83 protein-coding genes (1 of these 83 cut by a window edge) are annotated in these 82,971 nt (G+C 64.6%); 44 read left to right on the top strand and 39 right to left on the bottom strand.

Features of this window, described 5'->3' with window-relative positions:
* Positions 1–230 precede the first annotated feature (230 nt).
* The gene (locus ACSQ22_RS15595; protein WP_436130828.1) at positions 231–2,129 is read left to right on the top strand and encodes an ATP-binding cassette domain-containing protein; all 1,899 of its coding nucleotides are present in this window, start codon (positions 231–233) and stop codon (positions 2,127–2,129) included.
* A gap of 77 nt (positions 2,130–2,206) precedes the next feature.
* Here ACSQ22_RS15595 and ACSQ22_RS15590 read toward each other — a convergent pair whose 3' ends face one another.
* From ACSQ22_RS15590 to ACSQ22_RS15560, 7 genes are all read right to left on the bottom strand, one after another.
* Positions 2,207–3,304, bottom strand: coding sequence for a protein-glutamate methylesterase/protein-glutamine glutaminase (locus tag ACSQ22_RS15590; protein ID WP_055398272.1), 1,098 nt, complete (start codon positions 3,302–3,304; stop codon positions 2,207–2,209).
* Positions 3,305–3,319: 15 nt separating this feature from the next.
* Positions 3,320–4,069, bottom strand: a complete 750-nt coding sequence (cheD, locus tag ACSQ22_RS15585) for a chemoreceptor glutamine deamidase CheD (RefSeq protein ID WP_055398273.1) — start codon at positions 4,067–4,069, stop codon at positions 3,320–3,322.
* 27 nt (positions 4,070–4,096) lie between these two features.
* Positions 4,097–5,002 carry a CheR family methyltransferase gene (locus ACSQ22_RS15580; RefSeq protein WP_436130827.1) on the bottom strand — a complete coding sequence of 302 codons (906 nt, stop codon included), beginning with the start codon at positions 5,000–5,002 and terminating at the stop codon, positions 4,097–4,099.
* A gap of 101 nt (positions 5,003–5,103) precedes the next feature.
* Positions 5,104–5,592, bottom strand: a complete 489-nt coding sequence (locus ACSQ22_RS15575; RefSeq protein WP_010466005.1) for a chemotaxis protein CheW — start codon at positions 5,590–5,592, stop codon at positions 5,104–5,106.
* 52 nt (positions 5,593–5,644) lie between these two features.
* Positions 5,645–7,804: a chemotaxis protein CheW gene (locus ACSQ22_RS15570; protein WP_436130826.1), complete on the bottom strand. Its 2,160-nt coding sequence runs from the start codon at positions 7,802–7,804 to the stop codon at positions 5,645–5,647.
* Between the two features lie 40 nt (positions 7,805–7,844).
* Positions 7,845–8,207, bottom strand: coding sequence for a response regulator (locus ACSQ22_RS15565; RefSeq protein WP_010466008.1), 363 nt, complete (start codon positions 8,205–8,207; stop codon positions 7,845–7,847).
* A 49-nt stretch (positions 8,208–8,256) separates the two neighbouring features.
* Positions 8,257–8,703: a hypothetical protein gene (locus tag ACSQ22_RS15560; protein ID WP_010466010.1), complete on the bottom strand. Its 447-nt coding sequence runs from the start codon at positions 8,701–8,703 to the stop codon at positions 8,257–8,259.
* 182 nt (positions 8,704–8,885) lie between these two features.
* On the opposite strand from ACSQ22_RS15560, the gene ACSQ22_RS15555 reads away from it, so the two are divergent.
* Positions 8,886–9,998 carry an ATP-binding protein gene (locus ACSQ22_RS15555; RefSeq protein WP_436130825.1) on the top strand — a complete coding sequence of 371 codons (1,113 nt, stop codon included), beginning with the start codon at positions 8,886–8,888 and terminating at the stop codon, positions 9,996–9,998.
* A complete protein-coding gene (locus ACSQ22_RS15550; RefSeq protein WP_228898922.1) occupies positions 9,995–10,624 on the top strand; it encodes a response regulator in 630 nt (209 codons plus the stop codon). The genes ACSQ22_RS15555 and ACSQ22_RS15550 overlap by 4 nt, the downstream gene beginning before the upstream one ends.
* A gap of 24 nt (positions 10,625–10,648) precedes the next feature.
* Here ACSQ22_RS15550 and fliR read toward each other — a convergent pair whose 3' ends face one another.
* From fliR to fliF, 13 genes are all read right to left on the bottom strand, one after another.
* A complete protein-coding gene (gene fliR, locus ACSQ22_RS15545) occupies positions 10,649–11,419 on the bottom strand; it encodes a flagellar biosynthetic protein FliR (RefSeq protein WP_055398277.1) in 771 nt (256 codons plus the stop codon).
* 80 nt (positions 11,420–11,499) lie between these two features.
* Complete coding sequence (fliQ, locus tag ACSQ22_RS15540; protein ID WP_015015801.1) at positions 11,500–11,769, bottom strand: flagellar biosynthesis protein FliQ; 270 nt, start codon at positions 11,767–11,769, stop codon at positions 11,500–11,502.
* A gap of 11 nt (positions 11,770–11,780) precedes the next feature.
* A complete protein-coding gene (gene fliP, locus ACSQ22_RS15535; RefSeq protein ID WP_121422887.1) occupies positions 11,781–12,488 on the bottom strand; it encodes a flagellar type III secretion system pore protein FliP in 708 nt (235 codons plus the stop codon).
* 55 nt (positions 12,489–12,543) lie between these two features.
* Positions 12,544–12,900 (bottom strand): FliO/MopB family protein, encoded by a 357-nt coding sequence (locus ACSQ22_RS15530; protein WP_436130824.1) that lies wholly within the window; start codon positions 12,898–12,900, stop codon positions 12,544–12,546.
* 7 nt (positions 12,901–12,907) lie between these two features.
* Positions 12,908–13,345, bottom strand: coding sequence for a flagellar motor switch protein FliN (fliN, locus tag ACSQ22_RS15525; protein WP_055398281.1), 438 nt, complete (start codon positions 13,343–13,345; stop codon positions 12,908–12,910).
* Positions 13,335–14,339 carry a flagellar motor switch protein FliM gene (gene fliM / locus ACSQ22_RS15520; RefSeq protein WP_010466026.1) on the bottom strand — a complete coding sequence of 335 codons (1,005 nt, stop codon included), beginning with the start codon at positions 14,337–14,339 and terminating at the stop codon, positions 13,335–13,337. The genes fliN and fliM overlap by 11 nt, the downstream gene beginning before the upstream one ends.
* Positions 14,340–14,357: 18 nt before the next feature.
* On the bottom strand, positions 14,358–14,930 hold the full coding sequence (locus ACSQ22_RS15515) for a flagellar basal body-associated FliL family protein (RefSeq protein WP_436130823.1): 573 nt from the start codon (positions 14,928–14,930) through the stop codon (positions 14,358–14,360).
* A 371-nt stretch (positions 14,931–15,301) separates the two neighbouring features.
* Positions 15,302–16,657 carry a flagellar hook-length control protein FliK gene (locus ACSQ22_RS15510; protein WP_436130822.1) on the bottom strand — a complete coding sequence of 452 codons (1,356 nt, stop codon included), beginning with the start codon at positions 16,655–16,657 and terminating at the stop codon, positions 15,302–15,304.
* Between the two features lie 2 nt (positions 16,658–16,659).
* The gene (gene fliJ / locus ACSQ22_RS15505; protein WP_055398283.1) at positions 16,660–17,124 is read right to left on the bottom strand and encodes a flagellar export protein FliJ; all 465 of its coding nucleotides are present in this window, start codon (positions 17,122–17,124) and stop codon (positions 16,660–16,662) included.
* A gap of 19 nt (positions 17,125–17,143) precedes the next feature.
* Positions 17,144–18,538 carry a flagellar protein export ATPase FliI gene (fliI, locus tag ACSQ22_RS15500; protein WP_121508460.1) on the bottom strand — a complete coding sequence of 465 codons (1,395 nt, stop codon included), beginning with the start codon at positions 18,536–18,538 and terminating at the stop codon, positions 17,144–17,146.
* On the bottom strand, positions 18,528–19,259 hold the full coding sequence (locus ACSQ22_RS15495; RefSeq protein WP_218301585.1) for a flagellar assembly protein FliH: 732 nt from the start codon (positions 19,257–19,259) through the stop codon (positions 18,528–18,530). The genes fliI and ACSQ22_RS15495 overlap by 11 nt, the downstream gene beginning before the upstream one ends.
* Positions 19,243–20,238 carry a flagellar motor switch protein FliG gene (gene fliG, locus ACSQ22_RS15490; RefSeq protein WP_055398286.1) on the bottom strand — a complete coding sequence of 332 codons (996 nt, stop codon included), beginning with the start codon at positions 20,236–20,238 and terminating at the stop codon, positions 19,243–19,245. The genes ACSQ22_RS15495 and fliG overlap by 17 nt, the downstream gene beginning before the upstream one ends.
* A gap of 24 nt (positions 20,239–20,262) precedes the next feature.
* Positions 20,263–21,957, bottom strand: coding sequence for a flagellar basal-body MS-ring/collar protein FliF (fliF, locus tag ACSQ22_RS15485; protein WP_055398287.1), 1,695 nt, complete (start codon positions 21,955–21,957; stop codon positions 20,263–20,265).
* A gap of 172 nt (positions 21,958–22,129) precedes the next feature.
* On the opposite strand from fliF, the gene fliE reads away from it, so the two are divergent.
* Positions 22,130–22,441: a flagellar hook-basal body complex protein FliE gene (fliE, locus tag ACSQ22_RS15480; protein ID WP_055398288.1), complete on the top strand. Its 312-nt coding sequence runs from the start codon at positions 22,130–22,132 to the stop codon at positions 22,439–22,441.
* Positions 22,442–22,851: 410 nt separating this feature from the next.
* On the opposite strand, the gene ACSQ22_RS15475 is transcribed toward fliE, so the two are convergent.
* The 4 genes from ACSQ22_RS15475 to ACSQ22_RS15460 all read right to left on the bottom strand — a co-directional run bounded on the left by ACSQ22_RS15475 (position 22,852) and on the right by ACSQ22_RS15460 (position 26,793).
* Positions 22,852–23,151 (bottom strand): flagellar protein FliT, encoded by a 300-nt coding sequence (locus tag ACSQ22_RS15475; RefSeq protein ID WP_436130821.1) that lies wholly within the window; start codon positions 23,149–23,151, stop codon positions 22,852–22,854.
* 2 nt (positions 23,152–23,153) lie between these two features.
* Positions 23,154–23,609, bottom strand: a complete 456-nt coding sequence (fliS, locus tag ACSQ22_RS15470; protein WP_055398289.1) for a flagellar export chaperone FliS — start codon at positions 23,607–23,609, stop codon at positions 23,154–23,156.
* 65 nt (positions 23,610–23,674) lie between these two features.
* Positions 23,675–25,108: a flagellar filament capping protein FliD gene (fliD, locus tag ACSQ22_RS15465; protein ID WP_436130820.1), complete on the bottom strand. Its 1,434-nt coding sequence runs from the start codon at positions 25,106–25,108 to the stop codon at positions 23,675–23,677.
* Between the two features lie 197 nt (positions 25,109–25,305).
* A complete protein-coding gene (locus ACSQ22_RS15460) occupies positions 25,306–26,793 on the bottom strand; it encodes a flagellin (protein WP_436130819.1) in 1,488 nt (495 codons plus the stop codon).
* Between the two features lie 321 nt (positions 26,794–27,114).
* Between ACSQ22_RS15460 and ACSQ22_RS15455 the strand changes: the two genes are divergently transcribed.
* Together ACSQ22_RS15455 and ACSQ22_RS15450 are read left to right on the top strand one after the other, a co-directional pair.
* Complete coding sequence (locus tag ACSQ22_RS15455; protein WP_218301582.1) at positions 27,115–28,599, top strand: flagellin; 1,485 nt, start codon at positions 27,115–27,117, stop codon at positions 28,597–28,599.
* Between the two features lie 118 nt (positions 28,600–28,717).
* The gene (locus ACSQ22_RS15450) at positions 28,718–30,937 is read left to right on the top strand and encodes an O-linked N-acetylglucosamine transferase family protein (RefSeq protein WP_436130818.1); all 2,220 of its coding nucleotides are present in this window, start codon (positions 28,718–28,720) and stop codon (positions 30,935–30,937) included.
* 134 nt (positions 30,938–31,071) lie between these two features.
* Here ACSQ22_RS15450 and ACSQ22_RS15445 read toward each other — a convergent pair whose 3' ends face one another.
* The 7 genes from ACSQ22_RS15445 to rfbF are packed head-to-tail and all read right to left on the bottom strand — an operon-like array spanning position 31,072 to position 36,823.
* Complete coding sequence (locus ACSQ22_RS15445; protein WP_436130817.1) at positions 31,072–31,851, bottom strand: cephalosporin hydroxylase family protein; 780 nt, start codon at positions 31,849–31,851, stop codon at positions 31,072–31,074.
* Entirely contained in the window at positions 31,848–32,699 is an 852-nt protein-coding gene (locus tag ACSQ22_RS15440; protein ID WP_436130816.1) for an NAD-dependent epimerase/dehydratase family protein, read from the bottom strand. Before ACSQ22_RS15440 ends, ACSQ22_RS15445 begins: the two co-directional genes overlap by 4 nt.
* Positions 32,696–33,184 (bottom strand): acyltransferase, encoded by a 489-nt coding sequence (locus tag ACSQ22_RS15435; protein ID WP_436130815.1) that lies wholly within the window; start codon positions 33,182–33,184, stop codon positions 32,696–32,698. The genes ACSQ22_RS15440 and ACSQ22_RS15435 overlap by 4 nt, the downstream gene beginning before the upstream one ends.
* A complete protein-coding gene (locus ACSQ22_RS15430) occupies positions 33,185–34,426 on the bottom strand; it encodes a methyltransferase domain-containing protein (RefSeq protein ID WP_436130814.1) in 1,242 nt (413 codons plus the stop codon).
* Positions 34,423–34,983 (bottom strand): dTDP-4-dehydrorhamnose 3,5-epimerase family protein, encoded by a 561-nt coding sequence (locus tag ACSQ22_RS15425; protein ID WP_436130813.1) that lies wholly within the window; start codon positions 34,981–34,983, stop codon positions 34,423–34,425. The genes ACSQ22_RS15430 and ACSQ22_RS15425 overlap by 4 nt, the downstream gene beginning before the upstream one ends.
* Positions 34,980–36,047: a CDP-glucose 4,6-dehydratase gene (gene rfbG, locus ACSQ22_RS15420; RefSeq protein ID WP_436130812.1), complete on the bottom strand. Its 1,068-nt coding sequence runs from the start codon at positions 36,045–36,047 to the stop codon at positions 34,980–34,982. The genes ACSQ22_RS15425 and rfbG overlap by 4 nt, the downstream gene beginning before the upstream one ends.
* A gap of 5 nt (positions 36,048–36,052) precedes the next feature.
* Positions 36,053–36,823 (bottom strand): glucose-1-phosphate cytidylyltransferase, encoded by a 771-nt coding sequence (gene rfbF / locus ACSQ22_RS15415; RefSeq protein ID WP_436130811.1) that lies wholly within the window; start codon positions 36,821–36,823, stop codon positions 36,053–36,055.
* Between the two features lie 395 nt (positions 36,824–37,218).
* Between rfbF and motA the strand changes: the two genes are divergently transcribed.
* The 9 genes from motA (at position 37,219) to ACSQ22_RS15370 (ending at position 46,884) form a co-directional block, all read left to right on the top strand.
* Complete coding sequence (motA, locus tag ACSQ22_RS15410) at positions 37,219–38,079, top strand: flagellar motor stator protein MotA (RefSeq protein ID WP_055398297.1); 861 nt, start codon at positions 37,219–37,221, stop codon at positions 38,077–38,079.
* Positions 38,080–38,109: 30 nt separating this feature from the next.
* Positions 38,110–39,042, top strand: coding sequence for a flagellar motor protein MotB (gene motB / locus ACSQ22_RS15405; protein ID WP_055398298.1), 933 nt, complete (start codon positions 38,110–38,112; stop codon positions 39,040–39,042).
* A gap of 72 nt (positions 39,043–39,114) precedes the next feature.
* Positions 39,115–39,501, top strand: a complete 387-nt coding sequence (gene cheY, locus ACSQ22_RS15400) for a chemotaxis response regulator CheY (RefSeq protein ID WP_010466076.1) — start codon at positions 39,115–39,117, stop codon at positions 39,499–39,501.
* A 4-nt stretch (positions 39,502–39,505) separates the two neighbouring features.
* Positions 39,506–40,126: a protein phosphatase CheZ gene (locus ACSQ22_RS15395; RefSeq protein ID WP_055398299.1), complete on the top strand. Its 621-nt coding sequence runs from the start codon at positions 39,506–39,508 to the stop codon at positions 40,124–40,126.
* A gap of 231 nt (positions 40,127–40,357) precedes the next feature.
* Complete coding sequence (locus ACSQ22_RS15390; RefSeq protein ID WP_055398300.1) at positions 40,358–41,512, top strand: EscU/YscU/HrcU family type III secretion system export apparatus switch protein; 1,155 nt, start codon at positions 40,358–40,360, stop codon at positions 41,510–41,512.
* Positions 41,509–43,590 carry a flagellar biosynthesis protein FlhA gene (gene flhA / locus ACSQ22_RS15385; RefSeq protein WP_121421290.1) on the top strand — a complete coding sequence of 694 codons (2,082 nt, stop codon included), beginning with the start codon at positions 41,509–41,511 and terminating at the stop codon, positions 43,588–43,590. The genes ACSQ22_RS15390 and flhA overlap by 4 nt, the downstream gene beginning before the upstream one ends.
* Entirely contained in the window at positions 43,587–45,083 is a 1,497-nt protein-coding gene (flhF, locus tag ACSQ22_RS15380; protein WP_121508445.1) for a flagellar biosynthesis protein FlhF, read from the top strand. Before flhA ends, flhF begins: the two co-directional genes overlap by 4 nt.
* The gene (locus tag ACSQ22_RS15375; RefSeq protein WP_436130810.1) at positions 45,076–45,873 is read left to right on the top strand and encodes a hypothetical protein; all 798 of its coding nucleotides are present in this window, start codon (positions 45,076–45,078) and stop codon (positions 45,871–45,873) included. The genes flhF and ACSQ22_RS15375 overlap by 8 nt, the downstream gene beginning before the upstream one ends.
* 294 nt (positions 45,874–46,167) lie before the next feature.
* Positions 46,168–46,884, top strand: a complete 717-nt coding sequence (locus ACSQ22_RS15370) for an RNA polymerase sigma factor FliA (RefSeq protein ID WP_121421293.1) — start codon at positions 46,168–46,170, stop codon at positions 46,882–46,884.
* Positions 46,885–47,138: 254 nt separating this feature from the next.
* Here ACSQ22_RS15370 and ACSQ22_RS15365 read toward each other — a convergent pair whose 3' ends face one another.
* From ACSQ22_RS15365 to flgA, 3 genes are all read right to left on the bottom strand, one after another.
* Positions 47,139–47,513: a hypothetical protein gene (locus ACSQ22_RS15365; protein ID WP_121508443.1), complete on the bottom strand. Its 375-nt coding sequence runs from the start codon at positions 47,511–47,513 to the stop codon at positions 47,139–47,141.
* A 71-nt stretch (positions 47,514–47,584) separates the two neighbouring features.
* Positions 47,585–47,905, bottom strand: coding sequence for a flagellar biosynthesis anti-sigma factor FlgM (flgM, locus tag ACSQ22_RS15360; protein WP_121508442.1), 321 nt, complete (start codon positions 47,903–47,905; stop codon positions 47,585–47,587).
* Between the two features lie 93 nt (positions 47,906–47,998).
* Positions 47,999–48,799 carry a flagellar basal body P-ring formation chaperone FlgA gene (gene flgA, locus ACSQ22_RS15355; RefSeq protein ID WP_436130809.1) on the bottom strand — a complete coding sequence of 267 codons (801 nt, stop codon included), beginning with the start codon at positions 48,797–48,799 and terminating at the stop codon, positions 47,999–48,001.
* 220 nt (positions 48,800–49,019) lie between these two features.
* Between flgA and flgB the strand changes: the two genes are divergently transcribed.
* The 12 genes from flgB to ACSQ22_RS15295 all read left to right on the top strand — a co-directional run bounded on the left by flgB (position 49,020) and on the right by ACSQ22_RS15295 (position 61,464).
* Positions 49,020–49,478, top strand: coding sequence for a flagellar basal body rod protein FlgB (gene flgB / locus ACSQ22_RS15350; protein WP_121508441.1), 459 nt, complete (start codon positions 49,020–49,022; stop codon positions 49,476–49,478).
* Positions 49,479–49,514: 36 nt separating this feature from the next.
* A complete protein-coding gene (gene flgC, locus ACSQ22_RS15345; protein ID WP_121421298.1) occupies positions 49,515–49,919 on the top strand; it encodes a flagellar basal body rod protein FlgC in 405 nt (134 codons plus the stop codon).
* Positions 49,920–49,934: 15 nt separating this feature from the next.
* On the top strand, positions 49,935–50,591 hold the full coding sequence (locus ACSQ22_RS15340) for a flagellar hook assembly protein FlgD (RefSeq protein WP_121421299.1): 657 nt from the start codon (positions 49,935–49,937) through the stop codon (positions 50,589–50,591).
* Positions 50,592–50,630: 39 nt separating this feature from the next.
* Complete coding sequence (flgE, locus tag ACSQ22_RS15335; protein ID WP_121421300.1) at positions 50,631–51,911, top strand: flagellar hook protein FlgE; 1,281 nt, start codon at positions 50,631–50,633, stop codon at positions 51,909–51,911.
* A gap of 58 nt (positions 51,912–51,969) precedes the next feature.
* Complete coding sequence (gene flgF, locus ACSQ22_RS15330; RefSeq protein WP_121421301.1) at positions 51,970–52,710, top strand: flagellar basal-body rod protein FlgF; 741 nt, start codon at positions 51,970–51,972, stop codon at positions 52,708–52,710.
* Positions 52,711–52,747: 37 nt separating this feature from the next.
* Positions 52,748–53,530, top strand: a complete 783-nt coding sequence (gene flgG, locus ACSQ22_RS15325) for a flagellar basal-body rod protein FlgG (protein WP_121421302.1) — start codon at positions 52,748–52,750, stop codon at positions 53,528–53,530.
* 29 nt (positions 53,531–53,559) lie between these two features.
* Entirely contained in the window at positions 53,560–54,252 is a 693-nt protein-coding gene (locus ACSQ22_RS15320; RefSeq protein WP_436130808.1) for a flagellar basal body L-ring protein FlgH, read from the top strand.
* Between the two features lie 383 nt (positions 54,253–54,635).
* A complete protein-coding gene (locus ACSQ22_RS15315; protein WP_436130836.1) occupies positions 54,636–55,787 on the top strand; it encodes a flagellar basal body P-ring protein FlgI in 1,152 nt (383 codons plus the stop codon).
* A 15-nt stretch (positions 55,788–55,802) separates the two neighbouring features.
* The gene (gene flgJ / locus ACSQ22_RS15310; protein WP_121421305.1) at positions 55,803–56,723 is read left to right on the top strand and encodes a flagellar assembly peptidoglycan hydrolase FlgJ; all 921 of its coding nucleotides are present in this window, start codon (positions 55,803–55,805) and stop codon (positions 56,721–56,723) included.
* A 175-nt stretch (positions 56,724–56,898) separates the two neighbouring features.
* Positions 56,899–58,875: a flagellar hook-associated protein FlgK gene (gene flgK / locus ACSQ22_RS15305; RefSeq protein ID WP_436130807.1), complete on the top strand. Its 1,977-nt coding sequence runs from the start codon at positions 56,899–56,901 to the stop codon at positions 58,873–58,875.
* A 27-nt stretch (positions 58,876–58,902) separates the two neighbouring features.
* On the top strand, positions 58,903–60,156 hold the full coding sequence (gene flgL, locus ACSQ22_RS15300) for a flagellar hook-associated protein FlgL (protein ID WP_055398316.1): 1,254 nt from the start codon (positions 58,903–58,905) through the stop codon (positions 60,154–60,156).
* A 72-nt stretch (positions 60,157–60,228) separates the two neighbouring features.
* Positions 60,229–61,464, top strand: coding sequence for an HDOD domain-containing protein (locus ACSQ22_RS15295; protein WP_121508438.1), 1,236 nt, complete (start codon positions 60,229–60,231; stop codon positions 61,462–61,464).
* A 147-nt stretch (positions 61,465–61,611) separates the two neighbouring features.
* On the opposite strand, the gene ACSQ22_RS15290 is transcribed toward ACSQ22_RS15295, so the two are convergent.
* Complete coding sequence (locus ACSQ22_RS15290; protein ID WP_121421309.1) at positions 61,612–63,102, bottom strand: PLP-dependent aminotransferase family protein; 1,491 nt, start codon at positions 63,100–63,102, stop codon at positions 61,612–61,614.
* Between the two features lie 147 nt (positions 63,103–63,249).
* On the opposite strand from ACSQ22_RS15290, the gene ACSQ22_RS15285 reads away from it, so the two are divergent.
* From ACSQ22_RS15285 to ACSQ22_RS15225, 13 genes are all read left to right on the top strand, one after another.
* Positions 63,250–63,864 (top strand): LysE family translocator, encoded by a 615-nt coding sequence (locus ACSQ22_RS15285; RefSeq protein WP_121421310.1) that lies wholly within the window; start codon positions 63,250–63,252, stop codon positions 63,862–63,864.
* Positions 63,861–64,775 carry a DMT family transporter gene (locus ACSQ22_RS15280; RefSeq protein WP_431150872.1) on the top strand — a complete coding sequence of 305 codons (915 nt, stop codon included), beginning with the start codon at positions 63,861–63,863 and terminating at the stop codon, positions 64,773–64,775. The genes ACSQ22_RS15285 and ACSQ22_RS15280 overlap by 4 nt, the downstream gene beginning before the upstream one ends.
* On the top strand, positions 64,772–65,242 hold the full coding sequence (locus tag ACSQ22_RS15275) for a RidA family protein (RefSeq protein WP_436130806.1): 471 nt from the start codon (positions 64,772–64,774) through the stop codon (positions 65,240–65,242). The genes ACSQ22_RS15280 and ACSQ22_RS15275 overlap by 4 nt, the downstream gene beginning before the upstream one ends.
* 5 nt (positions 65,243–65,247) lie before the next feature.
* Positions 65,248–65,577: a DHCW motif cupin fold protein gene (locus tag ACSQ22_RS15270; protein WP_121421313.1), complete on the top strand. Its 330-nt coding sequence runs from the start codon at positions 65,248–65,250 to the stop codon at positions 65,575–65,577.
* 8 nt (positions 65,578–65,585) lie between these two features.
* On the top strand, positions 65,586–65,921 hold the full coding sequence (locus ACSQ22_RS15265) for a cupin domain-containing protein (RefSeq protein WP_255577898.1): 336 nt from the start codon (positions 65,586–65,588) through the stop codon (positions 65,919–65,921).
* On the top strand, positions 65,918–67,120 hold the full coding sequence (locus ACSQ22_RS15260; protein WP_436130805.1) for a PLP-dependent aminotransferase family protein: 1,203 nt from the start codon (positions 65,918–65,920) through the stop codon (positions 67,118–67,120). Before ACSQ22_RS15265 ends, ACSQ22_RS15260 begins: the two co-directional genes overlap by 4 nt.
* A gap of 170 nt (positions 67,121–67,290) precedes the next feature.
* Positions 67,291–67,917 (top strand): glutathione S-transferase, encoded by a 627-nt coding sequence (locus ACSQ22_RS15255; RefSeq protein ID WP_436130804.1) that lies wholly within the window; start codon positions 67,291–67,293, stop codon positions 67,915–67,917.
* A gap of 14 nt (positions 67,918–67,931) precedes the next feature.
* Complete coding sequence (locus tag ACSQ22_RS15250; protein WP_121508431.1) at positions 67,932–68,795, top strand: PhzF family phenazine biosynthesis protein; 864 nt, start codon at positions 67,932–67,934, stop codon at positions 68,793–68,795.
* A 172-nt stretch (positions 68,796–68,967) separates the two neighbouring features.
* On the top strand, positions 68,968–69,843 hold the full coding sequence (locus ACSQ22_RS15245) for a PhzF family phenazine biosynthesis protein (protein ID WP_436130803.1): 876 nt from the start codon (positions 68,968–68,970) through the stop codon (positions 69,841–69,843).
* Positions 69,844–69,872: 29 nt separating this feature from the next.
* Positions 69,873–70,559, top strand: a complete 687-nt coding sequence (locus ACSQ22_RS15240) for a VOC family protein (RefSeq protein ID WP_436130802.1) — start codon at positions 69,873–69,875, stop codon at positions 70,557–70,559.
* Between the two features lie 5 nt (positions 70,560–70,564).
* Complete coding sequence (locus ACSQ22_RS15235; RefSeq protein ID WP_121508429.1) at positions 70,565–71,206, top strand: LysE family translocator; 642 nt, start codon at positions 70,565–70,567, stop codon at positions 71,204–71,206.
* Entirely contained in the window at positions 71,203–72,186 is a 984-nt protein-coding gene (locus tag ACSQ22_RS15230) for a threonine dehydratase (protein WP_436130801.1), read from the top strand. Before ACSQ22_RS15235 ends, ACSQ22_RS15230 begins: the two co-directional genes overlap by 4 nt.
* 96 nt (positions 72,187–72,282) lie before the next feature.
* Positions 72,283–72,954 carry a histidine phosphatase family protein gene (locus tag ACSQ22_RS15225; RefSeq protein ID WP_055398330.1) on the top strand — a complete coding sequence of 224 codons (672 nt, stop codon included), beginning with the start codon at positions 72,283–72,285 and terminating at the stop codon, positions 72,952–72,954.
* 177 nt (positions 72,955–73,131) lie between these two features.
* On the opposite strand, the gene ACSQ22_RS15220 is transcribed toward ACSQ22_RS15225, so the two are convergent.
* Genes ACSQ22_RS15220 through ACSQ22_RS15210 form a run of 3 tightly spaced genes read right to left on the bottom strand, consistent with a single transcriptional unit; the run spans position 73,132 to position 74,882 of the window.
* A complete protein-coding gene (locus tag ACSQ22_RS15220; RefSeq protein ID WP_436130800.1) occupies positions 73,132–73,596 on the bottom strand; it encodes an N-acetyltransferase family protein in 465 nt (154 codons plus the stop codon).
* 34 nt (positions 73,597–73,630) lie between these two features.
* On the bottom strand, positions 73,631–74,491 hold the full coding sequence (locus ACSQ22_RS15215; protein ID WP_436130799.1) for a creatininase family protein: 861 nt from the start codon (positions 74,489–74,491) through the stop codon (positions 73,631–73,633).
* 31 nt (positions 74,492–74,522) lie between these two features.
* Positions 74,523–74,882: a hypothetical protein gene (locus ACSQ22_RS15210; protein ID WP_055398333.1), complete on the bottom strand. Its 360-nt coding sequence runs from the start codon at positions 74,880–74,882 to the stop codon at positions 74,523–74,525.
* A gap of 112 nt (positions 74,883–74,994) precedes the next feature.
* Here ACSQ22_RS15210 and ACSQ22_RS15205 point away from each other — a divergent pair, with 112 nt between their 5' ends.
* The 4 genes from ACSQ22_RS15205 (at position 74,995) to ACSQ22_RS15190 (ending at position 82,885) form a co-directional block, all read left to right on the top strand.
* Positions 74,995–75,747 carry an alanyl-tRNA editing protein gene (locus ACSQ22_RS15205; RefSeq protein ID WP_436130798.1) on the top strand — a complete coding sequence of 251 codons (753 nt, stop codon included), beginning with the start codon at positions 74,995–74,997 and terminating at the stop codon, positions 75,745–75,747.
* A gap of 300 nt (positions 75,748–76,047) precedes the next feature.
* The gene (locus ACSQ22_RS15200; protein ID WP_436130797.1) at positions 76,048–79,860 is read left to right on the top strand and encodes a DUF748 domain-containing protein; all 3,813 of its coding nucleotides are present in this window, start codon (positions 76,048–76,050) and stop codon (positions 79,858–79,860) included.
* Between the two features lie 114 nt (positions 79,861–79,974).
* Complete coding sequence (locus ACSQ22_RS15195; protein ID WP_436130796.1) at positions 79,975–82,224, top strand: protein-disulfide reductase DsbD family protein; 2,250 nt, start codon at positions 79,975–79,977, stop codon at positions 82,222–82,224.
* Positions 82,225–82,270: 46 nt separating this feature from the next.
* Positions 82,271–82,885 (top strand): thioredoxin family protein, encoded by a 615-nt coding sequence (locus ACSQ22_RS15190; protein WP_436130795.1) that lies wholly within the window; start codon positions 82,271–82,273, stop codon positions 82,883–82,885.
* A 10-nt stretch (positions 82,886–82,895) separates the two neighbouring features.
* Here the strand turns inward: ACSQ22_RS15190 and ACSQ22_RS15185 are convergent, their stop codons facing one another.
* Positions 82,896–82,971, bottom strand: partial view of an MliC family protein gene (locus tag ACSQ22_RS15185; RefSeq protein WP_228899006.1) — the 3' portion only. 275 nt of this gene lie beyond the right edge of the window; only the last 76 of its 351 coding nucleotides appear in the window; its start codon lies off the right edge, out of view — the gene reads right to left on this strand; it ends in the stop codon at positions 82,896–82,898.

The raw sequence follows: 82,971 nt of genomic DNA, 5'->3' as shown, positions 1-82,971 counted from the left end.
GCAAGACTACTGGGCAGGCGCTCCCGTCGCCACTCTTGGGCGGCAAGAGCGCCCGACTCATTCGATGTCTGGTTCTACCGGAGCGCGGACGGAGCAACAGGCACATACACACAGTGCTGCAAGTGCATGTCATATGCACAGCACTACCCATGTGAAGAGACGAGCCCACTGAAGCAGCGCCGAAGATCCCCAACAGGCTTATACGGCCCCGCCCCGATAATCTTGCTCTTATGGCACTTATCACCTTATTGGACGCCCAACTCGCATTTGGGCATGTTGCATTGCTGGACCACGCTGGCTTTTCTCTGGAGACTGCGGAACGTGTCGGCCTGATCGGCCGCAATGGCGCAGGCAAATCCTCGCTTCTCAAAATTCTTGGAGGCCTGGCAAAACCAGACGACGGCTCGCTCCAGGTACAGCAAGGAGTGCGGATTGCATTTGTGGCCCAGGAACCTTCCCTGGACGCTACCGCCACCATCTTCAAGTCGGCATCCGAAGGATTGCAGCGTGTCATCGCGATCCGCGACCAGTACCTGTCGGGTGCGGAAGGACTAGACCTGGACGCATTGCAGTCGGAGATTGAAGCGTATGACGCCTGGAACTGGGAGCAACGGGTGGAGGAAACCCTGCAGCGGCTGCACCTTGATCCGGACGCGGTGGTCGGCACGCTGTCGGGCGGAACCAAAAAACGCGTGGCCTTGGCACAAGCCTTGGTGGCACGCCCAGACGTACTTTTGCTGGATGAGCCGACCAACCACCTGGATCTTGATTCGATTGAATGGCTGGAGGACCTTCTGCTCGACTTTCCCGGCAGCGTTGTCACGATCACCCATGATCGATCGTTCCTGGACCGGGTCGCCACGCGCATTGTGGAACTCGACCGAGGCCAGCTCCGGTCTTACCCCGGAAACTTCGCGCAATACCAGATACAGAAAGAAGAGCAGCTGGCGCAGGAGGCTGTCATCTCGGCCAAAGCCGACAAGCTTTTGGCGCAGGAAGAGGTCTGGATACGTCGTGGCGTCGAAGCACGCCGTACGCGCAGCCAGAGCCGCATCAGCCGCCTGGAGCAATTGCGTGCGCGCCGCGAAGCACGTCGCGAGGTGGTCGGCAGCGTTCGCATGGATGTGGCAACCGGTGGTTCCAATGGCTACCAGGGCAAGATCGTCGCTGAACTGACCGGGGTGGGCAAATCGTTCGGCGACAAAACGATTGTTCGCAACTTCACGGGGACCATCCTGCGCGGCGACAAGGTGGGACTGATCGGCCCCAACGGAGCGGGCAAGACCACGCTGCTCAAGATGATCCTTGGCGAACTGGCGCCTGACGAGGGCACCATCCGCCAGGGAGCCAACCTGCAAGTTGCGTATTTCGACCAGATGCGCCACGCGGTCAATCTGGATGCCACGCTGGAAGACTTCATCAGCCCTGGCAGCGAATGGATCGAGATTGGCAACCAGCGCAAACACGTGAAAAGCTATCTGAGCGATTTCCTGTTCTCTCCGGCCCGCGCGCACTCTCCGGTTCGCTCGCTATCGGGTGGGGAACGTAACCGCTTGCTGTTGGCGCGGCTGTTCGCCCGTCCTGCCACCGTCCTGGTGCTGGATGAACCCACCAATGATCTGGACATCGACACGCTGGATCTCCTAGAAGAGCTGCTGGAGAACTATGAAGGTACGGTCTTCCTCGTCAGCCACGACCGGACATTTCTCGACAACGTCGTCACCAGTACCATCGCATTTGAAGGCGATGGACTGTGGCGAGAGTACGAAGGCGGCGTGCAGGACTGGCTGCTGCAATCCAAGCGCAGCAGGGCTCTCAACGCTTCAGCACCTGCCACCAAAAAGGTTGATGCGGAAATTTTGAGTCAAAATGCCGATCAGCGCTTATCCAGCAAGCCCGAACAGCTATCAAAAAAGAAGCTTAGCTACAAGGAGCAGCGCGAACTGGATCAGCTCCCGGCGCAGATCGCCAGCCTGGAATCCGAACAGCAGGCGCTCCAAGAGGCACTGGCAGATGGGACCCTCTACAGCACCGATCCGGCGCGGGCAGCAGTCATGACCGCGAGGGCGGGCGCGATCGAAGACGAGTTGATGGCCGCACTGGAGCGCTGGACAGCCCTGTCCGCATAGCGTTAGCCGGTCGGGGAACATAGCGCGGCCCGCAGGAAACCATCCAGCCTGCAGCGCTCAAGGGCCGCGTTATTCCATCAGATGCGGTGGTGCAGCCGATCAGTAGCGCCGCGCAGACGGGTGATCAGCGCAGGCGCGATCTGCCCCAGCGGCAGAACCTCATCAGCAGCGCCATGGGCAATGGCCTCACGCGGCATGCCAAAGACAATACAGGTCGCCTCATCCTGCACATAGTTGTAGCTGCCGGCGTCCTTCATTTCGCGCATCGCAGCCGCTCCATCATTACCCATTCCAGTGAGCATGATGCCGAAGGCGTTGCGTCCAACCACTGCGGCGGCAGATTTGAACAGCACTTCCACCGAGGGCTTGTGACGATTCACGGGCGGACCGTCATCCACCACCGCCACATAGTTGGCACCACTACGTGCTACATGGAACTGGGTGCCACCCGGCGCGATGTAGGCATGGCCAGGCAAGATGCGCTCGCCATTGACCGCCTCTTTGACCGTAATCTGACACAAGCCATTCAAGCGGGCAGCAAAGCTGGTGGTGAACCCTGGAGGCATGTGCTGGGTAATGACAATCGCGGGCGAATCCGCCGGCATTTGCACCAGCACCTCCTTGATAGCCTCCGTCCCCCCTGTGGAAGCACCAATGCAGATCAGCTTTTCGGTGGACAGACGGCCCAGGAGAGCCGAGGCTGGGGGCGCGACAGCAGCCCCGGCGCCGCCCCCTGCTGGCGCAGCGTCACGCACGGGTGCACGGCGGACCTGGGCGACCGCAGCCACACGGATCTTGTCCACGATCTGCGCAGCGAGATCATTGAGGCCGCTGGCCAGCCCCACCCGGGGCTTGGCCACAAAATCGACGGCCCCCAGTTCGAGCGCCTTCATGGTCACCTCGGCGCCCCGCTCCGTCAGCGTGGAAATCATCACCACTGGCATCGGGCGCAAGCGCATCAGACGCCCCAGAAAATCGATGCCATCCATCCGTGGCATCTCAACATCCAGTGTGATGACATCAGGATTGAGCTCGCGGATCATCTCGCGTGCCACCAAGGGATCGTTGGCCGTGCCAATGCACTCCATGTCCCGCTGCCGGTTGATGATCTCGGACAGCAGACTACGGACCAGCGCCGAATCGTCCACCACGATCACCCGGATTTTCCTGCTCATTAACTCACGCCTTCCTCAAAACAGATCGACAGAACCGCCCGAGGTAGTCTTTGCCACAGTAGCTGCATTGCCACGCACTTCCTGGGCCACCAGGGTTTCGGGATGTGCGTGTGCCAATCGCTTGACCATGGCCTTCCCCGTGATGGGGAAAAAAACCACCTTGCGCGGATAAATATCCAATACATCCTCGGAGACGATGGGAATCCGCTCCGTGTGCAGGTAGTTCAAAACAAAATTGGTGTTGCGCTCACCGACGTTCATGGTCGTGAAGTTGTGCATGACCTGCGCACCGCCAAATATCTTGGCCTGCATGGTCTCGCGCCGGGCGCCCAGCTTGAGCATCTCGTTGATCAGCAATTCCATCGCGTATGAACCATAGCGGCCCGACGCATCCGCCACGTCACCATCGGGCAGCATGAAATGGTTCATCCCTCCCACATGCGCGCGGCTGTCCCACAAGCAGGCGGCAATACACGACCCCAACACGGTCATGATGATCATGTTCTCGTCGCCGACGAAATACTCACCAGGAAGCACCTTCACAGCGTTGTGCTGGAAATGATGGTCCAGGTAGAAAAAGGATGCCTCCCCAGGCTTGCGGCTGCGCGCCTTGAGATCTTGCAGCGATGATTCCCTTGCAGGACCTGCCCCCGCAGAGTAGATGTCCGCACTCAACGGCGCAATGCGAGGGGCACGGCGCCGCTCGGACGCGCCAGAAGAGGCGGCGGCCGGAGAAAGAGAGGATCCTGATGGAATATTGGTCATGGGCTAGGTGCGAGGCAACATGGCAGGTCAGCGACGCTCGTACACGGTCTTGCCACGCAGCGTAAACAGGTCTCTGGACTCGCTAAAGTTTTCGGCATGCCCCACAAACAGCATGCCCCCGGGTTTCAGGACCCGGTGAATCCTTTCCAGCACGCGTCGCTGCGTGGCGGCGTCAAAGTAGATCATCACATTGCGGCAGAAAACCACATCGAAGGGCTCTTTGAACGGCCAGTCATCCCGGATGAGGTTCACGCTCATAAAGTCAATCGCGCGGCGCAACTCCGGCTTGGCCCGCACCATCCCCAGGTTGCCACCCTTTCCCCGCAGAAAAAACTTTTGCAGGCGCTCCGGGCTCAGCCCCTTGAGACTGTCAAGGCGGTACACCCCTTGCGCCGCCGTCGCCAGCACGCGGGAATCAATGTCACTGGCAGTCAGCTTGAAAGAAGCGTTGGCTCCCAGCGCCTCGAACGCGGTCATGACAATGGAATAAGGCTCTTCTCCGGTGGATGCCGCGTTGCACCAAACCTTCCAGCTGGCAGACGGCTTGCTCCGCAGGTGCGAAGCAAAAATCTCAAAGTGGTGCTGCTCGCGGAAGAACGCAGTGAGGTTGGTGGTCAGGGCATTGATGAACTCCTGCCACTCCGGCCCGTCGTGCGTCTCCAGCCATCCCAGATAGTCGTGAAAGCTGCTGTGGCCCGTGTCCCGCAAGCGGCGTGAAAGGCGGCTATACACCATGGCGTGCTTGCCATCGTGCAAGCTGATCCCGGCCCGTTGATAGATCAAGGCCTGCACCCGCGCAAAATCTGCATTGGTCCAGACGAATTCACGCCCTTGAGCCAGCGGCCCCGACGGCGCTGCAGCAGCGGCAAACGCTGGATCCGCCCTGCCAACGGAAGGCCGGGCTGTTGAAGAGGCACTGGTGGGTTGGGCCATATTGATCATCCGACGGGAAATCCTGTTCGCTCCTAGAGATCTGCAAGCCACACCTGAAATCTGGCAGGTGCCGGGTCCACCACGTTGGTGACGGAGGAGTCCTACTCGTTGGCAGTCACCAGCCCCATGTCTACGCCGGACATGAGTTTCTCGATGTCCAGCAAAATCAGCATCCGCTCCCCCACCGACCCCAGCCCCAGGATGCAGCTGTTGTCGATGGCGCTTTCGATATCAGGCGCCGAACGGATGCTCTCAGGTGTCAGCTCCATCACATCGCTGACGGAGTCCACCACGATTCCTACCACCCGGTTGCGGAGGTTCAGAATGATGACCACCGTGAAGCTGTTGTAGTCGGCTTGCGCGCAGTTGAACTTGAGCCGCATGTCAACGATGGGCACGATGGTGCCGCGCAAATTGACGACACCCTTGATGAAGTTAGGGGCGTTCGCAATCCGTGTAGGTGGCTCATAGCCACGTATCTCCTGCACCTTCAGGATGTCGATACCGTACTCTTCCTGGTCGAGACGGAAAGTCAGATATTCACGGGTGCCCGTTGGCACCGCCTCTGCTGTTTTACCCATCACACTCATGGTGCTTCTCCTTTCGTGACAGCGCCGTGCCCCTGGGAACGGCCGCTTGAATCTAGTGGCGCGCCCTGCGCACCAAACCGCCTGTGTCCAGAATGAGTGCGACCGTGCCGTCACCCAAGATGGTGGCCCCCGAAACGTTGGGAACCTTGCGGTAGTTCGACTCCAGGTTCTTGACCACCACCTGGTGTTGGCCCAGCAGCTCATCGACCAACAGCGCCACACGGCTGCCATCCGCCTCGACCACCACCATGATGTTGCTGGATTTGTTGGGATCGAAACGCGGCACCTGGAAAATTTTCTCCAGCGCAATCACCGGCATGTATTCATCGCGCACTTTCACCAGTTGCGAACCTTGGGCCACGGTGCTCACATCGTCTGCATTGACCTGGAAGGACTCCACCACCGAAGACAGCGGAAGAATGTAGACCTCATCACTCACCCCCACGGACATGCCATCCATGATGGCCAGCGTCAGTGGCAGGCGCACAGAAACCTTCATTCCGTAGCCTTCAGCGGAATCGATTTCGACCGAACCATTGAGTGCAGCGATGTTGCGCTTGACCACATCCATTCCCACGCCACGCCCGGACACATCCGTCACCTCGTCAGCTGTGGAGAAGCCGGGCGCGAAAATCAATTGCCAGACCTCCGCGTCGCTCATCTGCTCTGACACTTCAATGCCGCGCTCTTGGGCCTTGCTGAGAATCTTCTCGCGCGAGAGCCCACGGCCATCGTCGCGTACCTCAATCACGATCGAGCCGCCTTGGTGAGAGGCAGACAACGTGATGGTCCCATGCTCGGATTTGCCTTTGGCCAATCGGTCTGCGGGCATCTCAATACCGTGGTCGCAACTGTTGCGCACCAAGTGAGTCAGCGGATCGGTGATCTTTTCCACCAGCCCCTTGTCCAGTTCGGTGGCTTCGCCCAGCGTCACCAGTTCCACCTTCTTGCCCAGCTTGTTGGCCAGGTCCCGGAGCATGCGGGGGAAACGGCTGAAGACAATGGACATCGGAATCATGCGGATCGACATGACCGACTCCTGAAGATCGCGGGTATTGCGATCCAGGTCAGCCAGCCCTGCCAGCAACTGCTGGTACGCACCAGCATCCAGGCCCCGGCTGTTTTGCGCCAGCATCGCCTGGGTTATCACCAGCTCGCCCACCAGATTGATGAGCTGGTCGACCTTTTTCACATCGACCCGAATGGTCGTGGACTCCATCTGCGCCTGCATGGCAACCTTGGGCTCGCTGGCCTTGGGGGCTGCAGCAACCTTCACAGCTTGGGCTGGGGCCTGCGCTGCGTGAGGTGCATCCGCACGTGGGGCACCAGGCGCTTCGCTGAAGAAACCGTAGGCCTCACCCCCAGCGGCGCCAGCAGCAAGGACCGTTTCTTCATCCTCGTCAGCGGCAACGCCCGACGCTGGCGCCGCAGCGTCACGGATCAGCACCTGTTGCTTGGCCACATGAAAGGCAAACAGGTCGAGCAGATCGTCGTTGGTGGAGGTGGTTTCCACCGCGAAACTCCGCGTATTGGCCTGTGGACTTTCTATGTCACGGATCGCCCCGAGGCCCGGGATATCCCGAAAAAGCTCCTTGATGGCATCCGCCTGCTCCAGTCGATCCAAGGGACCAATCTGAATCTCCAGGGTCCGCGCCTGTCCGGCCACCGCCGGTGTCACTACCTTCGGTGCCGGCGCTGGTGCTGCAGCCTGTGGAGCTGGAGCTGGAGTTGGAGCAGGTGCGGCCGGCGGCGGGGGCGGAGTGACAGCAGGGGCATCCCCGGGGACCAACCCTGCAGCAAGTTCACTAATGCGACGCACCAGTGAGGTGGTGGAAACAGCTTCGCCCTGCCCACCTGCTTGGTGGCGGGCCAGCAGGCTCCGTGAGGCGTCGGCAGATTCGAGAAGCACATCCACCATCTGCGGAATCGGCTGGAGCTCGTGGCGGCGCAAGCGGTCCAGGAGAGACTCCATCTGGTGGGTCAACTCCGCAACATCCGAGAATCCAAAAGTGGCTGAACCACCCTTGATGGAATGGGCGCACCGGAAGATGCCATTGAGTTCTTCGTCATTGGCGCTACTCAAATCCAGATCCAGAAGCATCTGCTCCATCTGGTCCAGGTTTTCGCCCGCTTCCTCGAAAAAGATCTGATAGAACTGGCTCAGGTCGAAGTCAGCACCTGCACCCGATCCTTCTTGGTAAGTTTCCGCCATCATGGGCTCCTGTGTACTTGGTGATCCCGGACAACCCGACTCAGCGGATCACTTTCTGGATAACTTCAATCAGGCGATTGGGATCGAAGGGCTTGACCAACCAGCCGGTCGCGCCAGCAGTACGTCCCGCCTGCTTCATCTGATCACTGGACTCGGTGGTGAGGATCAGAATGGGAATGGTCTTGAACTTAGGGTTCTCACGCAGTTTCCGAGTGAGCCCGATCCCGTCAAGCCGGGGCATGTTCTGGTCAGCGAGCACAAGATCAATATTGTGGCTCTCGGCCTTTTCCAGGGCATCCTGCCCATCCACCGCCTCCACGACGTGATAGCCGGCACCCGTCAGAGTGAACGACACCATTTTCCGCATGGACGGTGAATCATCTACGGCAAGGATCGATTGCATGTAAGGCTCCAACTGACTTAAATATATAGGTTAACCAGTGATGTAAAGATCAGAACAGGTCCACCGAACCGGCATCCATCTCGCTCTGCGTGACAGGGTTAGGCCGGTCGGGCGCCATCTCCGCAAAGGGCGCCGCTTCTTCGCCATCTTCATTGCCCATGGCTTCGGAAGCCAAACGAAACGCGCATCCTTGAAGCACCTTGGTCGTGTGCCATATCAGCTGGGACGCCATATCCTGGAACTGCAACTCAGTCACTGCACTGCGCAGCGCAGCGCGGGCAGCTACCAGCTCCGGGGAATCTGCAACGGCAGCATCCGTCAGCACCGCGTTTGCCTCCCCAAAGCGTTCCAGCAGGTTATCGGTAGCATGGTTGAGCAGTCCTTCCAGGCGATGCAGGTCATGCATAACGACCAGCAACGAATCCTGCAGTTCTGCCGCCACCATGACGGGAACCTGGACAGCAGGTCCTCCAGACGTTGTTAGCGTAGATTGCATCGTTTCTCCATCGCGGCACGCAGCAGCAAAGCACGCAAAAACACAGAACTACGACACCCGCACAGTGGCCCCAAGCCCGTGTGCACCATGGTGTCAGCGCCCATTGGACGCTGACGCTGAAACCATCCCAATCGGACAAACACCCTTGTTTGTTCCAATTTGTATCCTATGATAGCGCTCCTATGGTCACCATAGCATCAGACCAGACCCTCAACATCCTGCATCTTGAAGATTCACTGGCAGATCATGAGTTGACCGCATTGACCCTGCGGCGCTCCGGTCTCCACTGCCACCTCCATCGGGTGGATTCGCTCTCCGAATTCCAGCGGCTCACAGATATCCAGCCGTTCGACATCATCTTGGCAGATTACCGGCTGCCCGGCTTCACGGCATTGGACGCGTGGGCACATGTGGTGCAAAAGCCGCAACACCCCCCCTTTATCCTTCTGTCGGGAGCCATCGGCGAGGCAGCAGCTGTAGATGCGATCCGCCTGGGCATTGCCGATTACCTGCTTAAAGACGACCTTCAGCGGCTGCCGCATGTCATTGCACGCGCCCTGGAGGTTCATGAAGCCCGTCAGGCGCGCGAACTGGCTGTCTCGCAACTGGAAGCCTCGGAGCGCCGACTGGCTGACCTGACGGAACATCTGCAAACCTCGATCGAGCAGGAACGTGCGTCCATTGCCCGCGAGATCCATGACGATATCGGCGGCGCACTGACCGCCGTCAGGTTCGATGTGGCATGGATCGGACGCCATAGCACCAATACGGAGATGCAAGAGCATGCAGCCTCAGCGGCAGAGATGCTGCAGCATGCCATTGGAGCAAGCCAACGCATCATGATGAACCTGCGCCCCCCGATTCTTGAACAGGGACTGGTGGCAGCGGTGCAATGGCTTGCCGCCGGATTTGAGCGTCGCTCGGGCATTCCCGCCCGGGTTATCAGCAGCAGCGAATCTATCCGGGCCACCGCAGATATTCAGCTGGTTGCCTATCGCACAGCGCAGGAGGCGCTGACCAACATCTCCAAACACGCACATCCCCGCACAGTGCACATTGACCTCTCCGACAAAGAGGATGTCCTGACATTGGAAGTGACTGACGATGGGCAAGGCATTGACCCCTGCATGCTCGAAAAACCAAAAGCCTTTGGGCTCAAAGGCCTGCATGAGCGTGCCCGTACAGTGGGGGGATGGCTGGACATCAGCAGTCGGCCCGGCCAGGGCACGTCCGTGATCCTTTCCATACCGCTAACATCGCACACAACACCACCAGCTCCAGGAGATGCGCAGTGATTCATGTGGTCCTGTGCGATGACCACGCCGTCTTGCGGCGCGGAATACGCGATACGCTGGCCGAGGCGCCCGACATCCAGGTAACCGGCGAGGCCGGAGGGTATTCCGAGTTGCGCGAGGTCTTGCGCTCCGCCGCCTGCGACGTATTGCTGCTGGACTTGAATATGCCGGGCCGCAGCGGCTTGGAGGTGCTAACCAGCTTGCGCGAAACCCATTCCGCCATCAAGGTGCTGGTGGTCTCGATGTATCCAGAAGATCAGTACGCCCTGCGCTGCCTGAAAGCTGGCGCGCAAGGATATGCCAACAAGGCAGGGGACCCGGTCGAGCTGATTGCTGCCGTGCGGACCGTCATGCAGGGACGCAAGTACCTCACGGCAGAAGTGGCGCAGATGCTCGCGGACAGCCTGGCACAGCCTACGCCGGAAGCGCCACACACGGCCTTGTCGGAGCGGGAGCTGCAAACGCTGGTAAAAATCGCGTCCGGACGCAGGCTGTCGGACATTGCAGAAGAGCTGATGCTGAGTCCAAAGACAGTGAGTGTCTACCGTTCACGGGTGCTGGAAAAACTCAAGCTGTCCAACAATGCGGAGCTTACCGTCTACGCCATCCGAAACCAGCTGGTCTGAACCTGTCCCCAGCGCCACCTATGTCTACCGCTGAGCAGCAAACAGATCGACTGCCTGCTGCATGAGCGCGAGCACGGGTTGCTCCAGTAGCGGCAGTGTGGCCACAATACCCAGCATGCCTACAGTCAACGTCACGGGGAAACCGACCGCATAGATATTCATTTGCGGTGCCACGCGGGAAATGATGCCCAGCGTCAAATTGACAAACAGCAACAGCGCAATCATCGGCAGAGCGATCCAGAGCGCGCTGGCGAACAGCGACGAGCCCAGTTCATAAAGGCGCATCTGCCCGAGCGCCTGCAAAAAGTTTCCATCGACAGGAAAGCGGTCAAAGCTTTTCACCACGGCCATCAGGATCAGCAAGTGGCCATTGATGACCACAAACAGCAGCATGGCCATATGCCCAAAAAACCGCGCAACGGCGCTGATCTGCGCATTGGACGACGGGTCAAAGAACGACGCGAAATTCAAGCCCATCTGCAAACCGATGATTTCACCCGCCAGTTCCACGGCCGCAAACACCAGCCTGACAGAGAAACCGATCGCAAGGCCCACGGCCACCTGCTGAGCAACAGCACCAAACGCCTCACGACCATTGACGCTGATGACCGGCTGATCACCCAGCACACCCTGCGCGCACAGTGCCACCAGAAACGCCAGTCCAATTTTGACGCGCATGGGAACTGTGCGCATGGAGAACACCGGCGCGACCGAGAACACGGCCAGCACGCGCAAAAAGGGCCACAGAATGGGCGAAAGCCAAGCCATCAGCTGAGCCTCGGTGAAAGTGATCACACGATCCTCAACGGGCTTCGAAGCGGGCGTCTGGAGGACCCGGCTTCAGGAAAAAACCCATAGCTCGCCCTCTCACCGGGCTAGCCAATCATCGAAGGAATCGATTCGATGGTCCGGCGGATAAAGTCCACCAGGGTGCTGAGCATCCAGGGGCCTGCAATGGCAAAAACCACCATCGCAGCAATGAGCTTGGGAACAAACGCAAGCGTCGCTTCGTGGATCTGGGTTACGGCCTGAAAAATGCTCACGAGCAATCCCACCGCCATGACGACCCCGAGCACGGGCATCGAAATCATCAGAAGCAATGTCAGCGCGTCACGCCCGATGGTCAGCACCATTTGTGAAGTCATTGGCAGCTCCTTCAGGGTACAAAACTGGCAGCCAGCGAGCCGATCAGCAGGTTCCAGCCGTCCGCAAGCACAAACAGCATGAGCTTGAACGGCAGTGCCACCAGCACCGGAGACAACATCATCATGCCCAAAGACATGAGGATGCTCGACACCACCATGTCGATCACCAGAAACGGAATGAAGATCATGAACCCGATCTGAAACGCCGATTTCAGCTCACTGGTGACAAATGCAGGCACAAGCACCCTGAGGGGTGCAGTTTCTGCGGTCACACTGGAATCCAGTCGCGCCAAGCGGGAAAACAGGGCAAAGTCAGACTGCCGGGTCTGCTTGAGCATGAAACTGCGCATCGGCGCTTCGGCCTTTTCCAGAGCCTGTTCAAAACTGATGGTGTTATTGGTGTAAGGCACATAGGCATCCTGGTACACACGGTCCAGGGTAGGCCCCATGACAAAAAAAGTGAGAAACAGCGACAGCCCGATGATGACCTGGTTGGGCGGCGCGGACTGGGTGCCCAGCGCCTGGCGCAACAGCGACAAAACAATCACGATCCGGGTAAAGCCCGTCATCATGAGCAACACCGCTGGCAAGAAGGACAGCGCCGTGAAGAACAACAGTGTCTGAATAGGCACCGAGTAACTGTTGCCAGACGGACCGCTCCCCACCACCAGCGGCAGGGACCCGGCAGACGCCTGCGCGAAGGCGAGATCATGCCCCATGAGCCCCACAGAAGCGACCGCTCCCAGCAGCGCCACGCGACGGGTGAGCGATACATCAGCCATTGGCGGTGCTTCCTGGGGCATTCACGGCGGACGCGACTACCTGCGCGAAAGAAGGCTCCGTTTTGGGTGCCGAATGGGGGGCGGCTGACGGGCCAGCAGGGAACACATGCAGACAGCTCACTTGCTGAGCGGTAACGCCCAGCACCAGCCAGGTTCGCGCATGCTCGGGCCCGACTTCCACCGTCACCACGCGCTGATGGGGGCCGACAGCCACTGCGGACAGTACCCGGGACGCGGCTCCCACACCAGCGCTGCCTGCAGCCTGCCGCTGCTGCAACCGGCGGACAAGCCAGGGCAGTAGAGCCATGGCCCCCACAAAAAGGACGACCACGACCAGCGTCTGGGTCATGCTGCCACTATCCACGACTGACCCGCCGCAAACGCTCGGAAGGCGTCACCACGTCCGTGAGGCGAATACCAAACTTGTCATTTACAACCACCACCTCGCCCTGGGCAATGAGATAGCCATTGACCAGAACGTCCATCGGCTCACCCGCGAGTGCATCGAGCTCCACGACCGAGCCTTGCGCGAGCTGAAGGATGTACTTGATGGGTACCTTTGTGCGGCCAAGCTCCACCGATAACTGGACGGGTATGTCCAGCACCATATTGATGTCGTTGACCGTGCCATCGCCACCACCGGAGAAAGGGCGTACAGGCTCACCAGACAACGGGCCACCCTGCTCCCCGTCGCCCGGCTTGTCGTCGGTGCGCTTTTGTTCTTCAAGTGCCTCGGCCCAACCCGCAAACGGGTCGTCCGCGCCAGCATCCTTGTTATCTTCTTCAGTTGACATCTTTTTCTCCCAGCCAGCTCATGTCGGCATTGCGCAGGCATTCTTCAATACGAATGGCGTACTTGGAATTGTGCGTTCCGTACTGGCACTCAAAAATGGGGACCCCACCAATCGATGCGCGAATGCGGGGTTCTCGGTCCAGCTCGATGAAATCGCCAGGCTTCATGGCCAGCAACTGCTCCACGGTGGCGTCGGCGCGTGCCAATTCGGCCACCAGGGTCACTTCGGCTGCCTGGATTTCCCGGGTCAGCACGCGGACCCAGCGGCGATCCACTTCAATGGAGTCGCCCTGGGTGGACGAATACAACACGTCACGGATCGGCTCCAGCGTCGCGTAGGGCATGCAGATGTGGATGGCGCCCGAAAGGTCCCCGATTTCCAGCTGAAACGCCGTGGATACGACGATTTCGCTGGGGGTGGCAATGTTGGCAAACTGCGGCTGCATCTCAGACCGCTGGTACTCCAGCTCCAGCGGGTAAATGCCCTGCCAGGCCTTTTTGTATTCAGCACAGATCACGTCCACCAGGCGGTTGATGACCCGTTGCTCCGTGGGCGAAAAATCCCGACCTTCAATCCGTGTCTGGAACTTGCCCACGCCGCCGTACAGCGTGTCGATGATGCCGAAAACCAGCGAGGGCTCGCACACGATCAGTCCGCTGCCGCGCAGCGGACGGATGGCCACAATGTTGAAGTTCGTGGGTACCGCCAGCTCGCGCAGAAAGGCGCTGTAACGCTGCACGGATACCGTGCCCACCGAAATTTCAGGACTGCGGCGGATGAAATTGAAGAGCCCGATGCGGAAGTTGCGTGCAAACCGCTCGTTGACGATTTCCATCGTCGGCATACGCCCGCGGACGATGCGCTCCTGGCTGGAAATGTCGTAGTTGCGTACGGAGCCCGCCTCCGCGACCTCCTCGACCGACTTCTGGCTCTCACCAGTAACCCCTTCAAGAAGGGCATCAACTTCTTCCTGGGAAAGAAATGAATCACTCATGACTGGTCCTCGCCCGGGTCATTGGATGATGAAGCTGGAAAAAAGCACACGGTGCACCGGGTTGCGCTCTGTGCGCCGACGCGAAGGCCGGTCCTCCGCATCCTCTTCCTTGTCGGCCGCCGCAGCGCGTGCACGCTCCGTAGGAACCGTGTAACCCAGGGGGCGGGAGACTTCCCGCAGGATGTCTGCAGCCAGCTTTTCCTTGCCTTCCCGCTGCAGCAGTTCAGTGGAAGTCCGCTGGGAAACCAGCATCAGGATGCCGCTGCGTATGGAGGGCAAATACAGCTTCACCTGCTCTGCTGTCTTGGCATCTTCCAACTCCAGGGTGATACCAATCTGGGCAAACCGGTCACCGCCAGGGTCTGCCAGGTTCACCACCATGTTCTCCATGGGCAGGAACGTGGGAGCCACCTTGGGCGCCTCCTTGCGGACTGGCGCAGCCCCATCTTCTTCGTCGGCATGGGAGCGGCTGGAAATGAACCAAGCCACCGCGCCGCCACCAATCACCAGCACCGCCACCACAACGCCGATGATGATGATGAGCATCTTCTTGCTTTTGGCCGGGGCCGCTGCGGGAGTATTGGCTGACACGTTGCGGATTCCTTGCGGTGGGAGACGGGCCGGGCCCGCGCAATCCATGGGCGAGCAAAACCGGATGGCCCATTATTGGGCGGGGCTGCAACCAATAATAGCCAGAATAAAAGCCCAAAACCATGGCATTCACTGCGCTATGGACTCTGCACGCAAGCACCGGAACAGAGTTCGGTCGCGCTGCAGCGGCAAGACCTGATGGAATGCAGGAGTAGCCAGCGCTGCAAAGCAACCTATCAGAAGTGCTCTGGGGTAGGGAGTAACACGGTACTCGCGTACCGCCAGCAGCAGCGTAAAGACGCCGCGCGAGCGAGTTCCTGACCGGGGGGTGACGCGGGCGGCAGGCGGGTAGCCCCGTCTGCCCGCCGGGCTCACACAAAGACGTCTACTGCGCGATCCGGGGCGCCACCGCGCAGCAGTGAAGCCGTGCCAGTGGGCGCTGCAGCGACCACCTTCGCCTGGCGAGCGCCATCGCGCTGGCCCTGCCGCTCAGCCCCACCCGCATCGTCACGCTGCCCCGCCGAGGTGCCAACCGACATACCCGACAGCACGAGGCCCTCACTGCGCAACAGCTCACTCAATTGCGCCATGCTGCGGTCCAGCAGCTCACGGGTCTGCGACTGGTCGCTGCGGAACGTCACGTGGGCCTCATTGCCCGACAGTGACACCGACACCTCTACCGGCTGCCCGTCGCGGTTGAGCGTCAGTTCCGCATTCTGTGTTTTCTGGTTGACCCAATAAGCCACCTGCTCGGCGACCTGCTCCTCAACACCTGCCTGTGCGGGGTCGGCAAACACCGTTGCCCCATCCAGGGAGCCCGGCTCCACCGGCGCAGAACCGCTGCCGCTATCCAACCAAGCCCCGGCGCCGGAATGCCCCTCACCAGAGCGGCCTCCAGCGTCCACGCCCTCCCCACCTCGCGCGGACGCAACCGGAGACAGCAACCCCTCTGCAACGGAGGCGACCACAGCGCCACCCGCCGGGTCCACCATGCCCCCCGGACTGCGATCCAATGCGCCAGCAACTGGCGTCCCCACCGTTCGCTCGCTGGCCATCTGCACCGCAGCCAGGGCCACGCCTTGATGGCCCGGCAACTGCTGCGCAGCGCCTCCTCCGAGGGTGCGACCTGTAGACATTTCCACTGCATCTGCCTTCTGGGCCAAGGCACTTTGCATGCGGGAGAAAATTCGGCCTTGCGCCATCCCGCCGACCGGCGGAAGCGCTTCCTGCAAGTCTGCCGAAGTGTCGAGCCTGGCCGTTTCAGCCACGATGCCTTGCGAAAGACCGTCCGTTCCAGGAAGGGTTCCCGCCAGAGACGCCAGCCCCCCTTGGGCGCTACCACCCTGCGCGTCCAGCCCCAACACCGCTCCGGTCTGCGCTCCGGCACTCAAAATGCTGCCGCCCTGCCCGCGCTCTGCCGCAGCAGCATCAATCCACCCATTGGCGCCGGGCACCAGCAAACCCTGCCAGGCAGCCATGGCGGAGGCCTCCATGGTCGCCTTTGCAGCGTCCGACAAAGCCACATCGGAAGGAGCGGCACCCGAGGCCGCCAGATCCAGCGGAGCGCCATCGCCTCCGCCCATCGCCCCATCGCCCAAAGCTGCCAGCAGCGCCAGAAAGCCGCCAGCGCCCGGTTCGTTAGCGTCCGGGGTCTGCGCTGTGGAGCGGTGCCGAGCGGCATGGGCGGACTGGGTGCCCTGGGGAGAAGAAATTTTGGTGGGTTCCATGGTCAATACTCCCGGCCCTCAGAGCCCTGAATCGCACTGCGGTACTGCAACGCAGCCCGCTCATCGGTTTGTTTCTGATCTCTTCGCATTTCGGCCAACTCCAGGTCGTGGCGCCGCTTTTCCATGACCTTGCGCAGGCTTGCCAGACGCAATTCCGCCTCCAGCAAGGCGCGCCTGGCGGCCTCCACCCGATGGGCGTGGTCTCCCACCACACCATTCTGGACACCCGCCGCGTGGCCCAGGCGGTCCATGAACTGGTAGTGGTGGTACATCACCTCGGGCTTCATCGTGGTATCGGCCTTCATGCCCCAACGCGCCTGGGTCTCTCGGGCGTAATCTTCCAGCTGGTCGAGCTGGGCACGCGCCGCCTGCTGCGCAGCCAACATGTCCTGCAGCGCCTGGCGCGCGTCGTCCCGCTTGCGGGAGGCGACTTCCACAGCGACGGCGAGCGAGTTCAGGCTGGACATGGCTGACTACCCCAGGTGTTCAATGGTCCAACACCGCTGCCATGCCCGCCACGCTCTGGTCCATCGAGGCGGCCTCGAACATGTCCTGCTGCAAGAAGGCGGCCATCTGCGGCTGCAGGCGAATGGCTTCGTCCAGGGCGGGATCGGAGCCGCTCATGTACGCACCGACCTGCACCAGATCCCGGCTCTTCTGGTAGCGCGAATACACCGCCCGAAAGCGTCGCGCCAGATCAAAATGCCCGCGCGACACCACGTTGTGCATCACGCGGGATGCAGACTGCTCAATGTCGATGGCGGGGAAATGCCCCGTCTCGGCCAAAGCCCGCGACAGCACGATGTGCCCATCCAGAATCGCACGCGCCGCGTCAGCGATCGGGTCTTGCTGGTCATCGCCCTCAGACAGCACCGTGTAGAAAGCCGTGATCGAGCCAACCCCGTGCAGCCCATTGCCACTGCGCTCCACCAGTTGCGGTAGCTTGGCAAAGCAGGAGGGCGGATAGCCCTTGGTGGCGGGAGGCTCACCGATGGCCAGCGCAATTTCGCGCTGCGCCATGGCATAGCGGGTGAGCGAATCCATGAGCAGCAGCACATGCTTGCCCTTGTCCCGAAAGTGCTCGGCAACCGCCGTGGCATATGCAGCCCCCTGCATGCGCAAGAGCGGCGGCGCATCAGCAGGCGCCGCCACCACCACCGATCGCGCACGGCCATCCTCACCCAAAATGTCTTCCACGAATTCCTTGACCTCGCGCCCCCGCTCGCCAATAAGCCCCACCACGATCACATCTGCCTGTGTGTAGCGGGCCATCATGCCCAGCAAGACGCTTTTGCCCACCCCTGAACCGGCAAACAAACCCAGGCGCTGCCCACGCCCCACGGTAAGCAGGGCATTGATGGCGCGCACGCCCGTGTCCAGCGATTCGCGCACAGGGTCCCGGTCCATGGCATTGATCTGGCGGCGCCCCATGGGCTCAGACACCACGTCCTGCACGGGCCCGCCATGGTCCAGCGGCAGTCCCTGCGCATCCACCACCCGGCCCAGCAGGCCTTCGCCCATCGGCAAGCGCAGTACACCCGCACGCTGGATGGCCCGCGCGGGCTCGCCGAGACGGGGGATGGGGATGTAGGGCGCAGCGGGCACCACACTGGCACCACTGGAGAGTCCGTGGATATCTCCCGCAGGCATCAGAAAAGCGCGGTCCGCAGAAAAACCCACCACTTCTGCCAGCACGGGGGCATGCCCCGGCATCTGGACCATGCACTGCGAGCCCACGGGCACGCGGATGCCCACAGCCTCCAGCACCAGGCCCGTCAGCCGGGTCAGCGTGCCGCGCGTCTCCAGCGGCGCGCCTTCAGCGACGCGCGCACGCGCGTCGTCCATCAGGCGTGTCCAGGCAGATGGAGATTCAACGGCCATCACTGCCCTCTTCTTCCTCTTGCCATGGCGACTGGAGCCCCAGTGCGGCAATGGCCCGCTGCCAGCGTTTGTCAAGGCTGCCGTCCACCGCCGTACCGGCTGATTCCACCAGGCAGCCGCCCGGCGGCACCGCAGCATCCGCCATCCACTGCACACCGGGGGCATCGATTTCTTCGCGCAGAGGCTGGGCTATCGCCTCCATATCTGCAGGGTTCAGGCGGACCATGGCAGGTCGCCCCTCGGTCACCAGCATGCCTACCGCCTCCCTCACCACGGGCTGCAAGGCGTTGGGGTTGACGGACAGTTCCTGGCGCACCACCTGGCGCGCAATGTCACAGGCCAGCTCCAGCAGTTGCTGGGCCATCTGCTGCTGCATGTCGATCAGGCTTGCATCGAGGGTCTGCACCACGCTCTGCAGCCGCTGCGCCGTTTCATGCCCTTGCTGGGCAATGTATTCGTCCATGCGCCGCTGCCATTCCAGCGCCGTTTGGGCCTGCCCCTGGGCAAAGCCCTCAGCGTAGGCGTCATCACATGCCTGCTGAATCAGTGCCTGCTGCGCAGCCTCATCAATTTCAGCCGGAATCTCCGCCACAGGCTCGGGCTCCACTGGTTCAACCAAGTCGGAGCCGTCCACCGCTCCAAACTTCCACTGCGTGAAATCGCCCACTTCCTCGCTGGGAATGAAGCGCGAATAAGAGCGCTGGCTAGACGAAGGCATCATCACCGCCGGATCCAATCACGATTTGACCCTCGTCGGACAAGCGACGCACGGTCTTCAGGATTTCCTTCTGCTGAGCCTCGACCTCGGACAACCGCATCGGGCCGCGCGATTCGAGGTCTTCGCGCAATGCCTCGGAGGCACGCGAGGACATGTTCGACAGGAACTTCTCGCGCAGCTCGGGCACTGCTCCCTTGAGTGCCACGATGAGCGTTTCGGACGCCACTTCCTTGAGCACAGTCTGGATCGCCTTGTCGTCGAGCTTGAGCACGTCTTCGAACACGAACATCTTGTCCATGATCTTCTGGGCCAGATCGGGGTCGTAACCCCGGATGGATTCGAGCACCACGGCATCCATGTTGCCGCCCAGCAGATTGATGATCTCGGCCGCAGCCTTGACGCCGCCCAGCGAGCTCTTGCGGATCTTGTCGCCACCCGCCAACACCTTGAACAGCACCTCGTTCAGGTCCTTGAGCGCCGTCGGCTGAATACCTTCCAGCGTGGCCACGCGCAGCAAAATTTCACTGCGCTGACGGTCAGTGAGGTGCATCAGGATGCCCGACGCCTGGTCGCTGTCCAGGTGCACCAGGATGGCTGCGACGATCTGGGGATGTTCGTTGCGCAGCAGTTCAGCCACCGACAGTGGGTCCATCCACTTGAGGCTCTCGATGCCCGACACGTCGCCGCCCTGCAGGATGCGGTCGATGAGCAGGCCCGCCTTGTCGTCGCCCAGCGCGCGGCGCAGCACGGCGCGCACGTAATTACCGGTGTCGGACACCAGCAGGCTCTGCGCAGCAGCGGCGCCGGAGAACTTGTTGATGACCTCGTCCACTTTCTCGCGCGACACCGAGCGCATGCGCGCAATGGTTTCGCCGAGTTTCTGCACTTCCTTGGGCGAGAAGTGCTTGAACACTTCGGCAGCCTCTTCCTCGCCGAGGGACATCAGCATGATGGCGGCGTCGTTGAGTCCTTGGTCGTCCATGGTCGTCGTCCGTGGTGTCGGTAATTAGACCGGCTCGCCGTTCAGCCAGGTCTTCAGGATATTGGCCACAGCCACCGGGTTCTCCTTGGCCAGCACGCGCGCCTCTTCCAGACGCAATTGCTCCGGCGTGGCAGGAAGCACCTCGTTTTTCTTGGCGGGCGCAGGCAGCGCCGGGCGTTCGGGCGTCTCGGACTCCACGGCATCCAGCTGGCCACCGGCCACCGGGATGGCACGGGGCTTGGCCGCCGCGCCAGTACCCTTGAGGGCCGGACGCACCAGGCCCATCAGCACCAGGGCCGCAAACAGCACCGCACCCACCGGCCAGGCAAACGACTTGGCCAGATCGATCACTTCAGGCTGCTTCCACAGCGGAATGTCGCTGGTTGGCGTTGCGGTCACCTGGAACGGTGTGTTCATGAGGTTGACGGAGTCGCCGCGATCCCGGTTGAAGCCAATGGTCTCGCGCACCAGCGCCGTCATCTGCTCCAGTTGCTCGGGTGTGAGCGCCTTCGACACGGTCTTGCCCTTGTCTTCCGTGGACTGGTAGTTGACCACCACCGCCGCGCTCACCCGCTTGAGAGCACCACTGCCGCCGCGCGTGACGCGCACCGTCTTGTCAACCTCGTAGTTGGTGATGGATTCGCGCTTACTGCCCACAGCCTGGGCGCCCTGAGCCTGCTGGCCGGCAGCGGTGGGCGGCGGGTTGGCGCCATTGATGGGCGCGGCAGACGGCGCAGGGGGCTGATTCGTCGTGGCGCCCGGCACGCCGGTGGGCAGCGGATTGCCTTGGGGGCCTGTGCTTTCCACCACCTGCTGGCTGCGGATGGCGCTGGCATCGGTGGCCAGGTTGGGCCGGTGCTGCTCGGAGGTAGATTCGGTCTGTGTGAAATCCACCTCGGCCGTCACCTGCGCCTTGACGTTGTCGCGGCCCACCACGGGCTCCAGGATGTCCAGGATGCGGCGGGTGTACTGCTGTTCGATCTGTTGTACATACAGCAGTTGCTGCGCATCCACACCGTTTCCAGCGGCAGTATCGGGCGACTGGGACAGCAGTTTGCCTGTATCGTCCAGCACGCTCACGGCGGACGGAGACAGCTCTGGCACGCTGGAAGCCACCAGATGCACGATGCCCGCCAGCTGCGCACGGTCCAGAATACGGCCCGGGTGCAGGCTCACCAGCACCGACGCCGAAGGCTTTTGCTGCTCCCGGAAAAATCCGTTCTGGTTGGGAAGCGCCAGATGCACCCGCGCACCTTGAACCGACGACAGCGCCTGGATGGAGCGCGTGAGTTCGCCCTCCAGGCCTCGCTGAAAATTCAGGCGCTCCTGGAACTGCGTCATCCCAAATTTGCTCGATTCCATCAGTTCGAAGCCAGCCACCGAACCCTTGGGCAGGCCCTGGGTGGCCAGGCGCAGGCGCACGTCGTGCACGCGGTCTGCAGGGATCAGGATGGCACCACCGCCATCGGCGTGCTTGTATGGCACATTCATCTGCGACAACTGGGCCACGATGGCACCACCATCTTTGTCGTTCAGATTGGCAAACAGCACGCGGTAGTCAGGCTGGCGCCCCAGCACGATGGCCGCAATGGCCACCGCCACCAGCAGCGCCGCACCCACACCCAGCCGCATGCGCTGCGCCCTGTCGAGGGCAGACAGCCGCTGCAGCCAGTTCGGGCTGGCAGGGGGGGTGAGAGGAATTTCAGCAACTGCAGACATCTTGCTTTCCAGTAGGGTGGCCCGGCAAGGACCAAAGCGTGGGGTCGATTATTCGGTCACGCCTCCAAAATGTTCGCTGGATAAGCCGCGCGTTTGGCCATCAATTCAGAGCGATGGGTCCCGGCGCGATGGCTAGGATACGCAGCATACCGCCATTCCCACGGATACAGCCATGGACCTTCGCATCTCAAGCTCTACCGCCCCGCTCACGGGCGCTGGCGTGGCGCGCCGTGCTGCAGCGCCGCAAAACGACGCCAACGACGTGGGTTTCTCGGGGGCGCTCAAGGGCGCCCTGCAATCGGTCAGCGCCGCACAAAACCGCTCTTCGAACCTGCAGACCGAGGTGCAGATGGAAAACCCTTCTGTCAGCCTCGAAGAAACCATGGTGGCGATCCAGAAGGCCCAGATCGGCTTTCAAGCCACGCTGCATGTGCGCAACCGGATGGTGCAAGCCTATACCGACATCATGAACATGCAGGTGTGATAGAGACGCCCCCCTGAGGCGCTGCGCGCCTTCCCCCAGCTCTCGCAACGCTGGGCGTTTCGGGCAGGGAGACGATGCCCTCGCTGCGGGGCGGCCCTTGCAGGGCATCCCTCGCGTGGGGCGCGCCGGTATGGGGCGGTAGGGGCCCTTCTTTCACTCCTATTTTTGTAGCATTTGCGCTTTGTAGGCAAGCGCTATGAGCACTTTTTACCCCCAAAGACACGCCACGCTCTTGGTACCAGGGGCTGAGCGACGCATCGCTGGCCCCGGCGAGCTGGATGCCAAGCGCCAGGAATCATCCGCTCTCAATTTAATAGCTGCCTGCGCCTGATAGATAAGCGGTACAGCCCTATTCGCCCATGAAAAAGCCGACCTCGTGGGGTCGGCTTTTTTGCGGCTCAGCGCACGCCTCAGTGCATCATCTGCGGCTGGCCGTCGAACAGGTGTTCAAACTGCGCCAGCCAGGGCTCAGCGAGGCAGCGAATCTGGGCATCGTTGCGCAGGATGCGCTGCATGATGCGGGTCTTCTCGCGCTTGTGCTCAGGCAGCAGTTCGTGCTCTTGCGACTTGAAGCGCAGCTGCTCGATCAGCACGGCGCAGGCGCCTTCATAGCGCACCACCCCATCCCAGTCCTTGAGCTTGGCGGCCTCCAGCATCTTGGCGCTGCTGTCTTCAATCGCCTTGTAATAGTCAATCAGCATGTGTGACATGGTTATGCCTCCACCAGCACAGGCTGGCCAGTGGCGGCGGGCGCATCGGACGAAGCCGCGGTGCCGGTTTTCTTGATTTCGTTCCAGCCTTGGGCCACGGGCTCGATCAGGCGCATGACTTCTTGCATGATGGCGTCGTCGTTGCGGGCGTTGGCCAAGATCAGGCGGCGCATGCAGTAATCGTACAGCGCACCCAGGTTTTCGGCCAGTTCGCCCCCATCGACTTTGTCGAGCGAGGTGCTCAGGCCCTCCTCCAGAATGCGCACGGCCTTGGAGATGGCATTGACTTTGGCCAGCACATCACCACGCGCCAAGGCGCCACGTGCCGTGGCGATGGCATTGAGGACACCTTCATACAGCAGGCTGACCAGCTGGTGCTGGTCCATCGTGTGCATGCTGGTTTCCACATTGATACGCTGGTAAGCGTTGGCTGCACGGGGGCTGTAGGCGCTGAACATGCTGACAATCCTTCCGAGGTATTACTTAAGTTATCGGCATGTGCCAGAAAAACTGAAGCCCCTGATTAACCAGTCGATTTGTTCCAGGCAGTGACCTGCTGAGAGATATACGCGTTCAGGCCATTGAGGCTGCTCAGCTGGGCATCGAGCGCGTTATACCGCTGAGTGATGCGCTTTTCAAATGCCTCGACCTTCTCATTCACCCGCGTCTGGTCCTGGCTGTTGCGCTTGAGGCTCAGCTGCAGGGTGGCATCCTTGGATTTGAAGAACCCGTCGTTGGAGAGCAGGTTGGTGGTCAACGCCTTCAGCTGGACGGCAATGCCATCGGCAGCGCCGCCGCCGGTATTGCGGAACAGGTTTTTCACGTCGTCGGGGTTCTCGGACAGCGCCTTGGTGAGCTTGGAGGAATCAACCGCCAGGTCTCCGCCCAGCTGCTGGGTAATGCCAATGTCCGCCAACCGCTGGAAAGCACCGCCCCCGGTAGTGACCGACTGGATGGCATTGCGCAGGGAGTTTTGCAGCGCCACCGCCGTCGAGTCGCCTTGCAGCAACCCTGCCGATTTGGTAGCGGCGTCGTACTTGGTGGCGTCCTGCAGCAACTGGTTGATGGCGTTGTAGGCCTTCACGAATCCATCAATGTTGGACTGGATCGCGGAGTTGTCCTTGCTCACGGTGATATCAATGGGAGCCGTCGTCACTTGCTCGGCCTTGAAGGTCACGCCCGAAATCGTGGAGGCAAACGTATTGGTGGCCGAAGACACCGCGATCCCGTTGACCGTGGCCTTGGCATTGGCGGCAGCCTGCGTGACCGTGGCGCCGTTGACGAGGCGGGACAAGCCCGTGGCGTCGGTGTTGCCCGCGCTCTGGGGGTCGGTGTCGCCGTCCTCCATCACACTCAGGCGAAACCCGAACTCCTCGCCGGTGCTCTTGCTGCGCAGCAGCAAGCGCTCGCCCGACGCATCACTGAGTACAGACGCCGTTACCCCTGCATTGGCACCATTGATCTTGCTGGCCACGTCCGACAGCTTGTCGCTCGCACTGATAGTGATATCTACGGGCTGACCGCTGCCAGGTGTGAACGACGCGGGTGCAACACTCCACTTGCCCAGTTCGAGGCGCAGCGTACCGGATCCGAGCGCACCACCCACGGGCAGCAAAGCGGCGGACGCAGTGGCCTGCGCCTTGGCAAGGCTCTGGACCTCGACACTGAACGTGGTGGGAAGCGTGCCCCCTACGGCGGTGGCGGAAACAAATTTGGAGTCGGACGACGTGGTAGCCACGCCATTCCAACCGGTCACGCTGGTGAGCTTGCCCGCTGCATCCTGCAGCGTGGACACCAGCGACTTGATCTGTCCAAAGGCAGAAATCTTGGTATTGACCGTGGCCGCTTGTAATTTCAGCGTGTCCAGGGGCCTCTTTTCCAGGGTGACCAACTGGGAAATGATGCTCTTGACATCAAGTCCGTTCGTGCCGACGCCTGGGGATGAAATGGTTGCCATACAAACCTCCTGAACTGGTCCAACGGAAATTATGGCGCCGAACGGCGATCAAGAACGTCCGTAAACACGCCAGGAAACCCGTCTTATCCAGCGGTCCTGGCACCCGCCTTCCAAAAAGCCAAAGGGCGGCGACAGAAATCTGCCGCCGCCTGGGGTCCACCAGGGCGCTGCAACGCCCTGGCTGCCATGCCCGCCGCTTAACGCAGCAGAGCCAACACACCTTGGGGCAGCTGGTTGGCCTGGGCCACCATCGCCGTACCGGCCTGTTGCAGGATCTGGGCACGCGACAGGTTGGCCGTTTCTGCGGCGAAGTCGGCATCCAGAATACGCGAACGCGAGGAAGAAAGGTTTTCCGACGTCACTTGCAGGTTGCTGATCGACGTTTCAAAGCGCGATTGCAGAGCACCGAGCTTGGCACGCTCACCGTTGATGAAGGCCAGTGCAGAGTCCACCGTCTTCAGGGCGTTGGTGGCGTTGCTGAACGTGGTCACATCCAGGTTGGCCACGGTTTGCAGGGCAGAGCCACCGTTGTCCAGCTGGTTGCTGGTTGAAGTGATTGCGAAAGACTTTTCCGAGTCCAGCGTAATGTAGCCACCGGTGTTCACGTTTTCCACCGTTGCGGCAGCAGAGCTCAGCGTCGTCGTGCCGCCGTTGGCCGCGCCAGCTGCGTCGTAACCGGTGACCGTCACGTTCGCCGCGTTGGCGTTGGCTGTATCGCCCACCACGATGTTGTTACCCGTGGCATTGGTCAAAACGATCTGGCTACCGTCAGAGCTCAGAGAAGCATTGATACCGGTCTTGGCAGACTGGTCGTTGATGGCGGACACAGCGGCCGACAGACGGTCCGTGCCTGTGGCGGAGGTCAGCGTGAAAGACACTGTACGTGCCGCGCCGACGTTGTCACCTTCCAGCGTCAGCGAGTAAGAGCCGACAGCCGACATACCACCCAGACGCACTTCGGTACGGGCCGTGGCTGTCACACCGGTATCTGCCTTCAGGGCATTGATCTGGTCGGCCGTAGCCTTGGCCGTGGCGCTCACAGCCACAGTCAGCGTGCCGGTGCCCAGAGCACCGCTGATGGCCACGGTACCTGTGGTCACACCGTTGGTGCCTGCGGTCGCTTGGGTGGCCGATGCGCCAATGCCCGAGCCGTTGGAGGCGACGTTCTGGTTGTTGCCGTAGACGCTGGTGCGCAGATTGCCCGTGGCAGCCACGATGGTCTGGTTGGCGTTGGCACCCACTTGGAACTGCTGTGTGCCGAAACTGCCATCGAGCAGCTTGGAGCCGTTGAATTCCGTGGTTTGCGAGATACGGTCCAGTTCGGACACCAGCTGTCCCACTTCCTGTTGCAGGGCCTGGCGGTCGCCAGCGCTGTTGGAGGCGTTGGCCGATTGCACAGCCAGTTCACGCACACGCTGCAGGATGTCGCCAGAAGCCTTCAGTGCGCCTTCAGCCGTTTGCGCCAGGGAGATACCGTCGTTCGCATTGCGAACCGCCTGGTTCAGGCCGCGGATCTGGCTGGTGAAGCGCTCGGAAATCGCCAAGCCAGCAGCGTCATCCTTGGCGCTATTGATACGCAAGCCAGAGGACAGGCGCTGAATGGACGTATTGAGAGAAGTCTGACTCATGCCCAGGTTGCGTTGGGCGGTGAGCGAGGCGATGTTGGTATTGATGGTGGAAGCCATTGCAAATCTCCAGAAAAGAACTGACTGAATATGGCGTTGCCGCCAGCCGGGGCGCCAGCACCGCGCTGGCCTCCTGGGTTCCCAGCGCTGCAGGCCATCTGGTGAACGGCGGGCCGCTTACGGACCGTTGCAATTGTTTTCGGGTCGCCGCCGGAAAACTTGAGGGGCAAACGCACAAGTTGTACGACTTTTTTGCCGCTTATCTCCTAAACGCCAAAAAGCAGCGTCTCCACAATTCATCCATCGTTCCCCCATTGACAGCCGGACGGGTGCGCTTGAACCGGCAAACAGATCCGTCTAGCGACGTTAAGGAGTTTCGCCATGGCAGCAACCATCAATACCAACATCAGCTCGCTGACCGCCCAGCGCAACCTGGGCACCAGCCAGATGTCGCTGAATACAGCCATCCAGCGCCTGTCGTCCGGCTTGCGCATCAACAGCGCCAAGGACGACGCCGCCGGCCTGGCGATTTCCGAGCGCTTCACCAGCCAGATCCGCGGCCTGAACCAGGCTGTTCGCAATGCGAACGACGGGATTTCTCTGGCGCAGGTGGCTGAAGGTGCAATGGGCTCGGCTGGCAACATTTTGCAACGGGTCCGTGAACTGGCGGTGCAGTCGGCCAACGCCTCCAACAGCGCTGGCGACCGCCAGGCCCTGCAGCAGGAAGTCGGCCAATTGGTAGCTGAACTGGACCGGATTTCGCAAACCACCGAATTCAACGGCCAGAAGTTGCTGGACGGCACCTTTGGTACGCAGCAGTTCCAAGTGGGTGCCAACGCCAACCAGACCATTGTGGCGGCCACAGCCAACCTGCGTACCAGCGTGTACGGCAACAACCAGAACGTCGCCTCCAACGGCTCGGGCATTGGCGCATCGGCCACCCAAGCCACCGCAGGCACCAACGGTGTGACCACCGGCTCGGTAGCCGTCAGCGGCTACCTGGGCACCGGCACCCTGACGGTGGCTGCAAGTGCTACCGCCAAAGCCACCGCCGACCAGATCAATGCCCTACAGGCCACCACTGGCGTGACCGCCACAGCCCGCACCGAAGTGCACCTGGGTGGCATGGCGGCGGCCGGGTCCTATTCGTTGACGCTGGAAGGTGACAACATCGGCAGTCCCCGCACCATTTCATTCACGCTGGTTGCAGGCACGGGGACCGACCGCCTCTCCCCTGCCGTGTCGGCCATCAATGAACAAGCGGCCAAAACCGGCATCAATGCCTCGCTCAACTCCGACGGCACGCAGATCATCCTGACCAACGCCACCGGCAACAACATCGTGATCGGCGACACGGTGAACGCCAACGCGGGTGCGGTGACCGTCACCGGCTATGACGCGGCAGGTGCCAGCAACGGCGCGACCCAGACGCTCGCGGCCGACGCCAACGTGGAGTTCATCAACACGGGCGGTTACATCACGCTGGACTCCGAAAAGTCCTTCGCCGTGACCTCGGCCAGCAACCAGCTGGACAACGGGGGCTCCTCGCTGCACACCGTGGCCAACCTGGACGTGACCACCTTCACCAACGCCACCGACGCGCTCAAGACCGTAGATTCGGCCCTGGCCTTCATCAACGGTGAACGCGCCAAGCTCGGCGCCCTGCAATCGCGCTTCGAAACCAGCATCTCCAGCTTGCAGATCACGTCTGAGAACCTGTCCGCATCGCGTTCGCGCATCCAGGACGCAGACTTCGCGGCCGAAACAGCCAACCTGTCGCGTGCCCAGATCCTGCAACAGGCCGGTACGGCGATGGTGGCCCAGGCCAACCAGATCCCGCAGGGCGTGCTGTCTCTGCTCAAGTAACCTGACCAAACCACACGCTGCGCAGTGAAACAGCAACACCAAAGGGGCCCATCGGGCCCCTTTGTACATGGCACACTGCCTGCACATCCCGCTCCTTTGCTCGTAGATCGGCGCCACCGTGCACACCAAACACACCGACCAGGACGCGTCCCGCCTGCAGGCGGCACTTGCTGCCTCCGACTGGCCCCTTCTCACCCGCTTGTGCCGCCAGGTCCTGCGCAAGAACAGTCGTCACCTCAGCGCGCATCGGCTGCTGGGCTTCTCACTGAACAAGCAGCGCGAGTTCGACGCCGCCCTCAAGGCTTACCGACAGGCCTATGTGTACTGGCCTGAAGACGCCGAGCTACTCGTCAACTATGCGAACGTGCTCATTGAGCAAGCACGCAATATCGACGCCCTGCCCCTGCTGGAAAAAGTGTGCGAACTGCGCCCCCAGCAGGCCATTGGCTGGATCAAGCTGGCCGAATGCTGCTACCTGCTGACGCAACACGACAAAGGTTTTGACGCCAGCCAGAGGGCCGCCGCCCTGGCCGAGACACTGCACGACCGCGTCGCCGCACTCATGCAAAGCGCCATCCACCGGCGCGAGCTGGGCCAGGTGCGCGAGGCTGTCAAGGACTGCGAGACAGCCATCGCCCTGCGCTACAACGACCCTGGCAACTACACCAACAAGCTGTTGTTCATGCTGGCCGATCCCCAGGTGGACGCCGCGCAGCTGTCGGCGGCCGCACGGCAGTACGGCGCTGTGTTCGAACCGCCGCTGCGCCCAGAGTGGCCCGATTTCCAGGAGCACCGGGGCTCGCCATGGCGACGCCTGAAGATCGGCTTCCTCTCCCCCGACTTCCGGGTGCACTCGGTGATGTACTTTGTGGAGGGTCTGCTGGCGCAACTGGATCGGCGGCAGTTTGAAGTTTTCGCTTTCTATCTGTTCCCGCGGGACGATCACGTCACCGAGCGCGTACAGCGCCATGCCGACCATTTTGTGCCCCTGGCCGGTTTCAGCCCGCAGCAGCAGGCCGAGGCCATTCGCGCGCAGGGCATCGACATCCTGATCGACCTGGCGGGCCACACCGGCAACAACGGCCTGCTGACGCTGGCCCACAAGGCGGCCCCTGTGCAGGTGTCCTGGCTGGGGTTCCCGGCCACCACCGGGCTCACGGCCGTGGACTACAAGTTCACCGACGAAATCACCGACCCGCCCGGCGCAGAGGCGCAGTACACCGAGCAGCTCTACCGCTTGCCCACGCTGTTCGCGTGCTACCGCCCCATGAGCCGCAACCCGCTGTGGCGCTACCAGCCGCGCTACCAGGTGCGCCCCACGCCCGCGCTCGCCAACGGTTTCATCACCTTCGGCTCGTGCAACAACCTGGGCAAGCTGACCGACGAGGTGCTGGCCCTGTGGGGCCAGGTACTGGCTGCGGTGCCGGGCTCGCGCCTGCTCATAGAGGGCAAGAACCTGGACCGGCCGGACTTTGCCAACGCCTACCGCCAGCGCTGCGAGCGCCTGGGCCTGCCGCCGACGCAGGTAGACCTGGTGGCGCAGCGCACCGACAACCAGTACCTGACCTACCACCGCATCGACATCGCGCTCGACCCCTTCCCGCTGACGGGCGGCACCACCACATTTGACGTGCTGTGGATGGGCCTGCCCATCGTGTCGATGGTGGGCGAAAGCTTCAAGAGCCGCATGGGCGTGGGCCTGCTGGCCTACCTGGGCCGCACCGAGTGGCTGGCCGAGACGCCCGAAGACTATGTGCGCATCGCCACCGGCCTGGCGGCCGACGCGCAGGCGCTGAACACCCTGCGGCAGGGGCTGCGCGCCGAGGTGGAGGCATCGGCCCTGATGCGCGAGGACATCTTCAACCACCACTTTGCCGAAGGCCTGCGGGTGATGTGGCTGCAGTGGCTGGCCCGGGCCGAACACCCGGACGACCCCACCGCCCAGGCCCAGGCGATCCAGGACTGGCTGCCCCAGCTGCCCGAGGCCTGGACCCAGCCGCCCGTGCCTGGCGTGGGCCTGAAGCCCGGCCAGCGCGTGAGCCTGCACGAGGCCCACCAGCGCCTGCAGGACCTGGTGGACAAGGCCAAGGCCGCCCCGCCGCCCACACCCGCCACCGGCGCGGACACCAGCGCAGGCCCGGCTCTCAAGGACCGCCACTGGATCACCGTGACCGAGCTGGCCGAAACCGTGCTCAGCGCAGTTCCCAACGACCCGGTGGCCCTGGCCTGCCTGGCCGAGGTAGAACATGCCCACGGCCACACCGAATTTGCCGTGACCTACCTGCGGCACGCCACGCAGGCGATGGGCCTGGACATGGGGGCGAGCCCTGCTGCGTGATGCCCTGACGCCTTGGCGCTCAGTGACAGTGACAGGGACAGGGCTGCGCCGCGCAAAATGCTATAAACAATATAGCAACAAACACATACCCACCGCGCGCAAGGCGGTATTTTTCTCCATATTTTCTGCGCCAATCACCCCTTGCGTCGCAGAAACCCGTGCGGCGCCACCGTGACCTGCAGGCGCTGCTCCATCTCGGCATCGACCTCGAACTCGGCATGGCCGGCCAGCCACTGGTGCACCGCCGTCTTGGGGTTGTTGCCCACGTCCCAGGGTCGATCGGCAAAGAACTTGGGCGGCATGTCCTCCACAAAGGTGTCGAACACCACACAGTAGCTGCCGGGAGTGACCAGCGGCGCATAGGCATCGAGTTCCCCCAGCACATGGTCGTGCGTGTGCATGGAATCCAGGCACACCAGCACGCGCTGGTAGCCCTTCGCAAAGTCGCGCACCTGCTGCACCACGTCGGGCGCCACGGCCGAGCCTTGAATCATGGCGATGCGGCTGGCCATGGGGTGGGCTTCGATGGCGGCGCGATTGTGCGCGCGGATGTCGATGTCCACGCCCAGCACCTTGCGGCGCGAGGCGCGCGGGTCCATCGTGGTGCCCGCCTCGATGGCGTCGCTCATGTCCAGCAGCGCCAGCAGCGAGGCGCTGAGCACCAGTGAGCCACCGTGCGCGATGCCGGTCTCGATGATGAGGTCCGGCCGCACGCGCCACACCAGCTCCTGCATCGCCACCATGTCCTGCGGGTACTGGATGATGGGCCGGCCCATCCAGTCGAAGTTGTAGACGTACTGCCGCTGCATCGAGGCCTGCAGCCAGTCGCGCGACAGGGTCTGGAACGCGGCGTCCTGGGCATAGCCCGCAAGGCGGTCGCGGCGTTCCTGGGCAAATTGGTCAACGGGGTTCATGGCGGGGTTACTCCAACAGGATCGGTCACAACGGAAGCGTCGTTCAGCAAAAGGTCATCGGCCAGCACGGCGCGGGGTGCCACACCCCATTCACCCCGCAGGCGTTGCACGTTGATAGGGGGAAACGCCTGCAGCGGGGCCTGGGCATCCACCTCCACGGTACAGCCCGTGCGCGCCTGCAACCAGGCCAGCCACTGGGCATGGAGGGTCTGTCGGCCGCTGGCCACGTTGTAGGTGGCAGCGCGGCCCGCCAGCGCAATGCGCGGCAGCCAGTCCAGCAGGTCGCCCACATGCACATAGTCCTTGGCGGACTGCGGATCGGAGCGCAGCACGATGCGGCCCGCGCGGGCCTGGCCCACCAGGTCGGCCACCAGGTTGCCGGAGGCAGCGTCCATCCCCGGCCCGACCACGTTGGACAAGCGCGCCACGCGCACCCCGGGGCGCCCGCAGGCATGGCACAGCGATTCACCGGTGAGCTTGGTGAGGTTGTACAGGTACGAGGGGTCGACCGGTCTCACAGACAAGGCTGCGTCTTCTTGGGTACTCGCCGCCCCCATGTAGACGCGGGTGGATGACAGGTACAGCAGCGAATCGAACTGCGCGCGCCGCAGCACCTCGGCCAGCAGGCCCACATGGGCGTCCACGGTGTCGAACGGGCGTGTGCGGAAGTCGGCGGTGAGCCCCACGCAATAGATCACGTGGCCCAGCGGGCGGGTGAACACCTCGGCATCGCCTCGCGCAGGCGCCCACACGGTGTGGCCCAGGGCCTGCAGGTGCGCCACCAGACGGCTGCCGATGTAGCCCGAGGCGCCGAGCACCGTAAACGTCGAAAGGGGCAGGCCCGTCACCGGCGCTCCCCCACGGCCGCGAGCGGCTGGCCCGCGTACACGGTGTACGCCAGCAACTCACCGCGCACGATGGAGCCCGCGCCCACCACGCAGCCGCGCCGCAACACGGCGCCGTCGAGCAGCACGCAGTTGGCGCCGATCCACACGTCGTCCTCGATCACGATGCCGCCCTTGCTGGACAGAAAGCCCTGCTCGCGGATCAGGCGGCTGCGGTCGGCATAGGCATGGTTCACCGGCGCAAACGTGCAGTTGGCGGCAATCGCCACGTAATTACCGATGTGGATGCCGTTGCCGGTGTAGAGCACGCAGCCCGCGTTGATGACCACATGTTCGCCCACCACCAGATCGCCGCTGCCGCCTGCGGGCTTGACCTTGACGAAGCTGTCGATCACCGAATGCGCACCCACCACGATGCGCGTGCCGCGCACCGAGTCTTCGATGTCGGCCAGGTGCGAAACCCGGGCGGTGGGGTGCAGCTCAACCACCTAGAACACCTCCAGGCGCGGCACGGCCACCACCATCTGGGCGCCCCAGCTGCGCGTGTAGTCCAGCTGGTCGGCCACCTCGCTGCGCAGGTTCCAGGGCAGGATCAGGATGCGCTGCGGCTTGTGGGCGCGCAGGTGCGCCTCGCTCACCACGGGGATGTGGCTGCCCGGCAGGTACTGGCCCTGCTTGGCGGGGTTCTTGTCCACGGCATAAGGCAGCAGATCGGGCCGCACACCCGCAAAATTGAGCAGGGTGTTGCCCTTGGCGGCCGCGCCGTAGGCGCCCACGGTGATGCCGTCGGCCTGGCATTGCAGCAAAAACGTGAGCAGCTCGCGCTTGACCCTTATGGCCTGGGCCTGGAAGTCGCTGTAAAAACCGGCACCCAGCATGCCCGCCGCTGTCTCGTTGGCCAGCAGTTGCTGCACGCGGGTGGTGCCTTCAGCCGTTACCTGGAGGTGGCCCACGGTATCGGCGCGGGCGGCAAACACCCGCAGGCTGCCGCCGTGGGTGGGCAGCTCCTGCACATCGATCACCACCAGGCCGTTGGCCGCAAAAATGCGCTGCACTGCCGTGAGCGACAAATACGAGTAGTGCTCGTGGTACGCCGTGTCGAACTGGCAACCCTGCACCATGCGCAGCAGGTGCGGAAACTCGAACGTCGCCACGCCGTGGGGCTTGAGCAGCCGCGTGAAGCCGCCCACAAAGTCGTTGATGTCGGGCACATGGGCCAGCACATTGTTGGCGGCGATCAGGTCGGCCTGGCGGCCTGCGGCGGCCAGCTCGTCGGCCAGCGCCACGCCAAAGAACCGATCCACCACCTCAATGCCCTTGGCGCGGGCTGCGGCTGCCGTGCTGGCGGTGGGCTCCACGCCGTAGCATGGGATGCCAGCCGCCTGCACATACTGCAGCAGGTAGCCGTCGTTGGACGCGACCTCGACCACGCGGCTGCGGGCATTGAGCCCCAGGCGTTCGCGCATCGCTTCGACATAGGCCTTGGCGTGGGCCAGCCACGACGATGAGAACGAGCTGAAATACGCATAGTCGTCGGTGAACAGCGCCTCGCGCCCGGCGTGGTCTTCGGTCTGCACCAGCCAGCAGGTTTCGCACACCAAGAGGCGCAGGGGGAACCAGGTTTCGGGCGCGCGCAGCGCGGCCTCGCTCAGGTAGGCGTTGGACGGCGGCGCGCTGCCCAGGTCCAGAAACGTGAGTTGCAGCGGGCTGCCGCAGTGTCGGCACTTCACAGGTGCACTCCTTCGAATTCTTCGGTCATCCGGGGCTGGCCTGCGTCGCGGGGCGACATTTGCCCCACCGGCAGCGGCCAGGCAATGGCCAGGCGCTGGTCTGCCGGGTGCAGCCCCGCTTCGGCGGCGGGAGCATAGGCCGCAGAGTGGCAATACAGCAGCTCGGCATGGTCGCTCAGCGCCTGGAAGCCGTGGGCAAAACCGGGCGGGATGAGCAGCGCGTTGCCGTTGTCTGCGGATAAATGCTCGGCATGCCACTGCAAAAAGGTGGGAGAGCCCTGGCGCAGGTCCACGGCCACGTCCCAGACCTCGCCGCGCAGGCAGCTCACGAGCTTCATCTCGGCGTGCGGCGGCTTTTGGTAGTGCATGCCACGCACGGTGCCTTGGAGGGCTGTGTAGCTCTGGTTGATCTGGGCGATGGGGCCCGCCCAGCCTGCGCCCGCCAGTTCATCAGCGCAGAACAGGCGCGCAAAAAAGCCGCGCTCGTCCACCAACGGCTGGCGCTGCACGCGGAACAGTCCCACCAGCGGCAGCGGCGCCAAGGCCAGTCGGCTCATGGGCGCGCCTCCCAGGCGTCGATGTCGGCCAGGCACAGCGCGCGGGCGTCGGCGCCGCCATGTTGCTGGCGGTACCAGTTCATGGTGCGGGCCACGGCGGTGTTCAGCGACCAGTGCGGGGCCACGCCCAGCGCCTGGCGGGCATGGGCGGTTTCGAGCGCGAGCCAGCCGGCTTCGTGCGGGCCTTCGCTCTCGTTTTCATAGCTGGTAGCGCTTGCTGGATAGGCGGTGGAGGCCAATTCAATGACATTTTTGACCGTGGCCGCCTCGTGGGGCAGCGGGCCAAAGTTGTAGGCACCGGCCAAGGCGGGAGATTCCCACAGGCGCTGGGCCAGACGCAGGTAGGCGGCCAGCGGCTCCAGCACATGCTGCCAGGGGCGCGTGGCCTGGGGGCGGCGGATGTGCAAAGTGGCACCCTTTTCCCAGGCGCGCACGGCGTCGGGCAGCAGGCGGTCTTGGGCCCAGTCGCCGCCGCCGATCACGTTGCCCGCGCGGGCGGTGGCCACGGCGATGCCCTGTGCGGCCAGGAACGAATCGCGGTAGCTGGCGGTGACCAGCTCGGTGGCGGCCTTGCTGGCGCTGTAGGGGTCGTGCCCGCCCAGGGCGTCGTCCTCGCGGTAGGGGTAGGCCCATTCGCGGTTGCGGTAGACCTTGTCGGTGGTGACCACCACGGCCACGCGCACGCCAGCCAGCCCGCGCAGGGCATCGAGCAAATGCGCCGTGCCCATCACGTTGGTGGAAAAGGTATCCAGCGGCGCCGCGTAGCCGGGCCGCACCAGCGCCTGCGCAGCCAGGTGCAGCACGACCTCGGGCCGGGCGGCGCGCACGCGCATGGCCAGGGCCTGGGGGCTGCGGATGTCGCAGAAATGGCTCTCCATGGCCTGGCTCGCCTGCCCCAGCTGGGCCAGGGTGAAGAGATTGGGCTCAGTGGCGGGCGGCAGCGCCACGCCGGTCACCTGCGCGCCCAGGCGCTGCAGCCACAGGGCCAGCCAGGCACCTTTGAAGCCGGTGTGGCCGGTGATCAACACGCGTTTGCCGCGCCAGAAGTCGGGATCAGGGCGCATCGGGGTTACCAGCACTTCCAGGGTGCGCGGCCCGATTGCCACAGGTCTTCGAGCAGGTTCTTCTCGCGCAGCGTGTCCATCGGCTGCCAAAAGCCCGTGTGTTCAAAGGCGCGCAGCTGGCCGCTGGTAGCCAGGCGGGCCATGGGTTCCAGCTCCCAGCTGGTGGCGTCGCCGTCGATGTAGTCGATGACCTCGGGCTGCAGCACAAAAAAGCCGCCGTTGATCCAGCCGCCGTCGCCACGCGGTTTTTCCTCGAACCCGGCCACGGTCTCGCCGTCACGCACCAGCGCGCCGTAGCGCCCCGGGGGCTGCACGGCCGTCACCGTGGCCTGGCGGCCATGGGCGCGGTGGAAGGCAAACTGCGCGGTCATGTCCAGGTCGGCAACACCATCGCCATAGGTAAAGCAGAAGGGCTCGCCCGCAGGCAGATATTCCTGCACGCGGCGCAAACGCCCGCCGGTCATGGTGCTTTCGCCGGTGTCCACCAGCGTCACGCGCCAGGGCTCGGCGTGGCGGTGGTGCACTTCCATGCGGTTGTTGGCCATGTCGAAGGTCACGTCCGACATGTGCAGGAAGTAGTTGGCGAAATACTCCTTGATCACATAGCCCCGGTAGCCCAGGCAGATGATGAAGTCGTTGACGCCATGGGCAGCGTACATCTTCATGATGTGCCAAAGGATGGGCCGCCCACCGATCTCGATCATGGGCTTGGGACGCAGGTGCGACTCTTCCGAGATGCGGGTTCCCAGCCCCCCCGCGAGCAGTACGGCTTTCATGCCCGCAGCATAGTCCAGCCCCTGCGCCACCAAAAGGCCCTGTCACTGCGGAAATACGGGCCAAATGCAGCGATTGACACTGCGCGCCGATGGAGAGGGGTGCAAACAATTGGAATATTGCTATATTTTATATAGCAAAAAACCTTCTACCACCAAGCGACAGAGGCTTTTTTTACATAATCCGCGCCCCAGGACAACCGTCAAAACTCCGGCAAAAGAGGCAAAGGTGTGGCGCTGGCGCCATTTCCCGAAGAAGGCCTGTGTTGATGGCGCTCTTGAGTGCATTCCACACTCATCAATCCGATACATTTACAGTAACCTTCGGTAAGCCGCGTTGCCAGCGGCTCCGCCCGCCCACTTGTTTAGCCCCGGCTGCCGCCCAACACGTCTACAGCATGTTCGTCATCATTGGTTACGTTGTCTGCCTAGGCTGCATCTTCGGCGTGTACATCGTGCACGGGGGAAACATCAGTGTGATCCTGAAGGCCCTGCCCTTCGAGATCGTCACCATTCTGGGCGGCGCACTGGGCGCCTTCGTGGTGAACAACCAGCCCAAGGTGATCAAGGCCACCCTGGCGGCCATTCCGATGGCACTCAAGGGCTCCAAGTACACCAAGGCCCGTTACATGGAGCTGATGGCCATGCTCTATGACATCCTGCAAAAGGCCCGCAAGGAAGGGCTGATGGCCATCGAAAAGGATGTGGAAGCGCCCCACGAGTCCGAGATCTTCAAGAAGTACCCCACCGTGGGCAGCGACCACCATGTGATCGAGTTCACCACCGACTACCTGCGCATGATGGTGTCGGGCAACCTCAACTCCCACGAGATCGAAGCGCTGATGGACAGCGAGATCGACACCCACCACCAGGAAGCCCACGCCCCCGTGGCCGCGCTGGCCCGCCTGGCCGGTGCCCTGCCCGCCTTCGGGATCGTGGCCGCCGTGCTGGGCGTGGTGAACACCATGGGCTCGGTGGGCCAGCCGCCCTCGGTGCTGGGCGGCATGATCGGCTCGGCGCTGGTGGGCACATTCCTCGGGATCTTGCTGGCTTATGGCGTGGTGGAGCCCCTGGGCGGCCTGGTCGAGCAAAAGACGGAGGATGCCGCCAAGGAGTTGCAGTGCATCAAGTCCACGCTGCTGGCCAGCATGCAGGGCTACAACCCCGCCACGGCCATCGAATTTGGCCGCAAGGTGCTTTTCTCCAGCGTCCGCCCCAGCTTTACCGAGCTGGAGGGGCATGTGAAAGGCAAGAAGTAGCGACGTCCGCGCCGCGAAACCCCAAACGCCATGGCAGAAAAAAAACTCCAGCCCATCATCATCAAGCGCATCAAGAAAGGCGGCCATGCGGTGCATGGTGGCGCCTGGAAGATCGCTTATGCCGACTTCGTGACGGCGATGATGGCGTTCTTCCTGCTGATGTGGCTGCTGGGCTCCACGGCCAAGGGCGAACTGCAGGGGATCGCCGCGTATTTCGCGTCGCCGCTCAAGGTGGCAATGACTGGCGGCGACGGCGCGGGCAACAGTTCGAGTGTGATTCCGGGCGGCGGCAACGATCTCTCGAAGGTGCACGGGCAGGTGCGGCGCTCTGATGTGGAAGAGGCCAAGCAGCGCCGCATGAGCATTGATGCCGCCCGCGCCGAGCGCGCCAAGCAGGATCTGGACCGCATCAAGGCCCTGGAGGCCAAGATCGACGCGCTCATCACCGAAAACCCACGCCTGAACGAATACAAGTCGCAGATCCGCATCGACATCACCCCCGACGGCCTGCAGATCCAGATCATCGACGACCAGAACCGCCCCATGTTCGACAGCGGCAGCGCGTTGGTGAAACCCTACATGCGCGACATCCTGCGCGAGATCGGGGCAGCGCTGGGCGGGGTGGAAAACCGCATCAGCCTGGCCGGGCACACCGACGCCGTGCCTTACGGAAACAGCGACCGGGGCTACAGCAACTGGGAGCTGTCGGCCGACCGCGCCAATGCCTCACGCCGCGAGCTTGTGTCGGCCGGCATGCCAGACGCTAAACTGGGACGTGTGGTGGGCTTGGCGGCCAGCGATCTGCTGGAGCCAAACAACCCGCGCGCACCCGCCAACCGGCGCATCACCATCACGGTGCTGACCCGCGAGGCCGAAGAACGACTCATGGGCAAAGGGATTCCCGAAATCACTTCCACAGAACTGCTGAATGAAAAGCGGGAAAATCCCCCCCCAAGCAGGTAACAGTTACGACTTGTCACCAAACCTGCCACCCATGACAATGCCCACAGTAATTCTCGACCGAAAGGGTCCCAAGTGACCACAGCCCTTCGTTTTTTGATCGTTGACGACTTCTCCACCATGCGGCGCATCGTGCGCAATCTGCTCAAGGAAAGCGGCTTTGCCGATGCCGACGAGGCCGAAGATGGCGTGGCCGCCCTGAACAAGCTGCGCAACAGCAAGTTCGACTTCGTGGTGACGGACATCAACATGCCCAACATGAACGGTTTTCAGCTGCTGGCTGAAATCAAGAAGGACGACAAGCTCAAGCACTTGCCCGTCCTCATGGTCACAGCCGAAGCCCGCAAGGAAGACATCGTGGCAGCCGCCCAGGGTGGCGCAGCGGGTTACATCGTCAAACCCTTCACCAAGGCCACGCTGGAAGAAAAAGTGACCTTGATCCTGAAAAAGATGGGGCTATGACACCATGGACGACACACCGGACAACAGCCAGCCGCCTGCCGATGTACACCACAAGATTGGCCAGCTGACGCGCCAGCTGCACGACTCGCTCAACGAACTGGGCTATGCCGACAAACTGCGCGGCTCCATGGGCGAACTGCCCGACGCGCAAAGCCGCCTGTCCTACATCGCGCGGTTGACGGGTGAAGCGGCCGAGAAGGTGCTCAACCGCGTCGAACAGGCCAAAGCCCAGCATGACTACATCGCGGCCGAGACGCGCCGGGTCGTCAACTCGCTGGTGGCCGACCCGGTGGCGGCCGTGGCCAAGGGCGAGATCTTCAACTTCCTGACCGATGTGGAGCGCGTGACCAAGGAAGCCGACACGCACCTCACCGAAATCATGATGGCGCAGGACTTTCACGACCTCACGGGGCAGGTGATTGCCCGCGTGGTCAACCTGGCGGCCACCATTGAAGACCAGCTGGTCCAGCTATTGATTCAAACGGCCCCACCCAACGCGCAGGTGCCCGTCGAGCCACCCCGCCCTCAGCATCTGCAGGGCCCCGTGGTGGACCCCGAGCACACCCCCGACGTGGTCACCGACCAGTCCCAGGTGGACGACCTGCTGGCCAGCCTCGGGTTCTGAGCCCGCCCGGGGCTTTCTGCGGTCAAAATGGCCGCTAGCGCTTATCCATCAAGCGCTAGCAGCTATCTTTTTTAGTATTCCGTCCCAGCACCACCCACCCTTTGTCGGGTGAGGCCCCGCAGGCAAGGCCCCTTTGGCCCGCATGGAAAAGAGGGGGCTGCAGCCCCCTTATCCAGCTTTAGATTTCCGGGCTGCTCACGACAATGGCATGACACCAGCCGTCATGCCACCATGGAATCCAGCCAAGAAAAAAGCCTACCCGCGTCAGAGCGCAAGCTGCAGAAAACGCGCGAAGACGGCCAGGGAGCACGCTCGCGCGATCTCTCCCACCTGGCGATTCTGGGTGCCGGGGCCGCCTGCCTGCTGGTGCTGGCGCCCCAGCTGATGGACCACATGCAGCTGGCCATGAGCCAGCAACTGGCGTTTGACGCCGCCACCGTCATGGCGCCAGGCACCATGCTCAAGCGTCTGCAGGACATGGTGGTGGTGGGCCTGGTGGCCAGTGCAGTGTTTGCCATCCTCACCAGCGCCGCCGCCCTGATCAGCGCCATTGGTGCTGGCGGCTGGATCCTGAGCCTCAAGCCCATCACGCCCCAGTTCAACCGCCTGAACCCCATCTCGGGCCTGGCCAACCTTTTCTCCAAGCAGCAGATGGCCAACGTGGCCAAGATGGTGCTGATGACCGCGATCCTGAGCTATGTGGCCTGGAAGTTCATGGGCAACAGCATCGACACCGTGGCCATGCTGGTGCTGCAGCCCTCCCCCATGGCCATTCGCCAGCTGGCTGACTGGCTGACTTCGGGCATGAGCCTGCTACTGCTGGTCGTGTTCCTGGCCGCGCTGGTGGACGTGCCGCTGCAGGCCTACTTCTTCAAGTCGCGCCTGAAGATGTCGCACGAGGAAGTCAAGCAAGAGCACAAGGAATCCGACGGCAACCCCCACACCAAGGGCCGCATCCGCCAGAAGCAGCGCGAGATTGCCGACCGCGCCAGCGTGGGCGCAGTTCCCAAGGCCGATTTCGTGGTGATGAACCCCACCCACTATGCGGTGGCACTCAAGTACGACGAAAAGACCATGAGTGCCCCCCAAGTGATATCGCGCGGCACCGACCTCATCGCGCTCAAGATCCGCGACGTGGCCAAGGCGCACGACGTGCCCGTGCTGCAGTCGCCCATGCTGGCCCGGGCGTTGTATGCGCATGCCGAACTGGACCAGGCCATTCCCGCCACGCTCTACACCGCCGTGGCCCAGGTGCTGGCCTATGTCTACCGCCTCAAGGCCGCCCTGCGTGGCGAAGGCCGCATGCCCGACAGCCTGGTGGAGCCCTTCGTTCCGCCTGAACTTGATCCGCTGAACCGCACTCCCGTGCAAGGCGCCGCCGTATGAACACCTCCGTAACGTCTCTTCGACAATGGGCGGGCACCAATGCAGGCGCCCTGCAGGGCCTGTCGGCACCACTGCTGGTGGTGGCGATCCTGGCGCTCATGGTGTTGCCCATCCCGCCCTGGCTGCTCGACGCATTTTTCACGCTCAACATCGCCGTGGCCCTGATGGTGATGATGGTGGCGGCCTACATGCTGCGGCCGCTCGATTTCGCAGCCTTTCCCTCGGTGCTGCTGCTGACCACCCTGATGCGCCTGTCGCTGAACGTGGCCTCCACGCGCGTGGTGCTGCTCGAAGGCCACACCGGCCCCGGCGCCGCCGGTGCGGTGATCGAGGCCTTCGGCCACTTCTTGATCGGCGGCAACTTTGCCGTCGGCCTGATCGTGTTCGCCATCCTTGTGGTGATCAATTTTGTGGTGATCACCAAGGGCGCCGAGCGCATTGCCGAGGTGTCGGCGCGCTTTACGCTGGACGCCATGCCCGGCAAGCAGATGGCCGTGGACGCCGACCTGAACGCGGGCCTGATCGACGAAAAAGAAGCCAAGCGCCGCCGCGCCGAAGTGGCGGAAGAAGCCAACTTCTTTGGCTCCATGGACGGTGCCTCCAAGTTCGTGCGCGGCGATGCGGTCGCAGGCATCCTGATTTTGCTCATCAACATCATCGGTGGCTTTGCCATCGGGGTTTTGCAGCACGACCTCTCGGCCAAGCAGGCGGCTGATAGCTACATCCTGCTGGCCATTGGTGATGCGCTGGTGGCACAGATTCCCGGGCTGCTGATCTCGGTGGCTGCGGCCATGGTGATCTCGCGCGTGGGCAAAGACCACGACATGGGCCGCCAGATCGTGCAGCAGCTCTTCATGTCGCCCCGCGTGCTGGGCGTGACCGCCGGCATCCTGCTGCTGCTGGGCGTGATCCCCGGCATGCCCCACATGGTGTTCCTGACCATGGGCGGCCTCTTGGGCTACGCCGCCTGGGTGCTGTACGAACGCCAGAAAGTGCCGCCCGAAGTCGAAGCACCGCCCGCCCCGGTCAGCGATGGCGAAGCCACCTGGGACGACCTGCAACCCATAGACCTGCTGGGCCTGGAGCTGGGCTACCGCCTGATCAGCCTGGTGGACAAGAGCCGCCAGGGCGACCTGCTCACCCGCATCAAGGGCGTGCGCCGCAAGTTTGCGCAAGAAGTGGGCTTCTTGCCGCCCGCCGTGCATGTGCGCGATAACCTCGAACTCAAGCCCAGCGGCTACCGCATCACGCTGCGTGGCGTGGTGGTGGGCGAAGGCGAAGCCTTCCCCGGCATGTTCCTGGCCATCAACCCCGGCGGTATCACCACGCCCCTGATCGGCACCCCCACCACCGACCCCGCTTTTGGCCTGCCAGCCCACTGGATCGACGAACGGCAGAAGGAAGCCGCACAAATGGCGGGTTTTACCGTCGTTGATTCCGAAACCGTGATGGCCACCCATTTGTCACACTTGATGCAAGTGCAAGCCGCCAAGCTTCTCAGTCGCACAGAAACCCAGCAACTGGTGGAGCACGTGGCCAAGCTGGCCCCCAAGCTCATCGAAGAAGTGGTCCCCAAAATGGTCTCCATCGCAACGTTCCAGAAGGTCCTCCAGCTGCTGCTGGAAGAGTCTGTGCACATCCGCGATATCCGGACCATCATCGAAACGCTGGCCGAGCACGCTGGTGGCATCACAGACCCGGTCGAGCTGGCCCGCCGCGTGCGCATTGCGCTGTCGCCCGCCATCGTCCAGCAGATTTACGGCCCCACCCGCGAACTCAACGTCATTGCCATCGAGCCGGGCCTGGAACGCCTGCTGGTGCAAGCCCTGGGCAACGCAGCAGGACCGGCTCTGGACCCCGGCGTGGCCGACATCCTCACGCAAAAGGCCGCCGAGGTGGCCCTCAAGCAGGAAGAGATGGGCCTGCCCGCCTGCCTGCTGGTTCCCGACCAGATCCGCAACGCCATCTCCCGCCTGGTGCGCCGTGTGGCGCCCCGGCTGCAGGTGCTTGCGCACAGTGAAATCCCAGAGACCCACACCATCCGCATTGGGCCGATCCTTAGAGGTGCATCAGCATGAACATCAAACGCTTTACCGCCCCCACCTCCCGCGAGGCATTGGCCAAGGCGCGCATGGCCTTTGGAGAGGGCACCCTCATTCTGTCCAACCGCCCCACGGCCAACGGCGTCGAGGTTGTGGCCACGGCCGAAGACACGCTGTCGGCCCTGGATGGAAGTGCAGGCGCGTCCAGCAACCCGCCCTTGCTGGCCCCCACACCGGCGCGCAGCGCCCCCCAGCGCGCCAGCCAGACCGCCGCAGCCAGCACCCTGGGCCGCAACGCGGTTGAGGAAGACACCGAGCAGCTGGCGATGAGCACGCTGTCGTTCCAGGACTACGTGCGCGAGCGCATGCTGCGCCGCCGGCACGAGGCGCTCAACGGCCCGGCCGAACCACAAACCTTGTCGGAGCGCAGCCGCGACCAGGAGCCCGAGCGCGAACGCATGCCAGCACCCGCCGTGGTGCGCCACAACCCGCTGCGCAGCATCCCCATGGACATTCCGCCGGAGCCTCCACGCCGCCGGCAGGAAGCCGCCAGCGCCCACCTGGCCCAGTCGAACAACAACCAGCAAAGCGTGATGAATGAGCTCCATGCCATGAGGGAGTTGATCGAAGACCGCTTTAACACCATGGCCTGGCTGGGCCAGGCGCGCCAGAACCCGATCCAGTCCAACCTCATGCTCAAGATGATCCGTGCAGGCTACTCCCCATCTTTGGCCCGCGCCGTGCTCGAACGCATGCCGGAAGACCTGTCGGCCGCCGAGTCGGTGCGCTGGCTGATGGATGTGCTGGAGCGCAACCTCAAGACCGACCTGGCCGAGCCTCCGCTGTATGAGCAAGGCGGCATCTTCGCGATGGTGGGCTCCACCGGCGTTGGCAAGACCACGACCACGGCCAAGCTGGCCGCGCTGTGTGCGCGCATCCATGGCCCGGGCAGCGTGGGCCTGATCACCCTGGACACCTACCGCGTGGGCGCGCACGAGCAGCTGCGCAGCTACGGCCGCATGCTGGGCATCGTGGCCCATCTGGCGCACGACCGCGCCGCGCTGCAAGACCTGCTGGGCCTGCTCAGCGGCAAGAAGATGGTGCTGATCGACACCACCGGCGTGGCCCCCCGCGACCCGCGCAAGCGCGACATGCTGGACGTGCTGGACCTGCCCCACGTCAACCGCCTGCTGGTGCTCAACGCAGGCTGCCATGGCGACACGCTCGATGACGTGCTCACCGCATTCAAGACCGAAGGTTCCCAGCAAGCCATCCTGTCCAAGGTGGACGAGGCCGTGAAGCTCGGCCCCGCCATCGACGCACTGATCCGCCACCAGATGGTGCTGCGCGGCGTGACCAACGGCCAGCGTGTGCCGGAAGACTGGGAACGTGCCGATGCACACAAGCTCATCAGCACCTCCATGCGCGCGCCTGCCAAATCGGCCTTCGACCCCAAGGCGACCGACCTGAATTTCTTCTTCTCGCATTCGCCCGACACCATGAACGAACGGGGGCTGGTCGATGCTTGATATCAGCTTTCACCAGGCGGCCGGCCTGCACAGCTTCACCCCGCAGTCAGAGCTGCGCGTGGTGGCTGTTGCCAGCCAGGACAACGCGGGCACCGGGCTGGAGACGCTCTGGCAGATCTGCGCCAGCCTGCAGCGCCTGGGCTACCCGGTCGTGGTGCTCGACGGCACAGCGCAGGAGACGGACGAGTACCCGGGTTTGCTGCACCTGCTGCAACAAGCGCCGTGGAACGAGGGCGTCAGCCTCAACATGGGGGCCATGGCCTCATCGCTGGCGGTGATTCCCGCAGCCAAAGGCCTGCAGCGCATCGGCCGCGAGGCCAGTCGCAACGAAACGGCACCTCTGCATGCGCTGGTGCCGTATTTCAGAACCTACGGGCTCGTGGTGCTGCACGCACCTGCGGCGACGCTGGGATCGCTGCTGACCCACACCGCCACCATTCCGCTGGTGGTCATGGGCGGAGGTTCCGCTGGCGTGCTGACCACTTACAAAAGCCTCAAGCAGATCGCCGTGCACACAGGACTGCCCTGTATGGTGGCGGCTTTGCTGCGCGGCACCACGCCCGCAGAACGGCGCAAGACCCAGCATGCGCTGATGACGTTGCAGGACTGCGCGGAACGCCACCTGGGCGGCCCGGTCCGCACGACCACCATCGCCACACAGAACCCTCAGGACCTCCAGCGCCTGGCCTTGCAACTGCTGGAAAATGCGGGCACTATCAGTGAGTCGCTGACAGCGCTGCCACCCAGCAACTTGGCAGCCATGCCTGCGCATTTTGTCCGGAGCCATTGATCTGATTTGTCCGGAGCCGTTGACTAGAGCGTGTTATGCACTTTTACGTACCCACGTTGACCCCAGAGGCTGGTGATCGCAAGGCGCAGTGCGCAGCCAAGGCCGGGGCCTTGGCAAGTGCTGCAACGCGGCGAGTGCCTGCCTCTGGGGTCAACCCGGAGGGAAAGCCGGGGCAAGGCCCGGCTACGTCGTTGCAGGCCGCTGGCAGTATTGATACTGCGGCGCGTCCTGCGTCTCGTCGCCGGGCCTTGCCCCGGCTTTCGTGGGCACGTAAAAGTGCATAACACGCTCTCTATGTACACCGCCAAAGGCCAGCTCGATCGTGATGCGATGATCCGCCAGCACGTCCCGCTGGTGCGAAGAATCGCGCACCACATGATCGCCAAGCTGCCTCCCAACGTGGAGCTGGACGACCTGATCCAGGTTGGCATGATGGGCTTGGCGGAAGCCCTGTCGCGCTACGAAGTGGCCCAGGGAGTGCAGTTCGAGACCTTTGCCACTCAGCGCATCCGGGGCGCCATGCTGGACGAACTGCGCGAGGGCGACTGGATGAGCCGCAGCTCCCGCAAGAGCCAGAAAGACATCGAACACGCCGTGCACCGGCTGGAGCAGAAGCTGGGCCGCAGCCCGCTGGAGTCTGAAATTGCCAGCGAGATGGGCATGAGCTTGGTCGAATACCAAAGCCTGCTCGGCAAGGTTCGGGGTACACAACTGGTGTATCTGGAGGACATGACGCATGGCAACGAGGACGATGACGGCTTTCTGGACCGCCATGTGGCAGACGCCGACGCAGACCCTCTGGAATTGCTGCGCGACCAGCGGCTCAAGATGTCGCTGGTGAATGCCATCAAGACCCTGCCCGAACGCGAGCAGCACATCATGGGCATGTACTACGAGCACGACATGAATCTCAAGGAGATCGCGGCCGTGCTGGGGGTGACCGAATCTCGGGTGTGCCAGCTGCACAGCCAGTCCATCGCACGCCTGCGGGCCAAGATGCGGGCGCACTAGAGCTCCCCCTGAGGCGCTGCGCGCCTTCCCCCTGAGGGGGACACCACCCCTGGACTGGCAGAGCCAGATCCACGGTGGCACTGGCTTGGGGCAGCGGCCGTTCCAAAGGCCATGCTCGCTAGGTGGAACCTCGGTCTCCACCAATTCACTTCAAAACAATAGCTGCTTACGCTTGCTCTTCAAGGGTTTGAGATAGTTTTTATCTCAAACTCACTATTAAAAAGCGCAAGCAGCTATCTTTTTTGAGCGTCGGCTCAACCAGCCGATTTGTAGATACGGGCCACGCCGGGCTTGCCGGCCTGTGCGCCCCGACCATCGCCGTAGGTGGAGGGTGTGCCCGCCTGCGGCACCAAGCCTGCCACCTGGCGATCGGCATTCACGGCCAGGCGCGCCAGGCTTTCGCGGTGCACGGCAAGCATGTCGTCAATGGCCCGGGCTCGTTTTTGCAGCTGTGCAGGCACGGGCAGACCCCTGGCTGCAGTCTGCTCCAGAACGCGCGCGAACTGGGCCGCTGCATCCCGCAGGGCCACACTGTTCTTTTCCAGGGATTGGGGGTCTGCCGCGAGAAGGGCGGCGGAGACTTTTTCGATCAGCTGTTCAACAGCCGAGAGGGATTCTTCCAGGGACATGGCGCATTGTGAGGTGGATAGCGCCTGCCTGCCAAGTCTGTCAATAAAGGTGCGTGCGGGACGCTGAGGAATCAACCGCGCGAGCGGGCCAGGATTTCCTGGGCGTTGGAGAGCATCTTGTCGGCAATGGCTTCGGCGTCCACCGAGAAAGTGCCTTTTTCGATGGCAGCCCGCACCGCCTTGACCTTGCTCGCATCAAAATCACCTGTGGAACGGGATGTCTGGTCCAGCGCACGGGCAGCGGTGGAGACGGTGACGGGCACACCGGCGGTTGACACAGCCGCAGCGTCTTTGGCGGCTCCTTCAGCAGCGCTGGCAGGACTTTTGGCTTGCTTGGCAAGCCCCGTCTGCGCCAAGGCGCCCGGGAGTTCCGGTTTTTGACCAATCTTCATCGCTCTCTCCACCACCCCGTTTGATGTGGGGCACAGTAGCAATGTTTTCGACCCATTTGGCCCGGACTTTAGCCATTTATCGCCGCCCCGTCATCAAAGAGCGACGACCACCGTCCCAACCTCATTCACAGTTCCACTGACTATCCTGCCATTATCCATACGGATGCGAACAATCTGCCCCGCAGCGCCTGCCGACATGGCCTGCCCTGCGGAGGTGACTGCATAGCCAGGGCCCTGGGCAATCACCTTGACCTGGGCGCCTGCGCGAAAGAGCTGGGGGGGCCGCACCATGGTCTGGCGCAATGCCTGGCCGGCCACCAGCTGGCGCGCGGCGACCTGCCCGACCCACATTTCCGGGTTGGCCATCACGGCTGCCGACTCTTCGGCCCAGTCCACTTCCGCCTCGGTGGCGTCATTGGCGGTCAGCACCGTCCCCGGAGCCACCGGGCCGGTCAGCACCCAAGCCGGGCCAAATGCCTTGACGGTCACCGGCAGGTACACGTTCCATGCGGTTTGCCCCTCGACACAGCGCAGCCCCAGGCGGGTGCGGCCCCACAGCCGGGCGCCGACCGGCAGGTAGGGTTCGACCCGCGCGCACGGCGCCAGCCGCAGCCGCGAGTCGAGTGAGCCAACGCTCACTTCCATGCGCAGCGGCAAGCCGGAAGCCTGGTTGCGCGACATCGCGTCATCCAGCCAGCGTTGGGTCAGCGGGCCCAGGTCGGCACTGGGGTCGGCTGCCGCCTGGGCCAGCGCGGCCCCGCTGCTGCCAGCCACTGCAGTCAACCCCAGCACCACCGCCAGAGCGTGCCGAGCCACAGCACGCCGCCCGGCGCTCGCCAGAGCGCCCGCGCGAACCAAAGGGGACACGAAGGGGAAAACGAAGATCGATGGCATGGGGCCTCCTGGGCATCGCAGGTCAACAGGTCTGACCGCGCGGGGCGGCAAAGACTCTTTCACGACTGGAACTATAGGCAGGCGAGCCCTGCGCAAAACCCGAAACTGCGCACCCATTTCCGCGTTCTTCGCGCTTTAGAAAAAAGCGGCGGCTTTCACAATCGAACCACGCCGGAAACCCCCAACCGGCTCCTATTGCAACCCAGGGTGTGAGGCAACCATGCTTGACAAGATGACCAACCGGCTGGACTTTCTCGGCAACGCGCTCGTGCTGCGTGCCGAGCGCCAGCGCGCCATCGCCAGCAACATCGCCAATGCTGACACCCCGGGCTACGTGGCACGCGATTTCAGCTTTGGCGATGCGATGCGCGAAGCCACGGGCTTGGGCTCTGGCGTGACCCGCCTGGCCACGGGTGGCTCGGTGGGCACCACGGGCAACCTGGGGGCCAAGGGCGCCACAGACCCCCGCCACATTCCGCTGCCTGCAGCCAGCACGGGCACCGGCGCACCCGGCACGCTGGGGTATTCCGTGCAGACCCAGCCCAGCCTGGACAACAACACGGTGGACCTGGACCGCGAGCGCGCCAACTTTGTCGACAACGCCGTGCGCTACGAAGCCACGCTGCGTTTCATCAACGGCAACGCCAAAACCATGCTCAGCGCGATCCAGGGCCAATAAGCCATCCGCAGTGCAGCGCAGAAAGCGAGTCTCCCCATGTCCATGTTCTCCATCTTCAGCGTCTCGGGCAGCGCCGTCAGCGCGCAGTCGCAGCGGCTCAATGTGGTGGCCAGCAACCTGGCCAATGTCGATGCCGTGGCAGGCCCCGACGGCCAGGCCTACAAGGCGCGCCAGGTGGTGTTCCAGACCGCCCCCATGGGCGCGGACAGCTCGGCCGGTGTGCGCGTGAGCTCCATCAACGAAAGCAACGTTCCCGGCCGCCGCGTGCACGACCCCAGCCACCCGTCGGCAGACGCGGAAGGCTATGTGACGCACTCCAACGTCAACGCCGTGGAGGAAATGGTCAACATGATCTCCGCCTCCCGCTCTTACCAGAACAACGTCGAGGTCATGAACACGGCCAAGTCGCTGCTCCTCAAGACCCTGCAGATGGGCCAGTAACTCTAGGACGCCACCATGATCCTCAACTCCGCCACCAGCGCGCCCACGGTCACCGATGCGACCGGCACCAAGGCCAACGCCGCCACCGACCCTGCAGCCGCGCAGGACCGCTTCCTGAAACTGCTGGTTGCACAGCTGAACAACCAGGACCCGATGAACCCGCTGGACAACGCCCAGATGACCTCGCAGATTGCGCAGATCAACACGGTGACCGGCATCCAGCAGCTCAACCAGACGATGGAGAGCATGTCGGCGCAGTTCAACTCGCTGCAGGTGATGCAGGGCACGGCCCTGATTGGCCGCAACGTGATGACCGAAGGCTCGACGCTGGCCGTGGCCGACAAGGCCGGCAAGGGTGGCTTTGAGCTGGCCTCGGCCGCCACCAAGGTGAAGGTCGAGGTGATGACCGCTGGCGGCCAGGTGATCGAGACCATGGATCTGGGTGCCAAGGCTGCAGGGCGCCACACCTTCGAGTGGGATGCCAGCAAGTACACCGGCTCCACCGAGGGACTGCAGTTCCGCGTCAGTGCCGTCAATGGTTCGACCAAGATCGACAGCACGTCGCTGGCCCTGTCCAAGGTCACGGCCGCAGGTGCCGAGGACGGCCAGCTGGTGCTGACCCTGGCCAACGGAAAAACCATCAACTACAGCCAGATCAAGGCCCTGGTCTAACCCGGCCGATTCAGTGATAGCCCCCATCAGGAGAACACCATGAGTTTTCAGCAAGGCCTCTCTGGCTTGAACGCCGCCAGCAAGAACCTCGACGTCATCGGGCACAACATCGCCAACTCCAACACCGTCGGGTTCAAGGCCTCGCGGGCCGAGTTTGCCGAAATGGTGGCGTCCGCCATCGGCTCGTCCGGCGGCACCAATGCGGGCATCGGCGTCGAAGTGGGCGCGGTCTCCCAGCAGTTCACACAGGGCAATCTCACGATCACGGGCAACAGCCTGGATGTCGCCATCAACGGCAACGGCTTTTTCACGCTCACGCTGCCCGATGGCACACCCGCCTACACCCGCTCCGGCAACTTCAAGCTGGACAAGGAGGGCAACATGATCACCAACGACAACGCCAACGTGATGGGTTACCCCGTGGACCCGGTCACCGGCCTGCGTTCGGGCACCGACCCCATCCCGATGGTGTTCCCCACCTCCGAGCCCATCCCTGCCAAGCAGACCACCACGATCACGGCAGCATTCAACCTGCCGGCCACGGCCACCGATGCGGCCGGCGACCCTGCCGCCACGCCGCCCATCCCGGCCACACCGCGCGCCACCTACGGCACGTCGATCAACGTGTTCGACAGCCAGGGCGTGGCCAAGCCAGTGAGCCTGTACTTCCAGAAGACCGCCACCGACAACACCTGGGACGTGTACGACCAGCTGGACGACCCCACGGCAGTGCCTCCCGTGGTGGCAACTCCTATAGGCCAGATCACGTTTGACAACAATGGCGCCATCACGGCCCCCGTGGCCACGCCCCCCGCCACGGGCTTCGCGCTCACGCTGAACGTGAACCCGACCCCGCCCAACCCCAACAACCTGCCCGCGTTTGATGTGGCGGTGAGCCTGGACAAAGTCTCACAGAGCGGCAACAAGTTCTCGGTCTCCAACCTGAGCCAGGACGGCTACACCACGGGCGAGCTCACGGGCATCAACATCGAGAACAACGGGATGATCATGACCCGCTACTCGAACGGCGTGACCCGTGCAGAAGGCCAGCTGGCGCTGTCGAGCTTCCGCAATACGCAGGGCCTGGCTTCGGTAGGCGGCAACAACTGGGTCGCCACCTTTGAATCCGGCCAGCCGGTGGCTGGCACGGCCACCGACGGCAACTTCGGGTCGCTGCGCTCGGGCGCGCTGGAAGACTCCAACGTGGACCTGACCGCCGAGCTGGTGAACATGATGACCGCACAGCGCGCCTACCAGGCCAATGCCCAGACCATCAAGACGCAAGACCAGGTGATGTCCACCCTGGTGAACTTGCGTTGATCGGGAACGGTTCGTAAGAACTCTGCACTGAAACAGCCCTGGACAACGGAGAGCCCCCATGGACCGCATCATTTACACCGCGATGACGGGCGCCAACGCGGCCGCCCACCGGCAGGCCGTGTTGTCCAACAACCTCGCCAACGCCTCCACCCAGGGGTTTCGTGCGGAGATGTCCACCTTCCGCTCGGTCCCGATCCAGGGCGATGGCTCCAAAACCCGTGTGTTTGCGCTGGAGGCCACCTCGGGCCACGTGAGCACGCCCGGCCCCGTGCAGCGTACCGGCCGCAACCTCGACGCCATGGCCGTGGGCAATGCCTGGTTTGCCGTGCAGGGACTTGACGGTACCGAGGCCTACACCCGCGCCGGCACCTTTGAGGTGTCTGCCACGGGCCAGCTGCTCACCCCCACCGGACTGCCTGTGCTGTCCGATGGCGGCGCGCCCATTGATGTCCCGCCGGGCGCCGAAGTCACGCTGGGCTCGGATGGAACGGTCACTGCCAAGGCAGCTGGCCAGCCCGCGCAGGCCATCGGCCGCCTCAAGCTGGCCACTCCCACCCCGGAAGACCCGCTCAAGCGCGGCGACGACGGGCTGTTTCGCACCACGTCCGGCGACCCGATTGCCAATGACGCCAACGCCCGCATGCTGGCAGGCGCAGTGGAAGGCTCGAACGTGAATCCGGTCGAAAGCATGGTCGGGATGATTGCCGCATCGCGCCAGTTCGAACAGCAGATGCGCCTGCTGCAGTCCGCCGAAACCAACGACAAGACCGCCAGCCAGTTGCTGAGCATGAACGGCTGAGGTCGCGCCCCGCGCCGCCACGCCAAAAGGAAGCACCATGATCAACTCCCTCTGGATCGCCAAGACCGGCATGTCTGCCCAGCAGACCCAGCTCGACGTCATCTCGCACAACCTGGCCAACGTCTCCACCACCGGCTACAAGCGCAACAACGCGGTGTTCGAGGATCTGATCTACCAGAACCTGCGCCAGGTGGGTGCCAACACCACCGAGCAGAACCAGCTGCCCACCGGCCTGCACCTCGGCCTGGGCGTGCGCACGGTGGCCACCAGCCGCAACTTCGTGCAGGGCAGCCTGCAGGAGTCCAAGAACAACCTGGACGTGGCCATCAACGGCAATGGTTTTCTCGAAGTGACCATGCCCGACGGGACCATCGGCTACACGCGCGACGGCTCGTTCCAGGTCGATTCGCAAGGCCGCCTGGTCAACTCCAGCGGCCTGCCCGTGGCCAACGGCATCACGGTGCCCGCCAACGCCACGAGCGTGACCATCAGCGCCGACGGCGTGGTGTCGGCCACCGTACAGGGCAACACCCAGCCCCAGCCCTTGGGCAACCTGGCGATGTCGGCCTTCATCAACCCGGCCGGCCTCGAGCCCATTGGCCAGAACCTGTTCAAGGAATCGGCCGCCTCGGGCCAGCCCCAGCAGGGAACGCCCGGCACCAACGGGCTGGGTATTCTCAAGCAGGGGTTTCTGGAAGCCTCCAACGTCAACGTGGTGGAAGAGCTGGTCACCATGATCCAGGCACAGCGTGCCTATGAGATGAATTCCAAGGCCATCCAGACTTCGGACCAGATGCTGGCCAAGCTCAGCCAGCTGTGATCCCGATGCCGACACCAGGAGCGTTCGCCATGCTGCCGTTCACACGCCTTTTTGCCCTGCCCGCCGCCGTGGGCGCGCTGCTGCTCACGGGCGGCGCCGCCACCCTGTCGCCGCCGCCGCCGGTGGACATCCTGCCGACCACCCCACCACCACTGGCCGCAGTGCACCGTGCACCACCGCCCGTGACCGGGGGCCTGTTCCACAACGCCAGCTACCGCCCCGCGTTCGAAGACCGCCGCGCACGGCTGGTGGGCGACAACGTCACGATCATGATCGTCGAGAACGTGACGGCCAGCCAGAAATCCTCGTCCACCGTGGACCGTACCTCGGAGGCCTCGGCCGGCATCACCAACCTGCCTTTCGTGAAAAAGTCGCTGGCCGACCGCACCACGCTCGGCGCCGGTTCGGAAAGCACCTTCTCGGGCAAGGGCGGCACCGAAAGCGCCAACACCTTCACCGGCTCGATCACCGCCACCGTGGTGGACGTGCTGCCCAACGGCCACCTGGTCGTGACGGGCGAGAAGCAGATCGGCGTGAACCAGAACGTGGATGTGCTGCGCTTCTCGGGCACCATCGATCCGCGCGCGCTGCAGCCGGGCAGCATTGTCAACTCGACCCAGGTCGCCAATGTGCGGGTGGAATCCCGTGGCCGTGGCGCACAGAACGAAGCCCAGGCCTTGGGCTGGATGAACCGGGTCTTCAACACGATCACGCCGTTTTAGGGTTTCACCCCCTGAGGCGCTGCGCGCCTTCCCCCTCTCTCTACGCGCTGCGCGCTACGGGAGGGGGACGCCGCCAGCGCGGCGGGGCGGCCCTTGCGCGGCGGCCCGCGCTTTGGCCGCGCCAGTTTTGACGAGCACTGGGCAGTGGGATGGCTGCGATTGTGTAGTCGATCTCAAAATCGCTATCTTATTTATAGCTATTTACGCTTATCTATTAAGCGACAGCGGCCATTTTTATTCATATTTCACCTTGCAGCTTGACCCGGACCAACCGCCCGGGCGCACGGTACGCCACCGCCATTTCCCATCCGCTCGGGAACCCATGCAATAGGCCGGTGAACCCGCTTCTTTTTGGGTTTTAGTTCCTGGCGGGGCCGCCCACAATCGGTGTCATGAAAGCCTTGTCCCACTCCCTCTTGTCACGCCCCGTGCGCGCGCTGTGGCTGTTGCTGGCCCTCGTGGCTGCTGGTGTGGGGGTGCCTGCCCATGCCTTGCGCATCAAGGAAGTGGCGGCGGTGCAGGGCGTGCGCAGCAACCAGCTGACGGGCTATGGCCTGGTGGTGGGGCTGGACGGCACGGGCGACCAGACCACGCAGATGCCTTACACCACGCAGGCCATGTCCAACTACCTGCAGCAGATGGGCATCAGCCTGCCGCCTGGCACGGCGAACCAGTTGCAGCTCAAGAACGTGGCGGCGGTGATCGTCACGGCACAGCTACCGGCCTTTGCCCAGCCCGGGCAGATGATCGACATCAACGTGTCCTCCATGGGCAACGCCAAGTCGCTCAAGGGCGGAACGCTCATCGTCACGCCCCTGCGCGGCGCCGACGGCGAGATCTACGCCCTGGCCCAAGGCAATGTGGTGGTGGGAGGCGCGGGCGCCTCGGCGGGCGGCAGCAAGGTGCAGATCAACCATCTGAGTGCAGGCCGGGTTCCGCAAGGCGCACAGGTCGAACGCGCCGTGCCCACACCCCTCAACGAGGGCGACACCATCAACCTGGGGCTCAATGCCTCGGACTTCCAGACCGCACGCCGCGTGGCGCAGGCCATCAACACCAAACTGGGTAGCGGCCTGGCCACGGCGCTCGACGGGCGCACCGTGCAAGTGCGCGCACCGCTGGACCCCGGCGCCCGCGTGGGCTTCATCGCCGACCTGGAAGAACTGCCCCTCGAGGCGTCCACTCCCTCGGCCAAGGTCGTCATCAATGCACGCACCGGCTCGGTGGTGCTGAACCAGGCCGTGACGCTGGGCCCCTGCGCCATTGCACACGGCAACCTGTCGATCACCATCAGCTCCACGCCCGTCATCAGCCAGCCCGCTCCACTCTCGCAAGGGCAGACCGTGGTGGCGCAGCAAAGCGACATCCGCATCAACCAGGAACCGGGCAACATCATCCAGATGCCGGCTTCACCCCAGCTGGCAGACGTGGTCAAGGCGCTCAACACGCTGGGGGCTACGCCGGGCGACCTGCTGGCCATCCTGCAGGCCATCAAGGCCGCCGGTGCCCTCAACGCAGAGCTGGAAGTGATCTGACCCCGGGGAGCAACCATGGCCCTCACCCTGCCCTCGTCCAGCACCACCAGCAGCACGTCCAATGCGCTGGCGGTGGACATCCGCTCGCTCAATTCGCTCAAGTACGACGCGGGCACGGCCAACAACGCCCAGACCACGCGCGAGGTCGCCAAGCAGTTCGAGTCGCTGTTCATGCGCGAGCTGATCAAGAGCATGCGCGACGCCACGATGAAATCCGGCCTCATGGAAGGCGAGCAGGCCAACCTGGGCCAGGACATGCTGGACCAGCAGCTCTCGGTCAGCATGTCGGGCCAGCAGGGCGGGCTGTCTGAAGCGATTGCACGCCAGCTCTCGCGCCAGATGGGCGGGGCCGACGCGAATTTCTCCGTGCCCTCCACACTGAGCCTGCCGCAGGCGCTGCCCCGCACAGCGTCCTCGGCCACCGGCACACCGGCCGAGGCCACTGGACCCGCGCCCAAGGGCCGCGATGGTTTTGTGCAGCACCTCTCGGGCACCGCCGAGCGCGTGGCCCAGGAGAGCGGCATTCCGGCCAGCTTCATGCTGGGCCAGGCTGGCCACGAAACCGGCTGGGGCAAAAGCGAGATCAAACACAAGGACGGCTCCAACTCGTTCAACCTGTTCGGCATCAAGGCCGGCAAGGGCTGGACAGGCAAGGTGGCCGAGATCACCACCACCGAATACATCAACGGCAAGGCCCAGAAGGTGACGGCGAAGTTCCGCGCCTACGACTCGTACGAGGATTCGTTCCGGGACTACGCAAAGCTCATCAAGGACAGCCCGCGCTACGAGAAGGCCGAATCCGTCGCCCAGTCCGGCTCGGCCATGGCCTATGCCTCGGCGCTGCAAAAGGCGGGCTACGCCACCGACCCCGAGTACGCCAAAAAGCTCGGCGGTGCCATCAATAGCGTGCTGCGCACGCTGCGCGCGCAGGCTTGACCATGCAAACACCCCCTGAGTCGCTTCGCGCCTTCCCCCTCTCTCGCTTCGCGGGAGGGGGACGCCCCCAGCGCGGCGGGGCGGCCCTTGCGCGGGGGCACTGGCTAGGGCCGCGCCAGTCACACGCGCTGGGGGTGAAGGCAGCGCTGGGGATCACTGAAATGCGAGGTGAGTCATGAGCTTGCTCAACGTCGGCGCCCGCGCCCTGTTGGCCAACCAGGTGGCGCTGCAGACGGCGGGCCACAACATTGCCAACGTCAACACGCCCGGCTATTCGCGCCAGACCGTGGTGCTGCAGACCGTGCAGGGCCAGTTCACGGGCGGCGGCTACATCGGCCAGGGCGTGGATGTACAGACCATCCTGCGCAACCAGAGCGAGCTGCTCACGCGCCAGTCGGCCACGGCGGGCTCGGTGCAGTCGTCCGACATCGTGCGGGCCGAGCGCCTGCGCCAGCTGCAGGAGGTCTTCAGCGGCGGCACGGCGGGCCTGGGTGCAGCCATCAATGACATGATGAATGCGTTCTCGGACGTGGTGAGCGCCCCCACGGACATCACTGCGCGCACCGTGGTGCTCACGCGCATGGACGAAACCGCCTCGCGCATGCGTGCGGCCGCCGACCGCATCAACGAGATCCAGTACACCGTAACCGAACAGCTGCAAAGCAGCATCACCGCCGTCAACAGCCTGGCCGGGCAGATGGCCAGCGTGAACGAGCAGATCGCGCGCGCCAAGGGCAATGGCCAGACTCCGAACGACCTGCTGGACCAGCGCGACCAGATCATCCGCGACATCAACCAGTATGTGCAGACCAAGCAGATCCCGGCCGACGATGGCACCGTGGGCCTGTTTGTGGCGGGCAGCCAGCCGCTGGTGCTGGGCACCACGGCCACCAGCCTGTCCATCGATGACGCGACGGCCTTCCCCGGCAGCGGCCAGATCAAGCTGTTCTTCAACCGGCCCGGTGCGCCAGCCGTGGAGATGGACGAGAACGTGCTCGGCGGCGGGTCGATGTCGGGCCTGCTGCGTTTTAACAACAACGATCTGGCCGAAGGGCGCAACCTGCTGGGCCGCATGGCCATGGCCATCGGCATGACGATGAACGACCAGCACAACCTGGGCCTGACGCTGGACGGTGCGCTGGGCAAGGACCTGTTCGCCCTGCCCGCCAGCATGCCGGGCCACACCAACGGCGCGGGCGTGGGCACGGTGTCCTTCACCGGCCCCACGGAGTTCGCGGCGTCGGACTACGAAATCCGCTTTACCACCGGCACGGCCGGGCAGGTGGTGCGCTTGTCGGACGGCACGTCCACCCCGTTCACCGACGCGGCCAACCTGGCCACGCTGCAGATCGACGGCCTGAACTTCAACCTGACCACGCCCGGCAACCCCGGCGAGCGCATGTTGTTCAAGCCGTTCAGCACGGCGGCGGCCAACATCCAGTCGCTGGTGTACTCACCGCGCGATCTGGCGGCGGCCAACCCCATCAACGCGGCCATGGGCACCTCCAACGGCGGCACGCTGCAGCTGGCGGGCCTCAAAGCCACGGGCCTGCCCAATCCGCCGGGGCTGGTTCTGCCGCCCAACGCCAACCCGGCGGCGTTGCCCCCCATCCTGGGCGGTATCCAGCTGCAGTTCACGGCCGGCCCGCCCACCACGTACGACGTGCTGGACCGGGGCACTGCGCCCCCCACCACCATTGCCGCTGCGCAGCCCTACACGCCGGGTGCACCCATCTCGATCAACGGTTGGGAGATCAAGCTGCAGGGCAGCCCCAACACGGGCGACACCGTCGTGATCGGCAATGCATCGGACCCGCAGTACGGCGACATCTTCACGCGCAACGCGGGCAACGCGAGTGCACTCATGGGCCTGCGGGACGTGAAGATGTTCGACGAATCCACACTATCCGACGGCTACGCAGGGGCCATGGCCCAGGTGGGCACCCGCACCCAGAGCGCGCTGTTCGCGGCCGAGCTGTCCACCACCATCGCGGCCAACCTGGAACGGGACCGTACGGCGATTTCGGGCGTGAACCTGGACGAGGAGGCTGCAAGGCTGATCCAATACCAGCAGGCGTACCAGGCATCGTCCAAAATGATCCAGATTGCGCAAAACATCTTTGACTCGCTGCTGCAGGGCCTCGGCCGCTGACGGCGGGACAGGAGTTAGGAGTTCGACATGAGTAACAGCATCTACCGCCTTGGCACGGCCAACATGTATGACAACGCGCTGCGCAACCTGGGCACGCGCCAGACCAACCTGTCGAACCTGCAGGAGAACCTGACCTCGGGCAAACGCGTGGTGCGGGCCAGCGATGACCCCGTGTCGGCCGCGCAGGCCGAACGCGCCATCAACCGGCTGGCGCGCATCCAGACCGAGCAGCGCGCCCTGGAAACGCAGCGCAACGCCATCGCGCAGGCCGAGTCCGCCCTGGGCGACGCAGTGGACCTGGTGCAGAACTTCCGCGAACTGGTGGTGAACGCCGGCAGTGCGGCCCTGACCCCCAACGACCGCAACACCATCGCCAACCAGCTGCAAGGCCTGCGCGAGCAGCTGCTGGAAGTGGCCAACCGCAAGGACACCAACGGCGTTCCCCTGCTCAGCGCCCTGGGCAGCGCGCTCGCGCCGTTCCTCGGCCCCCTGAGCACCAGCCCCGACTACAGCTTTGAAGGACTGCCTGGCCAGACAGCCAGCAGTGGCGTGTCGATTCCCAACACCCTGGATGGCGAAGCCGCCTTCATGTTCGACCCGCAGCGCGATGGTGTCTACACCGCAGGTGTCAGCGCCATTCCCTCCAGCCGCTTCCTCAACACCACGGCGGTCACCCCCGTGGACCCGAGCCTGGTAACGGGCGACAACTACACCATCACCTTCAGCGCGGTCGGCCCGGGTGCCACACCCGGCACCACCACCGCCACCTACACGCTCACCAACACCACCACAGGCGCCGTGTCACCGGCCGTGGTGGTGCCCGACTATCCCACCGACAAGCCGGTGACCATCGCCATCACCAGCATCCCGGGCCTGAGCTTCGATATCAAGGGCAACCCCGCCACCGGGGACACCATTACCCTGCAGCCCAGCCCGAGCATGTTCAGCACCCTGGACAACGCGATCCGCGACATCCGCAGCGCCCCCGACAGCAATGCAGCGGCACAGGCAGTGGGGCAGGCCCTGGGCAACATGGACATTGGCCTGGAACGCCTGCACAACATGCGCGGCTATGCGGGCGAGCTGCTCAACCGAGCGGACCGCATCACGGGCGACCAGGAAAAGCGCTCCATCCAGCTCGAAGGCGACCGCTCGCGGGCCGAGGATCTCGATATGATCCAGGGAATTTCAGACTTCCAGAACCAGCAGGTGGGCTACGAGGCAGCGCTCAAGTCCTATGCGCAGGTTCAGAAGCTGTCCCTGTTCAATTTCATCAGTTAAAGCGGGCCTGCCCACGCTGCACAGCCCCGGGCGGGGACAGGCCCCAACGACGAGACAACCGCCTAAGAGCACATGGTCCAATCTGTCCTTGGCAGCCTGATTCTGGGTTACCGCCCTTTGTGGAACCGCGCCCGCAAGCTCGCGGCCATCCAGCTTTATGTGCACAGCGAGGCCTCGGCCCTGGTCGATACCGCCCACCTGCTGCGCACGCTGCAGGAGTTGTGGTCTGCCAGTTCTCCCCCGATTCTGCTGTCCCCCCAAAGCCACCAGCTGTTGTCCAACATGCTGGAGCACGCGCCACGTGGCGCGCCCTGGATCGAGGTGCGCGGCAACTGGCTGTCCGACTCCACCATCTATGCGCTGGTCAAGGCCGCCCACCAGCGGGGCCTGAAGCTCGTGTGGCGTGGCGAGCTGGGTCGGCTGCCCGAGCCCGACATTGCCCAGTGCTTTGACAACAGCCTGCTCACCCTGCGCCCCGAAGACGCCGTGGCGGCCCTGAAGGCGGCCCCCGCCGCACGCCCTGGCGGCACCCCCACGCAGCCCGCGCGCACCACCAGCCCGGTGCTGGCCGGGCAGATGTACGAGAACATTGCCAGCCGCGCGCTCATGGAGCATTGCCTGGATCAGCACAACGCCCTGGCACTGGCCGGCTGGCCCACCGAAGATGTGCTCTACAGCCTGCGCCACCATCCCCAGCAGCCATCGCACGCGGTGATCTTCAAGCTCATGAAGGCCATCGACGCAGAGCAATCGCTGGAAACCTTTGAAGACATCATGGGCCAGGACCCGATCCTGGCGTACCGCTTCATGGTGTACACCAACTCTGCGGCCCTGGGCCTGCGCACCGGCATCGATTCGCTGCGCCGGGGCCTGGTGATGATGGGCTACGGCTCCATCAAGCGCTGGCTGTCTGACCAGCTGCCCCATGCCAGCACCGACCCCAACATGCAGCCGGTGCGCGAGGCCATGGTGATGCGTGCCCAACTCACCGCACAGCTGCTCGACGCGGGCGTGGAGAACGATCTGCGCCGCGAGATCTACCTGTGTGGCCTGCTGTCGCAGATCGACGACCTGCTGGGGGAGCCGCTTGGCACCATCCTGCGCCGTCTGCCCTTGTCTGAGCGCATCTATGACGCCACGGTGCTGCGCACCGGCCCCTACACCGGTGGCCTGCAGATGGCCTGCGCGCTGGAGACCGACGACGCCAGTGCCATTCGCAACCTCTGCGAGACGTTCGAGCTGGACCTGGAAGAGGTCAACCGCGCGCTGCTGCGGGTGCTGGCCGACCTGGAAGTAGAGAGAAGATAACCCCCCTGAGCCGCTGCGCGTCTTCCCCCAAGGGGGACGCCACCGGTGGCCCGGCAAAGCCGGTTCCACGGTGGCACTGGCTGGGGCCGCGCCAGTATTTGCCGACAGCGCCAGTCTGGGACATGGGCTCAAAGGCAGTGGGTCGGCTCACCGTGCCTGCTCATCGCGCACCCGCGCAAAAGTCTTCCAGAACTCCGCCTCCTGCGTGGTCGCAAAGTTGATGCGCATGAGGGTGCTGGGTTGGCGCTCTGCATGGAACAGCGCGCCCGGCGCCAGCAGGTAGCCCTCGTCGAGCATGCGCTGCGACAGCGCGTCGGTGTCCACCCCTGTCTCCACCCAGCCAAACAGGCCCACGGGCTCGGCTGCAAAGGTGCAGCCCGCGCCCAGCGCCAGCTTCACGCTGCGTGCACGCGCAGCGTCGAGCCGCGTACGGATGCGCTCGGCGTGGCGGCGCAGTTGGCCCTGTTCGATGCACAGGGCCAGGGCTTTTTCCAGCAGCGCGGGCGTGGTCAGCGTGGCCAGGAGTTTGGTGTCCAGCAATTGCTCCACCAGCGCGGGCGGTGCGGCCATGAAACCGATGCGCCAGTTGGGCGCGAGGATCTTGGCAAAGCCGCTCACGTAGATGGTGCGCTGCAGCCCATCGAGCGCCGTGAGGCGCGTGGCGTGCTCGGGCGCGATGTGGCTGTAGGTATCGTCCTCCACCACATGGAAGTTGTACTGGTTGGCCAGCTGCAGGATGCGATGCGCGCTGCCTGGAGACAGGCAGTAGCCCGTGGGGTTGTGGAACACGCTCACGCTCACGTAAAGCTTGGGCTGGTGCACCTCGCAGTACTTCGCCATGACCTCCAGGTCTGGCCCGTCGGCACGGCGCGGCACCGGCAGGATGTGCATGCCCAAAGCAGACAAGCGCGCAAACTCCACCGCCCAGCCGGGTTCCTCCACCATCACCGGGTCGCCCGGGCGCAGTAGCGTACGGCTCACGATGTCGAGCGCGTGCGTGGCACCCACGGTGGTGATGATGTTTTCGGGGGCCGCATGCACATTCAGCGTGGCCAGCTTCTTGGACAGCACCCGGCGCAGCCCCGTGTCGCCCAGAGGCTCGCCGTACTGCAGCGAAAAATCATTCAACGCGCGTGTGCTGGTCACCTTGCGCACAGCGGCGGGCATGAACGTGGACTCCAGCCAGGCAGGCGGAAACACGCCCATGCCGGGTTGCGGCTTGTCGCTGATCTTGTGGAACATGCCCCGAATCAGCGCCGTGGCGTTGACGGGCGGCGCCCCCCGCGCTGCACCGCGCCCGGCGCCCCGCGCGGCAAACCAGTGCGCGGTGCTCCAGTTGCCCATGGCACGCTCGACTTCCTGGGCGCCCGCGTCGTCGTCCTCAGCGCCCCTGTCCAGCAACCCGTTGGCCATCTCGCGCACAAAAAAGCCCCGGTTCTTGCGCGCCTCCACCAGCCCCTGCGCCAGCAATTGGTCGTACGCTGCAACCACAGTGGAAGGGCTCACGCCATGCTGCTGCGCGCACTGCCGCACCGAAGGCAGGCGCGCGCCGGGCGCCAGCAGCCGGTTGCGGATGCGCTCGCCGAAACGCGCCGACAGCTGCTCGGTCAGCGACTGGGTGGTGGTTTTCATCAGCATGGCGGTGTCCTTGTGTACTGTTATCGCAGCCAATACAGATCACGAACTGCGCTGCTTAACTGTACTGGTTGTGTACTGACATCGAAGATTACATTGAAGCCCAGGCGATGACAAGCCACCCGCCATAAAGCCCGGACCCACCTGCCCATGACCGCCCCCGAACTGACTGCCCTGCTGCTGTTCTGCACCGCGATGAGTTTTTCGCCGGGGCCCAACACCACCTTGTCCACTGCGCTGGCCGCGAACCTGGGCCTCAAGCGCGCCCTGCGCTTTTGCTTTGCAGTGCCCACAGGCTGGACGCTGCTCATGCTGGGCAGCGGCCTGGGCCTGGGCGCCCTGATCACCGGAGTGCCCGCGCTGCGCTGGGCCGTAACACTGCTGGGCGTGGCCTACATGCTCTGGCTGGCCTGGAAGCTCAGCAGGGCAGGCAAGATGACCGAGATCGACACCACGCGCCTGAACGTGACCTTCTGGCAGGGCGTGGGCCTGCAGTTCGTGAACATCAAGGCCTGGATGCTGGCGCTCACGCTCAGCGCGGGCTGGGTGGTCAACGCCGCAGGCCAGCCCTCGACCAATCCGGGCGAGCGCCTGGCCATCATCTGCGGGGTGATGATGGTGTTTGCGTTCACCAGCAACTTTGCCTACGCGCTCATCGGCTCGCTGCTGCGCCAGTGGCTGGCGCAGGGCCAGCGCCTGCTCTGGTTCAACCGCGCACTGGCCCTGGTGCTCGTTGCCACTGCCCTTTGGATGCTCGCGCTATGAACAACGCACAAGAACGCGAGGCGCTGGTCTGGGGGCTGGTGGGCGTCACCCTGTTTGCGGCCACGCTGCCGATGACCCGCCTCGCCGTGGGGCCCACCGACGCGCCGCAGCTGTCGCCCTGGTTCGTCACATTCGGCCGCGCTGCCGTGGCAGGGCTGCTGTCCATCGCCTACCTGTGGCTGCAGCATGCGCGCGGGCGCCTCAACCTGCCGCAGAAAGCAGAATGGCCGCTGCTGGCCATCACGGCCTTTGGCGTGATCGTGGGGTTTCCGCTGTTTCTGGCTCTGGCGCTGCGCCATGTGCCCAGCACGCATGGGGCCGTGGTCACCGCCTTGCTGCCACTGTCCACCGCCTTGCTCGGCGCGCTGTGGTATCGGCAAAGGCCCTCCGCCGGATTCTGGGCCTGCGCGGTGCTGGGCAGCAGCCTGGTGCTGGGCTTCATGGTGTGGCGTGCCGGCGGCATCTACCTGGGTGCAGCCAACATCTATCTGCTCATAGCCATGACCACGGGCGCGTTCGGCTACATCGGCGGCGCCCGCCTCACGCCAAGGCTCGGCGCCGAGCAGGTCATCTGCTGGGTACTGGTGTGCTCCCTGCCGCTGACCATTCCCATCGCCTGGTGGTTTGCACCGGCCATGCCCTCGGCCATCGGCGGCATGAGCTGGCTGGGCTTTGTCTACGTGGCGCTGTTCTCGATGTGGATCGGCTTCTTTGCCTGGTACCGGGCGCTGGCACTGGGTGCCGTGCGCGTGAGCCAGATCCAGCTGATCCAGCCGTTCCTGAGCCTGCTCTTCGCCGTGCCGCTGCTTGGAGAGCGGCTGGATACCGTCACGGTGGTGTTTGCATTGGCCGTGATCGCCACCGTGTTTGTGGGCAAGAAGATGCCCGTTCACCAAGGAGCCGCCGCATGACCTCCATCGACCCGGAACAACGCCTGCAGCAGCTGGGCCTGGTGTTGCCCGCCGTGACCGCACCCCGTGGCAACTTCGACGCCTATGTCCTCGACGGCAACACACTGTACCTGTCGGGCAAGGGCGCTCCCGCCCGCGAAGACATGGCCACCGTGCCCAAGGTGGGGCGCGAAATCAGCGCCGCAGAAGCCAGGGCCCATGCCCGCGAGGTGGGACTGCACCTGATCGCGACGATGAAGGCTGCACTGGGCGACCTCTCGCGGGTGCGCCGCGTGGTCAAGGTGCTGGGCATGGTCAACGCCTCCCCCGACTTCATGCAGCACACCGAGGTCATCAACGGCTGCTCGGACCTGCTGGTCGAGGTGTTCGGCGACGCGGGGCGGCATGCGCGCTCTGCCGTGGGCGTAGGCTCCCTGCCGCGTGGCTTCGCGGTGGAGATTGAAGCGGTGGTTTCCGTGAAAGACTGACAGCCATGCAGATACACAACATCCCGTTTGCCACCACCGACTGGTCCAGCATTCCCCGCGAAGAAAAAAGCGCACAGGCAGGCCAGGCCTTCTGGCGCACGCAGCAGTTCGGCGACATGCGCGTGCGCATGGTGGAGTACACGGCCGGATACGTTTCGGACCACTGGTGTGTCAAGGGCCATGTGCTGCTGTGCCTCAGCGGAGAATTGCACACCGAGCTGGCCGACGGCCGCCGTTTCACGCTGACGCCGGGCTTGAGCTACCAGGTGGCGGACAACGCCGAGCCCCACCGTTCCAGCTCACCCCAAGGGGCAACCCTGTTCATCGTGGACTGACCAGGAAGATGGGAACGCCTGTGAAATACTCCGTGGAACACGCATTGCAGCAGCTACCTGGCCCGGCCGGCGAGCGGTTCGTGGAACTCTTGCGCCACGGCAGCATGCGCACGGAGCTGTATGCGCCACGCGGCCACGACCCGCAGCAGCCGCACGCGCAGGACGAGTTGTATTTCGTCCAGCGTGGAAGCGGAGAATTCGTGCAAGGTGAAGCCCGCCACCACTTTGCAGCCGGAGACGCCTTTTTTGTACCTGCGGGACAGCACCACCGCTTTGAGAATTTTTCTGACGACTTTGCAACATGGGTAGTCTTTTGGGGACCGCCCGGAGGAGAACGAGAGTGAAACTGAACGACCTTCCACAGACCAGCACCTGGACCCTGGCGCGCCGCGCCGAGCGCATGAACCCTTCGGTCATCCGCGAAATCCTCAAGGTCACGGAAAAGCCCGGCATCATCAGCCTGGCGGGCGGCCTGCCCTCGCCCAAGACTTTCCCGGTGTCGGCCTTTGCCGAAGCCTCGGCCGCCGTGCTGGCCAATGACGGCCCCGCTGCCCTGCAATATGCCGCCAGCGAAGGGTATGCCCCGCTGCGCCAGGCCATCGCGGACTTCCTGCCCTGGGATGTGGATGCCGACCAGGTGCTCATCACCACTGGCTCGCAGCAGGCGCTGGACCTGATCGCCAAGGTGCTGATCGACACCGACAGCCGCGTGCTGGTGGAAACACCCACCTACCTGGGCGCGCTGCAGGCCTTCACGCCCATGGAGCCTGCCGTGGTGTCCGTGGCCAGCGACGACGAAGGTGTGCTCATCGACGACCTGAAGGCCAAGGTGGGCACGGGTGCCAACAAGGCGCGCTTTTTGTACGTGCTGCCCAACTTCCAGAACCCCACGGGCCGCACCATGAGCGAAGCACGTCGCGCCGCCCTGGTGCAGGCTGCCGCTGAACTGAATCTGCCGCTGGTGGAAGACAACCCCTACGGCGACCTGTGGTTTGACAACCCGCCACCCGCGCCGCTGACGGCCCGCAACCCTGAAGGCTGCATCTACATGGGCTCGTTCTCCAAGGTGCTGGCACCCGGCCTGCGCCTGGGTTTTGTGGTGGCGCCCAAGGCGGTTTACCCCAAGCTGCTGCAGGCCAAGCAGGCCGCGGACCTGCACACGCCCGGCTACAACCAGCGCCTGGTGGCCGAGGTGATGAAGGGCAATTTCCTGGACCGCCATGTGCCCACCATCCGCGCGCTGTACAAGCAGCAATGCGAGGCCATGCTGGCCGCGCTCGACAAGGAAATGCAGGGCCTCGGTGTGCAGTGGAACCGCCCCGATGGCGGCATGTTCCTGTGGGTGCGCTTGCCCGAAGGCATGAGTGCCGTCGAACTGCTGCCCAAGGCGGTGGAGCGCAACGTGGCCTTCGTGCCCGGCGCGGCGTTTTATGCCGGCAACGCCGACCCGCGCACACTGCGCCTGTCGTTCGTCACATCGACGGTAGAGCAGATTGCCACCGGCATTGCTGCGCTGGCAGCGGCCATCCGCGACAACAAGTGAACAACCCCCTGTGGCGCTGCGCGCCTTCCCCCTTCTCTGACATCGCTGTGCGATGCGGAAGGGGGGACGCCGCCAGCGCGGCGGGGCGGCCCTTGCGCGGCGGCCGCTGGCCGGGCCACGCCCGCTTCATACATCACAGTTCGTTCAACGCACATGAAAGCTGATTCAACATGCTGAGGCTCTGGGGGCGCCTGTCGTCCATCAACGTGCGCAAGGTGGTGTGGGCTGCGCAAGAACTCGGCATCACGGTGCAGCGCACCGACGCGGGCGGCCAGTTCGGGCTGGTGCGCGAGGCCGACTATCTGCAGCGCAATCCCAATGGCCTGGTGCCGCTGATGGAAGACGACGAGACCAGCACCGTGTTGTGGGAATCCAACCCCATCGTGCGCTACTTGTGCGCGCGGCACTCTCCAGGCGAGCTGTACCCTGAAACCATGCGTGAGCGCTTTGTGGCCGAGCAGTGGATGGACTGGCAGCAGACCACCCTGAACCCGGCCGGGCGCGACGCCTTTGTGCAGTGGATACGCACCCCAGCGGCCCAGCGGGACGACGGGCTGATTGCAGCATCCGTGGCGGCCACGGAGCCTCTGATGGGACTGCTGGATGCGCATCTGGCGCGCCAGCCCTTCATGGCGGGCGACCGGTTCACCATGGCGGACATCCCTGTGGCCTGCGAGATCCACCGATGGTGGGGCCTGCCACAAGAACGTGTGGCGCGCCCTCACCTGGAGCGGTGGTACAACACGGTCAGCACCCGGCCCGGCGCACGCGGGGTGCTGGACCAGCCCCTGTCGTGATCCCGGAGCCCCCCATGCACCAGCGTCCCTTCAAGCAAATCGATGTGTTCAGCGATCGCCCGGGTTTTGGCAACCCGGTCGCCGTGGTGCTGGATGCCGAGGGCCTGAGCGACAGCGACATGCGCCGCTTTGCGGCGTGGACCAACCTGTCGGAAACCACCTTTCTGCTGCCCGCCACCGAGGCCGGGCGCGCCGCGGGTGCCGATTACCGCCTGCGCATCTTCAGCCCCAATGGCGAACTTCCCTTTGCGGGGCACCCCACGCTGGGCACCTGCCATGCGTGGCTGCAGGCGGGCAACACGCCACGCCAGCAGGGCATGGTGATCCAGGAGTGCGCGCTGGGTTTGGTGCGTATCGCGCAGGCCGATGGCACCCTGGCCTTTGCCGCCCCGCCCCTGAAGCGCAGCGCGCCCAGCCCGGCCCTGGTGCCGCTGATTGCGAGCGCGTTGGGCCTGCGCCCCCCGCAGATCCTGGGGGCACAACTGCTGGACAACGGCCCGGTGTGGCTGGGCCTGCTGCTCGACAGCGCGGACACCGTGCTGGGCCTGCGGCCGGACCACGCGCGCCTGAAAGACCTGGGCCAGGACGTGGGTGTGATCCATGTCGGCCCCACCGCCAGCGACACCGCCCAGCCCGGCGTGGTGGTGCGCGCCTTTGCCGCCCCCATGGGCAACCCCGAAGACCCGGTCACCGGCACCTTGAACGCCAGCTTGGCCGAGTGGCTGATTGCCGATGGCCTGGCGCCACGCAGCTATCTGGTCGCCCAGGGTGAATGCCTGGGCCGCGCCGGCCGCGTGCACATCCGCCAGGACGACGATCACCAGATCTGGGTGGGCGGGCGTGCAGTCACCTGCATCGAGGGCACGGTGCTGCTATGAATTTGATGGTTTCCGTGCCGCGCCCCAGCGGCTGAATTTCACGCCTGCGGGCTCCTGACGGGGCCTACCGAATCCACACCAAAAACACCGGGCAACACACCCGGTAAGCCCCCGGCGTGCCTCCACCGTCACCTCACTGGCCGCATCACCGATTTTTCTACCAAGGACCACCATGCAACAGCGCCCCTTCCAACAAGTCGATGTTTTCACCGCCCAGGCCTACCGGGGCAACCCGCTGGCCGTGGTGCTGGATGGCACGGGCCTGTCCACCGAGACCATGCAGGAGTTCACGAACTGGACCAACCTGTCCGAAGCCACCTTCTTGTTGCCACCCACTCCAGAAGGCCGCGCCGCCGGTGCCGACTACCGCGTGCGCATCTTCTGCCCGGGGCGCGAGCTACCGTTTGCTGGCCACCCCACGCTGGGCAGCTGCCACGCTTGGCTGAGAGCTGGCGGCAAGCCCCAGGTAGCAGGCAAGGTGGTGCAGGAATGTGGCGTGGGCCTGGTCACGCTGCGCCAGGATGGCGACCGCCTGGCTTTTGCCGCGCCAGCGTTGATCAAAAGCGGCCCGCTGGCGGAAGACGACGTGGCCTTGATTGCCAGGGGCCTGGGGGTGGACCGCAGCGACATCCTGCACCACGCCTGGTGCGACAACGGCCCCAACTGGCGCGGGGTGATGCTGCGCTCGGCTGAGCAGGTGCTGGCGCTCAAGCCCGACGCCAGCATCCTCGGCCAACTCGATGTGGGCGTGGTGGGACCGCGCGGAAAAGTGGGTGTCATCGGCAGCACGGACGCAGAAGGCATCGCCTTCGAGGTGCGCGCTTTTTTCCCCGGCAACAACGGCCTGGCCGAAGACCCCGTCACCGGAAGCCTGAATGCCGCGCTGGCGCAGTGGCTCATCGGCGCCGGGCTGGCCCCCACGCAGTATGTGGCCGCCCAAGGCACCTGCCTGGGGCGCGCCGGGCGGGTGTACGTGCAGCAGGACGGCGACACCATCTGGGTGGGCGGGAGCTCGGTCACCTGCGTGTCGGGCGAGGTGCTGCTGTGACCACGGCCATCCCCCAGCACCCACCCTGCGTGGACCACCTGGTTGTGTTGGCTACGGACCTCGCCAGCGGCGTGGCGTGGTGCGAGCGCACGCTGGGTATCTCCCCCACTGCGGGCGGTGAACACCCGCTGATGGGCACACACAACCGCATCATCAACGTCTCCAGCCCGGCGCATTCGCGCATCTATCTGGAGATCATTGCTATCAACACAGGAGCAACTCCCGCAATACCAGCGGGCGCAAGGCGCTGGTTTGACATGGACGATGCGGCTCTGCAGCAGCAGGTGGCAGCGCACGGCCCGCAGCTCATCCACTGGGTGGCCTCCGTGCCCGACGTGGCCGAGCGGTGTGCCGCGCTGGGGGCGCTCGACATCGAGCGCGGCGCCATCGTCACCGCCAGCCGGCCCACGCCAAACGGCCTGCTGCAATGGCAGATCACCGTGCGCGACGATGGCCTGCGCCTCATGGACGGCTGCCTGCCCACCCTCATCCAGTGGGGCGGCGTGCACCCGTGCAGCAGCCCGCCCGCCAGCGGCGTGCAACTGCAGCGGCTAACGCTGCAGCATCCGCAGGCCGCCACGCTGCAGGCCGCGTGCGAAGCGGTGGGGGTAGCAAACTGCGTCGCCATCACACCCGGCGACACGCCCCGGCTCACCGCGCAGCTCAGCACGCCACGGGGTCCGGTCACCCTCTCGTCGTTCACCCCTCAGGAGTAACCGCCATGCTTTTCTCTGTACAGGAACTGCTGCTCTTCACACTCGCCGCGCTGGTACTGGTGCTCACGCCGGGCCCCAACATGGTGTATTGCGTTTCGCGCAGCCTCACCCAGGGGCCGCGCGCCGGGCTTGTCTCGCTGACCGGAGTGGTGCTGGGTTTTGTCGTGCACCTGCTGGCAGCGGCGCTGGGCCTCACTGCGCTGCTCGCCGCCGTGCCACTGGCGTTTGACGCCATCCGCTACGCCGGTGCCGCCTACCTGCTGTGGATGGCCTGGCAGGCCGTCAAACCCGGCGGCGCTGCTCCCTTCGAGGCGCGCAACCTGCCGCACGACAGCCCGCGCACGCTGTTCCTGATGGGCTTCATGACCAACCTCCTGAACCCCAAGGTGGCCATGTTCTACCTGTCGTTCTTCCCGCAGTTCCTGCACCCCGAGCGCGGCCAGCTGCTGCAACAAAGCCTGACGCTGGGCGCGGTGCAGATCAGCACCAGTGCCGCCGTGAACGCGCTGCTGGTGCTGGGCGCCGCGCGCGTGGCGCTGTTCCTCAACCGCAATGCTGCATGGATGCGCGCCCAGCGCTATTTCATGGGCACCGTCCTGGGTCTGCTCGCCCTCAAACTGTTGACTGAAAAGAAAGCCGCCGCATGAACACCCGCCTCGACCCCACCGCCCTGCTACCCACCCTGGCCGACATCGAAGCCGCTGCCGAGGTGGTGTACCGCGACTTCACCGCCACGCCCCAGTACCGCTGGGGCCTGCTCAGCCAGCGCCTGGGCACCGATTGCTGGCTCAAGCACGAGAACCACACGCCCGTGGGCGCCTTCAAGATCCGCGGCGGGCTGACCTACTTTGACCAGCTCGCACAACACGGCTCGCTGCCCATGGAAGTGATCAGCGCCACACGCGGCAACCACGGCCAAAGCATGGGCTGGGCCGCGCGCCGCCACGGCGTGGCCTGCACCATCGTCGTGCCACGCGGCAATTCGGTCGAGAAAAATGCTGCCATGCGCGCACTGGGCGTCACGCTCATCGAACACGGCGACGACTTCCAGGAAGCGCGCGAACACGCCATCCAGCTCGCGGCCCAGCGCGGCGCCCACATGGTGCCCAGCTTCCACCCCGACCTGCTGCGCGGCGTGAGCACGTATTGGTGGGAGTTCTTGCGCGCCGTGCCTCAGCTCGACGTGGTGTATGTGCCCATCGGCCAAGGCTCGGGTGCGTGCTCGGCCATCGCGGCCAAGCTGGCCCTGCAGCACTCGGTGCGCGTGGTCGGCGTTGTGAGCAGCCACGCCACCACGTACGCCGATTCGCTGGCCGCCGGCCGCGTGGTCGAGGCGCCCGTCACCACCCAGCTCGCCGACGGCATGGCCTGCCGCGTGGCCGACCCCGAAGCCCTGGCCGTGATGGCCCCGCACATCGACCATATCGTGCAGGTAAGCGATACCGAAGTGGCCGCCGCCATGCGCGCCTTGTTCACTGACACGCACAACGTGGCCGAGGGTGCAGGCGCTGCTGCGCTGGCGGCAGCGCTGCAGGAACGCGACCAGCTCCAGGGCTTGCATGTGGGCCTGGCGTTGACAGGCGGCAACGTGGACGCGCCGATGTTCAGCAGCGTTCTGGCAGGCTGATCCCGTTGCACACACAAGCTACCATGCTATTCATTCAGTAGCATTGGTCGCTTGTGTGACAAGCGCCAGGGCCCTGTTCTGGCCACAATCCGCCGCATGGGAACCCTCTACCTCGTGCGCCACGGCCAGGCCTCGTTTGGCGCAGATGACTATGACGTGCTCAGCGCGCGCGGGCGCGAACAGGCCGTGCGCCTGGGCGAATACTGGCGAGCGCGGGGTATGGCGTTCGACGCCGTCATCACCGGCACGCTGCGCCGCCACACGCAAACGCTGGAAGGCATTGCCGAAGGCTTGCAGGCCATGCCCCAAGTGCTTCAATTGCCGGGCCTCAACGAATACGACAGCCACGCACTCATCGCGGCCATCCACCCCCAGCCGCTGGGCAAAGCCGACACGCCCGAGTTGTACCGCGCGCACTTTCGCATCCTGTGCGACGCGCTGGCGCAGTGGATGGCGGGCGTCATCAGCCCGCAGGGCATGCCGACGTGGAACGAATTTTCTGCTGGCGTGCGCGCTGCGCTCGACCATGTGCGCCACCACCACGCGGGCCACAACGTGCTGCTGGTAAGCAGTGGCGGCCCCATTTCCACGGCCGTGGGCGAGGTGCTGGGCACCGCACCCGAGGTGACCATTGCGCTGAACATGCGCATCCGCAACAGCGCGGTGACGGAGTTCTCGATCTCGCCCAAGCGGCTGATGCTGCAGACGTTCAACACGCTGCCGCACCTGAACGAGCTGGAGCATGCGGGATGGGTGACGCATGCTTGACGCCTGCGGTCGGAATTTTGGGTGTTTTTGGCTTCTAGCGCCTATTGGACAAGCGCTAAAAGCTATGTAATTTATAGCAAACTGACATTCCTGCCCCCCAAACTGCGCCAGGCAGCAGCACCGCGACTCCAGGCCGCTCCCACACCGGAATCCGTGTTGGGGGACCTTACCGCCCCTCTACAAATTCAGCGCCAGAAACCGGGTTCCCGGCACCGGGTTGAAGCTCACGGGCTCAGCCGTGACAAAGCCCAAGGATTCATAGAGCCTTTGGGCCGCGACAAATTCGGGAAGCACGTCCAGGCACATGCGCCGGTAGCCGGCCTCCCTCGCGACGCGCAGCATCTCCTCGACCAGCTTCCGCCCCAGATCCATCCCCCGGGCCACAGGCCGCACATACACGCGCTTCAACTCGCAGGTGCCGTCCTCCACACGGCGCAGGGCCGCACAGCCCACCACACGGCCCTCGACGACGGCCAGCAGGACACCGCCATCGGGCTCCGCGTACTTGCCGGGCAGCTCCGCGAACTCCTGCTCATAGTCCTGAAAATCGAGATTGGCGGTCGGACTCTGGACGTACTCGCGAAAGATCGCGGTGACTGCGGGGAGATCGTCGGGGAAGATGGCGCGCCGGATCGTGGTCATGCGGGGACGGACGGGAGGGGTTGCGCAAATGCGCTCATTCGGTCTCGGGGCGCACAGTCTGCAGCGGCAGGTGCACCAGCTCCTGCAGCAGCGCCACCAATTGCCCCGCCGCAGCGTCCACCACCGCCTGCCCTTTGTCGGCCGTGGCTCCAGCCGCATTGCCCACCGCACCGGCCGGGTGGTAGTCCTGCATCTGCCAGCCCAGCTTGGCGCTTTTGCCGTTGCCCAGAATGGCGTAGCGCTCCGACCGGTCCTGCGACGTGGAGCGGAAATCCCGCGCATGTTCCATGTGCACCGCGCCGGGTGCCAAGTGCAGCATCATCGAGGTCTCGATCTCGCCCGCGTGGATGCCAAAGCGGTGCTCCTGGGCGCTGAACTGGCCCGCCACCGCCTCGGGCAGCGGCAGGCTGAACCAGCTGGCGCTGTAGACGATCAGGTCGCAGCGCGTGCGCAGCTCGCGCGCGACGATGTCCATCACGCTCACCTGGCCGCCGTGGCCGTTGAACAGCAGCAGCTTCTTGACGCCCGCACGGGCCACACATTCTCCGATCTCGGTCCACAGTGCAATCACCGTGGCTGGAGACAGCGTGAGCGTGCCCGGAAAGCGGATGTGCTCCGGGCTCAGGCCCACGTTCTGTGACGGTAAAAACAGCACGGGCAGGTCGGCAGGCAGTTGCGGCAATGCAGCGTCGATCACGCCCTGCAGTAGCGTGGCGTCCACCGACAGCGGCAGGTGCGGGCCATGCTGCTCGACGGCGGCCACGGGCAACACCGCCACGACCTGATCGGCCTGGCCGCTGTGCTGCAGCGCGGCAAAGTCGCGGGTGGACAGGTCGGCCCAGAAGCGCGAGGGCAAGGAGAGTGGTGCAGATTGGGGCGCGGCGGCAGCGGTCATGCCGCGATGTTAGGGCCTGTTCCGGGGCGCGTCACTTCAGCGCCATCTTGCCCAGCCACACCAGCAGGTGTGCCACGCCCATCACCAGCAGAGCGGTGGATGCCAGCCCACTGGCCCAGCTGCCCAGGCCACGGCGGCGCTGCCAGGCGCGTACCACCAGAGCCACCACCCAGCCCACCGCTGCCAGCCCGGCCCACAGCATCCACAACAGCCCCACGCCCAGGCAGCCAAAGCTCTCGCAGTACAGCGAGAAGGTGTAGTAGGACAGGCCCCCCAATGCCACGCAAAGCCCCAGCAACAGCACGTCCAGCGTGCGCGAGACCCACACCGCCCTGCGCGAAAGCGGGGCCGAAGAAGACGACTGTGGCGATGAGGGCAAGGGCGTGTTCATGAAAAACCGAAGGTGGAGCGGCGCGGGATGATGCGTGGCAGAAACCCCTGCAGCCCAGCATAGCGCCCGCCCCACCGCCGCGCGCCGCCGCCCATCCCGCTACCATCACCGCATGACCCAAGACCTCTTCCGCCAAGACGCCTACCTGCGCGAATGCAGCGCCCACATCACCGCCGTCACCGATACCGGCATCGTGCTGGACCAGACCGTGTTCTACCCCCTGGGCGGCGGCCAGGCCGGTGACAGCGGCGTGCTGGTGCTGGCAGACGACACCGAGATCGCCATCGCCGACACCCGCAAGGGCAAGGACGCCGACGGCAACCCCACCAGCGACATCGTGCACATCCCCGCCCCCGGGCAGGAAGACCGCGTGGCGCAGCTCAAGCCTGGCACGGCTGTCACCGCCCGTATCGACTGGGAGCGCCGCCACCGCATGATGCGCCTGCACACCACCAGCCACCTGCTGTGCCATGTGGTGCCGCAGCTGGTCAACGGCTGCTCCATCACGCCCGACTACGCTCGGCTGGACTTCGCGATGACCGACCCGCTGGACAAGGAGCAGCTGACCGCCGCCATCGCCACCCTGGTGGCCGCTGCGCACCCGCTCACCGTGGCATCGATCAGCGACGAAGAACTGGACGCCAACCCCGCGCTGGTCAAAAGCATGAGCGTGCAGCCCCCGCGCGGCACCGGGCGCATCCGCACCATCCGCATCGGTGGCGAAGACAACGCGCCGCTGATCGACCTGCAGCCCTGTGGCGGCACGCATGTGGCCAACACGTCGGAGATCGGCGCCATCGTGGTGACCAAGATTGAAAAGAAAAGCGCCACCACCCGCAGGGTGGTGCTGGGCTTTGCCCAGTGAGCGAAGCGAAGAGCGCTTTTCTTTGGGACGGAATCATTTGCACGCAGTGCAAGTGAGGCCGCGCCAAAAGTCCCAGCCATAAACCCACCACCCGCAGGGTGGTGCTGGGTTTTGCTCAGTGAGCGCAGCGACGAGCGCGCCCCTCAAATGTCAACAATCTTGAGCCGCCGCAGCCCCCGGTTGCAATGGCTTACCCCGCCAGACCCACAACGGGGACAATAGCGGCCCGCGCGCGCGGCCTTTTTTGGACTTCTTGCACCCGGCGTCCTGGGGCTGCGGCGCTCACTTTTGCCTGCCGCCATGCCGATCTCCCTGCGCTCCGTCTCGTTTGCCTCCCTGCGCCAGCACCGCTGGTTCCGCCCCGCCGTCCGCGCGCTGGCGGCGTTGATCGTGTTGTGGCTGGTCACCTGGCTGGCCATTCCGCCGCTGGTCAAGGGGCCGCTGGAGCGCATTGCGTCCGAACAACTGGGCCGCACCGTCACCGTGGGGGGCATCGACTTTGAGCCCTGGAGCCTGGAATTCGCGCTGCGCGACGTGGCCGTGGCGGGTGCCAACGGCGCGCCCCCACAGCTGACCATTGGCCGCGTCTATGCCGATGGGGAGTTGCAGTCGCTGCTGCGCCTGGCGCCCGTGGTGGACGCCTTCACCATCGAAAACCCGGTGCTGCGCATCACCCACCTGGGCGACGGCCGCTATGACGTGGACGACATCATCGCCAAGGTCACCGCTCCCACCACCGAACCCGAGCCCGACAAAGGCCCCGCACGGGTGGCGCTGTACAACCTGGCACTGACGGGTGGCAGCATCGACTTCTCGGACACCGCCGTGGATAAAACCCACGAGGTGCGCGATCTGGCCCTCAAGGTGCCTTTCATCAGCACCTTGCCGTCGCAACGCGAGGTGAAGGTCGAGCCCCACCTGGCGTTCACGCTCAATGGCAGCCGGTTTGACTCGTCCGCCCAGGGCACGCCGTTTGCGCAGACCGGCCAGGCTGACGCGCAGATTCGGCTGGACGGGCTGGACCTCGCGCCCTACTTGGGCTATTTGCCAGCCAACCTGCCCGTCAAGGTGTTGGGCGCCACGCTGGATGCGGATGTGAAGGTGGCCTTTGAGCAGCACCCGCGCATGGCCGTGAAGCTGACCGGCACCGTGCAAGCCAGCGGCGTACGCATCGCAGACCGCCAGGGCGCCGACCTGCTGAGCTATGAGCGCCTGAAAGTCGACATGGCCGATGTGCGCCCTCTGGACCAGGTGGTGCGACTGCAGCATGTGGAGCTGACCGCGCCCGTGGTCACCGCCACGCGCGATGCAGCAGGCCAGATCAACCTGGCGCAACTGGCACCGCCTGCACCGCCGCCATCGGCGGTCAAGGGCAAGACCCCCGCACCTGCGGCACCTGCATCTGCTGAACCGGCGTCTTCGCCACTGACCAGCGCCAGCGCAGCATCGGCCTCTGCCTCGCCCGCTTCCTCCAGCAAAGCCAAGGCCAAGGCCGCACCCGCCTGGGTCGTGGAAGTCGCCACCGCCGCAGTGCGCGGCGGCACCCTGCGCTGGGCCGACCAGACCACGCGCCCCGCAGCGGCCCTGCAGGCCACAGAGGTCACGCTGGATGCGGCCGACGTCGCCGTCCCCTTCGCCAAACCCTTTACCTTCAAGGGCGGGCTCAACCTGCAGGGCAGCACACTCAGCTTCACCGGCGAAGCCACGGACCAGAAGGCCCAGGTCAACGCCACCCTGAACGCCCTGGCCCTGCAACTGGCCGCGCCCTACCTGGCCCAGACGCTGGAGCCCACGGTGACCGGCCAGCTCAGCGGCGATGTGGGTGTGCTGTGGCAAGCGCCCACGCCACAGGCCGCGCAGGCAGGCGCCACCGGCGTCACCCTCAAGGCAGGCCCCTTGGCGCTGGAGCAACTGGCCGTCAAGCAAGGCAAGACCACCTTGGCCAGCCTGGGCAAGCTCGACATTGCCGGGGCCGAAGTGCCCCTGGACGCACGCGCCGCCACGCTGGAGCGCCTAGCCATCAGCCAGCCGCAACTGGCGGTGGAACGGGGCGCGGACGGGCGCTGGATGTTCGAGCGCTGGCTCAAGGCAGCGCCCTCCGTGCAAGGCAGCGCAACGACCGACCCAGCCCCCGCCAGCAACGCCGCGCCCTGGAAGCTGCGCGTGGCCGATTTCTCGGTGCAAGGCGGCACCGTCTCGCTGGCCGACAACGCCCAGCCGCGCCCCGTGGCGCTGGAGGTGACGGCCCTGGGCATCACCGCCCGCAACCTGGCCAGCGACGGCAGCAAGCCCGAAGCTTTCACGCTCACCGCCCGCGCCGCCGCACCGGGCAAGGGCAGCAAGGCCGCGCCGGGCAAGCTCGACTACCAGGGCACGCTGGCCCTGCAGCCGCTGACCACCCAGGGCAAGCTCGACGCCACCCGCCTGCCGCTGCACGCACTCGACGGCTACCTGGCCAGCCAGCTGTCGGTAGAACTGCTGCGCGCCGATGTGGGCTACCGGGGCCAGGTGGCCCTGGCGCAGACCGACAAAGGAGTCAGTCTGCGTCTGAACGGTGATGCCGTGGTGGAAGACCTGCAGGCCAACAGCACCGCCGCCTTCACCCCCAAGACCGAAGCACAGGTGGGTGAGGAATTGCTGGCCTGGAAGAGCCTGAACCTGCGCGGCCTGGCCGTGGCCACCGCCCCCGGCACCGCGCCGCGCGTGGAGGTCAAGGAGACCAGCCTGGTGGACTTTTTTGCCCGGGTCACCATCAACGAGGCCGGCCGCATCAACCTGAGCGACATTGCCAAGACCCCGGCCGAGGCACGTGCGGCCAATGCGGCCAGCGCTGCGGCCAGCACGGCCGCCCCCACGGCATCGGCCCCCGCCTCAACCACATCGGCAACGCCCACCGCCCCTGCCCAGGCTGCGGTGGCCCAGGCCGACCCGCTGGCCCCTGTGGTGGTCTTTGGCCCCGTGAGCCTGGTCAACGGCAAGGTGCTGTTCTCGGACTTTTTCATCAAGCCCAACTACTCGGCCGACCTGTCGGAGCTGACTGGCAAGCTCAGCGCGTTCTCGTCCGAAGCCTCGGGTGGCGAGCCCGTGCTGGCCGACCTGGAGCTGCGCGGCCGCGCCGAGGGCTCGGCGTCGCTTGAAGTGACCGGCAAGCTCAACCCGCTGGCCAAACCGCTGGCCCTCGACATCGTGGGCAAGGTGCGCGACCTGGAGCTGCCCCCGCTCACGCCCTATTCCGTCAAATACGCGGGCCATGGCATCGAGCGCGGCAAGCTCAGCGTGGACGTGAACTACAAGGTGCTGCCCAACGGCCAGCTCACCGCCAGCAACCGGCTGGTGCTCAACCAGCTGACCTTTGGCGAGCCCGTGGAGGGCGCGCCCAACAGCCTGCCCGTGAAGCTGGCCGTGGCCCTGCTGGCTGACCGCCAGGGCGTGATCGACCTGGACCTGCCCATCAGCGGCTCGCTCAACGACCCGCAGTTCCGCATTGGCCCGGTGATCTTCAAGATCATCGTCAACCTCATCGGCAAGGCGCTGACCTCGCCCTTCAGCCTGCTGGCCAGCGCCTTCGGCGGTGGCGACGAGATGAGCCACGTGCCCTTTGCCCCCGGCAGCGCCACGCTCACGCCCGAGGCGCAGCAGAACCTGGACAAGGTGGCCAAGGCCCTGGCCGACCGCCCCGCGCTCAAGATCACTGTGACCGGCACGGCCAGCCTGCCAGACGAGCGCGAAGGCCTGCGGCGCGAGAGCCTGCAGCAGCGGGTGCTGGCCGAAAAACGCCGTGCCAACCCGGGCGATACCGCCCCCGTATCAGCCGCCGAATACCCCGCCCTGCTCAAGGAGGTGTACCGCCGCGCCGACATCCCCAAACCGCGCAACCTGGTCGGCCTGGCCAAGGAGCTCACCGTGCCCGAGATGGAAGCCCTGCTGCTGGCCAACCAGCCCGCCACCGAGGCCATGGCCGCCGAACTGGCCACGCAGCGCGGCCAGGCGATCCGCGCGTATCTGGTGGCACAAAAACTGCCCGTGGAGCGACTGTTTGTGGCGGCGCCCAAAGCGGGCAAACAAGCCGAAAAGTGGACCCCGCGTGCGGATTTGAGCCTGGCGACACAATAGGCGCCTGGCTGGCGGAAGGTTCCGGGGAATCCCCCTCCGCCAGTCTGATCGCCCCGCAGGCAGAGCACAGGGGCGCCGGAACCAAACCCGCCCTGCCAGCTCCCACACTGCACCATGCCTTCACGCCCGCTTTACCGCCTCGCAGTTACTCTGTTTTTGATAGCTGCAAGCGCTTTATGGACGGGCGCAAACGCCCAATTTAGCCCCAAAACCAGCGGACAGGGCACCAGCGTGGTCACCACGCCCTATGTGCGTGCCGAGCTGCTGGCCCATGCACCCCAGGGCGTGGCGCCCGGCCAGCCGCTGTGGCTGGGCCTCTCGATCACCCACCAGCCCGAGTGGCACACCTACTGGAAGAACCCTGGCGACTCCGGCCTGCCCACCGACCTGGCCTGGACGCTGCCCGCCGGCCTGGACGCGGGCGAGATCGCCTGGCCCCTGCCCAAGAAGATCCCCATCGGCACGCTGGCCAACTATGGCTACGAAGGCACGGTGCTGCTGCCCGTACCCGTCACCGTGGCCAGCAGTTTTGCCCCCAGCCCGTTGGCCAAGGACGCAACGATCAAGCTGCGCGCCTCCTGGCTGGTGTGCCGCAAGGAGTGCATTCCCGAAGAAGGCGAATTCACGCTGCAGTTGCCCATCCAGAGCACCACGGCGCTCAACGGCGCCGCCTTTGAGGCGGCCGCCAAGGCCCTGCCCCAACCCGTGCTGGCAGGCACCAACGGCATCGTGCCGGACAGCCAGGCGCAGATTGCCGACGGCAACCTGCTGAACGTCAGCGTGCAGGGCCTGCCCGTGGCGCTGCGTGGCAAGACACTGGACCTGTTCCCCGAAACCGCCGAAGTCATCGACAACGCCGCGCAGTGGAAGCAGGCCTGGAACGGCAGCGTGTGGACCGCGCAGATTCCCCTGTCTGCCCAGCGCAGCGCCAGCCCCAGCCTGATGCCCGTGGTGCTGGCCGAGCAGTCGCCCGCACATGCCACTGGCCCCGACACGCGCACCGGCTACCGCGCAGAGCTGAAGGTGCTGGGCACCTGGCCGCAGGTGGCGTCGGTTGCCAGCGTGTCGCCCGCGCTGGAGGCCGCGCTCAAGGCCAATGCTGCGCAGGCAAGCGGCGCTGCCGCGCCAGCCATGGGCTCCGGCGCCTCGTCCCTCACCCTCACGGCCGCGCTGCTGGGCGCCTTGCTTGGCGGGCTCATCCTCAACCTCATGCCCTGCGTGTTCCCGGTGCTGGCGATCAAGGTGGTGGGCTTTACCCAGCATGCGCAAGACCGGCGCGCGCACCGCGTGAGCGGCATCGCCTACACAGCGGGTGTGGTGCTGTCGTTCATCGCCCTGGGCGCCCTCATGCTGGGCCTGCGCGCAGCAGGCGAGGCGGTGGGCTGGGGCTTTCAGCTGCAGTCGCCCGCCGTGGTGGCATCGCTGGCGGCACTGTTCACGCTGATCGCGCTGAACCTGGCGGGCGTGTTCGAATTCGGGCATTTCCTGCCGTCCTCGGTGGCCAGCCTGCAGGCCCGCCACCCGGTGGCCGACAGCTTCCTCACCGGCGTGCTGGCCGTGGCCGTGGCATCCCCCTGCACCGCGCCGTTCATGGGCGCTTCCCTGGGCCTGACCGCCACGCTGCCCGCGCCCCAGGCGCTGGCCGTGTTTGCGGCGCTGGGCCTGGGGCTGGCGCTGCCGTACCTGGCGGCCAGCTTTGTGCCCGCCGTGGCGCGCGCCCTGCCCCGCCCCGGCGCGTGGATGGACACCTTCCGCAAGCTCATGGCCTTCCCCATGCTGGCCACTGTCGTCTGGCTGGTGTGGGTGCTGGGCCAGCAAAGTGGCATCGACGGCGCGGGGGCGCTGCTGATCCTGCTGGTGGGCCTGTCGCTGGTGGTGTGGGCCCTGTCGCTGGTCGGGCGTGCGCGCGTGTGGATGGCCACGGTGTCCATCGCGGCCATGTCCTTGCTGGTCTGGGCCTTTGCGCCCCACATCACGCACATTCCTACCGCGCAGGCCGCCACACCGTCCACGCAGGCTTCGGCCACCGGCTGGCAACCCTGGGCACCCGGCGCGGCCGAGCAGATCGTGGCCACGGGCCGCCCGGTGTTTGTGGACTTCACCGCCGCCTGGTGCGTGACCTGCCAGTACAACAAGAAGACCACGCTGGCCGACGCCGATGTGCTGGCCGACCTGCAGACCAAGAACGTGGCCCTGCTGCGCGCCGACTGGACGCGCCGCGACCCTGCCATCACGGCGGCGCTGACCCAGCTTGGACGCAGCGGCGTGCCGGTGTACGTGTTCTACCGCCCCGGCAAGCCGCCGGTGGTACTGACCGAGGTGCTCAGCGTGGACGAGGTGCGTGCCACCATCGCCCAGCTATAGCCCTCCCTGCTTTCGACCACCCGCCAACCCTTCAGGAGACCCCGCCATGAAGCTGCTTCGCCGTACGTTGATCGCCACCGCCGCCCTGGTTGCCCTGGGCGCACAGGCCGCCGCCACCGTGGGCCAGCCCGCACCCGACTTCACGCTCAAGGACACGTCGGGCAAAACCGTGCGCCTGTCGGACTTCAAGGGCAAACACGTGGTGCTGGAATGGACCAACCCCGGCTGCCCCTTCGTGCGCAAGCACTACGACAGCGGCAACATGCCCGCCACGCAGAAAGACGCCATCGGCAAAGGCGTGGTGTGGCTGTCCATCAACTCCACCGAAAAAGCCAGCAGCGACTACCTGGAGCCCGCCAAGCTGATGGCCTGGAAGCAGGAGCGCAAGGCCACCCCCACCGCCGTGCTGATGGACGAGGAAGGCACCGTGGGCAAGAGCTACGGCGCCCGCACCACGCCCCACCTGTACATCGTCAACCCGCAGGGCCAGCTGATTTACGCGGGCGGCATTGACAGCATCCCCTCGGCCCGCCCGGCCGACATCGAAAAGGCCACCAACTATGTGAAGGTGGGGCTGGCAGAAACGCTGGCGGGCAAGCCGATTTCGGCGGCCACGACGCAGCCTTACGGCTGCAGCATCAAGTACAAATCGGCCAGCTGAAAAAAGAATTTCAGCGCGCCACGCAGTTCACCCGCAGAGCGCGCGGACTGTGGAAGTACATGGTGTTGCCCTTGCCACGGATGTAG

The organism is Acidovorax sp. LjRoot38 (assembly GCF_964252975.1).
Taxonomy (GTDB): Bacteria; Pseudomonadota; Gammaproteobacteria; order Burkholderiales; family Burkholderiaceae_C; genus Acidovorax; species Acidovorax facilis.
This window is presented reverse-complemented; position numbering and strand designations above follow the sequence as displayed.

Bases quoted from the DNA above. Each gene is read 5' to 3' on its own strand.
- ACSQ22_RS15595 (WP_436130828.1), top strand. From the start codon at position 231: ATGGCACTTATCACCTTATTGGACGCCCAACTCGCATTTGGGCATGTT.
- ACSQ22_RS15590 (WP_055398272.1), bottom strand. From the start codon at position 3,304: ATGAGCAGGAAAATCCGGGTGATCGTGGTGGACGATTCGGCGCTGGTC.
- cheD (WP_055398273.1), bottom strand. From the start codon at position 4,069: ATGACCAATATTCCATCAGGATCCTCTCTTTCTCCGGCCGCCGCCTCT.
- ACSQ22_RS15580 (WP_436130827.1), bottom strand. From the start codon at position 5,002: ATGGCCCAACCCACCAGTGCCTCTTCAACAGCCCGGCCTTCCGTTGGC.
- ACSQ22_RS15575 (WP_010466005.1), bottom strand. From the start codon at position 5,592: ATGAGTGTGATGGGTAAAACAGCAGAGGCGGTGCCAACGGGCACCCGT.
- ACSQ22_RS15570 (WP_436130826.1), bottom strand. From the start codon at position 7,804: ATGGCGGAAACTTACCAAGAAGGATCGGGTGCAGGTGCTGACTTCGAC.
- ACSQ22_RS15565 (WP_010466008.1), bottom strand. From the start codon at position 8,207: ATGCAATCGATCCTTGCCGTAGATGATTCACCGTCCATGCGGAAAATG.
- ACSQ22_RS15560 (WP_010466010.1), bottom strand. From the start codon at position 8,703: ATGCAATCTACGCTAACAACGTCTGGAGGACCTGCTGTCCAGGTTCCC.
- ACSQ22_RS15555 (WP_436130825.1), top strand. From the start codon at position 8,886: ATGGTCACCATAGCATCAGACCAGACCCTCAACATCCTGCATCTTGAA.
- fliQ (WP_015015801.1), bottom strand. From the start codon at position 11,769: ATGACTTCACAAATGGTGCTGACCATCGGGCGTGACGCGCTGACATTG.
- fliP (WP_121422887.1), bottom strand. From the start codon at position 12,488: ATGGGGCATGATCTCGCCTTCGCGCAGGCGTCTGCCGGGTCCCTGCCG.
- ACSQ22_RS15530 (WP_436130824.1), bottom strand. From the start codon at position 12,900: ATGACCCAGACGCTGGTCGTGGTCGTCCTTTTTGTGGGGGCCATGGCT.
- fliN (WP_055398281.1), bottom strand. From the start codon at position 13,345: ATGTCAACTGAAGAAGATAACAAGGATGCTGGCGCGGACGACCCGTTT.
- fliM (WP_010466026.1), bottom strand. From the start codon at position 14,339: ATGAGTGATTCATTTCTTTCCCAGGAAGAAGTTGATGCCCTTCTTGAA.
- ACSQ22_RS15510 (WP_436130822.1), bottom strand. From the start codon at position 16,657: ATGGAACCCACCAAAATTTCTTCTCCCCAGGGCACCCAGTCCGCCCAT.
- fliJ (WP_055398283.1), bottom strand. From the start codon at position 17,124: ATGTCCAGCCTGAACTCGCTCGCCGTCGCTGTGGAAGTCGCCTCCCGC.
- fliI (WP_121508460.1), bottom strand. From the start codon at position 18,538: ATGGCCGTTGAATCTCCATCTGCCTGGACACGCCTGATGGACGACGCG.
- ACSQ22_RS15495 (WP_218301585.1), bottom strand. From the start codon at position 19,259: ATGATGCCTTCGTCTAGCCAGCGCTCTTATTCGCGCTTCATTCCCAGC.
- fliG (WP_055398286.1), bottom strand. From the start codon at position 20,238: ATGGACGACCAAGGACTCAACGACGCCGCCATCATGCTGATGTCCCTC.
- fliF (WP_055398287.1), bottom strand. From the start codon at position 21,957: ATGTCTGCAGTTGCTGAAATTCCTCTCACCCCCCCTGCCAGCCCGAAC.
- fliE (WP_055398288.1), top strand. From the start codon at position 22,130: ATGGACCTTCGCATCTCAAGCTCTACCGCCCCGCTCACGGGCGCTGGC.
- ACSQ22_RS15475 (WP_436130821.1), bottom strand. From the start codon at position 23,151: ATGTCACACATGCTGATTGACTATTACAAGGCGATTGAAGACAGCAGC.
- fliS (WP_055398289.1), bottom strand. From the start codon at position 23,609: ATGTTCAGCGCCTACAGCCCCCGTGCAGCCAACGCTTACCAGCGTATC.
- fliD (WP_436130820.1), bottom strand. From the start codon at position 25,108: ATGGCAACCATTTCATCCCCAGGCGTCGGCACGAACGGACTTGATGTC.
- ACSQ22_RS15460 (WP_436130819.1), bottom strand. From the start codon at position 26,793: ATGGCTTCCACCATCAATACCAACATCGCCTCGCTCACCGCCCAACGC.
- ACSQ22_RS15455 (WP_218301582.1), top strand. From the start codon at position 27,115: ATGGCAGCAACCATCAATACCAACATCAGCTCGCTGACCGCCCAGCGC.
- ACSQ22_RS15445 (WP_436130817.1), bottom strand. From the start codon at position 31,851: ATGAACCCCGTTGACCAATTTGCCCAGGAACGCCGCGACCGCCTTGCG.
- ACSQ22_RS15425 (WP_436130813.1), bottom strand. From the start codon at position 34,983: ATGAGCCGACTGGCCTTGGCGCCGCTGCCGCTGGTGGGACTGTTCCGC.
- rfbG (WP_436130812.1), bottom strand. From the start codon at position 36,047: ATGCGCCCTGATCCCGACTTCTGGCGCGGCAAACGCGTGTTGATCACC.
- rfbF (WP_436130811.1), bottom strand. From the start codon at position 36,823: ATGAAAGCCGTACTGCTCGCGGGGGGGCTGGGAACCCGCATCTCGGAA.
- motA (WP_055398297.1), top strand. From the start codon at position 37,219: ATGTTCGTCATCATTGGTTACGTTGTCTGCCTAGGCTGCATCTTCGGC.
- motB (WP_055398298.1), top strand. From the start codon at position 38,110: ATGGCAGAAAAAAAACTCCAGCCCATCATCATCAAGCGCATCAAGAAA.
- ACSQ22_RS15395 (WP_055398299.1), top strand. From the start codon at position 39,506: ATGGACGACACACCGGACAACAGCCAGCCGCCTGCCGATGTACACCAC.
- ACSQ22_RS15390 (WP_055398300.1), top strand. From the start codon at position 40,358: ATGGAATCCAGCCAAGAAAAAAGCCTACCCGCGTCAGAGCGCAAGCTG.
- flhA (WP_121421290.1), top strand. From the start codon at position 41,509: ATGAACACCTCCGTAACGTCTCTTCGACAATGGGCGGGCACCAATGCA.
- flhF (WP_121508445.1), top strand. From the start codon at position 43,587: ATGAACATCAAACGCTTTACCGCCCCCACCTCCCGCGAGGCATTGGCC.
- ACSQ22_RS15375 (WP_436130810.1), top strand. From the start codon at position 45,076: ATGCTTGATATCAGCTTTCACCAGGCGGCCGGCCTGCACAGCTTCACC.
- ACSQ22_RS15370 (WP_121421293.1), top strand. From the start codon at position 46,168: ATGTACACCGCCAAAGGCCAGCTCGATCGTGATGCGATGATCCGCCAG.
- ACSQ22_RS15365 (WP_121508443.1), bottom strand. From the start codon at position 47,513: ATGTCCCTGGAAGAATCCCTCTCGGCTGTTGAACAGCTGATCGAAAAA.
- flgM (WP_121508442.1), bottom strand. From the start codon at position 47,905: ATGAAGATTGGTCAAAAACCGGAACTCCCGGGCGCCTTGGCGCAGACG.
- flgA (WP_436130809.1), bottom strand. From the start codon at position 48,799: ATGCCATCGATCTTCGTTTTCCCCTTCGTGTCCCCTTTGGTTCGCGCG.
- flgB (WP_121508441.1), top strand. From the start codon at position 49,020: ATGCTTGACAAGATGACCAACCGGCTGGACTTTCTCGGCAACGCGCTC.
- flgC (WP_121421298.1), top strand. From the start codon at position 49,515: ATGTCCATGTTCTCCATCTTCAGCGTCTCGGGCAGCGCCGTCAGCGCG.
- ACSQ22_RS15340 (WP_121421299.1), top strand. From the start codon at position 49,935: ATGATCCTCAACTCCGCCACCAGCGCGCCCACGGTCACCGATGCGACC.
- flgE (WP_121421300.1), top strand. From the start codon at position 50,631: ATGAGTTTTCAGCAAGGCCTCTCTGGCTTGAACGCCGCCAGCAAGAAC.
- flgF (WP_121421301.1), top strand. From the start codon at position 51,970: ATGGACCGCATCATTTACACCGCGATGACGGGCGCCAACGCGGCCGCC.
- flgG (WP_121421302.1), top strand. From the start codon at position 52,748: ATGATCAACTCCCTCTGGATCGCCAAGACCGGCATGTCTGCCCAGCAG.
- ACSQ22_RS15320 (WP_436130808.1), top strand. From the start codon at position 53,560: ATGCTGCCGTTCACACGCCTTTTTGCCCTGCCCGCCGCCGTGGGCGCG.
- flgJ (WP_121421305.1), top strand. From the start codon at position 55,803: ATGGCCCTCACCCTGCCCTCGTCCAGCACCACCAGCAGCACGTCCAAT.
- flgK (WP_436130807.1), top strand. From the start codon at position 56,899: ATGAGCTTGCTCAACGTCGGCGCCCGCGCCCTGTTGGCCAACCAGGTG.
- flgL (WP_055398316.1), top strand. From the start codon at position 58,903: ATGAGTAACAGCATCTACCGCCTTGGCACGGCCAACATGTATGACAAC.
- ACSQ22_RS15295 (WP_121508438.1), top strand. From the start codon at position 60,229: ATGGTCCAATCTGTCCTTGGCAGCCTGATTCTGGGTTACCGCCCTTTG.
- ACSQ22_RS15290 (WP_121421309.1), bottom strand. From the start codon at position 63,102: ATGCTGATGAAAACCACCACCCAGTCGCTGACCGAGCAGCTGTCGGCG.
- ACSQ22_RS15285 (WP_121421310.1), top strand. From the start codon at position 63,250: ATGACCGCCCCCGAACTGACTGCCCTGCTGCTGTTCTGCACCGCGATG.
- ACSQ22_RS15280 (WP_431150872.1), top strand. From the start codon at position 63,861: ATGAACAACGCACAAGAACGCGAGGCGCTGGTCTGGGGGCTGGTGGGC.
- ACSQ22_RS15275 (WP_436130806.1), top strand. From the start codon at position 64,772: ATGACCTCCATCGACCCGGAACAACGCCTGCAGCAGCTGGGCCTGGTG.
- ACSQ22_RS15270 (WP_121421313.1), top strand. From the start codon at position 65,248: ATGCAGATACACAACATCCCGTTTGCCACCACCGACTGGTCCAGCATT.
- ACSQ22_RS15265 (WP_255577898.1), top strand. From the start codon at position 65,586: ATGGGAACGCCTGTGAAATACTCCGTGGAACACGCATTGCAGCAGCTA.
- ACSQ22_RS15255 (WP_436130804.1), top strand. From the start codon at position 67,291: ATGCTGAGGCTCTGGGGGCGCCTGTCGTCCATCAACGTGCGCAAGGTG.
- ACSQ22_RS15250 (WP_121508431.1), top strand. From the start codon at position 67,932: ATGCACCAGCGTCCCTTCAAGCAAATCGATGTGTTCAGCGATCGCCCG.
- ACSQ22_RS15245 (WP_436130803.1), top strand. From the start codon at position 68,968: ATGCAACAGCGCCCCTTCCAACAAGTCGATGTTTTCACCGCCCAGGCC.
- ACSQ22_RS15235 (WP_121508429.1), top strand. From the start codon at position 70,565: ATGCTTTTCTCTGTACAGGAACTGCTGCTCTTCACACTCGCCGCGCTG.
- ACSQ22_RS15230 (WP_436130801.1), top strand. From the start codon at position 71,203: ATGAACACCCGCCTCGACCCCACCGCCCTGCTACCCACCCTGGCCGAC.
- ACSQ22_RS15225 (WP_055398330.1), top strand. From the start codon at position 72,283: ATGGGAACCCTCTACCTCGTGCGCCACGGCCAGGCCTCGTTTGGCGCA.
- ACSQ22_RS15220 (WP_436130800.1), bottom strand. From the start codon at position 73,596: ATGACCACGATCCGGCGCGCCATCTTCCCCGACGATCTCCCCGCAGTC.
- ACSQ22_RS15215 (WP_436130799.1), bottom strand. From the start codon at position 74,491: ATGACCGCTGCCGCCGCGCCCCAATCTGCACCACTCTCCTTGCCCTCG.
- ACSQ22_RS15210 (WP_055398333.1), bottom strand. From the start codon at position 74,882: ATGAACACGCCCTTGCCCTCATCGCCACAGTCGTCTTCTTCGGCCCCG.
- ACSQ22_RS15205 (WP_436130798.1), top strand. From the start codon at position 74,995: ATGACCCAAGACCTCTTCCGCCAAGACGCCTACCTGCGCGAATGCAGC.
- ACSQ22_RS15200 (WP_436130797.1), top strand. From the start codon at position 76,048: ATGCCGATCTCCCTGCGCTCCGTCTCGTTTGCCTCCCTGCGCCAGCAC.
- ACSQ22_RS15195 (WP_436130796.1), top strand. From the start codon at position 79,975: ATGCCTTCACGCCCGCTTTACCGCCTCGCAGTTACTCTGTTTTTGATA.
- ACSQ22_RS15190 (WP_436130795.1), top strand. From the start codon at position 82,271: ATGAAGCTGCTTCGCCGTACGTTGATCGCCACCGCCGCCCTGGTTGCC.